Source organism: Bifidobacterium sp. KRGSERBCFTRI, from assembly GCF_025908335.1.
Genome location: NZ_CP109653.1, coordinates 3,266,926 through 3,381,084 on the forward strand (window position 1 = coordinate 3,266,926; position 114,159 = coordinate 3,381,084).

General features: G+C 60.0%; 89 protein-coding genes, 3 tRNA genes and 1 pseudogene. 49 read left to right on the forward strand and 44 right to left on the reverse strand.

The window, feature by feature from the left end; translation table 11 throughout:
- Positions 1-196: 196 nt before the first annotated feature.
- Complete coding sequence (locus OGI63_RS13770; RefSeq protein ID WP_004218949.1) at positions 197-1,642, reverse strand: MFS transporter; 1,446 nt, start codon at positions 1,640-1,642, stop codon at positions 197-199.
- A 188-nt stretch (positions 1,643-1,830) separates the two neighbouring features.
- Positions 1,831-3,846, reverse strand: a complete 2,016-nt coding sequence (locus tag OGI63_RS13775; protein WP_004218950.1) for a glycoside hydrolase family 127 protein — start codon at positions 3,844-3,846, stop codon at positions 1,831-1,833.
- Positions 3,847-3,980: 134 nt separating this feature from the next.
- Here OGI63_RS13775 and OGI63_RS13780 point away from each other — a divergent pair, with 134 nt between their 5' ends.
- Together OGI63_RS13780 and OGI63_RS13785 are read left to right on the forward strand one after the other, a co-directional pair.
- On the forward strand, positions 3,981-5,030 hold the full coding sequence (locus OGI63_RS13780) for a LacI family DNA-binding transcriptional regulator (RefSeq protein ID WP_004268852.1): 1,050 nt from the start codon (positions 3,981-3,983) through the stop codon (positions 5,028-5,030).
- Between the two features lie 70 nt (positions 5,031-5,100).
- Entirely contained in the window at positions 5,101-5,856 is a 756-nt protein-coding gene (locus OGI63_RS13785) for an SIR2 family NAD-dependent protein deacylase (RefSeq protein ID WP_004218953.1), read from the forward strand.
- A 157-nt stretch (positions 5,857-6,013) separates the two neighbouring features.
- On the opposite strand, the gene ilvA is transcribed toward OGI63_RS13785, so the two are convergent.
- Both ilvA and OGI63_RS13795 read right to left on the reverse strand, forming a co-directional pair.
- Positions 6,014-7,279, reverse strand: a complete 1,266-nt coding sequence (gene ilvA, locus OGI63_RS13790) for a threonine ammonia-lyase (protein ID WP_004268853.1) — start codon at positions 7,277-7,279, stop codon at positions 6,014-6,016.
- Positions 7,280-7,438: 159 nt separating this feature from the next.
- On the reverse strand, positions 7,439-9,274 hold the full coding sequence (locus OGI63_RS13795; RefSeq protein ID WP_004218956.1) for an alpha-glucosidase: 1,836 nt from the start codon (positions 9,272-9,274) through the stop codon (positions 7,439-7,441).
- A gap of 800 nt (positions 9,275-10,074) precedes the next feature.
- Here OGI63_RS13795 and OGI63_RS13800 point away from each other — a divergent pair.
- Positions 10,075-11,031, forward strand: a complete 957-nt coding sequence (locus OGI63_RS13800) for a hypothetical protein (protein WP_004218958.1) — start codon at positions 10,075-10,077, stop codon at positions 11,029-11,031.
- 440 nt (positions 11,032-11,471) lie between these two features.
- Here the strand turns inward: OGI63_RS13800 and OGI63_RS13805 are convergent, their stop codons facing one another.
- From OGI63_RS13805 to OGI63_RS13820, 4 genes are all read right to left on the reverse strand, one after another.
- The gene (locus tag OGI63_RS13805; RefSeq protein ID WP_014482450.1) at positions 11,472-13,364 is read right to left on the reverse strand and encodes a Sip1-related alpha-galactosidase; all 1,893 of its coding nucleotides are present in this window, start codon (positions 13,362-13,364) and stop codon (positions 11,472-11,474) included.
- A 952-nt stretch (positions 13,365-14,316) separates the two neighbouring features.
- On the reverse strand, positions 14,317-15,222 hold the full coding sequence (locus OGI63_RS13810) for a carbohydrate ABC transporter permease (protein WP_004218960.1): 906 nt from the start codon (positions 15,220-15,222) through the stop codon (positions 14,317-14,319).
- A gap of 4 nt (positions 15,223-15,226) precedes the next feature.
- On the reverse strand, positions 15,227-16,180 hold the full coding sequence (locus OGI63_RS13815; protein WP_072633054.1) for a carbohydrate ABC transporter permease: 954 nt from the start codon (positions 16,178-16,180) through the stop codon (positions 15,227-15,229).
- A gap of 72 nt (positions 16,181-16,252) precedes the next feature.
- Positions 16,253-17,566, reverse strand: a complete 1,314-nt coding sequence (locus tag OGI63_RS13820; protein ID WP_004218962.1) for an ABC transporter substrate-binding protein — start codon at positions 17,564-17,566, stop codon at positions 16,253-16,255.
- Between the two features lie 130 nt (positions 17,567-17,696).
- Between OGI63_RS13820 and OGI63_RS13825 the strand changes: the two genes are divergently transcribed.
- Complete coding sequence (locus OGI63_RS13825; RefSeq protein ID WP_004218963.1) at positions 17,697-18,905, forward strand: ROK family protein; 1,209 nt, start codon at positions 17,697-17,699, stop codon at positions 18,903-18,905.
- 24 nt (positions 18,906-18,929) lie between these two features.
- On the opposite strand, the gene OGI63_RS13830 is transcribed toward OGI63_RS13825, so the two are convergent.
- The gene (locus tag OGI63_RS13830) at positions 18,930-21,152 is read right to left on the reverse strand and encodes an alpha-galactosidase (RefSeq protein WP_004218969.1); all 2,223 of its coding nucleotides are present in this window, start codon (positions 21,150-21,152) and stop codon (positions 18,930-18,932) included.
- A gap of 115 nt (positions 21,153-21,267) precedes the next feature.
- Positions 21,268-21,777, reverse strand: coding sequence for a nucleoside deaminase (locus OGI63_RS13835; RefSeq protein WP_004218971.1), 510 nt, complete (start codon positions 21,775-21,777; stop codon positions 21,268-21,270).
- Positions 21,778-21,926: 149 nt separating this feature from the next.
- Here OGI63_RS13835 and OGI63_RS13840 point away from each other — a divergent pair, with 149 nt between their 5' ends.
- On the forward strand, positions 21,927-23,999 hold the full coding sequence (locus OGI63_RS13840) for a Na+/H+ antiporter (RefSeq protein WP_004218973.1): 2,073 nt from the start codon (positions 21,927-21,929) through the stop codon (positions 23,997-23,999).
- A 70-nt stretch (positions 24,000-24,069) separates the two neighbouring features.
- On the opposite strand, the gene OGI63_RS13845 is transcribed toward OGI63_RS13840, so the two are convergent.
- The 4 genes from OGI63_RS13845 to OGI63_RS13860 all read right to left on the reverse strand — a co-directional run bounded on the left by OGI63_RS13845 (position 24,070) and on the right by OGI63_RS13860 (position 30,441).
- Positions 24,070-25,008, reverse strand: a complete 939-nt coding sequence (locus OGI63_RS13845; protein WP_004218974.1) for an alpha/beta hydrolase — start codon at positions 25,006-25,008, stop codon at positions 24,070-24,072.
- A 42-nt stretch (positions 25,009-25,050) separates the two neighbouring features.
- Positions 25,051-26,610 (reverse strand): hypothetical protein, encoded by a 1,560-nt coding sequence (locus tag OGI63_RS13850; RefSeq protein ID WP_004218975.1) that lies wholly within the window; start codon positions 26,608-26,610, stop codon positions 25,051-25,053.
- A gap of 49 nt (positions 26,611-26,659) precedes the next feature.
- Entirely contained in the window at positions 26,660-27,241 is a 582-nt protein-coding gene (dcd, locus tag OGI63_RS13855; protein WP_004218977.1) for a dCTP deaminase, read from the reverse strand.
- Between the two features lie 209 nt (positions 27,242-27,450).
- A complete protein-coding gene (locus OGI63_RS13860; protein WP_004218979.1) occupies positions 27,451-30,441 on the reverse strand; it encodes a cation-translocating P-type ATPase in 2,991 nt (996 codons plus the stop codon).
- A gap of 314 nt (positions 30,442-30,755) precedes the next feature.
- Here OGI63_RS13860 and rlmB point away from each other — a divergent pair, with 314 nt between their 5' ends.
- Positions 30,756-31,751 (forward strand): 23S rRNA (guanosine(2251)-2'-O)-methyltransferase RlmB, encoded by a 996-nt coding sequence (rlmB, locus tag OGI63_RS13865; RefSeq protein WP_004218981.1) that lies wholly within the window; start codon positions 30,756-30,758, stop codon positions 31,749-31,751.
- Positions 31,752-31,899: 148 nt separating this feature from the next.
- Here the strand turns inward: rlmB and OGI63_RS13870 are convergent, their stop codons facing one another.
- Both OGI63_RS13870 and OGI63_RS13875 read right to left on the reverse strand, forming a co-directional pair.
- Positions 31,900-33,348, reverse strand: a complete 1,449-nt coding sequence (locus OGI63_RS13870) for a DUF4032 domain-containing protein (RefSeq protein ID WP_004218982.1) — start codon at positions 33,346-33,348, stop codon at positions 31,900-31,902.
- Between the two features lie 207 nt (positions 33,349-33,555).
- A complete protein-coding gene (locus OGI63_RS13875) occupies positions 33,556-34,689 on the reverse strand; it encodes an ABC transporter ATP-binding protein (protein ID WP_012754431.1) in 1,134 nt (377 codons plus the stop codon).
- Between the two features lie 423 nt (positions 34,690-35,112).
- On the opposite strand from OGI63_RS13875, the gene OGI63_RS13880 reads away from it, so the two are divergent.
- From OGI63_RS13880 to OGI63_RS13915, 8 genes are all read left to right on the forward strand, one after another.
- Positions 35,113-36,135, forward strand: a complete 1,023-nt coding sequence (locus OGI63_RS13880; protein ID WP_004218985.1) for a potassium channel family protein — start codon at positions 35,113-35,115, stop codon at positions 36,133-36,135.
- Between the two features lie 69 nt (positions 36,136-36,204).
- Entirely contained in the window at positions 36,205-38,322 is a 2,118-nt protein-coding gene (locus OGI63_RS13885) for a serine/threonine-protein kinase (RefSeq protein WP_004218986.1), read from the forward strand.
- A gap of 379 nt (positions 38,323-38,701) precedes the next feature.
- On the forward strand, positions 38,702-39,739 hold the full coding sequence (locus tag OGI63_RS13890) for a DsbA family protein (protein ID WP_004218987.1): 1,038 nt from the start codon (positions 38,702-38,704) through the stop codon (positions 39,737-39,739).
- Between the two features lie 213 nt (positions 39,740-39,952).
- A tRNA-Thr gene (locus tag OGI63_RS13895) sits at positions 39,953-40,029 on the forward strand.
- 377 nt (positions 40,030-40,406) lie between these two features.
- Positions 40,407-41,954 (forward strand): G5 domain-containing protein, encoded by a 1,548-nt coding sequence (locus tag OGI63_RS13900; protein WP_004218988.1) that lies wholly within the window; start codon positions 40,407-40,409, stop codon positions 41,952-41,954.
- Positions 41,955-42,095: 141 nt separating this feature from the next.
- Entirely contained in the window at positions 42,096-42,989 is an 894-nt protein-coding gene (rsmA, locus tag OGI63_RS13905) for a 16S rRNA (adenine(1518)-N(6)/adenine(1519)-N(6))-dimethyltransferase RsmA (RefSeq protein ID WP_004218989.1), read from the forward strand.
- A complete protein-coding gene (locus OGI63_RS13910) occupies positions 42,986-43,942 on the forward strand; it encodes a 4-(cytidine 5'-diphospho)-2-C-methyl-D-erythritol kinase (protein ID WP_004218990.1) in 957 nt (318 codons plus the stop codon). The genes rsmA and OGI63_RS13910 overlap by 4 nt, the downstream gene beginning before the upstream one ends.
- Positions 43,943-44,013: 71 nt before the next feature.
- On the forward strand, positions 44,014-44,640 hold the full coding sequence (locus OGI63_RS13915; protein WP_004218991.1) for a LytR C-terminal domain-containing protein: 627 nt from the start codon (positions 44,014-44,016) through the stop codon (positions 44,638-44,640).
- Positions 44,641-44,769: 129 nt separating this feature from the next.
- Here the strand turns inward: OGI63_RS13915 and OGI63_RS13920 are convergent, their stop codons facing one another.
- A complete protein-coding gene (locus OGI63_RS13920) occupies positions 44,770-46,188 on the reverse strand; it encodes a CCA tRNA nucleotidyltransferase (protein ID WP_004268865.1) in 1,419 nt (472 codons plus the stop codon).
- A 185-nt stretch (positions 46,189-46,373) separates the two neighbouring features.
- Here OGI63_RS13920 and OGI63_RS13925 point away from each other — a divergent pair, with 185 nt between their 5' ends.
- From OGI63_RS13925 to trxB, 4 genes are all read left to right on the forward strand, one after another.
- A complete protein-coding gene (locus OGI63_RS13925) occupies positions 46,374-47,378 on the forward strand; it encodes an NUDIX hydrolase (protein ID WP_004218995.1) in 1,005 nt (334 codons plus the stop codon).
- 2 nt (positions 47,379-47,380) lie between these two features.
- Positions 47,381-49,630 (forward strand): DUF6049 family protein, encoded by a 2,250-nt coding sequence (locus tag OGI63_RS13930; protein ID WP_004218996.1) that lies wholly within the window; start codon positions 47,381-47,383, stop codon positions 49,628-49,630.
- Complete coding sequence (locus tag OGI63_RS13935; RefSeq protein WP_004218997.1) at positions 49,627-53,649, forward strand: murein biosynthesis integral membrane protein MurJ; 4,023 nt, start codon at positions 49,627-49,629, stop codon at positions 53,647-53,649. The genes OGI63_RS13930 and OGI63_RS13935 overlap by 4 nt, the downstream gene beginning before the upstream one ends.
- A 240-nt stretch (positions 53,650-53,889) precedes the next feature.
- A complete protein-coding gene (trxB, locus tag OGI63_RS13940) occupies positions 53,890-54,852 on the forward strand; it encodes a thioredoxin-disulfide reductase (RefSeq protein ID WP_004218999.1) in 963 nt (320 codons plus the stop codon).
- Positions 54,853-54,961: 109 nt separating this feature from the next.
- Here the strand turns inward: trxB and OGI63_RS13945 are convergent, their stop codons facing one another.
- The 8 genes from OGI63_RS13945 to rpmH all read right to left on the reverse strand — a co-directional run bounded on the left by OGI63_RS13945 (position 54,962) and on the right by rpmH (position 61,650).
- On the reverse strand, positions 54,962-56,350 hold the full coding sequence (locus tag OGI63_RS13945) for a ParB/RepB/Spo0J family partition protein (RefSeq protein ID WP_004219001.1): 1,389 nt from the start codon (positions 56,348-56,350) through the stop codon (positions 54,962-54,964).
- On the reverse strand, positions 56,350-57,324 hold the full coding sequence (locus tag OGI63_RS13950; protein WP_004219005.1) for a ParA family protein: 975 nt from the start codon (positions 57,322-57,324) through the stop codon (positions 56,350-56,352). The genes OGI63_RS13945 and OGI63_RS13950 overlap by 1 nt, the downstream gene beginning before the upstream one ends.
- Positions 57,325-57,957: 633 nt before the next feature.
- Entirely contained in the window at positions 57,958-58,701 is a 744-nt protein-coding gene (gene rsmG, locus OGI63_RS13955) for a 16S rRNA (guanine(527)-N(7))-methyltransferase RsmG (RefSeq protein WP_012754432.1), read from the reverse strand.
- A gap of 455 nt (positions 58,702-59,156) precedes the next feature.
- Positions 59,157-59,699: a protein jag gene (locus OGI63_RS13960; protein WP_004219008.1), complete on the reverse strand. Its 543-nt coding sequence runs from the start codon at positions 59,697-59,699 to the stop codon at positions 59,157-59,159.
- A 122-nt stretch (positions 59,700-59,821) separates the two neighbouring features.
- Positions 59,822-60,832, reverse strand: a complete 1,011-nt coding sequence (gene yidC, locus OGI63_RS13965) for a membrane protein insertase YidC (protein ID WP_004219010.1) — start codon at positions 60,830-60,832, stop codon at positions 59,822-59,824.
- Complete coding sequence (yidD, locus tag OGI63_RS13970; RefSeq protein WP_004219011.1) at positions 60,833-61,126, reverse strand: membrane protein insertion efficiency factor YidD; 294 nt, start codon at positions 61,124-61,126, stop codon at positions 60,833-60,835.
- A gap of 20 nt (positions 61,127-61,146) precedes the next feature.
- Positions 61,147-61,503: a ribonuclease P protein component gene (gene rnpA, locus OGI63_RS13975; protein WP_004268877.1), complete on the reverse strand. Its 357-nt coding sequence runs from the start codon at positions 61,501-61,503 to the stop codon at positions 61,147-61,149.
- 12 nt (positions 61,504-61,515) lie between these two features.
- A complete protein-coding gene (gene rpmH / locus OGI63_RS13980; protein ID WP_004219015.1) occupies positions 61,516-61,650 on the reverse strand; it encodes a 50S ribosomal protein L34 in 135 nt (44 codons plus the stop codon).
- A gap of 347 nt (positions 61,651-61,997) precedes the next feature.
- On the opposite strand from rpmH, the gene dnaA reads away from it, so the two are divergent.
- From dnaA to OGI63_RS14020, 8 genes are all read left to right on the forward strand, one after another.
- Positions 61,998-63,749: a chromosomal replication initiator protein DnaA gene (gene dnaA, locus OGI63_RS13985; protein WP_004219016.1), complete on the forward strand. Its 1,752-nt coding sequence runs from the start codon at positions 61,998-62,000 to the stop codon at positions 63,747-63,749.
- A 603-nt stretch (positions 63,750-64,352) separates the two neighbouring features.
- Positions 64,353-65,477 carry a DNA polymerase III subunit beta gene (gene dnaN, locus OGI63_RS13990; protein ID WP_004219018.1) on the forward strand — a complete coding sequence of 375 codons (1,125 nt, stop codon included), beginning with the start codon at positions 64,353-64,355 and terminating at the stop codon, positions 65,475-65,477.
- Positions 65,478-65,522: 45 nt separating this feature from the next.
- On the forward strand, positions 65,523-66,950 hold the full coding sequence (gene recF, locus OGI63_RS13995) for a DNA replication/repair protein RecF (RefSeq protein WP_004219019.1): 1,428 nt from the start codon (positions 65,523-65,525) through the stop codon (positions 66,948-66,950).
- Positions 66,947-67,450 carry a DciA family protein gene (locus OGI63_RS14000; protein WP_004219021.1) on the forward strand — a complete coding sequence of 168 codons (504 nt, stop codon included), beginning with the start codon at positions 66,947-66,949 and terminating at the stop codon, positions 67,448-67,450. Before recF ends, OGI63_RS14000 begins: the two co-directional genes overlap by 4 nt.
- Positions 67,451-67,700: 250 nt before the next feature.
- Positions 67,701-69,758: a DNA topoisomerase (ATP-hydrolyzing) subunit B gene (gyrB, locus tag OGI63_RS14005; protein WP_371308663.1), complete on the forward strand. Its 2,058-nt coding sequence runs from the start codon at positions 67,701-67,703 to the stop codon at positions 69,756-69,758.
- Between the two features lie 68 nt (positions 69,759-69,826).
- A complete protein-coding gene (gene gyrA, locus OGI63_RS14010; protein ID WP_004219027.1) occupies positions 69,827-72,589 on the forward strand; it encodes a DNA gyrase subunit A in 2,763 nt (920 codons plus the stop codon).
- A gap of 125 nt (positions 72,590-72,714) precedes the next feature.
- Positions 72,715-73,251 carry a DUF3566 domain-containing protein gene (locus OGI63_RS14015; protein ID WP_004219028.1) on the forward strand — a complete coding sequence of 179 codons (537 nt, stop codon included), beginning with the start codon at positions 72,715-72,717 and terminating at the stop codon, positions 73,249-73,251.
- A gap of 203 nt (positions 73,252-73,454) precedes the next feature.
- A complete protein-coding gene (locus OGI63_RS14020; protein ID WP_004219031.1) occupies positions 73,455-74,528 on the forward strand; it encodes a VanZ family protein in 1,074 nt (357 codons plus the stop codon).
- Positions 74,529-74,608: 80 nt separating this feature from the next.
- Here the strand turns inward: OGI63_RS14020 and trhA are convergent, their stop codons facing one another.
- The 3 genes from trhA to OGI63_RS14035 form a co-directional block, all read right to left on the reverse strand.
- Positions 74,609-75,403: a PAQR family membrane homeostasis protein TrhA gene (trhA, locus tag OGI63_RS14025; RefSeq protein WP_004219032.1), complete on the reverse strand. Its 795-nt coding sequence runs from the start codon at positions 75,401-75,403 to the stop codon at positions 74,609-74,611.
- A gap of 478 nt (positions 75,404-75,881) precedes the next feature.
- Positions 75,882-77,228 carry an NADP-specific glutamate dehydrogenase gene (gene gdhA, locus OGI63_RS14030; protein WP_004219034.1) on the reverse strand — a complete coding sequence of 449 codons (1,347 nt, stop codon included), beginning with the start codon at positions 77,226-77,228 and terminating at the stop codon, positions 75,882-75,884.
- Positions 77,229-77,340: 112 nt separating this feature from the next.
- Positions 77,341-78,663, reverse strand: coding sequence for an MFS transporter (locus OGI63_RS14035; RefSeq protein ID WP_004219035.1), 1,323 nt, complete (start codon positions 78,661-78,663; stop codon positions 77,341-77,343).
- A 35-nt stretch (positions 78,664-78,698) separates the two neighbouring features.
- Here OGI63_RS14035 and OGI63_RS14040 point away from each other — a divergent pair, with 35 nt between their 5' ends.
- The 4 genes and pseudogenes from OGI63_RS14040 to OGI63_RS14055 form a co-directional block, all read left to right on the forward strand.
- A complete protein-coding gene (locus tag OGI63_RS14040) occupies positions 78,699-78,854 on the forward strand; it encodes a hypothetical protein (RefSeq protein WP_004219036.1) in 156 nt (51 codons plus the stop codon).
- On the forward strand, positions 78,847-80,034 hold the full coding sequence (locus tag OGI63_RS14045; RefSeq protein WP_004219037.1) for a carbohydrate binding domain-containing protein: 1,188 nt from the start codon (positions 78,847-78,849) through the stop codon (positions 80,032-80,034). Before OGI63_RS14040 ends, OGI63_RS14045 begins: the two co-directional genes overlap by 8 nt.
- Positions 80,035-80,281: 247 nt before the next feature.
- On the forward strand, positions 80,282-80,782 hold the full coding sequence (mscL, locus tag OGI63_RS14050) for a large conductance mechanosensitive channel protein MscL (RefSeq protein ID WP_004219038.1): 501 nt from the start codon (positions 80,282-80,284) through the stop codon (positions 80,780-80,782).
- A gap of 303 nt (positions 80,783-81,085) precedes the next feature.
- Positions 81,086-81,313: pseudogene (locus tag OGI63_RS14055) on the forward strand (hypothetical protein); the annotation flags it as partial.
- Between the two features lie 199 nt (positions 81,314-81,512).
- Here the strand turns inward: OGI63_RS14055 and OGI63_RS14060 are convergent.
- Both OGI63_RS14060 and OGI63_RS14065 read right to left on the reverse strand, forming a co-directional pair.
- A tRNA-Ala gene (locus OGI63_RS14060) sits at positions 81,513-81,585 on the reverse strand.
- Positions 81,586-81,616: 31 nt separating this feature from the next.
- Positions 81,617-81,690: transfer RNA gene (locus OGI63_RS14065), tRNA-Ile, on the reverse strand.
- Positions 81,691-81,831: 141 nt separating this feature from the next.
- Between OGI63_RS14065 and OGI63_RS14070 the strand changes: the two genes are divergently transcribed.
- Complete coding sequence (locus tag OGI63_RS14070) at positions 81,832-82,596, forward strand: M48 family metallopeptidase (RefSeq protein ID WP_004219040.1); 765 nt, start codon at positions 81,832-81,834, stop codon at positions 82,594-82,596.
- Between the two features lie 24 nt (positions 82,597-82,620).
- Here OGI63_RS14070 and OGI63_RS14075 read toward each other — a convergent pair whose 3' ends face one another.
- From OGI63_RS14075 to OGI63_RS14085, 3 genes are all read right to left on the reverse strand, one after another.
- Positions 82,621-83,046: a hypothetical protein gene (locus OGI63_RS14075; RefSeq protein ID WP_004268887.1), complete on the reverse strand. Its 426-nt coding sequence runs from the start codon at positions 83,044-83,046 to the stop codon at positions 82,621-82,623.
- A 637-nt stretch (positions 83,047-83,683) separates the two neighbouring features.
- Positions 83,684-84,526: an ATP-binding protein gene (locus tag OGI63_RS14080; RefSeq protein WP_012619602.1), complete on the reverse strand. Its 843-nt coding sequence runs from the start codon at positions 84,524-84,526 to the stop codon at positions 83,684-83,686.
- The gene (locus OGI63_RS14085) at positions 84,451-85,017 is read right to left on the reverse strand and encodes a DNA-binding protein (RefSeq protein WP_171021308.1); all 567 of its coding nucleotides are present in this window, start codon (positions 85,015-85,017) and stop codon (positions 84,451-84,453) included. The genes OGI63_RS14080 and OGI63_RS14085 overlap by 76 nt, the downstream gene beginning before the upstream one ends.
- Positions 85,018-85,401: 384 nt before the next feature.
- On the opposite strand from OGI63_RS14085, the gene OGI63_RS14090 reads away from it, so the two are divergent.
- From OGI63_RS14090 to OGI63_RS14125, 8 genes are all read left to right on the forward strand, one after another.
- The gene (locus OGI63_RS14090; RefSeq protein WP_004219044.1) at positions 85,402-87,903 is read left to right on the forward strand and encodes an excinuclease ABC subunit UvrA; all 2,502 of its coding nucleotides are present in this window, start codon (positions 85,402-85,404) and stop codon (positions 87,901-87,903) included.
- A 358-nt stretch (positions 87,904-88,261) separates the two neighbouring features.
- Complete coding sequence (locus tag OGI63_RS14095; RefSeq protein WP_004219048.1) at positions 88,262-89,017, forward strand: class I SAM-dependent methyltransferase; 756 nt, start codon at positions 88,262-88,264, stop codon at positions 89,015-89,017.
- Between the two features lie 48 nt (positions 89,018-89,065).
- Positions 89,066-89,980 carry a hypothetical protein gene (locus OGI63_RS14100; RefSeq protein ID WP_004219051.1) on the forward strand — a complete coding sequence of 305 codons (915 nt, stop codon included), beginning with the start codon at positions 89,066-89,068 and terminating at the stop codon, positions 89,978-89,980.
- Positions 89,981-90,302: 322 nt separating this feature from the next.
- Entirely contained in the window at positions 90,303-90,902 is a 600-nt protein-coding gene (locus OGI63_RS14105) for an NADPH-dependent FMN reductase (RefSeq protein ID WP_004219052.1), read from the forward strand.
- Positions 90,903-91,104: 202 nt separating this feature from the next.
- Positions 91,105-91,818, forward strand: coding sequence for a hypothetical protein (locus OGI63_RS14110; protein ID WP_004219054.1), 714 nt, complete (start codon positions 91,105-91,107; stop codon positions 91,816-91,818).
- 732 nt (positions 91,819-92,550) lie between these two features.
- Entirely contained in the window at positions 92,551-92,778 is a 228-nt protein-coding gene (locus tag OGI63_RS14115; protein ID WP_225556965.1) for a hypothetical protein, read from the forward strand.
- A 181-nt stretch (positions 92,779-92,959) separates the two neighbouring features.
- A complete protein-coding gene (locus OGI63_RS14120) occupies positions 92,960-93,235 on the forward strand; it encodes a hypothetical protein (protein WP_004219058.1) in 276 nt (91 codons plus the stop codon).
- A gap of 183 nt (positions 93,236-93,418) precedes the next feature.
- On the forward strand, positions 93,419-93,688 hold the full coding sequence (locus tag OGI63_RS14125; protein WP_004219059.1) for a hypothetical protein: 270 nt from the start codon (positions 93,419-93,421) through the stop codon (positions 93,686-93,688).
- 137 nt (positions 93,689-93,825) lie between these two features.
- Here OGI63_RS14125 and OGI63_RS14130 read toward each other — a convergent pair whose 3' ends face one another.
- The gene (locus OGI63_RS14130; RefSeq protein ID WP_004219060.1) at positions 93,826-94,149 is read right to left on the reverse strand and encodes a nucleotide pyrophosphohydrolase; all 324 of its coding nucleotides are present in this window, start codon (positions 94,147-94,149) and stop codon (positions 93,826-93,828) included.
- 36 nt (positions 94,150-94,185) lie between these two features.
- Between OGI63_RS14130 and OGI63_RS14135 the strand changes: the two genes are divergently transcribed.
- The 3 genes from OGI63_RS14135 to OGI63_RS14145 all read left to right on the forward strand — a co-directional run bounded on the left by OGI63_RS14135 (position 94,186) and on the right by OGI63_RS14145 (position 97,825).
- On the forward strand, positions 94,186-94,527 hold the full coding sequence (locus tag OGI63_RS14135) for a hypothetical protein (protein ID WP_225842344.1): 342 nt from the start codon (positions 94,186-94,188) through the stop codon (positions 94,525-94,527).
- A 144-nt stretch (positions 94,528-94,671) separates the two neighbouring features.
- The gene (locus OGI63_RS14140; protein WP_226802640.1) at positions 94,672-95,619 is read left to right on the forward strand and encodes a transporter; all 948 of its coding nucleotides are present in this window, start codon (positions 94,672-94,674) and stop codon (positions 95,617-95,619) included.
- Positions 95,620-96,463: 844 nt separating this feature from the next.
- Positions 96,464-97,825, forward strand: coding sequence for a DNA cytosine methyltransferase (locus OGI63_RS14145; RefSeq protein WP_004219064.1), 1,362 nt, complete (start codon positions 96,464-96,466; stop codon positions 97,823-97,825).
- 94 nt (positions 97,826-97,919) lie between these two features.
- On the opposite strand, the gene OGI63_RS14150 is transcribed toward OGI63_RS14145, so the two are convergent.
- Positions 97,920-98,777, reverse strand: a complete 858-nt coding sequence (locus OGI63_RS14150; RefSeq protein ID WP_225842342.1) for a PmeII family type II restriction endonuclease — start codon at positions 98,775-98,777, stop codon at positions 97,920-97,922.
- A 555-nt stretch (positions 98,778-99,332) separates the two neighbouring features.
- On the opposite strand from OGI63_RS14150, the gene OGI63_RS14155 reads away from it, so the two are divergent.
- Positions 99,333-101,756: a hypothetical protein gene (locus OGI63_RS14155; protein WP_004219066.1), complete on the forward strand. Its 2,424-nt coding sequence runs from the start codon at positions 99,333-99,335 to the stop codon at positions 101,754-101,756.
- Between the two features lie 27 nt (positions 101,757-101,783).
- Here OGI63_RS14155 and OGI63_RS14160 read toward each other — a convergent pair whose 3' ends face one another.
- From OGI63_RS14160 to OGI63_RS14170, 3 genes are read right to left on the reverse strand one after another with little or no spacing between them, the layout of a single operon-like run.
- The gene (locus OGI63_RS14160; RefSeq protein WP_004219067.1) at positions 101,784-102,365 is read right to left on the reverse strand and encodes a hypothetical protein; all 582 of its coding nucleotides are present in this window, start codon (positions 102,363-102,365) and stop codon (positions 101,784-101,786) included.
- A complete protein-coding gene (locus tag OGI63_RS14165) occupies positions 102,346-104,481 on the reverse strand; it encodes a hypothetical protein (protein WP_004219068.1) in 2,136 nt (711 codons plus the stop codon). The genes OGI63_RS14160 and OGI63_RS14165 overlap by 20 nt, the downstream gene beginning before the upstream one ends.
- 26 nt (positions 104,482-104,507) lie before the next feature.
- Positions 104,508-105,596 (reverse strand): hypothetical protein, encoded by a 1,089-nt coding sequence (locus tag OGI63_RS14170; RefSeq protein WP_225842341.1) that lies wholly within the window; start codon positions 105,594-105,596, stop codon positions 104,508-104,510.
- Between the two features lie 528 nt (positions 105,597-106,124).
- On the opposite strand from OGI63_RS14170, the gene OGI63_RS14175 reads away from it, so the two are divergent.
- Positions 106,125-106,328 carry a hypothetical protein gene (locus OGI63_RS14175; RefSeq protein ID WP_004219071.1) on the forward strand — a complete coding sequence of 68 codons (204 nt, stop codon included), beginning with the start codon at positions 106,125-106,127 and terminating at the stop codon, positions 106,326-106,328.
- Positions 106,329-106,591: 263 nt separating this feature from the next.
- Here the strand turns inward: OGI63_RS14175 and OGI63_RS14180 are convergent, their stop codons facing one another.
- Both OGI63_RS14180 and OGI63_RS14185 read right to left on the reverse strand, forming a co-directional pair.
- Positions 106,592-106,822 carry a type II toxin-antitoxin system YafQ family toxin gene (locus OGI63_RS14180; RefSeq protein ID WP_004219072.1) on the reverse strand — a complete coding sequence of 77 codons (231 nt, stop codon included), beginning with the start codon at positions 106,820-106,822 and terminating at the stop codon, positions 106,592-106,594.
- 70 nt (positions 106,823-106,892) lie between these two features.
- A complete protein-coding gene (locus tag OGI63_RS14185) occupies positions 106,893-107,042 on the reverse strand; it encodes a hypothetical protein (protein ID WP_004219073.1) in 150 nt (49 codons plus the stop codon).
- Positions 107,043-107,077: 35 nt separating this feature from the next.
- On the opposite strand from OGI63_RS14185, the gene OGI63_RS14190 reads away from it, so the two are divergent.
- Positions 107,078-107,338 (forward strand): AbrB/MazE/SpoVT family DNA-binding domain-containing protein, encoded by a 261-nt coding sequence (locus OGI63_RS14190; protein WP_004219074.1) that lies wholly within the window; start codon positions 107,078-107,080, stop codon positions 107,336-107,338.
- 25 nt (positions 107,339-107,363) lie between these two features.
- Positions 107,364-107,723: a type II toxin-antitoxin system PemK/MazF family toxin gene (locus tag OGI63_RS14195; RefSeq protein WP_240080157.1), complete on the forward strand. Its 360-nt coding sequence runs from the start codon at positions 107,364-107,366 to the stop codon at positions 107,721-107,723.
- A gap of 187 nt (positions 107,724-107,910) precedes the next feature.
- On the opposite strand, the gene OGI63_RS14200 is transcribed toward OGI63_RS14195, so the two are convergent.
- Entirely contained in the window at positions 107,911-108,801 is an 891-nt protein-coding gene (locus OGI63_RS14200; protein ID WP_004219078.1) for a LysR family transcriptional regulator, read from the reverse strand.
- A 143-nt stretch (positions 108,802-108,944) separates the two neighbouring features.
- On the opposite strand from OGI63_RS14200, the gene OGI63_RS14205 reads away from it, so the two are divergent.
- Both OGI63_RS14205 and OGI63_RS14210 read left to right on the forward strand, forming a co-directional pair.
- Positions 108,945-109,193 (forward strand): aldo/keto reductase, encoded by a 249-nt coding sequence (locus OGI63_RS14205; protein WP_014710493.1) that lies wholly within the window; start codon positions 108,945-108,947, stop codon positions 109,191-109,193.
- Positions 109,156-109,806, forward strand: a complete 651-nt coding sequence (locus OGI63_RS14210; RefSeq protein ID WP_004268911.1) for an aldo/keto reductase — start codon at positions 109,156-109,158, stop codon at positions 109,804-109,806. The genes OGI63_RS14205 and OGI63_RS14210 overlap by 38 nt, the downstream gene beginning before the upstream one ends.
- A 91-nt stretch (positions 109,807-109,897) precedes the next feature.
- Here OGI63_RS14210 and OGI63_RS14215 read toward each other — a convergent pair whose 3' ends face one another.
- The 3 genes from OGI63_RS14215 to OGI63_RS14225 form a co-directional block, all read right to left on the reverse strand.
- Entirely contained in the window at positions 109,898-112,147 is a 2,250-nt protein-coding gene (locus OGI63_RS14215) for a glycoside hydrolase family 3 C-terminal domain-containing protein (RefSeq protein ID WP_004219079.1), read from the reverse strand.
- Between the two features lie 213 nt (positions 112,148-112,360).
- A complete protein-coding gene (locus OGI63_RS14220; RefSeq protein ID WP_072633034.1) occupies positions 112,361-112,894 on the reverse strand; it encodes a phosphotransferase in 534 nt (177 codons plus the stop codon).
- Positions 112,895-112,903: 9 nt separating this feature from the next.
- Complete coding sequence (locus OGI63_RS14225) at positions 112,904-113,173, reverse strand: aminoglycoside 3'-O-phosphotransferase (protein WP_014482491.1); 270 nt, start codon at positions 113,171-113,173, stop codon at positions 112,904-112,906.
- Positions 113,174-113,405: 232 nt separating this feature from the next.
- On the opposite strand from OGI63_RS14225, the gene OGI63_RS14230 reads away from it, so the two are divergent.
- A complete protein-coding gene (locus OGI63_RS14230; protein ID WP_004268913.1) occupies positions 113,406-113,843 on the forward strand; it encodes a DUF4234 domain-containing protein in 438 nt (145 codons plus the stop codon).
- The last annotated feature ends 316 nt before the right edge of the window (positions 113,844-114,159 follow it).

Below are 114,159 nucleotides of genomic sequence, written 5' to 3' on the forward strand. Positions count from 1 at the left end.
CAACACCACACCCCCAAACCAAGACGGGAGCTGGGCTGCACACAATCCGAATTACACAAAGAAAAGCCGAACGGGCAGAAGACACCACCGATCCACTGGTCGGTCGTCTCCCCAGGCGGATGAACAATCGGTGCGGGTTGGGCATCTCCTCGATGCCCAACCCGCCCCAAATTGCAGTAGCTACTCCGTCACAGCGCTACTCGGCGACTTCCTCCACCTCACGAGCACGACGGACGGCGATCTCTTCCTTGATCATCGGCTCCATCTTCTCGTACTTGCGGTAGAAGCACATGATGGCCGCTACAATCGCGTATACAATCACCGGAAGCCAGATGAAGCAGAAGCTTATGGCGTTCAGCGCCTGCTGCGACTGCTGGGCATTGGCGACATATCCGTTCGCATTCATGATCTGCAGCGGCAGGAACGCACCGAAGCCGGAGCCGACCTGGATGCAGAACGCAGAGCCGACGGCTGTCAGGAAGCCAGCCGCATGGATGCCGGTCTTCCATTCGCCGTAATCCACCGTATCGGCGAGCATACCGAACGGCATACCGCATGCAATGGCCGCGCCAATCACGCCAATCGTCCAGAAAGTCAACGCGAGCGGGACATTCGAGCCGGCGAGAGGCATGAGCAGCTGCCCGATCGCGCCGATCGCCAGGCCGATGATCATGGTCAGCGTCTTGTTCTTGAGCTTGTTGGCAAGAATAGGCATGGCGATCGTACCCACTATGCCGATCACCTGCACACCGTTGAACAGTGATGTGAGGTTCTCGTTGCCGAGGTTGTACTTCGCGTAGTACACAGCCATGCCGTTGCGTGTGGACTGCGCGATCCAGTAGATGACGAAGGCGGTGACGAGAATGACCCATGGCCAATTGCCCTTGGCGGCACGCAGTGAATCCTTGAACGGGATCGGCTTCTGCACTTCCGGGTGGTAATTGCGCTCCCGGAGGTTGCGGAACGCCAGCACAAGCAGCACGATCGCGATGACGCCATAGAGCGCGGTGACCGCCATGAAGCCGCTGCGGTCGCCACCGCCAAGCATCGTACCGAAGAATCCGACAAGCGGAATCGTGAAGGCGGAGGTGATGAAGCTGCCGATGTTACCGCCGAGCATGCGGAACGAATTGGCGTTGTTGCGCTCGACCGGGTCGGAGGTGAGATTCGGAAGAATCGCTGTGATCGGCGTCTGGATGCCGGTATAGACAGCACCCGCTGCGAGGACGTAGGTGACGAGGGCGTACCAGAACTTGGAGGTCTCATTCGGCAAGGACGGTGCCGTGAACGCGATGAACACCGTCACCGCGAACGGGACCGCGAGCCACAGGAACCACGGGCGGCACTGGCCCCACTTCGTGCGTGTATGGTCGACGATCGAACCCCACACGACGGCGGAGATCGCGTCGGCGAAGCGCGCGACAAGCAGGATCGTCGCCGCGCCGAGCGCACCGGACGCGGAGATGCCGAACACATCGGTGTAGAAGTACATGATGTACGAGGAGAGGGTGACATACAGCAGATTGCCCGCCATATCGGTGAACGAGTAGCTCACCATCTCCTTGAAGGGCAGTTTGACCCTGCCGGCCTCCTTGGTCACCTCGGTGGCCGGGGAAGCATTGTTGGAAACTGTATCGCTCATGATTGTCCTTTCTCTCTTTCATCTGATGCGTGTGAGCCCATCAGACGAATGCATCTGCAATGTGTTGGACGCCCGCATGCGCCCATGCATGCGGGACTGGGGGAGATGCCGCCGCGCCGCGCCGGTACAGGAGCAAACCGGCGTTACATCGCATTCCAAGTACGGTGGCAAATATAGAAATCAGCAAATCAGCACAGCGCCGTGAACCAGACCTGCATTTGCGAAGCACCGCGGTTCGCCCACGCGTGGTACGGAATCATCTCGAGACGCGTATGGTCGGCTTGGCGCGCACCGTGATCCGCAGGCATGTACAGCGGGGCGTCGGAAGCGTCATCAGGTGTGCGCAGCGCGGGAACACTCACCGTCTGCAATCCTTCGAGGACCCCAGTGCCTGCAGCGCATGCAATGTCTTCACCTGCGGAATCGCCGATCCGGTAATCCCACAGCGGTGCACGGTTATCGCAGCTCTCCGCACAGTAGACCACCGGGCCGCGCATCACGGCGAGGCGCCCGGCGTCGTGCCGAATCGCAGTGTTCGCACGCATATACTTCACGCTCATGTCGAGTTCGAGCTCCACAACCGTGCGATCCGCGACCTCCACGGAAACGAATCCGTCATGCACCGGCATCTCGCCGGTGACGTCGACCCCATCCACCGTAAGGCGGTACTCTGGGGACCATGAAGGTATGCGCACCTTGAATATGACCGGATCAGCGCCCTCCGGCACATCCACAGTGAAGCGCACCACACCCTCGCGCGGGAAATCAGATTCCTGCTTCACACGCACGTCGTCGAAGAACCGGGCGTCGTTCGCAATGAACTGATGTGCGGCGATCATGCGTTCGTCTTCGCGCACGGTGTACAGATACCGGTCAACGGAGGCGATCAAACGGGCGATATTCGACGGGCAGCATGCGCAGCCGAACCATTGTGCGCGTTCGAGCAGCACATGTCGGCGGTCGGGGTTGTTCTCGGTCGCCTGAACATCTGCTTCCAAAGGATTGACGTAGAAGAAATGCTTGCCGTCGAGCGCAATGCCTGCGATTGCTCCGTTGAACAGTTCTTTTTCGAGCACATCGGCATATTCACCGCGCAGCTCATGCTCGAGCATCTGGCGCGCGACAAAGCACATGCCCACCGAGGCGCAGCTTTCACCGTACATCGTGTCGTTTGGCAGATCGTAGTCGTAGGTGAACGCCTCGCCCACATGCGTGGAGCCGATGCCTCCGGTGATGTACATGCGCTTGTGCACGATGTTGTTCCACAACCGCTCACCGGTGCGCAGCAGCCCTTCATCGTTCGTCAGGCGCCCCACCTGCATCACGCCCGCGAGCAGGTACGCCACGCGCACGGCATGGCCCACGGCGGTCTGCTGGTCGCGGATCGGGCGCGCGGTCAGCGTGTATTCGTGGCTCCATGTCTCCATTGCGGGGAAGATTGCCGGCAGGCCCTCGGCATGCACGGCCTTGTTCTGCTCGTCGTAGAAATCGGGGTCCTTGCCGCGCACATCGATGAAATACCGCGCGAGACGCAGATACCGCGACTCGTTTGTCGCCTCGTACAGGCGGGCAAGCGCGAGTTCGATCTCCGGGTGCCCATCGGCGCCGGGGATCTTGCCGTCTTCATCACCGAAATTGGCATCGAGACAGTCGGCCATGCGGCACGCGATCTGCAGCGCCTGCTCGTTGCCGGTGACCTGCCAGTAGGCCACGCCGGCCTCGATGTAGTGGCCCATCACATACATCTCGTGGCTCTGCTGAATCTGTGAGAAACGGCGTCGACGCGCATAGCCGCCCGACTTGATTTGGAACGGGGTGTCAAGGTAGCCGTCTGGCTGCTGAGCGCGCGCAATGAGATCGACGACCTCGTCGCACAGCGCCTGCAGTTGTGCATCAGGTTGGTATGCGAGTGCATATGCCGCTTCTTCAAGCCACTTGTAGACGTCGGAATCCTGGAAGACCATGCCGTTGAACGGGGCGTCCACGTCGCCGGCGGCGACGCGCAGATTGCGCACTGCGTGACTCCATTCGCGTGACAGGCCATCGTTGACTTCGCCGTCGTCGTTGCCCGCCGGGTCGACGGGGATTTCAATGCGGCGTTCGTCGTTGATGATCTGCCACTGGTATGGGATGACCTCGCGGGCCACGGATTCGCGGTACCGGTTCCAGAACGGGGAAGTGATCGTTACATTCGCCATCGCCATGCCTTTCCTGAGGAGCTCTGCGCCTCTTTGCCGAGCTGTTACCCTCAATATAGAATTCTGAAAAACACCGTATTCATGGGTGCGATGGTTGGGAAATATTTCCTTCCACTCGCTTTTGCGATTACGATGGAATCATGGCGAAGAAAGTCACATTACACGACATCGCGATAGCGGCGAACGTGGCCGATTCCACCGCATCTAAGGCGTTGACCGGCACCGGACGCATCAGCGCCGAGACGCGCCGGCGAGTACGGGATATCGCAGCACAATTTGGATATGCCAGGCCAGCCACCAAGACTCGAACAGGAAACGGCCGAACCGGATTGATCGGCATCGTGACACCGGACCGCAACGGTCGTTTTGCGCTGCCGCTGCTCGCCGGCGCCGAACGCGCGCTCGGCGCGCACAACCATGCCGCATTGCTGATGATCTCACAGGGTGTTCCTGCGCTCGAACGCAGCCATATCAACCAATTGAGCGCCCAAGGAGTGGACGGCCTCATCATTGCCGGCAACACGTGCAATGCACGGCACCCGATTGATCCACGCATTCAGAATGGTCTGCCTACCGTCTACGCCTACGACCCTTCGGATGACCCAGCCGATTGCAGTCTCATCTGCGACAACGAGGGTGCCGGAAGGCAGGCGGCAGAATACCTGCTCGGCATCGGGCGACGGCGCATCGCGATCGTAGGAGGCTTGGACTTCTTCCAGGCGACGATCGACCGCGAGCGCGGTGCCCTTGACACACTACGCATGGCCGGGGCGGCGCCGCTGCTCGTCATCAACGACCGGTGGAGTGAGGATTGGGGCGAACGCGCCGCCCAACTACTGCTCGAACGCGATGAAATGCCCGATGCGGTGTACTGCCTCAACGATGAGATCGCGCGCGGCATGTGCCGTACGTTGCAGATGCACGGTCACCGCGTGCCACAGGACATCGCGGTCATCGGGCACGACAATTGGGACTCGGTCTGCGTGAACGTGCATCCCACACTCACATCCTTCGACAACGAATTGGAAACCATGGGACGCCGTGCCGCACGGCATCTCCTCGACGCGATCAATGGGCGCCCGCACCACGGTGTGTTCCAAGTGGAAAGCCGGCTCGTCATACGCGAATCCACCGATGCGACAAGGCACGATCCATTGCACGGTTCCGGATGGCGCGCGGGGCTCGAATAGACGGCGCGCGTGGTAAGCCTGTAATCAACGCAACACACACGCCAACAATCAGGAACAGGAGCGCAGCACAATGACGAAACAGATCGTGGTACTCACCGGCGCGGGAATCTCCACCTCGGCGGGAATCCCGGACTTCCGCGGGCCGGACGGCGTATGGACCAAGCATCCGGACCAGATGCAGGTGTACGACATCGATGCGTTCCTCACCGACAAGGAGGCGCGCGAATACTCCTGGCGTTGGCAGAAGGAGTCGCCGGTGTGGAACGCGAAGCCGGGCAAAGCGCATTACGCACTCGTCGACCTCGAGAAAGCGGGCATGCTCAGTCTCATCGCCACGCAGAACTTCGACGCGCTGCACGAAAAGGCGGGGAATTCGCCGAGCAAGATCGTGAATCTGCACGGCACCATCGGCACGTCGCACTGCATGAAGTGCCATGCGAAATACGACACCGCAGACATCATGGCACGGCTTGACGAGGAGCCGGATCCGCATTGCCATCACCAGCTGCCGTACCGCGGGAACATGCCCTGCAACGGGCTGCTCAAGACGGACGTCGTCTACTTCGGCGAAGCGCTGCCGGAAGGCGCGATGGAACGGTCTATCCGCGCCGCACAGCAGGCCGACGAACTGTGGGTGGTCGGGTCCACGCTCGAAGTGTTCCCGGCGGCGTCGATTGTTCCGGCCGCGGCGCAGGCGGGAGTGCCGATCACCATCATGAACATGGGCCGCACACAGTACGATTCGCTCGCCACGCGCCTCATTCACGAAGACATCGCGGTGGCGCTGCCGGAGCTCGTGCAGCGGACCATCGCAGACAACAGGTGAGCGCACGGCGTTCCCGCACATAGTATTGGGCCCGCGTTCCAGTGCACAGAACGCGGGCCCAATACATTGCTTGGCAACAAACGTACCAGATTAGCAGATAATCGCCGGTGGGCAATCTGCAGACCGGCAGATGAAACCGGGCGGCGAGATCGCGGAATCAGTAGATTCGCTTGGGTGAATAACCGGCATCGCGCAGCATCTGCATGACCTGTTCGATATGGTCCGGGCCGTTCGTCTCCACGGTCACACCGAGCGCCACCGAGTTCGTGTAATGGCCGTTCGCCTTGAACTGGTCGTGATCGAGCGCGATGACATTCGCGCGCGCCTTCGCGAGGATCGTGGCGACCTTGACCAGCTGGCCGGGGGTGTCGGGCAGCTCGACCTCGAAATTCATGATGCGGCCGCGCGCGATCATGCCCTTCTGGATCACTGCACCGATCGTCACCGTGTCGATGTTGCCGCCCGACATGATCGGCACGACGACGTGCTCTCCCGGCGCCTCCGCGAACTTGCGCGAACGCAGATTGAGATGTTCGAGCGCGGCGAGCGAAACGGCGCCCGCGGCCTCCACGACCATCTTGTGCTTCTCGAGCATGAGCAGGATCATCTCGTTGATATCGCGCTCGGAGACCTCCACGAGGTCGTCGAGGAACTCGTTGAGCAGCGCGAACGTGAGATCGCCGGGACGACGCACCGCCACGCCCTCCGCAGACGTGACCACCTTGTCGGCCGGCACCACATGGCCGGCGTCGAACGACCTGCGAAATGCCGGCGAACCCTCGGGGATCGCGCCGATCACGCGCACCTCGGGGCGGAACATCTTCACGGCGAGCGCGACGCCAGCACCCAGACCGCCGCCACCAAGAGGCACGACGATGTCGGTGACACCCGGAACGTCTTCGAGAATCTCCATGGCAATGGTGCCCTGCCCGCACAGCACCTCATAATCGTCGAACGGCGGCACGTAGATCATGCCCTCACGCTGGCTCAGCTCGATCGCGTAGGCCGCGGCCTCGTCGAACACATCGCCGTGCAGCACGACGTCGGCCCCATACGCCTTCGTCGCGTCCACCTTGAGCGGCGGCGTGATCTCCGGCATCAGAATCGTCGCCTTCGCCCCACGCTCATGGGCCGCATAGGCGACGCCCTGCGCATGGTTGCCTGCCGAGGCGGTGACAATACCGCGCTCGAGCTCCTCGTCGGTGAGCGAGGCGATCTTGTTGTAAGCGCCGCGAATCTTGAATGAACCTGTGACCTGCAGATTCTCCGGCTTGAGCAGGATCGTGTGCCCGGTCATCTCCGACAGCACCGGCGACGCGATGATCTGCGTGTGCTTTGCAGTCCCCTCGAGTCGTTCGGCGGCCATCTTCAGTTCCGCAGCGTGATCCCTGCGCATTGCTTGCAACACATCTTTCTGTTCCATGGGAGCCAAGTTTAAGAAAAAACCGCGCGTGCGTCACACTCTGTCCGACTGCTGACATAGTTCGTCTTCCAGCATGAACAGACGCGGCCCTGGTTCCCGCATTCGATGTGTTTCACGGGAAACAGGACCGCGCTCAGATTCCGTTTGCGAACGTCAGCGTCAGAGTTCGACGACGACGCCCTCCCAGCCGGCGAGCTCGCCGTTTGCCAAGGATTTCGCGGAGTGGATGGCATCGTATGTGCTCAGGATGATCCGGTCTTCACTCACGCCGTCGGCGAGCAGATCCGCGACCGGCTTCGGCAGCGCGGCATGCCGACCAGTCAGATTGATCGCCACCAGCATGCGCTCCGCCGTGCCGTCCGCGTTCGTCAGCGTGCGCGTGAACGCGTAGACCTGCTCGTCATCGTCGTCGACGAGCGCCCATTCCCCGGCCGACACAACGGCACTGTTATGCCGCAGATTGACAAGCTTCTTATAGAATGCGTAGACCGAATCCGGGTCGTCGAACTGTGCGGCGGCATTGATCTCCACATGGTTCGGGTTCACCGACAGCCATGGCTCGGTCTTGGCGTCAGCCGCGGTGAATCCCGCATATTTCGAACCATCCCACTGCATTGGCGTGCGCGCATTGTCGCGACCGAACAGCGCGAGCGAATCCATCATGGACTCGCCGGACTGCACCTTCGCCTCTTCGACGCGCTGGCGGTATGCGTTGATCGACTCGAGATCGCGGTACTGGCTGAGTTCCGTGAAATGTGCGCCCGTCATGCCGAGCTCCTCGCCCTGGTAGATGTACGGGGTACCGCGATGCAGATGGATGAGCATGCCGAAGGCCTTCGCCGAATGCACACGGTTCTCCTCATTCGAATCGTCGCCCCAGCGAGTGACCACGCGCGGCTGGTCGTGGTTGCAGGTGAACAGACTCGCCCACCCGCGGTCGTGCACGGCCTCCTGCTGCGCCTTGAGCTGCTCGCGCAGGTGGCGCACATCGAACTTGACGATGTCCCACTTCGAATCGCCCTGGTCAATGCCCACATGGTCGAACAGGAATAGCATGTCGAGTTCCTTGTGGTCTGGATCGGTGATGTACTCGTTACGCGCAGCGTCCACACCCGGCGCCTCGCCGACGTTCATATAGCCACCGCGCTTCTCGAACACCTCACGACGCATCTCCTGCAGGAACTCATCGATGCGCGGGCCGTCGGAGGAGAACGGGTACGGGCTCGAGTACCCTTCTGGGCCGGCCGGGTAGTCATCGATCTCGGAACCCGCTTCGCCCGGAAGACGGCCGTTCTTGTCGACCACCTTGGAGATCTGCGTGATCACGTCCATACGGAAGCCGTCGATGCCCTTATCCATCCACCAGTTCATCATGGCGTAGACGGCCTTACGCACCTGAGGATTCTCCCAATTGAGGTCCGGCTGCTTCTTCGAATACTGGTGGAGGAAGTACTCGCCACGCTTGGCGTCATACTGCCATGCGGAACCACCGAAGTAGGAGCCCCATTCGTTCGGCTCGGCGCCCGGTGCCCCCGGTTCCATGCCCGGTTTGGCGGGGCGCCACCAGTACCAGTCCGCTTTGCTGGAATTGGGGTCGCGAGACTCCTGGAACCATGCATGCTCGTCGGAGGTGTGATTGACCACGAGGTCCATGATCACCTTGATGCCGCGCTTGTGCGCTTCGGCGAGCAGCTCGTCCATGTCATCCATCGTGCCGAAGATCGGGTCGATGGCCTCATAGTCGGAAATGTCATAGCCATTGTCGTCCTGCGGCGACTGATAGACCGGGCTCAGCCAGATCACGTCCACGCCGAGATCGGCAATGTAATCGAGTCGGCTCGTGATGCCCTTGAGATCGCCGATGCCGTCGCCGTTAGAATCCTGGAAACTCCGCGGATAGATCTGGTACACCACCGCGTTCGCCCACCACGGGTTCGGCGTCGCGCCGTTCGTACGCACGGAATCGGGAAGCACAGGCCTATTCATTGTGGTCATGGAAGCTCCTTTGCCTTTGAATAACAACCGCCAACACTATAGAGATGGCTCCATAGTAGGCACCCCTGAATTAATTGCCTAGCGTAGTATGCGGACGGGCGTGTGGGAAAGTAATTCCGCGGTCACATGCACGGGAATCTTCGCAAAATCGACCATATACGGCGTTTGCGCGGCATACTTTACGGAAGTCTCCGCAAGGAATGCCATGCTGGAGCCTCTTTGCGGTCGGTCATGCGGAAGCATCCGTAAACCATGCCGCGGCGGAGTCTGCAAATGATGTATCTTACGGAACGCTCCGAGAACCATGCCAGCAAAAGACGTTTTTGCGGTCCGTCTCAAGGAAACTTCCGAAAACCATGCCACAAAGAAGCGCTATTGCGGCGCATCTTACGGAAGCTTCCGAAAAACACGGCGCAAACGGGTACCCCTGCGGCATATCTCACGGAAGACTCCGCACAATGAACCGCGAAGAGAACAATCTGCGGATCAGTTTGCGGAAGACTCCGAGAAACAAACCGTTTTGAGACCACCGCGCGGTCGGTCATGCGGAAGGTTCCGAGTAATGGGGCGCCACAGCGGCAATCTGTGGCACGTCGTACGGAAGGTTCCGAGAAACACACCAAGGAGGAATCCAGAAATGGCATATCTTACGGAAGCTTCCGAAAAACAAGCCACAAACAAAGCGCAAAACAGCACTTCCAAGCGCCCATAGGCGCTGAATACGGTGGACAACGGCGAAGTTATCCACAAATTCCAAATCGGGATTGCACGACATTCGACACTCTCCTACCGTCGAAAGCATGAAGATAGATTCGCAAATCGAGCGACTCCTCGACGAGTCCCAGAACGCACACCGATGCGCGGTGACGACCGACGTCAACCTGCGCCGCAAACTACGCCGCAGATGCGAAAGCGGCGAATTGACCATGCCATATCCGCAACTGTTTGCGCGGAAGGAAACTTGGGATGCGCTCAATCCGCGCGAGAAAAAGAGACATGTCATACTCGCCCTGGCAATGGTGCGCCCCGACTGGATTTTCTGCGCACAGAGCGCGGCTTGCCTGTACGGCATCGAGCAGTCGTACCAGATTCACGACAATCCGATGATCCACATCGCATCCACACACGAAAGCGGCATATACCGGGCCAGGCGGAGTGATGCCGTCATACACCGCGTGTACACGCCAAATCCGCAATACAACGTGATCAATGGAGCCAAGGTCACCACACTGCCGTGCACAATCTACCAATGCGCGCTCGTGCTGCCGTTCGAACAGATACTGCCGCTCGCAGATTCCGCAGTACGCAGCGGTATGGCGCTCGACGATCTGCGACAGTTCCCCGTTCACAGCGCGACCGAGGCACTCGCGATCGGCAACGTGCTCGAATACACCGACCCGCGCAGTGAGAACGGCGGTGAGACGCTCGCAAGAAGCCGATTCATCGAACGCGGGCTCATGATTCCGCAGCTGCAGAAGGAGTTCCCGAATCCGCAGAACCCGGAATACCCGTTCCGCGTTGATTTCATTTGGATTCTGCCGAATGGACGCATGATCGTCGCCGAATACGACGGCATGACGAAATACGGCAATGACCGCAAGACCATCGCAAACCACGTGCACCGGGAGAAACTGCGCGACGAAGCGCTGCGGCAACACGGCGTCACCGCGATCATCCATTTCGATTATGAGGATTTGCTCAATCCCAACGAACTCATTGCCAGGCTCGTCGCCGCCGGTGTGCCGTACCGCCGCTGAGCATGCAGCGGATCTGGTCGCGGCATGGTATGCGGAAGATTCTGAGAACCGTGCCGCAAACGTAGACTTTTGCGGTCGATCATGCGGAAGACTCCGTAAACCGTGCCTCAAAAGGCATCCCGCGCGGCACGTCTTACGGGAAGTTCCGAGAAACCGGCCATCGGACAGTCTGGAAACTGCACTTCCTAAGGGCGCCTCCATGAAACTGGCTGCGAAAGGAGCTTATGCGGCATGGCTTACGGAAGGTTCCGAGAGTCGTACCGCAAATGGAGACTTCCGCGGTCAGTCTTACGGAAGGTTCCGTGAAAGCGACTATATTCAGGTCACTTTGCGGTCGAATATACGGACGACTCCGAAAAACAGACCACGAAACGGGGTCTGTGCGGTACAGCTTACGGAAGACTCCGAGAGCTGTGCCGAAAATACACGCGGGCGCCGGATTATGTGAGAGTCTGCAATATGCGCAGCTCGCACTCGCCATAATGCAGCGTGAGCGCGAGGTCTTCGCCGACGCTCAGATGCACGCGCTCGCCGGTCTGCGGATCGAACACCGTGAGAGGAGATTCCGTCGCGCGAATGTGGGCGGTCTGCGGGGCATCGGCGTTCAATCCGACGAACAGCAGCACCTCGTCGCCGCGGAACGTATTGCGAATGCCGAGCGGAACGTCACCATGCACCGGGTCTGCGAGCAGACTGTCGAGCACCGGCACGCCGACGCCGTCCGGATGCGTGAGATTGCCGTCAGCATCGAACAGCGGGGCGAGAGGAGCGGAATCGGTCTCGCCAAGCTTGTCGGAACAGTAGATCGGGCCACCGCTTATCCAGCGCAACAGCATATGCGTGCGCGCGTGCGGGTGGCGGGTCCAGAACATATCCCAGTCGCAGTAGCAGAGACAGCCTATGAGCAGCGAACAGTACGCGTTCTCGATGGCATGCTCGGCGAGCGATTCGGGAATGTTCGGGAAGAAGTCGTCGCTCGTACGGGCGACTCCCTCAGCACAGCGCTGCCAATAGTTCTCGGGAGTCATGCCCATGCAGTGGATCACGGCGAGATGCGCGTATTCCCAATCACCATTGTCATCTTCGTGACGTATCCAGTTGGTGGCGTATTCCACGGCATCATGGCGAACGCCTAGAGACGCATAGGATTCCAGGCCGCGCGTGAGCACAGGAAGTGTGCCCTGCGAATCCACCTTCACGAAGTCGATGCCGGCGGCGTCCAAGTGCGTGTTCCATGTACGCCAGAACAGCGCTGCACACTCCGGATTCGCAGTGGGGATTGCCATGCCATTGGGCAGTGTTTCGAACGCGGATCGACTCACGAGGAGCTTGGGGTCCTCAACGCGCGCGTCCCCATCCGAATACCCCTGCTTGTAGTACTCGCGCCAATCATCGTCGGATTCGGGCTTGCCGGCGAGCGCGTCCACATCCACGCCACGCCAATACCCTTGGAACGCCTGCCATACGCCGACGTACCGCACGCCGAAGTCGTGTTTGAGCACGTCAATGGTGTGCGAGAGTCCCTGCGGGAAGCGCGTTGTGTCGGCGTCAAAACCGGTTAGCTTACCGTTCTCGACTTGAGACCAACCGTCGTCTATGAGCACCCACGAAACGGGCACGTGTTTGGCGGCGAACTCCTCCATTTTGGCGATAATGGCCTGCTCGCTCACGTTCGTGCCGAGCGAGTCCCAGGTGCACCAGCCAAAACCGCGCAACGATTCCGGCAGAGTCTGCTTCCACAATCTCCCCAAGCCACCGTTCTGCAACATGACCCACTCCGCGCATCCCCGAATCAGCTCGTAAGGATCCTCGACTTTCCGATCGCTTTGCCGATGGACGAGCAGTGGCCCCTGCAATTGCACATGGCCAACCTGATTCGTGGAGACATCGAGCAGCAAGTCATTGTCGCCTCGCCCATCGCCGCGAATGTCAACGCGCATCCCGTGACAGAACACCGGTATCATCACATGCCACGCCTTCGCCGATTTCCACAGCACCAGCTGGGTGCGCTCCGGTATGTCACAGAAACGCTCGACCCATGCCGGCCGCATCCACCATTCCTTGTGCTGGTAAAGGCACAGAATCGGCCCCACTGGCTTCGATCTGCCTAATTGCAGCCGTACGGACACCGACCGCCCGGCCAGCAATGTGGGACGCTCGAGAATCGGATTGGATTCCGGAAGCTGCGCACTTATCTCCGTCACCGTTGCGCTACGCAGTGTGCGCCACGGTATTCTGTGTTCGCTCACCGAGTCCGGGGGCAGTTCGACTTCGCCGTGCTCATCGAACGGCCCGCATTCGGTATGCGCCACCACTGATCTCACCGTTATCATGGGCGTCTCCCTCCTGCCGTTCTTCGTTGACCTGCATTGGTTCCCGCCACAATAACCGGCTTTGGCTGCCGTTTCCAGCCCGCCACGCCGAGCGTCATTACCCCCTCAGCGAGACAGCAGCGCGCACTGCCTAACGCGCATTTGCTTGCAACTCCGGTCTCGCGCGAGCAATCACTGACGTGGGCGACCCGGCTGCGCGCCGTTCATGCAACTCCAGTCTCATGCGGGCAATCTGATATGCAATTGGGTGTCGTTATTGCAAATCTGGGCTCAGATTGGCTCTTGGATCGCAGATTATCTCGCCGTATTTGCAAACGCAGTCTCATCATGGGCAACTATGACGCGTCTGCCGGGTCCCAGCGAGACCGCTGCTGCAGGACAGGCAATCTAGGAGCGCGCAGACGTGCCTTTCTCGCAAACCCGACTATGGCAAGGCGCTCGCGAACCGCTTGCCGTGCCATATTTGCAAACTCAGTCTCAATTTGCGGATTTTAATATGCAGATACAGCCACAGATTCTCGCACTCCCGGATGCGCATCTGCAATCTGCGTAAATGTGTAAAAAGGGACATCGCAGACCCGTGCACGTCCCCAATTACGCAAAACAACAGGGCAACAGAACGCAGGCGATCGCCGCCGGAAGACGCGGTGCCCGCTACAACTCTGCGGGAAAGAACTCTGCGTGAAAGGGAACGCTAGCTCTGCGTAAAAAGGGACATCTCCGACCCGCAGATGTCCCAAATTACGCAAAGGAAGAAAAGGAAGAGGGGAAGCAGAGGCAAAGAATTACTGAAAGTAATAGTCTGCGTAAAAGGGGACAGACAGAACGCCTATCTGTCCCCAATTACGCAGATGCGCTAGCCGCCCATGCGCCACTCCCCGCCCATGCGCTACCCGCAGACGCCCGCTCGCCGCTCCACTCCCGCAGCGCAGGCGGCAGAACGGGTCGCGGGTTACTTCACGGCACCGCGCATCACACCGCCGACGACCCACTTCTGGGCGAAGATGTAGACGACGAGCACGGGGGCCATGGCCATCAGGTAGCTCGCGAACGCCTGCGGATAGTTCGTGGCGAACTGCGAGCTGAACACATACTGCGCGAGCGGGATGGTCTGGTTGCTCTGATCGGTGAGGATGATAAGCGGCAGCAGGAAGTCATTCCATGCCCACAGTGCGGTCATGATCGCAATCGTCGCGTTGATGGGCCCCATGAGCGGGAAGATGATCTTCCAGAAGATGCGCCATGTGCCCGCACCGTCGATGCGCGCGGCCTCTTCGAGCGACACCGGGATTGAGCGAATGAATCCGGTGGCGATGAACAGGTTCGTGCCGAGGCCGAGAATCACGTACAGGACGATCAGGCCGGCCTGGTTGTCGAGGTGCCACGAGCCCATCTGCTTGGCGAGCGGCAGCATGACCACCGGGAACGGCACGAACATGGCGGCGATGAAGAAGTAGTAGAGGAAGCGGAAGAAACGCTTGTCCATGTTGCGCGCGATCGCGTAGGCGACGAAGGTGTTCGTCACGAGCGTGAGCGAGACGGCGAGCACGGTGATGATCGCCGAGTTGAGCGCGGCGCGCGGGTAGTCCACTTTGGCCGAGGCGGCCGCGAAATTGCCCCACTGCCAGCTCGTCGGCAGCGAGAATGTGCCCGCCTCCGCCGGCGTCTTCAATGCGGTGACCACGGTGAAATACAGCGGCACGAGAATCGTGAGGCTGAACACGGCGACGACCGCGGTGAGCCACCAGTTGATGCGGCGGTCCTTGCGGAACTTCTCCGCTTTGGCCGGCGCGGTATTCATGGTTGCAGATTGTTGCGCAGACTGCTGCGACATGGTGTTTGCGGTTGCGGTGGTCATGGTCTCACACCTTTTCCTTGCTGCCGAAGAACTTGAGCTGAATGAACGCGATGATCGCGAGGACGATGAAGAAGAGCACGGCGTTCGCCGTCTGGTATGCGTACTCGCCGCCGGTGAGACCGCCCTTCCAGATGAGGTAGGTGACGGTCTCGGTCTTCGAGTTCGGGCCGCCGTCGGTGAGCGCGACGACCTGGTCGAAGGTGCCGAGCGCGTTCTTCATGGTGAGTACGAGATTGATTGTGAAGAACGGTCCGATGAGCGGGAACGTGATCTTCCAGAACTTCTGCCAGGCGTTCACGCCGTCGATCGCGGCCGCCTCGTAGACCTCGGAGTCCACGGTCTGCAAGCCGGCGAGATAGATGAGCACCGAATAGGCGACGCCCTGCCACACGGCGAGGAACACGATCGGAATCCACGCATAGCGCTCGCTGGTGAGCAGCGACTCGCTCAGCCAGCCAATGCCGAGCGCCTTGCCGAGCTCGGGCAGCGGCTGCATGAAGATGTACTTGAACACGTAGCCTATGACGAGCACGGCCAGCGTGTACGGAATGAAGTAGATTGCGCGGAAGCCGTTCTTGCAGGCGATCTTGCCGTTCAGCGCCACCGAGAGGAACAATGCGATCACGTTGATGAGCACGGTGATGGCGATGGCGATGAGGAATGTGAACAGATAGGCGTGGCCGACCCGTTCGTCGCGGAACAGGGCGAAGTAGTTCTGGAACCCGATCCAGTTGCAGCTGCCGTACCCTTGCGAATTCGTGAACGAGTACATGATGCCGCGCACGAAGGGCACATACAGGAACACCGCGAAGATCACGGCGGCCGGAACGGCCATCCAGTAATAGGCGTGGTCCACCTTGCGGCGCGAGAACGCGGAGACCCTGCGTTTGCGGGGCGGTTTGCCCGCGGGTGTGCGCGAGTGATGCGTGTCGATGTCATTCGCAAGCACGTCCTCCATGGCGCGCGCCTGCTGGTCGGCATTGGCCAACGAAGTCATTTTGCTTTCCTTCCCTTGTATCCCGGCCGCAGACTACTTGCGGAAGTCACGAGCCTGGACCTTGTTCCACTCGTTCTGCATGGAGTCGATGAACTGGTTCACGTTGCCGCTCATGATCGCGGACTGCAGGTAGCCGCCTATGTTGATGGACGACGGAATGTAGTGGTCGCAGAAGTCCGCCACACGGTTGCTCTCGAAGAACGGGCGCACCGGCTCGAGCGCCTTGTTGCCGAAATAGGTCTCCTTGAGCGGCGTGATCGCGGACTGCGCGTCGGCGTAGTTCTCGAGCTGCTTCTTGCTCATGAGGAACCGTATGAAGCGCATCGACTGTTCCTTGTGCCTGCTGTTCGCGCCCATTGTGAGGATCACGTCGTCGCCGGCGGTGAGGATCTGCTTGCTCGCATCGTTCGTGGCGGGCATCTGGGCGAAGCCCAGGTCGATGTCTTTGTTGACCATCGTGATCTGCGGAATCGCATAGGTACCGAGCGGAATGATCGCGGCCGTGCCCTTGGCGAAGTTCTGCGTGCCTTGCTGGTAGGTGACGCCCTTCTCGCTGTCTGCATACTTGAACAGTTCGATTTCCTTCTCGATCGGTTCGGTCCAGATCTGCTTGAACGTGGTGTCACCGCTTTTCAGCGCGGCATATTCGCTCTCGGGAACCAATGTGCCGGCAAGCGAGGCGAGGGGCGCCTGCGTGGTCCAGGCATCGGCGAGCGTGGCCTGCACCGGGTTGATGCCCGCATCACGGAATTTCTTGAGCATGGCAATGAATTCATCCCATGTCTGCGGCGGATTGTCGGGGTCGAGACCGACCTTGCGGAAGAGATCCTTGTTGTAGATGTAGCCGGAGGCATTGCCCGCGAACGGCAGGCCGTACAGTCTCTTCTTCGCCGGGTCCGAGGTCTGCACGAGGTTCTTCGCGATGTTCACCATGCCCTCGTTGAGTTCGCTCACCAGCGGGTCATCGGTGAAATCATGGAACACCCCGGAGGCGGCGAAGGTGCCGAAGCTGTAGTCGCCGTTGAAGGTAATCACGTCGGGCACGCGGTCCTTCACGAAACGCGTGCGCAGGTCGGTCTGCGCATTCGCCGAGTTGTTGATGTTGATGCGAATGTCGGGGTTCTCTTTCTCGAACTCCTGTGCCGCCTGCTTGAACCAGTCCGCGGCCTCGGCCTTGAACTGGAAGAAATCGAGCGTGACCTGCCCGCTGCCGGCACTGTTGCCGCAGCCCGCCGCGCCCACGCCGACCGCCAACGCGCACACCGCCGCGCCGATGCCGCGGAGCATGCGTCGCATGGCCGAACGTCTCATCCGTGTTGCGAACTTCATTCTGACTCCCTTGTCCATTTCCACTTTCCATCGCCGATGGCTCCCTTACCCCGGCTGACGGTTGCCAGTGTATGGAACCGCCCTTTTCATTCCCACCACCCCGCGTGCCTTGAAACAGTGTAAGTAATTGGCGTATATTTATATACTCATGGAAACTAATTCGGATTCGCTTGATTTTCCACGCTGGTTCAGTCGTTCGGATGCTACGCATAATGTGGCGCGCGGCATCATGCAATACGGCCCGATCGCGCGGACGCCGCTCGCGCAGATCTTCAATCTGTCGCAGGGCGCGCTCTCGCGCATCACCAGCGATCTCATTTACGACGGCGTGATCGAGGAGATGCCGGCCGGCAGCACGCAGGCGGGCAGATTGCCGCAGGGATTCGACCTACGCGAATCAAGTGAACGCCGCGGCCGCCCGCAGACCGCGCTGCGCATTCGCGAGGACTCGCATGCCTTCGTCGGCGTCAACATTCACGACGGCGCCATCACGGTGTCCGAGGTGAACACGATGTGCCGCCCCATCGGCAGTGACATCACCGAAACCGTGTCGAACACCGCCCCACAGGCCGTGGTCGAGCAGATCACCCGCATGGTGCGTGAACTCGTCGCCGCCTCCCCCGACGCCCCCGCGCCCACCGCGCTTGGTCTTTCGCTCGGCGGCCACGTCGAGGACGACCGTTACGTCACCTTCGCGCCGTTCCTGTACTGGGATTCCAGCGTTGACCTGGGCGGCATGCTGCAGCGGGACACCGGCATTCCCACCAAGGTGTTCAACGACCTCGACTCGGTGCTGCTGCACGAATGCTGGTTCGGCGACGCCATTGGCGTTCCCAGATTCGCCGTCATCACGATGGGCGCCGGCGTGGGCTATTCGATCTCCGACCACGGCGACCCAATAGACAACCCCGACAAAAGCTATGGTCTGGCCGGACATGTGCTGATCGACCCGGAGGGGCCGCGCTGCTCCTCCGGGCATATCGGCTGCTCGCAATGCCTGACGTCCGACTCGATCGCCGAGGAATACTCGGGCATCATGGGGCGTGTGACCACCTTCGAGGAGTTCTCGCACGATCTGCGGGCGAACCGGCCGCAGGCGCGCAGACTCGCCGAACGCACCTGCTACCGGCTCGGCGTGCTTGTGGCGACCGTCTCGAATCTGGCGATGCCCTCACGCGTGCTCGTCAGCGGGGAAAGCTCGTTCATTGCGAAGAAGAACCGCGAGTTCATTCGCAAGGGCATCGATGCCTACCGGCACAGCCAGGCCGCGCCGGTCGAATTCTCGATTCCGCGGTTCAGCTGGCGGCTGTGGTCGGATTCCGCCGCCGCCCGCGCCATCGCCACCTACATTAGCTAGCGAAGGCGCGGCCGCAATGGCGTGCTACACGCGCGTCACGCTGAACAGCACCGCGTTGGCGGGGTGAATGCTCGGCGGTCGCAGACCGTAGCTTGCGAGTGCCTCGCCGGTCATCTCCACGCCGTTCGCATTCCACCAACCGAGTTCGCTCTGCCCGTTGCCGATCTCGCCGAAGGGCTCACCACTCGCCATGTTCAGTGCGAGCGGGCGCACACGATAGGTGGCCTGCGCGTCGAGTCCGGGGAGCGCGATGGGCGCGGCCGGGTAGGTCTGCGACGTGGTGAGCTGGGTGAAGCGGTAGACGGCACGCGCACCATCCGCGCTGATCACACCGTCCACGCGCACGGTCGGGTCGGCTGCATCGTCATGCACGGCGACGCCATGTTCGAAGTCGACGCGGTGCTCCTTGTAGGCGTGCACCCATTCGCCCAACAGGTCGAGGTCGTGCTGCGGCTCCTTGAGCAGATTCCATTCGATGCCCAGATGCCCGAAGAACGCCATCGCCATGCGCATCTCCTGACTCGTCGCGCGGTGCGTGGAGTGCGCGGGGCTGGCGCCGACATGCTCGCCAATCATCTCCGGAGGCACGAGCAGCGACGTGTAGCGCTGGATGTCGGCGCGCTCCACCGGATCCACGCAGTCGGAGGCCCAGATGCGGTCTGCGAGCTCGAGAATGCCCATGTCGACGCGGCCGCCGCCCGACGAGCAGCTTTCAATCTCCAGGCCGGGGTGGGAGGTCTTCAAGTCGTGGAACATGCGGTAGACGGCGAGCGTCTGCCCATGGACCGCGCAGCTGCCGGTGCGCGGGGAGACCGCCTCGGTCACGTACTTGTTGTGGTCCCATTTGATGTAGTCGATGCCGAGCTCGCCGACGAGCGAGTCCATGCAGCCGTACACATACGCATACGCCTGCGGATTCGTCAGGTCGACGACCTGCTGGTTGCGCCCCTGCATCGGCAGGCGGTGCGCGGTGGGCATGAGCACCCAGTCGGAGTGCTCGCGGTACATCGCGGAATCCGGGTTCACCATCTCCGGTTCGAACCACAGGCCGAACTCCATTCCCTTGGCATGCACGTAGTCTGCAAGCGCCTTGAGCGAGTGCTCGCCGTCGGGCCACACGTCCTGGGAGATCCGCCAGTCGCCCAAACCCGCCGTGTCACCACGGCGGTCGCCGAACCAGCCGTCGTCGACCACGAAGCGCTCGACGCCGCTCGCGGCAGCCTTGTCTGCGAGCCTGACAAGCGTATCGTAATCATGCTCGAAATACACGGCCTCCCAGGTGTTCAGGATCACCGGACGCGGCTTGTCGGCAATGCCATGCTCGGCACGCCAACGCGCATGGGTGGCGCGCAGGTCGGCGTGGAAGCGTGCGGCGACTTCGTTGAGCCCCTCGCCGAAGGAACCGTAGAGCCACGGCGTGGTGTAGGAGTCCGCGGCATCATGCAACGTGATCTCACCGCCCGCAAGCACTTCCGCGCCGCCGATCACACCGGTCGTGTATGGCAGGCGCTCCGCCGCCATGAGTGAATTGCCGCTCCACGCCACATGCACCGCATACACGTCGCCATGCGTGAAGCCGAAGCCGGGGCGACCTGCATTGAGCAGCAGCGAAGCGTCGAAGTCGGGGCGCCCCACCATGCTCGCCTTCTGGAACCGACCGATCGTCAGCGGCTGGCGCTGCGGTGAACGTTCACGCAAATGATGCCCGGTGGTGGTGAGCAACTCGGTCATGTCGGCCGGCACCGGGAAACCGAGTTCCACCTTGCCGATCTCCAGACTCCCCGCGCCCAGATTGCGCACGTCCGCGCGCTGACGCACCAGGCCGCTGTCGCGCATCTCGCAGGTCCAGATGATCTCGACCCCCTGTTCGGCATCGCTGGCGGTAACGGCAACCCCGGCGTCACCCACCGCGATGTCGGTGACGACGAAACGGCAGAAGAGCTCCACGCCATCGCGACGCACCACGAAACGCGGCTCACCGGTCCATGCCTCGGCCTGCGTGGGCAGCACGCTCGGCCATGTGGTCTCGTCGAGCGCGCCGGAGACCCGTTGCGGGCGCAGGGCGTCCACTGCGCTCACCAGCGTGCGTGGCTGGGTGAGGGGGCGCCCCCAATGCACCACACGCGGCAACTCGTCGGCCACGAACGCGAGCGCGAACGCCGAATCCGCGTCGTGGTTCTCCATGGAGACCACATGCAATGCCTCGCCGGCGTGCGTGGTCGCGTTGAATTCGGAAATCCGTGTCATATTCCCCTTTCGGCATGCGTCGTTGCAATGTGACTACGCTGCCATGCTACGCAATCGCGCATTCCTTGCCATGCCATGGTGTGTTCCGCGCACACGGCAAGTAATTCGGCATGGATCAGGCATGCCGGCGACTGTGGAAGAACTCGGCGAGCAATGCCGTGCACTCGCGTTCGCACACGCCGCCGTACACCTCGGGCTCATGGCCCACATGCGGGTCGCGCGGAATGTCCCACACCGAACCGCACGCCCCCAGCTTGGCATCCCAGCCGCCGAACACAATGCGGCCGATACGCGTCTGCAGGCAGGCCCCCGCGCACATCGGGCATGGCTCGAGCGTGACGACGAGCGTGCAATCGGCCAGATTCCAATTCCCGCGCACCGCTGCCGCCTCACGCATCGCCACGATCTCGGCATGGGCGAGCGGATCTGCATCGCGCTCACGCAGATTGCGCCCGCGTCCGATCACCTCGCCGTGCGCATCGAGCACGACCGCACCCACCGGCACATCGCCCGCGGATCGCGCCATCCGTGCCTGTGCGAGCGCCTCGCCCATCGCCTCTGCGTATTGTGTCATCGCGATACCGCCCCTGCCTTTGTATGCATGCCATCGTCCGCCCGCTCGCATGCCGAGCGCTTCCACTGTTCGACATCTGGCTTTGCTACGCTCGCAGACGACGGCTCTGCTTATACAGCATACTGAGACCAGACAGCATATTAGAAGATCGGCCATGGCCCATGCCGGCTGCAGACCCCGCGCATACAGAAAGGAAGCCTGTGAGCGTTCTCATTCTCATCCTGTGCATTCTCGGCGCCGTGTTGCTCTCCTCGTTCCTGAGCCGCTTCCTGCCGCGCATCTCCACGCCGCTCGTGCAGATCGTGCTCGGTCTCATCGCCTCGCAGATGCCGTTCTTCCCGGATGTGCAACTCGACCCGGAGCTGTTCCTCGTGTTGTTCATTGCGCCTCTGCTCTACCTTGAGGCGCATGAGATCAACAAGAGTCAGCTGCTCAAATCGCTTAAGCTGTCACTGTCGCTCGCCATCGGTCTGGCCATCTTCACGATGGTGGTCGTCGGATTCTCGCTGCACACGCTCTGGCCCATGTTCCCGTTGGCCGCTGCACTGGCGCTCGGCGCCGCGCTCGGCCCCACCGATGCGGTCGCCGTGAGCTCGCTGAGCCATGAGGCCACGCTGACGCAACGCCAGATCGGCGTGCTCAAAGGCGAATCGCTGTTCAACGACGCCTCGGGCATCGTCGGCTTCCAGTTCGCGATCGCCGCCGCCGTCACCGGCCAGTTCCGCGTTGGCGAGGCAGCCTGGGAGTTCCTCATCACCTTCTTCGGCGGCGCCGTATTCGGTTGCATTGTGGGCGTGCTGGCCAATTGGGTGTTCGAATCCTCGCGCCAACTCGGCTGGGAGACCACCACCACACGCATTCTCATGGAATTGTTCCTGCCGTTCCTGCTGTATCTGGGCGCCGAGGCCGTGCATGTCTCGGGCATTCTCTCGGTGGTGGCCGCAGGTCTCGTGATCCGTTTCGACCGCACCGGCATAGGCCCGAACGTGGCCCGGACGAACATCGTCGCCTCAAGCGTGTGGTCGGTGCTCTCGTTCTCGCTCAACGGCGCCGTGTTCATTCTGCTCGGCATGCTGCTGCCGGGCGCCATGCGCGCGAGCTGGGATAACCCGATGGTGAGCAACTACACGCTGCTCGCGGTCATCCTGTGCGTCTCGACGCTCATCGTCGGCCTGCGATTCCTATGGGTCTCGGGCATGCTGCGCCTCGCCCGCGCGCAGGATTCGCACAAGCGTCGCCGCATGACGCCGGAACGCTGGCGCTCCGCCGCCGTGATGACCTTCGGCGGCGCCAAGGGCACCATCACGCTGTCGTTGATGTTCACGATCCCGTACACCATTGCCGATGGCGAATGGTTCCCGATGCGCGACGAGCTCATCTTCATCGCCGGCGGCGTGATCATCGTGACGCTGCTGCTTTCGAACTTCCTGCTGCCGGTGATCGCGCCGAACAAGGCGAAGGACGTGCCCCGCGAGACCACCGAGGCCTCCATAGAGGTGCTGCGGCGCACGGTGGAGGAATTGGCAGAACTGACCACCGACGAGAACCGCTCCGCCGTGATGGTGGTGATCAACTCGTACACCCAGCGCATCGGCCGGCTCAAGAACCAGCTGGGCACCATAGACCCTTCGGCACGCATCGAACTGCAGATCGACGCGCTCAACTGGGAGAAGGAGTACGTCAAGCGCAAGCTCGCCGAATTCCGTCTCGACCCCACGCTCAGCGAGCGCGAACGCGAGGTCAATGTCGAGGCATGCGAACGCCTGCTCGACCAGATCATGGACACGCTGCGTCACACGAACACGAAACACGACTCCTCGCACGTGGTCTGGCAGGTCAAGGGACGCGCCCATTTGGCACAGCGTCGTCTGGTCCTGCTCTCCCGCCGTGCCGCCAACACGATTCGCCGCAGCACGCCGCTCGTCAACGAAAACGAGATCTACGCGAGTCTGCGCAATCTGGAACTCGGCGCCTTCGATCATGTGATTGACAGGCTGTACGAGGAGATGAGCAGCAACACCTACGGCACGGAGTATGTGTCGTCGCTGCTCATGGATTACCGGCGCGCGGAGGCGGCGCTCAAATCGCGCCCGAACATGGCGAATTCCGCCTCACTCGTCACCCAGATCGAAGACGTCAAGCGCGAGAGCTTCGGCATCGAGCTCAGCGTAATCCAGAACATGGTGGAGGCCGGCGACATCACGCGCGCGCAGGCACGTCAGCTACGCAAGAACGTGTATGTGATGAGCGTGGCCGCCGATTCGAACTTCTGATCTGCCTTCCGATCTGCACTGCACGGCACGGTTCGCGGAAGAGTCTGAATGCGGCGGCAGTGGTTGCGAATCAGATGATGCCGGAGGCGATGTCCTGGTCGAGCAGCCATTGGCGTAGGTCGGAGAACTCCTCCATGCTCACCGCGTGGTCGAGCCCGCGGTAGCCGCGTGCGGTGAGCCAGGTGTGTTCCTCGAGCCATGCGATCGTCTCGTAGATCATGTATTTCGGCAGCACCGTGTCGAGTTCACCGTACCCGTAGAACACCGGGATATTCAGATCGGCGAGAATGTCGTCGTACGGCGTGGTCGCCGGCACGTTGCCCGGAGCCACGAATCCGGAGAGGGAGATCGCCGCACGGTAGCGTTGCGGGTGCACGCGCAGCAGTTCGACGGCGAGCGTGCCGCCCTGAGAGAAGCCGATTGGCACCACGTCGCGGTTCTCGCCCACGTTCGTGGTCACCCAGTCGTCGATTGCGCAGGCGGCGGCATAGGCGTCGTAATCGAGATCGTCGCCCACCGGCACCGCGTCATGGAACCAGCTGTACGCACCCTGCTGCATGGCGAATCCGCGTGGCGACGCCTCCTGCAGCACGAGCGGCGCCCGCAATGATACGAAGTCGCTGTATGGCGCCACATAGCGCATTATGCCGGCGAGGTCGTCCTCATTCGACCCCCAGCCATGCAGGCAGACGAACAGTGGTCGGTTCGGTTGCGCATTGCCGCCGCCTCGCGAGGCCAACGCCTCGGTCACGGTAAGCCGGTCGCCGAAATGCCCGGGCACCACCGAGGCCACGCGGCCCACCGGCGGCTCCATGCGTTTGCGTTCGCCGGCGCTCTGCCCCGCGTACGGGCCCGACGGCGTCGTATTCGCCGCCTCGGTCATTTCACGCTCGAGATTGGCGAAATCGACCAGATCGTCGAGTTCGCGAGACAGATCGTCGAGATGCTCCGGATCATCGGAGGGCTCGAACGGGTCGTCGGGATTCGGGGTGTCATCTGCAGTGCTCATGCGTCTCAATATACGCGATAGTCGCGCATACGTTCATGGCGTTCACTGTGCGCCATTTGCCGGGGTGCCCCCGTTGCCCGTCGTCTCACCGTCGGTGCCGGTGGCACCGGCACCCGTGGTGCCGTCGCCGGCCGTGCCGGCATCGGAAGTGTCGGGCGTGGTGGTCTGCGCATTCTGCTGCTGCGCCTGCGCCGCATTCTGCTGGGCCTGCTGGGCCGCTTGGGCTTGGGCTTCGGCCTGACGCTGCGCCTCCTCGGCCGCCTGCTGGGCCGTCGCAGCCTGCTGGTTCGCATACTCGGTCTGCGACTGCTGCACGGCGGTGCCGGCATCGGTGAGCGTCTTCACCATGGCCGTCACATCCTCCGCGTTCAGATTCTGGCCGTCCGCCAGCTTGCGCGCGTCTGCGATGCGGTTCTCCAGATCGGTGCGAACCTGCTCGTCGGTCACGGCGTTGGCGCTTGCGTCGAGAATCTTCTGCGCGTCGTCTATGGCCTTCGTCAATTCGTCGCGCGCGGCGGATTGCGATTGCATATTCTTCGAATCGTTCACCGCCTTCGTTGCCGCGTCAAGCGCGCTCTTGGCCTTGGTGATCTCATTCGCGGTGTTGCGCAGCGAATCCGTGGTCTTCTCGATCGCAGCCGTGTTGGCATCCACCGCGCATTCGGCCACCGACTGCTGGTCGAGCTTCTCGGCGTCGGCCACGGCGCTCTTCAGCGTGTCGAGCGTCTTCGCATCGGCGACCTGATCGGTGGGTGTGCTCGTGAGAGCATTGGCGTCCTTCAGCGCCGCCGCAAGTGCGGTATGGGCATCGTCGTACGAGTCGCGCGTGTTCTGGCATAGCGTGTATGCGTTCCGCTGCGCGTTGTTCCTGCGGCTGCTCGACCACCATGCGATGCCGCCGGCGATGAGCGCGATCACGAGCACGCCGACGACAATGCCCGCAATGAGCTTCGTGTGGCTCTTGCCGCCCCCGTTTGCCGAATGATGAGGGGCTTCCTCGTCGGGCTCGTCACCCGATCCATCTGCATTGCCGTCCGCATCCGTCGGCGGAATGGCCGGCGGCATCGCGGCGGGGGCGGCCGGTGGCATCACCGACGTCTGCGAATCTACAATCTGCTCCCATTCCGAGGAGACGACGCGCGTCGGCTCTTCCGCCGGCAACGGGGGATTGACCGAGACGCCCGCCAGCACATCGTCATGGGGCGACGTGAACAGCTGCGTGGGCGCGGCATCGCCCGCAGACGCGCCGTTCACCGTGTTCGCCGCATGACGGCCGGCACTGGGCTGGGACGCGGCTAGCGTGAGCGCCGCGGAATCCGCAGGGGTCTCATCCGGCGTCGGCGTTGCATCATGTGCGCCCGAACGCGCGGTGCGGCGCGCGTGATCATGCGGATGCCCGTTCACCGGCGGTGCGGGAATCGCAGCCGTATTCGCCGAGCCCGCAGATTGCAGCTGGGATTCGTGTGCGGCGGCATGCGACGGATCGTCGTCCATGCTCGGGAATTCGAGCGCATCCTTGTCCACTACATGGGTGACATCGAAATCGCGCGGCTCCGGACTCACCGGAAACTGCAAATCAGACGGATTCCCCGAATCAGTCATGCCTCTCCTCGCCCTTCTGTGTCAATCTGTACATACATTCACCGAGACATCAGTCGGTGATCTGCGCGCGATAGAAGTTCTGGTACGAGCGCGACGGCGTCGGGCCGCGCTGTCCCTGGTAATGCGAGCCGGTGGTCTCGGAGCCGTAAGGGTGCTCCGACGGCGAGCTCAGCTGGAAGAAGCACATCTGGCCAATCTTCATGCCAGGCCAGAGTTTCACGGGCAGTGTCGAGACATTCGACAGCTCAAGCGTGATATGCCCCTCGAAACCGGGGTCGATGAACCCGGCGGTTGAATGCGTGAGAATGCCCAAGCGGCCGAGCGAGCTCTTGCCCTCCAATCGTGCGGCGAGCGTCTCGTCGATCTTCACGTACTCCCAGGTAGAACCCAATGCAAACTCGCCGGGGTGCAGAATCCACGGTTCGTCCGGGCCCACTTCGAACTGTTCGGTGAGCTCGCCCTGGTTCTCCGCTGGATCCACGTAGGTATACGCATGGTTGTTGAACAGGCGGAAGAAGCGGTCGAGACGAACGTCAATGGACGCTGGCTGCACCATTTCGTCGGTCCACGGATCAAGCGAGATATGACCCTCGGCGTGCGCGGCACGGATGTCGCGGTCAGATAGCAGCATCAGCTTCTCCTTGCAAAGGACGATGAGTGTTCCTGCGCACGTCGGACGCATGCATACGCTGCCATGCCCCTCGCACGCACATATACGGCCCAGTGTAGTGATACCAAGCGAATTCACCGGCGGCATGAACCGCCACGACCGCACACCCGGCCCGGGAAAAGGCAGGGGCCTGCCACGACGGGCAGGCCCCTGCGGGATTCCGAGAGGAATCAGTGCGTCGCGCGCATGCGCAGGAAGATCTTGCGAATCTCCGAGGCGACGAGCACGATGGCGGCCAGGCCGATGCACTCCAGCCACGCCATCGGCGGCAGCGGCGTGGTGCCGAATGCGGTGTTGAGCCACGGCACGTAGATCACGAGCAGCTGCAGCACAATCGACAGCGCGATGGCGCCCCACAGCCACTTGTTCGAGAACAGCCCCTTGAAGGCGCTCTGCAGGTGCGAGCGCGAGGCAATCGCATTGAACAGCTGGGCGAACACGAGAATCGTGAAGCCCATCGTGCGAGCCTCGACCATCTGGGCGTCGTGGCCGAGCGCATCCACGGAACGGTCGGTGAACACGCCGCCGCTCAGGTGCATGTCCATGCCGATCAGCGTCACGATGGCCATGATGAGGCCGATGTAGACGATGTCGCCCCACATCGCACCGTCGATCACACGGTCGGTGAGCTTGCGCGGCTTGCGGTTCATCACGTCTTCGGTCGTCGGATCCACGCCCATCGCGAGCGCCGGGGCGGCGTCGGTGAGCAGGTTGATCCACAGCAGCTGGGTGGCGAGCAACGGCACCGTCACGCCCACGGAATCCGGGTTCTTGATGCCCAGGAAGCCGGCGAGCACGACGCCGAGGAACACGGTGAACACCTCGCCCACATTCGAGCTGAGCAGGTAGCGCAGGAACTTGCGAATGTTGTCGAAAATGCCGCGGCCCTCGCGCACGGCGGCGACGATAGTGGAGAAGTTGTCGTCGGCCAGAATCATCTTGGCCGACTGCTTCGTCACCTCGGTGCCGGTGATGCCCATGGCCACGCCGATGTCGGCGGCCTTGACCGCAGGCGCGTCGTTCACGCCGTCGCCGGTCATGGCGGCGATGTTGCCCTGGCGCTGCAGGCTCTCGACGATCTTGAGCTTGTGTTCGGGGGCCACACGGGCGTACACGGAGACCTCGGAGGTCGCCTTGTCGAGCTGCTTCTCATCCATCGAATCGAGCTCGTCGCCGGTGAGCGCCTTGCCGCCCTGTTCGATGATGCCCAGGTCGGAGGCGATGCGGGCCGCGGTGAGCGGATGGTCGCCGGTGATCATGACCGTGCGCACACCTGCGCGGTGCGCTTCGGCCACGGCGTCGCGCACCTCCACGCGCGGCGGGTCGATGATGCCAACCATGCCGGTCCATACGAGCTGGTGCTCGATCACATCTGCCTGCTCCGAGATGTCGGAGACGTCTCCCGCGGCATTCGTACGAATGCCCGGCACCTCGCTCAGCGAAGCGGTCTCGAGCGGTCGGTAGGCCTCGCCGAGCGTGCGGTAGGCTTCACGCGAGAGCTCCTCCACTTTCTTGAGAATGTCCTGGCGATCGCCTTCGGTGAGCTTGCGCACCGCGCCATTGACGAAGATGCGGTCGCAGTAGCTCAGCAGCACGTCCGGGGCTCCCTTGGCGAACACGGTGAGCTTGCCCGAGTCGGTGTCGTTCTTCGTGATGACCGACATGCGCTTGCGCTCCGACGTGAACGGGATCTCGGCCACGCGGGTGAAGTGGTGGAATCGCTTGTCGGCGTGCGTCTTGCGTGCCGCCACGACGAGCGAAACTTCGGTCGGGTCGCCGACGATCTCCCAGGTTCCAGGCTTGGGGCCCTCGCGCAGTTCGCCGTCGTTGGCCAGCGTGCCGGCGCCAAGCGTGGCGTAGACCTCCTGCGCGATGTTCTCCGGCACGGCATCGCCGTTCAGCGACACCATATCGCCTTCCGGCGCATAGCCGGTGCCGGTGAGTTCAACTTCGCCGCTCGGCACGACCACGCGTTCCACCGTCATCTCGTTGCGGGTGAGCGTACCGGTCTTGTCGGAGCAGATGACGGAGGCGGAGCCCAACGTCTCCACCGAATGCAGCTTCTTCACGATGGCATGGTGTGCGGCCATGCGCTGCACACCGAGAGCCAGCACGACGGTGAGGATGGTCGCCAGGCCTTCCGGCACGGCGGCGACGGCAAGAGAAACGGCGAGCAGCAGCGAGTCGATGACGTCATGCACGCTATGGAAGCCTTCGAGCACCGCGAGCGCCACCAGCACCACCACGGCAATGATGCACACGGCGATGCCGAGAATCTTCGAGACGTGGTTCATTTCCTTCTGCAACGGCGTGGTGTCGTCTTCGGTGGACTGCAGCAGGTCGGCGATCTTGCCCACCTGCGTGTTCATGCCGGTGCCGGTCACGATGGCACGGCCGGTGCCCTGCGTCACGGACGTGCCGTTGAACACCATGTTCGAGCGGTCGCCCAGTGCCTTGGCCTTCTCAAGCGTTTCCGGCTTCTTGCCCACCGGCACCGATTCGCCGGTGAGTGACGCCTCGGCGATGCGCAGGCTGGCGGCGGCGAACAGACGGCCATCGGCCGGCACCGTGTCGCCTTCGCCGAGCACGAGCACGTCGCCTGGCACGATGTCGGTGGTGGCGATACGCTCGACGCGGCCGTTTCGCAGCACGTTCGAGGTCGGTGCCGTCATCTCGGACAGCGCGTTGACCGCCTCGTCGGCCTTCGCCTCCTGCACGTAGCCGAGCACGGCGTTCACGATGAGGATCAGCACGATCACTATGGCATCGAAGGGCAGCGCCTCGCCGCCCTCGGCGCCAGGGGCCGCATTCACCTTCTCGATGATCCACGCGACCAGCGAAATGGCCGTCGCGGCAAGCAGCAGATAGACCAGCGGGTCCTGGAACTGCTGCAGGAACTTCTTCCACTTCGGCACTGGCGGGGCGGATGCCAGCTCGTTCGCGCCGAACTTCTCGAGTCGGCGTTTGGCCTCTTCGCTGCTCAGGCCGGTGTGGGTGTCCACATTGAGGGCCTCGGCCACCTCGTCGGCGCTGGCGAGCGACGGGTCAACGTCATGCAGGAGCGCCTCCTGGGCCTTCACTTCCTTGGATTCTTCGGCATCCGCAGGTTCCACATGGGGTTCGCGGTTCAGTGCGGATGGATCTATGATGCGATCATCCATAAATAATCTCCTCGGTCAGCCGCGGAGTAGTCAACCATGCTCTGCCTGGCCTGCAACTGCCTCTGCTCGCAACATCTGCAGAGTCTGCATACACAATCTGCACAGTATTGCACAGACTGCAACTGTTGCTGCACGGTTTGCAGTGCCGGCACACGCCTGGCTGCGCGGTTATGGGCATACGCTTTGTCGCGCAATGCTAACGGTTGCCATTATTCCACACACCACGACGCAAGCCTATGCCTGTAAGTGAATATCATGTGTGGCCCCTGGTTTTTTCACCAATTCTTGACAACGGGTGCTGAGAGAATGAGCGCATGGCTACTAAGAAAGGCCCGACCAAGGGGTCGGGCGGTAAACATCGTAATTCCCTGCGCGGCAAGGGCCCCACCCCGAAGGCCGAGGACCGCGTCTACCATAAGGCATACAAGGCGAAGAAGCAGGCCGAGAAACGCCAGCGTTCCGATCCGCGACTAGCCGCACGCCGTCGCGCCGCACATTTCACGTCGAACTCCGACGATCTGGTGATCGGCCGCAACTCGGTGCTCGAGGCATTGCGTGTGGGTGTTCCCGCCAGTGTGCTGTACGTGGCGAACCGCATTGAACACGACGACCGCACGCGCGAAATCGTGCGTCTGGCAGGTCAGCATGGTCTGAACCTGCTGGAAGCGGACCGTTTGGAGATGGATCGCATCGCACGTTCGGGCAATCACCAGGGCGTGATCCTCAAGGCCGACCCGTTCCAGTACTCGTCGCTGCATGAGCTGGTGGAACGCGCGGAGCGCAAGGCACGTGCCATGGAGATGGCGGATTCCAAGGCCTCCCGCCTGAGCGCACGCCCATTGTTCATTGCCCTCGACGGCATCACCGACCCACAGAACCTCGGCGCCGTGATTCGTTCCGCCGCCGCCTTCGGCGTCAACGGCGTGATTCTGCCGGAACGCCGCTCCGCCTCAGTGAACGCCGCCGCGTGGAAGGTCTCCGCCGGAGCCGCCGCGCATATGCCAATCGCTCGCGTCGTGAACCTCACAAAGGCAATCGAGGCGCTCAAGGAACGCGGCTACTACAGCATCGGCCTCGACGGCGGCGGCAGCAAGCTCGTGGGCGAGACCGGCTTCGAAACCGATCCGCTCGTCGTGGTGCTCGGCTCCGAGGGCAAGGGCCTGAGCAGGCTCACCCGCGAGGCATGCGACGCCATTGCGAGCATTCCGATCACAAGCGCCGTGGAGTCGCTGAACGCCTCCGTGGCGGCCGGCATCGCACTCTACGCCACCGTGAACGCACGTCGCAAGGCCGGCGAAGCCGCCAACTGACTCTCTGCCGGGCATCGGTTTCGTCATCCGTTCGGGTTTTCGCGAGTCAATGACGAAACCGATGCCCATGGTTCGTCATATCACCGCAATCTGGCGAACCAATGACCAAATCGGCAATCAGAGTGGCGTACGTGCTGCCAGCCAGCTCTCAGTGCGCCCATACGGCGGCATCCGGGTCGTCCTCGGGATTGTACCCGTCGTCGTGGCCGGCCGCCGGCGCAGTGTGCGCGCCGTTGTTCGAGGCGTCGTCATACGTGTATTCATCGTCGACCACACCGGCATCGGCATCGGCGTTCAGCTCGTTCACCGTCTTCGTGTCGAGCTGGTACTGCGGCAGCACGTTCTTGATGTAGCTTTGCACGGCCTCGGCCATCGGCACGTCGTGGCCGGCTTTCTCGGCCATGTACCAGCGGTGGTCGAGCACTTCGTGGAAGAACTGCGCGGGCTCGATCTGCGAACGGTATTCGCGTGGGATCATGCGCACCGTCGGCTCGAACACCTCGCGCATCCAGTCGGTTGCCACAATCTCGAGATCCTCACCTTCGCGCCAGCTCGAGGCACGGTAGGCGTCGAGGTCGTTGAGCAGTCTGCGGGCCTGGTTCTCCTGCACGTCGAGGCCGGTGAGGCGCAGCAGTCTGCGGTTCGCATAGCCGGCATCGACGACGCGCGGGCGCACGAGCACACGCTTGCCGTCTTCGGCGGTCTTCATCTCGAGCTCGTCCACATCGAACCCAAGCTCGTTGAGACGATTCACGCGCTTCTCGATCTTCCACATCTCGTTCGGCGAGAAGTTGTCGGTGTCGGTGAGCGCGCTCCACAGCGAATGGTAGCGGTCGACGAGCCGGTTTCCTATGGAGATCTCGTCTACATCCGGCGGCAGCAGCTCGCCCGAGCTCAGATCCATGAGTTCGCCGATGATGTTCGTACGGGCCAGATCGATATCGTACTCGCGTTGCCCGGCGGTCAGTTCGATCTGCAGATCGCCCGTCTCGGCGTCGACGAGGAATGCGGAGAATGCGTCTGCATCCTTGAGGAAGAGCACGTTCGACAGCGAGACATCGCCCCAGTAGAAGCCCGCGAGGTGCAGACGCACCATGAGCACGGCCAACGCGTCGATCAGGCGTTCCGCGGTGTCGGGCCGCAATGTGCGCGCGAACAGGGCGCGGTATGGCATGGAGAAACGCAGGTGCTTGGTCACCAGGATCGCCTCGAGCGGCTCGCCGTTGTCGTCATGCCTGCCGGTGACCACGGCTATCGGCTGCACAGTGGGCAGATTCAGCTTCTGCAGCTGCCGCAGCAGCTCGTACTCGCGTTCGGCCACGGTGCGCGTGATCTCCTTCATCGCGTACACCTCGTCGCCCACGTGCACGAAGCGCACGATGTGGCGGGAGATGCCTCGCGGCAGGTTCACCAGCAGTTCCGGCGGCCAGGTGGCAAGCGGCTTCTCCCACGGCAGCGTGAACATCTTCGGGTCCGAGCTCGCCGCTGTGATCTTTAACGTCGATGGCCCGGGGCCTGGCGTCGCGGGATCCTCGGCCTTCACCGACGTCGCCTTCAACGCGCGCGGATCCAATTGCGGATTATCGGTTATTCCCATGCCCTACCCATCCTTGTGCCATACAGTGCGGTATTCAGATTTCAGATTCCTAGATTACCCGCATTCCGCACCGGACACCCGAATAATCTGCAGAAGGAAGAGAATGCGCCCGAATATGCGAAGGACCCCGTGTATAACGGGGTCCTTCGCAGATCATGTCAACGCCCTACCTGTGCGCTTCCGCTTGTTTCCACGTGGATGCGCCGGCTAGTTGAGACGCAGCTCGGTCGACGGGGAGAAGAGGTGCATCTTGGCCGGGTTGACCTTGATCTTGACGACGTCGCCGACCTTCGGGAGCACACGCGGATTCACACGGATCGTGGTGAGCTGGTTCTGGTCGAACATCAGCGTGTCAGTGGTCTTCTGGGCCACGGAATCATCGGTGATGATGTTGCCGTAGATGTAGCCGTCGGAGCCGAGATCCTCGACGTTCACGACCTTGAGCGAGAAGGCGTTCGCCTCATCCGGGGCCGCCAGCGAGGCGTCCTCCGGACGGAAGCCGACGATGATCTCGTTCTTGTCTTCCGGCGTGAGCTTGTCGAGGGCCTCCTTCGGCAGTTCCATGGTGTCGGCGCCGATCTGGGCCTTGCCATTGACCACCGGGTGCGTGTTGATGTTCATCGACGGGGAGCCGATGAAGCCTGCGACGAACACGTTGGCCGGGCGGTCGTACAGCTCGGTCGGGGCACCGACCTGCTGCAGGATGCCGAGCTTGATGACGGCGATGCGGTCGCCCATCGTCAGGGCCTCGGTCTGGTCGTGGGTGACGTACAGCGTGGTGACGCCGAGCTGGCGCTGCAGTGCCGCGATCTGCGTACGGGTCTGCACACGGAGCTTTGCATCGAGGTTGGAGAGAGGCTCATCCATGAGGAAGACCTTCGGCTCGCGAACGATTGCACGGCCCATGGCGACGCGCTGGCGCTGGCCACCGGAGAGAGCCTTCGGCTTGCGGTCGAGGAACTCGGTGAGATCGAGGATCTCGGCGGCCTTCTCAACGCGCTTGCGAATCTCGTCCTTCGGGGTGCCGGCGATCTTCAGGGCGAAGCCCATGTTGTCGGCGACGGTCATGTGCGGGTACAGCGCGTAGTTCTGGAACACCATTGCGATGTCGCGGTCCTTCGGCTGCATCGTGGTGACGTCCTTGCCACCGATCAGGATGCGGCCCTTGTTCACCTCTTCGAGGCCTGCGAGCATGCGCAGGGTCGTGGACTTGCCGCAGCCGGAAGGTCCGACGAGAACGAGGAACTCGCCGTCCTTGATATCAAGATTGAGGTCATCCACCGACGGCTTGTCGTTGCCCGGGTAGATACGAGTGACATGATCGAAAATGACTTCTGCCATGTGCTGTTCATCCTTTCATCGGCAGGTACGTGCCGAACGATCCGTTGTGAGGGGATTACTGTGTTGTGTTGTTTCCGTTTGCAACCGTCGTCTTCGACTAGGCCACAACCTTCCACCGCTCCGTGAAGTGTTTCTCTTCGATGAGCTTTCTTCACTATACACAATCCGGCGAACAAAGCAAATCCCTCCGCCCCGCGCACCGTCGCGTGCATATGCACAAGCTTCCCCGCTTGCCCGAACTGGTAGGTTCGTGATAGCCATCATGCCAAATTTGCCGTGCGACACGCAAGCATGCCCACAGAACGGGCACATTGGCGTCCATGTCACGCGCGGAATCGATCGTCCGAGAGTGGATTCGCGGATTGTCTTGATCTTGGCGCCCATGTCACGCGCGGAATCGATATCGATAATAGAATCGGCACTATGACGGCAAGAAAAAGCGCACGACGGCCCGGTCTGACACTGCACACCTGGCAGCATTACACCAACGCGCCCATGTTCGTGCTCTCCGCGTTCTTCCTGTTCGCGTACTCGTGGCAGATTCTCGCAGGCACCCACACACGGCTGTGCAATCTGGTGATCAACCTGGTCTGGGTGCTCTACAGCATCGACTACGCCATCTCGCTGTACCTCGCGCCCAACCGGTGGAGCTGGTTCAAAAGCAACCTGATACTGCTCATCACGATGATCCTGCCGATGTTCCAGCCGCTGCGGCTGCTGCGGTTCGTGCCGATGCTGCACATGTTCAACCGCTCGGCCGGCACGGCCTCGCGCGGGCGCATCTCGCTGTACGCGGTCGCCGTGGTCGCGATGCTCATCTATGTGGGCGCGCTCGCCGAATACTCGGTGGAGCACAAGGCTCCCGGCGCCACGATTACCAGTTTCCCGCTGTCGATCTGGTGGGCGTTTGTCACGGTGACCACGGTCGGCTACGGCGACGTCTACCCGGTCACCACACTGGGAAGATTCATCGCGATCATTCTCATGATCACCGGCATCGCCGTCATCGGCATCGTGAGTGCCATGATCTCGTCGTGGGTGATCGACCAGGTCAATGTGCGCCCGCATCCGGTGATCCCGGCGCCGGCAGTGGGCGAGGACGGAGGCGCATCCCCGTCCGCGAACGCCTCCACGCACGACGCAGGGGGTTGCCCCGATGAGGATTACACGACGGGCGACGAGGACATCATCGACGCGCCGGACCCGCTCAACGGTTCCTCCCTCGGCCCGAGTCTGAACCCGGCGCAATCCAGAATCGTGCAGGCGGAACTGCTGCGGCTCACCGATTCGGTGAATCGTCTGCACAACGAGATCGAACAGCTGCGTCGCGCGGAACACAGGCACATGCAAGCCTCGGGGCAGACCGCGCGCAAATTGAGATGGCACGCGAACCGCAACGGGCATATGCCTCCCCACGACTCCCCCGAAGGCGACAAACCGGCATAGTCGCGACGCGCCCACCCGCTTTTCGCACATTTGTTCGCATCGCGAGTGCGTTCGCTATACGATAGGCGTATGACTGATGTATACGCATTGCAATTGCAGCCCGGAGACGTGGTGGGCGGCTACACGCTCGAGTCACGCCTTGGTTCCGGTGCCATGGGTTCCGTATGGCGCGCCGTTGACGGCGGAGGCAATGCGTATGCGATGAAGATCCTTCGGGCGTCGCTCTCCGATTCCGACGACGGCAATCCGGATTCGCCCGAATACCGCGCGCAGATGGTCGCCCGTGAGCGCTTGCGCCGTGAGGCCGTGGCTATGCGCAAGATCCGCAATTCGGGAGTCTGCCAGATTGTCGACATGGAGATAGACGATTCGCTGGCATTCCTGGTGACCGAACTCATCGAGGGCGAAAATCTGCGTGAGGATGTTCGCCATAACGGCAAGTATGTGGGAGACGATCTCGAACGGCTCTCCAGCAAGCTCATCGACGCCGTGCATGCAGTGCATGAGGCGGGAATTGTGCACCGCGACATCAAGCCGACCAATGTGATGATCTCGGTGACGGGTCCTGTGCTCGTGGATTTCGGCATCGCGATGACGCCGGGCGAAAGCCATGTGACCAGCACCGGGCTCGTGATGGGCACACCCGGCTTCATTGCCCCCGAGGTCATCGAGGGCGCCGAATCCACGGCGGCCAGCGATTGGTGGTCGTTGGCCTCGGTGCTCGCATTCGCGGCGACCGGCGAACCGGTGTTCGGCACATCGCCCATGATGGCGGTGCTGCAACGCGAGGCATCCGGTCACGCGAATCTGGCAGGGCTGCCCCCGCACACACTGGAGGCGTTCCGCGCCGCATTGGACCCCGACCCGGCCCAACGCTGCACCCCACAGGAACTGTTGGAGGCCATTCGAACCGACGCGTGGACCAGTGACGGCGAGGCGATGCTCCCTTTTGACCTTCGCCGCATAGGGCGCAGGGAAACCGATGCGCCCGGGGTGTCAGGCAGCGTGCTCAGTACCCATGAGCGTGTGGAGAACCCACGCACGTTATGGCACCGCCAGTCGTTGCCCACCGAGGCCATGCCGGTGAATGCCTCCACAGGTACGGTGCCCCTCCCCCCTATGGCCCAGGCATCGCATGCGGCAAACGACAATGGCGATATCGTCACACCTTCCTTCAATGACGCCGAGAGCACAGGCGGCACAAGGGTTTTACCCCAACAGAGCTTTCCCCGGAAGTGGGACTCCGAGCATACGGCGACGATGCCCCGGCCGCAACCGACCACCCCACTTGCGGCCACACCACCCCTCGAAGCGGCGACTCAGTCCATGCGCCCCATGCAATCCGCAACCGGGTTCCAACCCGTCGGCCCTGAGGCAAACAACGCAGGGGCCTCCCCAAATCTCGACCAGCCCCAATATGATGCGCCCAATGGCGCTTATGCCCCGCAGGCACCTGCCTTGCCCAGTGATTACGGACCGGTCGCGACTGCGTACCAGAACACCGTGCGCATGCACCGCACCCGCGGGATTCTCCCCGTGCTGCTCGCCACACTGCCGTTGATGGCCTTGGCCGCCGCCTGCCCCATGGGCGCAGGCATCGCCGCCAGCATGCTGATCTGGGTGGAGCTCACGTTGGGCATGAACCTCAACACACATGTGGCCCATGTGCTCAGGCGCAATGGGCAGGAGGGCAGCGGGTCCAAGGTGTTGCGTGTGGCCCAGCTGCCGTGGCATGCCTTTGCGGCGTTGTTCATGTCGCTCTGGAGTCTGTTGCTGTTCTGGGCGATCTATGTGGCGCTAATGCTCGCCGCCATCTATCTCGTGCGGCTACCGGGCGCCTACTACACGCTGCCACCTGAGCCGCCCTGGAGCCGGCTCGACTCCGTGCTGCTGCTCGCCGGCTCCCCCACCGGCATCAACGGCCTATGGCTCGCCATATCGGCCGCCATTGCATGGGCCGTCACGCAATTCGGCCCGTATTCCGCGAATCTGCGCGCGGGTGCGGGCGTGATTGTAGGCCTGAGCCCCAAACAGCGGCTCGCCTTGCGCCCTGACGGCAACCATCGGAACATCCGCCGTTTCATCGTCCTCGGCATATGGGTGATCATGCTCGCGCTCACCATCTTCAATCTGGAAGCCACGCCAAGCATCGATTGGTGGCCCATTCTGCCGTGGTCCGGCTTCTAGAGCCGGCAAGGCGGGAGGCCGGGCCCAGTCCTCACTGCACCAGTCATTCATCAGTCATCCCCAAATGGGAAGAAAATATGCAGCGCAGGTTTTTCTTCCCGTGAAAGACCTCCTATCTGCGAAGAAAAATCGATCCCGCATATTTTCTTCCCGCGAAGAGGCATCTAACTGGGAAGAAAATACGCGGTCCCAATTTTTCTTCCCATGAACACCGCATATCAGGCAGACGGGCCTCGCGAAGCGCATCAGTGAAGCCGCCGTACCGAGACGCCCTGACGAGGCGAGACCCAAGCTCACCCTCCCCCGAATGCCGCAGCTGCACGCGATTGCCAAAGCATGGGCGTTGCCATAGACTGCTTAGGGTAAGGAAAGGACGGGCATGGCCGCAAATTCGAAGCAACCGAAACGGGAAAGCCGGGCTCAACGCCGGCAGGAGGAGCAGGCACGCGTACAAGCCAAGCGCGAGCGACTGCAGAAGGAACGCAGAACACAGACGATCATCGGCATCGTGGTCACCGTGGTGCTCATCGCACTCATCGCCATCGCCGGCATCGCCGTCTATCGCAACACGCACCCGAGTGCCGCCAGGCAGCAGGAGGCGGCGAACGAGCAATCCGCAGCGCAGGCCACGCTCAAGGACTCCAAGGTGAAGCCGGCGAAGGCCAGCGAGCTCGGAGGCCTGCTCATGTCGAAGAACGGCTATAACAAGCCGGTGGAGGGCGTGCCCACCGTGGGAATCTACATGGACTTCATGTGCCCCGGCTGCGGCAATCTCAACCGCAACCTCGACCAGGACCTCGTGAAGATGATGGATGCGGGCCAGATCAACATCGATCTGCACATCATGAGCTTCATGGACCGTTACTCGTGGATCAACGGCGATTCGAACAATGTCGACGATTACTCGAGCCGCACCGCCAATGCGGCAATCTACGTGGCCGAGCACGATGACGACCCGAATCATCTGCTCAACTTCATCACGAACCTCTACGCCAAGGACTTCCAACCCGAAGAGGGTTCCGGGTACAAACAGGTGACCGACGACCAGATTAAGGTCCGCATGGATGGCACCGGCATCTCCAAGGATGTGCAGGGCAAGGCGATGCAGCGCGGCTACGACAAGTGGCTCGATGCCGTGAACACCTACACCCCCACCCGTTCCGAGCTGTTCAACCGCTCCGGACAGCTCAAGGGTTCGATGAGCACCCCGACGATGACGATCAACGGCTACTACTGGGATATGAACAGCAGCGAGGTCACAAGCCACAAGACGCTCGCCGAGGCGTTCCTCGAGGCAATCGGCCTGGCCCAGAACAAGGTGGGTGATGCCGAGGTGCGTCCGTCGATTGGCGCGACCGGCAAGCCGCTCATCGGCTATGCCGACGACAACGCCGGGGCTGCCACGAACTCACAGTGACCCACCCGGCGATAGCGGGGCCACGAAATCTGCAGCTAGACACGCGCGTACACCATGCCCTCGCCTCATGTGAGGTATACTCTGTGACGGCCGTGGATATATTCCACATACCGAGCCGAGATTGTGAAAGCTCTGTGTGACACGCGCGTGGCCGGTTTGCCAGCGATTCCGGGCATCTGCTATGCTCAGCTGTTGACGTCGAGCGCACGTTGCGCCTCCTTAGCTCAGATGGCCAGAGCGGCCGCCTTGTAAGCGGCAGGTCGTCGGTTCGATCCCGACAGGAGGCTCCACGGTTGTGTCTGGGGAGTGTATCGCGTACAATGAAGGTACATTTCCTTTGAATTGATAATTGAATAACACTTACCACGAGTAAGATCCAGAAGTCTTCCCCCCAACCATGAGACTTCTGGACTGAGCAGCGACCCTCCCCTAGCGGTCGCGCTCAACGGGGGCGAGATAACCCCCTTCTCTCTCGCCCCCTATTACCTCAATGGCTTCAGCGTTTCGGCGCTGAAGCCATTTCTTTATTCACGTTCACTGTCTATGCAGAAGGTGAGTTGCTGTCGGTACAATCGATAGCGCATATTCACAAGCACCTGCTCGACGACCACGCCTGCGGCGCAAGATGCAGGGGCTCTGTTGCAACGGAAAACGGGAAAGAGGAACCATGGCGAGACGTTGGACTCCGCAGCGCATGATGCGATTGCGGACCATTCGCATTGCGTCGAGTATGGTCACCATTGTGGCCCTGCTGCTCGGTTTCTTCGTGTGCACACGAAAAACCGTGGCGCTCGAGGTGAACGGCAAAACCACCACCGTCACCACGTTCGCGACCACGATTCCCGGGTTTCTGCGCGAACAGCATGTCAAGCTCAAGACTCACGATCTGGTGCGTTCATCCACTCCGGGCCAGCTCACCGACAACTCCACCGTCACCGTGCAGAGCGCCTACCAGACGACCATCTCAATCGACGGCCAGCAGATGCCGTTCTGGACGGTCGCCGACAGCGCGGAACAGCTCATCGCCTTCTTCGAACAGAACGAAGTGGCCGCGAACCGCATCACCGTGGACATCAAGAACGTGTATAACCAGCTCACCGGCGGACTGGTGATCAACGCCGACGGTCCGGTCACCGTGATCGCGGACGGCAAGACCTTCATTGCCCCCAACGGCAAGCTCCCCGCCGCCTCCATACTCGATTCGAAAGGCATCACGCTGGGCAAGAACGACCGCGTGAGCGTTTCGAAAGACGGCTCGCAGACCATTCTGCGCGTGGAGCGCGTGACCACCAAGGAGATCACCGAAACCGAGGATGTTCCGTTCTCCACGCAGACGATTGTGGACGACTCGCTTGAACCCGGGGCCACTGAGGTACGGCAGGAGGGCAGGAACGGGCAGAATCAGCTGCGCTACCGCGTGACCTACGTGGACGGCAAGGAGGACTCCCGCGAACTGTTGGACACCACCCCACTGTCCACCCCAATCGACCGGATCATCGCCATAGGGCCTGAACCCGTGAAAGAGACGCCCCAGAAGGAAGACAACTCCGGCGCGTCCAACGACGAAGGGCAATCCGCAGACCAATCTGCAGGCAATTCCGCGGGTACGAACGACAAGCAGTCCGCAACGGAAAACAACACCGGAGACGCCGCGGAACCAAGTGCTGAATCCTCCCCCACCCCCTCGGCACAACCGAGCCAGCAGCCCGGCGCGAAGCCGAGCGAGCAACCGACGAGCAAGCCGACGCAATCCGCACAGCCCACACAGAAACCGTCTGAGCAGCCTACTCAGCAACCGTCCGCGCAGCCCACCCAACAGCCGAAGCCCACGCCGACACCTACCCAAAAGCCGACGCAGCAACCGGAACAGCCCACGCCATCGAATTGCCGCCTGTGCAAGCCGAGTCCGAGCGCCGCGCAAGCGTATGCGGCCGGCGCCGCGGCACAATACGGGTGGACCGGCAAGAACTGGGAAGATCTGGTGAAGCTGTGGAACCGCGAATCAAGCTGGCTGTGGTATGCGGAGAATAAGTCGTCGGGCGCATACGGCATACCGCAATCCCTGCCGGGCAGCAAAATGGCACAGTTCGGCGAGAACTGGAAAGAAGACGCCGCCGTGCAGATCGACTGGGGGCTCAACTACATCGCCACGCATCCGAAGTACGGCAGTCCGAGCAAGGCGTGGGCCCACTCCGAGAAATACGGGTGGTATTAAGGAGCGCCACATGTTGGCACGCATCCGGTCTGCCCGACAGTGGTGCGGCCGCGCATGCAGCAGATGAGGACGCCTACACTTGGTATTGAGCATTTGACGGACAGGATCACACAAAGATCACACAAGGATTCGGGAGCAAGCATGGGCACAGCGCAAGCAGACGGCGGGAACCTGCTGGGAGCGGCCGATATTCGCAGAATCGCCGCCGAAGAGGGCATCACGCCGACGAAGAAGTTCGGGCAGAACTTCGTGATCGACCCCGGCACCGTGCGTAAGATTGTGCGCGAGGCGGGCGTCGACGCCGGTGACCAGGTGATGGAGGTGGGTCCCGGGCTCGGTTCGCTCACCTTGGCGATTCTCGAGACCGGCGCCGACCTCACCGCCGTGGAGATCGATCCGCCGTTGGCACAGCGCCTGCCGCAGACGATCGCCGAGTTCATGCCGAATGCGACCAACAGATTCCGTGTGGTCAACATGGATGCGCTCAAGGTCACGCCGTCGCAGTTGCCGCAGCTCGCCGACGCCGCGACGTTCACGCTGGTGGCCAATCTGCCCTACAATGTGGCGACGCCGATTCTGCTCACGCTGCTCGAACGATTCGGCAATCTCGACTCCTTCCTCGTGATGGTGCAGAAAGAGGTGGCCGAACGCCTCAGCGCACAGCCGGGATCCAAGGTCTACGGCACGCCGAGCGTGAAGCTCGCCTGGTACGGCACCGCGAAAAGCGTGGGCAATATTGGCCGCAACGTGTTCTGGCCAGCGCCGAACGTTGATTCCGCACTGGTGCGGTTCGAACGCCATGCCGCAGACGACCCGCGCAATCCCAACAACCGCAGTGTGGGGCGCGATCTGGTGTTCCGGCTCATCGACGCCTCCTTCGCGCAGCGACGCAAGACACTGCACGCGGCATTGAGGAAAATCGTGCCCTCCGGCGCATTCGAACGCGCGGGAATAGACCCGACTCGCCGTGGCGAGACGCTCGACATAGACGAATTCGTGGCGCTCGCCACCGCATGCAAGGAGCTTGAAGCATGAGCGCACCCAACGGCGCCCGATTCCAGACCCCCACGCTCCGCGCAGACTACGCCAGCGTGCATGTGGACTGCCCTGCCAAGACGAATCTCACATTGCATGTGGGGGAACGCCGTGAGGAATGGGGCGGCAGACATGCCTTGGAGACCATCTACTGCGGCGTGGGTATCTACGACACGGTGACGGTGACCGCCAAGGAACCGGGCACCGGCTTCTCCCTCGATCTCGCCGGCACTCATTTGGGAGATCTGGCCGCGTCGACGAGCGATATGCGCAGGAACCACGCCGTGCTTGCCATGTTCGCGATGGCGCAGGCCAGCGGGCACGAACCTGACGTCTCCATTAGCATAGAGAAGCGCATTCCCGTCGCAGCCGGTCTGGGAGGCGGGTCGGCGGATGCGGCGGGCACACTGCTCGCGCTCAATGCGTTGTGGAATCTCAATTGGCCGGTGGCACGACTCCGCGAGATAGCGGCCGCCTTGGGCGCCGACATGCCGTTCTGCGTCACCGGCGGCCTGGCGTTGGGCACCGGCTTCGGCGAGCGTATAAAGGATCTGACCGCATCCGACCCGCGTATCGAACATGCGGTGGGCGATCTGTTCGCAGATGCCCCTTCCGGCGATGGCGTGCACATGCTCGTCGGCGCATACCTGTCGCAGCTGAGCACGCCAGAAGTCTACTCCACCTTCGACGTGCTCGGCGCAGGAGAAGGCGACCTCAACGAGTTGCAGCACGCCGCCGTCTCGCTGCATCCGCGCAGCGGCGTGGCCATCCGCGAAGCTCAGCAGGCGGGCGCGACGAGTGCCTTCGTCTCCGGATCTGGCCCTACTGTAATCGCCGTGGTGCCTGACGACCGGGTGCGCGAGGCGACGCGCGCGGCATGGCAGGCTTCCGGGGCCGTCGACCGCATCATCGATGCACAGGCACCGGCCGCACCGCTCATGCGAGCCGAGTAGCGGGCAGCCGGACCGCCGGGCGTCAGGGCTTATGCGATACTGGAACCACCGGTTACATGTAAAGGATGGACATGGCAGAGAATAATGACGCCCGCGAAGAACGCCGGGAGTATGTGCACAGGCGCCAGACGATCGTGTTCGCGGTCGTGGGCGCGGTTCTCGTGGTCGCGCTGTTCATTTCGTCGCTGTTCCTGTTCCACGTCGGTGGTCTGGGCGAGGTGAAGACCACTGCCGAAGGGGCGGACCACGGTGTGGTGGCGCCCTGCGTATCCCCTGCCGAAGATGGCAGCAAACCGAAGTACCTCGACAGCAAATCCGTGACCACGCGCGTGCTCAATGGCACGAAGTTCTCCGGGTTCGCGAATGCCGTCGGCCGGGCGCTGCAAAACCGCGAATTCGTGGTGCAGAGCATTGACAACTACGACAATGCGAAGGTGGAGCGCACCACCATCGTGTTCGGCAAGAACGCCATTCCACAGGCGTACACGCTTGCCGCGAACTTCCCGGACGCCCAGCTGCAGATGGATGATCGGCAAGACAAACTGGTGGACGTGATTCTGGGCGCCACGTTCCAGAACCTCACGAAAACCGATGAACTGCCCAAGACCGGCTCCGAGATCCCGAACATCGAGGGCTGCAAGCCGGCGAACGACATGAAAGACCTTCCCAAGGCCCCGGAACACACTTCCGTGGGATGACATTAGCCCTCCGGCATGATTGTGGCCGGGGTGGGACCTCGCTTCGTCAAACGCTCGCTACGGCGGCTTCGACGAAGCGGGGGCGTCGGCCGGGGCCCGCACACGGCACACCGGCATTCCCACAGCGCGCTACTCGGCTTGCGAGGCATACCAGTTGTGGAGCTCGGCCACAGCGGTGTCGTGATCGACGGGGCCGTTGTCGAGACGATATTCAAGCATGTGTCGGTACGCCTTGCCCACCAACGGTCCGGGAGCGATGCCGAGTTCGGCCATGATCTCGTCGCCGTTGAGATCGGGGCGGATCGCATCGATGTCCTCCTGCTCCTTGAGCTTGGCGACGCGTTCCTCCATCTCATCCATCGCATGCTCGAACATGAGCGCCTTGCGTCGGTTCTGCGTGGTGGCATCGGCACGCGTCAGCCGATTGAGACGGGCGTAGAGCGGGCCCGCGTCCTTGACGTAGCGGCGCACGGCGGCATCGGTCCACGGTTCGTCCACGTAGCCGTGGAAGCGCAGGTGAAGGTCGACCAAGTCGCTCACCTGCTCCACCACATGGTGGTCGAAGCGCAGCGCCTTGAGCCGTTTGCGCGTCATCTTGGCACCCACCGCATCGTGGTGGTGGAAGCTCACCTTGCCTCCCGGCTCGAATCTGCGGGTCTTCGGCTTGCCAATGTCATGCATCAGGGCCGCCAAGCGCAGCACCAGGTCCGGGGCGGGCACCGGGCCATCCGGGCCGGTCTCCAATGCCACCGCGCGGTCGACTACGATCATCGTGTGGTCGAACACATCCTTGTGGCGGTGATGTTCGTCAATCTCCAAGCGCAGAGCGGGAATCTCGGGCAATACGACATCGGCAAGACCCGAATCCACCAATGCCTCAATGCCGGCACGCGGGCGGTCGGAGAGCAGCAGCTTCGTCAGCTCGTCACGCACACGTTCCGCGGAGACGATCTCAATGCGGTCGGTCATGCGCGTGATCGCCTCGGCGGTCTCGGGTTCAATCGAGAAGCCGAGCTGCGCAACGAAGCGAACCGCTCGCATCATGCGCAACGGGTCATCGTCGAAGCTCTGATATGGGTCCACCGGCGTGCGCAGCACCCGCTTGTTGAGGTCGTTCGCCCCGCCGAACGGGTCTACGAATTCAAGGTCGGGCACAGTGAGCGCCATTGCATTCACCGTGAAATCACGGCGGGAGAGATCTCCTTCGAGCGAATCGCCGTAGCTCACCTCCGGCTTGCGCGAATCCGGGTCGTACACGTCGGAGCGGTAGGTGGTCACCTCCACCTTGACCTCGGTGCCATCCGGCCGTCGGCGCATCGCACCGAGTGTGCCGAACTTACGGCCCATGTCCCAGAAGCCATCGTGTCCAAAGCGCCGCAGAATCGGCTCGAACTGCTCCGGGCGCGCATTCGAGCAGAAATCGAGGTCATGCGAGCGCCGGTGCAGCAGCAGGTCACGCACCGGGCCGCCCACCAGCGCCAGTTCAAAGCCTTCATCTGCGAACATCTGCCCCAGCTCAATCGCTTCAGGCCACACCTCGAAGTTCACGCCGCACCTTTCATTTGCGCCCGCCCATGCGAAACGCCCAATCTGCAATACAAGAACCTGACGAGTGCGCAAGAGCGGCGAAACGCCCATAACGCCACGGCTGCATGCCTTGGCCGCAGCACCCGTCATTCCGCCATCAAGCATACCGATACCCATATGCACATTTATTGAGTATGGTTGGAACCATGATCACTCCCGCAGACGTTGCTCGCATGCATGCCAACGCTGCGGTGAACCATGCCCTGAGCCCCGACGACCCGGATTTCGACCCGCTGGTGCCGGACGAACTCATGTACACATCGCAGACCACCACGGTGCATCTGAACACGGTGCTCGATGAGGCCAGGGCAGTCAAGGCGAAACTCGGGGCGGAACGGATCGAATCGGCTTCCACACAAGCGGCACATATGCCGACGCCGGCGGATATGCCGTCGCACCCGACCTCCCACGAAGCCGCGCAGGAACAATCCGGCCCCTCGGAAGACACTGTGCCGAATCAAGCGCGCGGCACACGTCGTATACCGACTCCGGCACAGGTGGCGCAGGCCGCCCATGCAGCACGCATGATGCAGGCATTGCACGCTACGCAACCCCTGTACAGCTCGCAGCCCGTGCCGGCGCAGAGCACAGCGGTTCCGGCGCACCCCATGCGCAACGCGGCACGGCGTGACCCAGGCAAACCGACCCCGGCAATGATGCCGCAGCGGCGCAGCACCGACCGCCGCAGCTCGTTCGCCTCGCTCGACGCCCAGGAACTGCCGGTGGTCCGCGAATACTCCGCCGGTGGGCTCGTGTTCGACGCGCATGGCCGCGTGGCGATCATCGCCCGGCATTCGCGCAGCGGACATCTTGAATGGTGCCTGCCGAAGGGCCATATAGAGAAGGGCGAGACGCCCCAGCAGACCGCCGTGCGCGAGATTCACGAAGAGACTGGCATCATTGGCGAGGTGGTAGATTCCATAGCCACGATAGACTATTGGTTTACCGGAACAAGTCAACGCGTCCACAAGCTGGTGCATCATTTCGCATTACGGCAGACGGGCGGCGAGCTCACCGTTGAAGGAGACCCCGATCACGAGGCCGAAGACGCCATATGGGTGGATTTCGCAGACCTCGACGATGTGCTCAGCTACCCCAATGAGCGTAAGATTGCATGGCTGTACGCAAGGAAACTGAATAGGCAGGCTTAAACGTGAATCCACACCGCACCGACCTGCGCCACACGGCACGACAGCGGTGCAAGGGCACTGCGCTGCTCACGGTGCTGTTCACGCTCATACTGGCATTGTGCACCGGCTTCGCAGTGCGCCCGGCACATGCCGAGGAGCCCGACGCCACGACGAATACCGACCAAGCCGCCAAACCCGGCGTCTCGATCACGGTCAACTCGATGACGCCGGTGATCACGCCATCCTCCGGCTACAAACTGAATCTGACCGTCACGAACAACACCGACGCGGATGTGGACCACGGCTCCATAGACGCACTCACGAACTTCACCTACAATTTCATCTCCCGCACCGACCTGCAGGAATGGGCCGAAGGCCGAGGGCAGATTCCGCTGCCCGACCTGCTTGTCACCCTGCATGTGCCGCGCATCGCCGCACACAAATCGGTGACCGTGAACAGTTCGCTGCCTGCGAGCGAGGAGATTCTCAAACAGTTCAATTCGTGGGGTCCGCGCCCGCTCGCACTCGACTACCGCAGCGATGACGGCGCGCAGACGAGCACGCTGCACAGTTTCGTCACGCGCTCGCAGGACGGCTTGCAAGGCGAGCGCACACCGCAGCTCCATATGACGATGCTGATGCCGCTCACAGCCGGCGACTGGTCGCTCGACGAGACCACACTCAAGGCGCTGCGGGCGGATCGCTCGGCGAAGACGCATGCCTCCGCCATCGCGACCTTGGACGGCAAGAGCGCCGAGGCGCTGCGCACCAAGGATCAGCTCACGCAGCGCTTCCCCCATGTGCAGGCGCTCGCGGATCCGCAGGTGCTCGCCACACTGCAGGCCCCTCACATGCAGGCGCTCATGCAACCCGCCGATTTCGACATCACCCGCTACAGCTATGCCGACAATGCGAACGGATATGAGAATGCGGGCGTCCCGTTGTCGAGCTGGGCCGCCTCCAGCTCGGTGCAGACGCTGCGCACCGTGCTCAACGACGGCGCTGCCGAACGCCCCGTCTATGCGATGCAGGGTGTGGGTGCCTGGAACACCGAGGCTCTCGATACGGCACGCATGCAAGGGTATGACACGGTGATTGCCACCCATGACTTCGATGATCAGGATGACACCGCCGCGCACACCGGCGTCTATCGCGTGCCCACCGCCCACGGCGACGTCACGGTGATGGCCACGCATCCCATGCTCTCGCAGCTGGCGGCGGGCCAAGCCACGTCGCAGGAGGCACAGGCGGAGACGAACACCGCCGGCCGGCTGCAGAGGTTCATCGCGCAGAGCGCCTTCTACCAAATGGAACAGCCGTACCAGAACCGTTGCCTGCTGGTGAGTTTCGGCCCGGATTCCTCTGCCGCGAACATCGCCGCCTTCATGGGGGCGCTGCAGGAGGCGAGTTGGCTCGATCTCACCGATCTGGAGACGCTCCGTGCCAGCGAGCCGTACATGAGCGGCGATGATGCGGCAACCGTGGCCGACACCACCACCGTCGACCCGGCTGCGTATGACACAACAACGCTCGACACGACCTTGACCACACTGGCGCACACACGCCGTGACCTCCAGCACTTCAACACCTCCGTGCTGCTCGCCGATGGCAGCATGCCGGGCGGGCCCGCGGCACAGACGGGCGATGCCAACAACACCAAGCCCGGCGACGGTGATGCCAACGATGCCGACGATGCCAGCGACAATGCCACGTCAGACACTTCCGGTGATGCGCTGGGCGCCCTGCAATGGAGCAACCGCTGGCTGCAGGCCCACGACGAGCTCGCGCTGCTGTCGCTCAATGCGAACACCGCACGTTCCAGCGCGCTCACGGCCGCCACACAGGCCATGGTCGACTATCTGCGCCAAGGCATCGGACTGACTACCCCCACCAATGTGAACGTCGTCTCCGAATCTGCCTCGCTGCCGGTGACCGTGACGAACAGCCTACCCTACCCGATCTCATTGCGCATCTCGTCGCGTACCGATTCAATGGAGATCGTCACCTCCCGTTTTGTCGACGTGAATGTACCGCCGGGCAGCGAAGCGCAGGCCACGCTGGAGATTCGCGTCTCCACCGCGGGCACCACGGTGGCCAATCAGGAGCTCGTGAATCATGAAGGCGTGCCGCTCAGCGGCATCCACACCACCACGATCACCTCGTCGCTGCAGATCAGCGACAAAAGCGGCATCGTGTTCATCATCATCGCGGTGCTGCTGGGCATTGTAGGTCTGTGGCGCCAATTCCATCGCAAGAAGGACCCCGACGAATGAGCTCTTCCATAGGACGCAATTCGCTCATCATGGCCTCGGGCACGGCCGCGAGCCGCATCACCGGCCAGATTCGCACGATTCTGCTGGCGGCCGCCATAGGCACCACCGGTATGGCAGCCAATGCCTACCAAGCCGGCTCGATGATTCCGCAGGTGATCTTCACGCTCGTCTCCGGCGGCGTCTTCAATGCCGTGCTGGTGCCGCACATCACGCGTACGCTCAACAGCGACAACGCCCAGGAGACGCTCGACAAGATCGTCACCTTCGCGCTGACGCTGCTGCTCGGCGCCACCGTGATCATCGCCGCGCTCACCCCCGTGCTCACCCGCATCTACGTGAACGGCAGCCCGGATCTCGTGGGATTGTCGATGGCATTCATGCTGTGGTGCACCCCGCAGATTTTCTTCTATGGCCTGCATATGCTCCTCGGGCAGATTCTCGCCGTGAAGAACCGATTCGGCGCCTACGCGTGGAGTTCCGTGGGGGCGAATGTGATTAGCTGCCTCGGCTTCGGCGTGTTCATTGCGATGTTCGGCAATGCGGCGCAGCAGCCGATCGGGTTCTGGACTCCCGCCACCCTTGCGCTCACCGCCGGCACCTGGACGCTTGGCGTGGCATTCCAAGGCCTGGTGCTGCTGATTCCGCTCAAACGGCTTGGCTTCCACTTCCACCTGCGCTTCGGCGTGCGTGGCATTGGCTTGCGGTCCATGGGCCCGGTGGCCGGCTGGAGCCTGGGCATCGTGGGCATTGACCAGGTGGTCAATGTGATCACCACACGCATTCTCACCAGCGCGCCGTCGATCGCCGAACGCACCCTGCATATGAACCAGTTCGACGTGGCCGGCAACGCCACCTACCAGAACGCCTACACGCTCTACATACTCCCTTACTCGCTCATCGCCACCTCCGTGGCCACTGCATTGTTCCCGCAGATTTCCCAGGCCATCGCCACCAAGGACCTCGACGGCGCCCGCACAGACCTGTCGAGCGCGCTTCGCACCGTCGGCGTCATCATGTGCTTCTTCTCGTCGGCATTCATTGTGATGCCGCTGGCCATCACGCGTTCGCTGCTGCCCACGGTGGGTGTCTCGCAGGCGTTGCTCATCTGCGGTCCGCTCGTGGGCATGAGCATCTGCCTGCCGCTGGCGAGTGCCTACCTGCTCATCCAGCGCACATTCTATGCGTTCGAAGACGGTCGCTCGCCGTTCATGTTCATGGCGCTCATGTATGCGCTGCAGCTCGTGCTCATTTTCATCGGCACCAGGGTGTTCCCTGCCACGGATTGGGCGACGATGGTGGGCCTGTGCATGTCGCTGGCGTACGTGCTGTCGTTCACTCCGCTCGTCGTGATGCTTCGCAAGCGTTTCAACGGACAGCTCGACGGCCGCCGCATCGCCGTCACGTACGGCAAGGCGTTGCTCGCCGCCGCGGTCACAATCATCATCGGTATGGCACTGCGCAACCCCGTCTACTCACTCGCGCAGGTGCTCAAACCCAGACTCGGCGTCACCGGCTGGATTCTCACCGTGCTGGCCACTGGTGTGCTCGCCGTGGTGCTGCTCGTCATCTATGTCGCCGTGCTCTGGGTGTTGAGGTGCGCGGAGCTCATGGGCATCATCGCCACGCTCAAGACACGCTTCGGGCGCAAGAGCGCGGCCCCGCAATCCGAGCCGTCCACGGCTGCCGGGGAATCCGCCGGCACCGCGCCGGCAGTCGGCCGCAGAATATCTGCAAGCACGGCACGACCTGTGGAGATGCCGCCGAGCTTCCCGCCCAGTTTCTCTCCCAGCATCCCCCCGAGCATGCCGCCGAGCTTCCCGCCGAGCATGTCCACCGACCTGCCTGCCGAACCCTATGGTCAGATCGAACAGCTTGGCGTGGTCGAGCCAATCGAGTTGGCCGAAAACCCCGTTGCGCTGCAAGATAATCAGTCTGAGGGATTATCGCGGCCGACCAGTGGCAACAGTAGAATCGAATCAGCTTATAGGAGAGCGCAAAGCACAGATGGGGAGCATATGAGGCCGCACTTAGGAGACACCGTTCTCAACCGGTACACATTGGTATCACCACTTCGCGAGGAGCCGGGACTGCAGGCCTGGAAGGCGAACGACCGCGTGCTCTCGCGCGACTGCCAGCTCTTCATTGTGAACAACAAGGCCGTGCTCAAGAACACGAACGCCGTCGCCGGCACGCTCGCCGCCACCAAGGATCCACGGTTCACCCCGGTGCTGCAGCTGCTCCACGACGGGCCGGTCGCCGTCGTGCTCACGCAACTCGACGCGGGTGTCTCGCTCACCGAATACCTGCAGCGTCCCGATTCCTCCCCGCTCAGCTACGAGGCCATGCGCACCGTGATCGGCGAGACCGGCAAGGCGCTCGCCTCGCTGCAGCGCGATCATCTCACGCATCACGCGGTCTCCACCGACACCGTGCGCATCACCGTGGGCGGCATCCAGCTCGCCGACGCGTCGATCAGCACCGCGCTGGCCGACACCTCGGGAGCCTCGCCCGCCGACAACGACGAGCGTCTCGCCGTGCGTCAGCTCGCCAGTGTGCTCTACGGCATGCTCACGCGCCGGCCGTCCACCTTCCCGCCGAAGTTCAATCTCAACGATCTGCCTGCAGATGTGCCAATGGAACTGTTCGTGATCTGCAAGCGTGGTCTCGAACTGCAGGACGGCACCACGCCGACGATTCCGCTGCTCACGCTCAATGAGCTCGAAGCACTGCTCGGCCCATACAAGCCACTGCACATGCTCACCCGGCACGATCTGCGCATCCCGAACGCGGAGGGCGCCTGCTCCGTGGTCTATGCGCCGGTGCGCCCGATTCTGCCCAGCGATCTGCTCGAACTGCCGGATTCCCTGATCTCCTCGCAGACGCTTCCCTCGCTCACGTTCGCCTCCACTGCAGGCCCCGAATTCGCCGCCGTGGAAGTGGATGACGAAGACGAGACCCCCGGCGAGAAGACGGAATCCATGCCGGCGAACTCGTTCAAGGCGCTCTGGAACAAGAGCAAGGCCTACATGGAGGGCGGAGAGGACGCGGCAAGCGCCATCCCGGAGATCTCGCCGGCCGACGCCACCGAGATGTTCTCGGCCTTCGACCCGAACGCGCAGAACGAACCGCCTATGCAACCCTCGCGCATGACCGTGCCGGTGGATGTCTCCGGCGTGCGTGACGGGTCTATGGATGCAACGCGCGGCGTCACCACCACGGGGCGCATCCCGCTCATCGACGACCAAGGTAACGAAGTGCCGAACGGCACCGAATCGCAGCGTGCACTCGAGGAGGAGCGGAAGGCAATCGACGCCGCGTATGCAGCCGGCACGCCGGCGCTGCCGCCGAGCTTCGCACCGCAGAGCAATCCGGGCGCGAACACCAATCCGCCGCGCGCCTTCACCACCACCGGCGAGGAGAAGAAGCGCAGCAAGGGTGCCACGGCGGCCGTCATCGTCGTGATCGTGGCTCTCGTCGCCGTGCTGGGTGTGGCGATCCACAGTCTGGCAACTGGCGGCACGCTGTTCGGCTTCGGCAAGCAGAACACCAATTACTGGCCGAGCGACGCCGACATCGAGAAGGTGCCGTTCGGCACCCGCTCCGGCGAAGATGTGCAGAACAAGTCGAAGGAGCCGTCCGAAGAGGTCAAGCCCACCCCGACACCCACGGAGACGAAGAAGCCCGAGAACACCACGGCCTACCCGGTCGCCTCGCAGCGCTTCCTCGACCGCCCAGGTGGCCAGCAGGGCTACGGCTATTACATTCACCTCGACAAGAAGGAGGACGTCTCCAAGATCGTCATCAAGATCCAGTCCTCTGGCGGCAAGGGCTACATTCGCGTGAACACGAACGGCGACCCGAACGCCGGCGAGCAGGTGGCCGAGTTCACGTTCGCCGAAGGCGGCACCACCGAGGTCAAGCTCGACAAATCGGTGAACACGCAAGACATCGTGATGTGGGTGCCCATCGATTCACTGCCCGGCAACCAGCTGTACATCAACTCGATGCAGGCGTTCTAGCACGCGGTCTTGCGGCCTCAGGGAAACAATTTCGCGGGGGTGTGGTTTTTGCCACACCCCCGCCGGCATCTTTCAATCGTTACGGGATGTCAAGGGCGAAATCGCAACTGTGGAAAACAGCCATATGTGCATGAGAATATGCGGGAATGGACGAAATCTGACATCCCGTAAGCCACAACGACATCCCGTAAGGCATAACGCGGGAGGAATAATCCAAAACCCGCGCCTATTGTGGGAGTCATGAACAGCACAGCAACAGTACATAACGTCATCATTGTCGGATCGGGCCCCGCCGGCTATACGGCCGCGATCTATCTGGCCCGTGCAGGTCTCAAGCCCGTCGTCGTCGCAGGGGCGCTCACCCCGGGCGGCCAGCTCATCAACACCACGGAGGTCGAGAACTACCCCGGCTTCCCCGACGGCGTGATGGGCCCCGACCTCATGGAAAGCATGCAGCGGCAGGCCGAACGCTTCGGCGCCGAGATCGTGTTCGACGACGTGGAATCGGCGGATCTGCAGGGCGAACTCAAATCCGTGCATTTGAGCGGCGGCCAGGATCTCCAGACGCGCACGGTCATTGTGGCCACCGGATCGAATTACCGGCATCTCAACGTGCCTGGCGAACTCGAATATTCCGGCAAGGGAGTCTCGTATTGTGCGACGTGCGACGGCTTCTTCTTCCGCGGCAAGCCGATTGTCGTGGTGGGCGGCGGCGACTCCGCGATGGAGGAGGCGAACTTCCTCGCACGCTTCGGCTCGTCGGTCACGCTGATCCACCGTCGCGACGAGTTCCGCGCCTCCCAGATCATGGTCGAGCGCACACGCGAGAATCCGAAGATCAACCTGCTCATGAACACCGTCGTCGAACGCATCAACGGCGACGGCAAGGGAGTCACGTCGCTCGATCTGCGCAACACGGCGACCAACGAGACCTCGAAGATCGAGGCGAACGGCGTGTTCGTGGCGATTGGCCATGTGCCACAGACCGGTTTCCTCGGAGGCCAGCTCGATCTCGACGACCATGGCTATATCCGGATCGACGAAACCTCCACCGGCGCCACCCGCACGAGCGTTCCGGGCGTATTCGCGGCCGGAGACTGCGCGGACGCCATCTACCAGCAGGCCATTGTCGCCGCCGGATCGGGCTGCCGCGCCGCCCTTGACGTCCAAAGCTACCTGGAAGACATTCCCGAGGGCATCTAAAATGCTGGCTTAACTTGCCGCAAAGTTGAAAAGACAACTCTGGAGTGGGAATCTGGTCGTTCCGACAATTGGATATGTGAGAACGACCAGATTCCCACGGCCCGCCGGGTTACCCAAGCAGATCGATGATGCGCTGCATCTCCTCGGGAGATGAGAACACAATCTCAATGCGGCCATGCTGTTCGGAGCCCTTGATCGAGACCTTGGTGGCGAACCGTTCCGAAAGGTGCTGCTGAATCGGAGAACCGGCCCACGGGTTGTTGCGGTTCGTCTTCGGCTTGCGCGTCTCCTTGTTCGCGCTCATCGAGACGATCTCCTCGACACTGCGCACTGAGAGACCCTCGTCTATGATGCGCTGGGCGAGCTGCTCCATCTCCTCATCGGTGTCGAGACCGAGCAGGGCGCGCGCATGGCCGCTCGACAGCTGCCCCGCCGCGACCTTCTTCTGCACGCTTGCCGGCAGATTCATAAGGCGGAGTGTGTTCGCAATCTGCGGGCGCGATTTCGAGACGGACTGTGCGAGCTGCTTCTGTGTCAGCCCGAACTCGTCGATCATCTGCTGGTATGCGGCAGCCTCTTCGAGCGGATTCAGCGCGACCCTGTGCAGATTCTCGAGCAGTGCGTCACGCAGCATATACTCGTCGGACGTCGTCTTCACAATGACCGGAATCTCGGTGAGTCCCGCCAACTGCGACGCACGCCAGCGCCGCTCGCCCATGATGAGCTCGTATTCGCTGTCCATGCGCCCGGCGAAACGGTCTGCGGCATGCTCCTCGGATTGCCTGCGCTTCGCCTCGTCAATCTGCTCCTGCGGGCGTTTGCGCACGACAATCGGCTGCAGCACGCCCACTTCCTTGATCGAGTCGGCGAGCTCCTGCAGTTCCTCCTCGTTGAACGTGGTGCGCGGCTGGTACAGATTCGGTCCGATCTGATTCGGATTGAGCTCCACCAGATAGCCCCCGGCGACCGGCTTGAGCTCAGGCGCCTCGCTCTCCTCTTCCTTAGGCTTCGCCGTGTCCGCCAGCGGGGTGCCGTCGAAGAACATGTCGCTCGGGTGGTGGGTCATGGATGAGATCGCAGGCATCGTCGCGCGCTTGCCATGCGTTTTCACCGGGCTCGACGGGCGGTCGGGCTGCTGGGCCGCATGGTGCTCCGCCGCCTGTGGCTGCAGTGTCATCGGCGCGGACAGCTTGTTCACCGTCTCCGCATGAATCGTCATCGCGCCCATTGAGGGGATCGTCGAGCTTAGCGGCGAAATCGGCCCGTCGACGTCCGCATAGGCCTCGGGGTCATATGGGGCCTTCTTTGGCTCCGTTGCAGCCTTGGAGGGCTTGCTGGGTGCCTTTTTAGCCGCCTTGCGCGCTGTCGTCTTCTTCGCGGGTTCCGGCTTCGTCGGTTCAGGCTTCGCGGCCTGCGCTTCGTGCTGGAACTCCTGCTCGTCGGGAAGCGTGGGGAACAGTGCGCCGAGTCCCCTGCCCAACCGTGATTTCGATGCCATCAGTTCTCGTTCCTCCTCGACGCAATGGTTTCCAGCACAATCTGAGAGCGTTCATTGATCTCGTAGGCGGCCTCGCGGTACGAGATGGCACCGAGTCCGCGCGGATCGTACGTGATCACCGTCTCACCGAAGCTCGGCGCCTCGGAAATCTTCACGGTTCGCGGAATCGTCGTGTCGAGCACAATGCTCGGGTAGTGCGTTTTCACTTCCTGGTACACCTCGCGGCTGAGCAGCGTGCGCTTGTCGAACATCGTCACCAACATCGTGGAGACGAGCAGCAACGGGTTGAAATGGGTCTGCACGAGGCCGATCGTGTTGATGAGCTGCCCAAGACCCTCCAGCGCATAGTATTCGGCCTGGATCGGAATGAGCATCTCGTTCACCGCGCACATCGCGTTGATCACGAGCAGCCCCAGGCTCGGCGCGCAGTCGACGAACACGTAGTCGTAGTGGATCTCGGATTCGTCGAGGAACTTGTCGAGCGCCTCGTCGAGCAGATCGTTTCGGTTCGGCAGATCCGAGATCTCCAGTTCCGCGCCGGAGAGGTCGATGGATGCCGGGACCACCTGCAACGTGGGGAATTCAGGGCAGGTCTGCATGACGTCGGCGATGCCCGCGCGCCCCTCGATGACGTCGTAGACCGAAGGGTCGCCCGAATTGTGCTTGGCGCCGAGCGCGGTGGATGCATTGCCTTGCGGATCCATGTCGATCACGAGCACGTTCATGCCGGCCAACGCGAGCGCTGCCGCCAGATTCACCGTCGTGCTCGTCTTGCCCACGCCGCCCTTCTGATTGGCGACGGCGATGCGCCGCGTCTGCGCGGGCTGCTTGAACTTCAGTCGTTCCAATGCATGCAGGCGCGTCGATGCATCCGCGATTTCCGAGCCGACACCGGAATTCTCATGGTCGGAAAAGATTCGCGCAATGGTGTCTTCGGCGCTTTCGAACTCAGGGCTGCTCCCTTGGTGTGTCACGAAGATTCCTCCTCATATCGCAATGTATCCAGTTTCTTCGTGCATACGGACAAACATGCCGTGTTTTGTTTCATGTGAAACGTGTCGTTTCCGCATTCGACCCAGCGCGAAGTTATCCACATCTCCTGTGGATGATTGTGGATAACCGGTGGATAACCCACCCCCATACCAATCTCAGAAATCGGCTATTTTTCAATGGTTTTGCAGATTTCCACAACTCAAGAACACGCCGATGTGCACATTGTGGACAACTCTGTGGATAACCAGAATGCCCCGCCACTACATGTAGTGGTTGAGCCGCTCGAAATCTCTATGAACCTTGGTGCATCCAATGGGTCCGGTAGATGGTCGTCAACGATGGAGTTGGTGGGGTGGGCGCGAGGCTCCGGCGAGGTCGAGGAACGTAAAGGGCGCTTGCAATCCAGCGACGAAGCCTCGCCGGAGCCTCGCGCCCACCCCACCAACTCCGCGCTATACCTATACAATCACTCCCCCATAGGGCGGTCATGAGCATTTGAGTCATCTGCGCGGCCGGGATCGAGGTGGCGGCTACGGAACAGATGAGGAACGTAAGGGAGCTTGCGACAGTGACGAATCTGTTCCGTAGTCGCCAGACCGCCGCAGACATGGCCGCTACTGCTTGTCGACGATCAGCACATGCGTGGGCTCAAGGCCCGGAGCCACCTCAGCTTCCTTGACTCGCGCGTGGCGCCCACCGTACTGCGCAATCACTTTGCGCGCCTTCTCGATTTCGGCACCGGCGAAGCGTCCCTTCAGCGCAATGAGCTCGCCATGCGGCGCCACGAGCGGCAATGTCCATCCGGTCAGCTTCGTCATCGGCGCGACCGCCCGGCAGGTCACCACGGTGAACGGATGCCGTATCGCCTGCGCCACCTCGGGAGTCACCGTGTTCTTGGCATGGCCGCGTCCCGAGGATTTCCCGCGTGCCTGCTCGAGTGCGGCGATCGCCTCCTCGGAGCGCGCGCGAACAATCTGCACATTCTCCAGACCCATCGTCTCCACACATTCGGAGAGCCACTCGCACCGGCGTTCCATCGGCTCGATCAGCGTGAACGTGTGGTCGGGCAGCATGGCGGCCGCGACCAGACCGGGGAATCCGCCACCGCTGCCAATATCGGCGACCGAACGGAATTGCTTGCCGCTCGTGGCCTGGCGAATGAACGGCACCACGGCGGCGGAATTGAGCAGATGGCGCTCCCACAGAATGTCGACGTCACGCGGGCCGATCAGTCCGCGCGGCTCCCCCTCGGATTTCAGTTTCTCGTAGAACGCCCGCACCTTCGGCAATGCGTCGCCGAATATGGTCTCGAGAATCCCGGACTGCTCAATCTGCTCGTCGCTCATCATCTCACTCATACCCCCATCCTAACCACCCTGCCAAACCCCAAGGCGTGCCGATCAGCCGGTTATGGGAAGAAAATATGGAACCGCAGATTTTCTTCCAATCTACAGACCTCTCGCGGGAAGAAAATATTGAATTTCAGATTTTCTTCTGATGCAGCCCATGGTTCACGGGAAGAATATATGCGCCGCGAATTATTTTTCCCATTTGGCAGCAGGTACCGGCGAATCACCGCGGTGCGCGATGGGGCCGGCCGGGAAAGATGAGGAACGTAAGGGAGCTTGCGACAGTGACGAATCCTTCCCGGCCGGCCCCATCGCGCACCGCACTGCCGGTAGCCCTCGACGTTGCTCCACTACTTGCACACTCCGGCCCCACCGCACCGCACTGCCACTCATGTGGCCTGTATGCAAAACCGACGCCACACCACTGGAGTGCGACGCCGGTTTCATCGAGACGAACAGGCGGCTCAGTCGTCGACGAGGAACTCGTCTTCCTCGACTGCCTCACCGTCGGCCTCGGCACGCTTCAGATACACCGTGACATAGCGGTGCGGCTCCTCGCCATGCGAGCGGGAACGCAGGCCCTCGTCACGCACGACATCGTGGATGATCTTGCGTTCGAACGAGTTCATTGGCTTGAGATCGACGGGCTCGCCGGTTTCGCGCACCTCGTCCACGGCATCCAGGGCCATGTCGCGCAGGGTCTGCCGCTTGCGCTTGAGGAAGCCGTCGACGTCCACGATCAGGTGCGAACGTTCGCCGGTCGCCTGCTGCACAGCAAGGCGGGTGAGCTGCTGCAGCGCATCGACCACCTCGCCGTTCTTGCCGATCAGATGCTTGATGTCGGTGTCGTCGTCGGCCACAATCTGGACCATCGGGCGGCCGTTGCGCACGCCCATCTCGATGTCGCCCTCGTAATCCGCGATGTCGAGCAGCCCCTCGAGGTAATCCGCGGCGATGTCCGCCTCCTCGTTGAGCTGGTCAAGCGTCTTGTCGTCAGTCTGCACCATGTTGGCACTCCTTACTCATACTGACTCGATTATATCGTTGGTCTTGCAGGTGGGTGCGGCCGACGACACCGAGTATGTCGCCGACCGCCTTGCCGATATAGCTCACCGGTCCAGGCGACCGGTCACTTCTTCCTGCCGCGGTTCTTGCGCTTCGGCTGTTCGCGCTGGAACCCTTGGGTCACGCGGGATTCGGCTTCCTGCTTGGCCTTGATGAGCTCCTCCTCCTCGAGGGACGGCCGGCCTTCCTTCTCACGCTTCTTGTTCTCATTGTCGTGGTCGCGAATCTCCTTCGCCTCGGCGGCTGGGCTGCCCGGCGTGGGAAATTCGTGCACCTGCCACATGGTGCGCAGCAGGTTGCAGATGTTGTTCGCGAGCCAGTAGATGAGCACGGCGAAAGGCATGGCCACGCCGGAGAAGATGTACATGATCGGGAAGACCCACAGCATGGCCTTCTGCATCATCTGGCTCTGGCGGTTCACGGAGGCCGGCGCCGTGTTGCGGCGCATCGAATAGAACTGCATGTACCACAGGCAGGCGCACATCAACGCGACGAAGATGCCGATCACGACCTTGCCGGTCGTGGTGGCGGTGGTGAACGAATCGGTGATCTTCACACCGAAATACGTGGATTGCGAGAACGACTCCGCGGTGGCGACGTCGAAGGCGCCGAGCGGACTGCGCTTGCCGCGTGCGATGTACGGGATGGCGGAGAGCACGTAGAACATGCACATGAACACCGGGCCCTGCAACAGCATCGGCAGGCAGGAACCGGCCGGGTTCGCGTTGTTGTCCTTATACAGCTTCATCATCTCGCGCTGCATGGCTTCCTTCGAAGCCGGGTCGTTCTTGCCCTTGTACTTGTTCTGGATCTTCATCATCTTGGGCTGCATCGCCTGCATGGCGCGCATGCCCTTCATGCTCTTGTAGTAGAGCGGGAACACGCAGGCCTGCACCACGATCACCAGGAAGATGATCGCCAGTGCCCATGAGATGCCGTGCTCAGGCATGCCAATGAACGTGAACAGCTTGTGGAAGACCCACATCACCCACGTCATGAGCCATTCTATTGGCGTGAGGATCTTGTAGACGAATCCCCAGATGCCAGCGTCAAGAAGAAAGTTTTCGGAATTCATTTAGGCTGCCTGCTCCTTCCCGTGTGATGGCAGCGGGGTAAGTCTCGGCTCCTCATGTGCCTTCGACCACGAACATCTGTAGAACAGCGAGAAACGTTGGGGAACATCGTCAATATCGCAACGCTTCCAGGGCCTGCAGCGCAATAGTCTCAATGCGGCGAGCATGCCACCGCGAATGGCGCCGAACCGTTCGATCGCCTCAAGGGCATAGTTGGAACAGCTGGGGTAATAATGGCAAGAGGGCGGTGTATTCGCCGAAATCCGCCGTTGATACCAACGGATGCAACGAATCATCACTCGCCCTGCATACCCTGTCACGATTGCTCCGATTTGCGCATCACTGCGCGAAACAGCGCCTGAATCTGCGCTTCAAGAGACTGGAAGGAGGCATGCGCCGCCCCCGGCTTCGCACGCAGCACAATATCGCAGTCTGCGGGAAGCTCATGCTCATAGCGATGCGCCAATACTCGGAATCGACGTTTCACCGTATTGCGAACCACCGCGTTCCCCACCGATTTGGAGACGGCCAAACCCAAACGCCTCGCCGGTGCCGCACCGGTCGGGGTCGACGGCGTGCGCACCACGTAATGCAGCACAATATCCGCGTCACTGACCCGACGGCGGCGTTTGAGTACGGCGACAAATTCGCGATGGTTTTTCAGCCGCTCCACTTCGCGTGCGAATCAGGCGGAGAGGGACTTGCGGCCCTTGGCGCGACGGCGGTTGATCAGCGCGCGGCCTGCGCGGGTGCGCATGCGAACGCGGAAGCCGCTCTTCATGTGACGGCGGCGGTTATTCGGCTGGAATGTCCTCTTCATACAAACTCCCGGTTAATTTAGGCCATGCTCGTGCACGGCTCCTCATGAGTCAAGCTCTACCAATTTACAAGCACCCCTACCCGTGGGCGTGATTCATGCACATTTCCACAATTGCCGTGGTGCATAGGCTCGCGAAAATGTACACCGTGCGCTGTGGGCAGATTCGCCGCATTACCCACAAACCCGTTGAAATATGGGGACAATTCGCGCAACCTATCCACATCGGAACCTGTTGCGGGAGCAAAAACCCAGTGTTTTCAACACGCAAGCCTGTGGATAACTTCTGCTCGATGGAGTAAGAATAGTATGTTATCTATATCTGACTCCAAGAATGGGTGAAGTGCTCGATGAACGCAGAGAATCTCGACCCCGCCACGCAGGCGCAGACCATTTGGTCCGACACGCTTGCGTTGATCAAGCAGAACTCCAGACTCACCGCGCGCGAACAGGGCTGGCTCGCCGGGGTCACTGCCGAGGCGGTGGTCGGCACCACGATCATTCTCGATGTGGAGAACGCGCAGACATTGCAGGTATTGCAGACCGAACTCAACGAGCCGATCATAGGCGCGCTGGAGATCGCGAACGGGGGCTCCCCCATGTTCCCCGCCTTCAAGGTGATGCCGCCCGCACAGCCTGAGCCGCAGACCACGGCGTCGCCGGAGGATTCCGGTTCGCGTGCCGCTGATGCGCAAGGTGCCGCCAAGGAGTCAGTGCAACCGGACGAAGATTCCCGCACCCCTCGGCATTCCGCGGAGCAGACCGGCGACTCTCGCCCAGCGGCGGCGCAGGAACGCGAGGATTCCGCTGTGCACATGGCACGACCCGACGAGCAGACCGCGGAATCCCACCGCGAGCCGGAGCACGAGCCGGCGCAGCAACCCGTGACCTCGCATTACGACGAGGCGATTGTGCAGACCTTCGAAGACATCGACCCGGTCGCCGGCTTCGGGCCAAGCGTGGCCGGCACCACCGCGCCACAATACCCGCCGCAAAGCGAGATGCAGGGTTCGTTCACGCCGGGGGTCACAGGCAACTACCGCGATCCGGTGACTCATCTCAACAGCAACGACACCTTCGACACCTTCATCCAAGGCGATTCCAACCGATTCGCCCGCACGGTGGCGCTGGCAGTGGCGGAGGGCTCGGGCCGCGACTACAACCCGTTGTGTATCTACGGCGGGTCTGGCTTGGGCAAGACCCATCTACTGCACGCCATAGGCAACTACGCCGTGCAGAACCAGAAGCCCCGCCCGCGCGTGCTCTATGTGACGAGCGAGGAGTTCACGAACGACTTCATCGAGTCGATCCGCACCTCCGGCCAGGACAACGAAGACCCGGCCATGGAGAAGTTCTACCGCAAGTACCGCGAAGTGGATGTGCTGCTCATCGACGACATCCAGTTCCTCGGCGGCAAACGCGGCATTCTCGAGCAGTTCTTCCACACGTTCAACAGCCTCTACCAGGCGAACAAGCGCATCGTCATCGCCTCCGACGTGCCGCCGCACAATCTGGAGGATTTCGAGGACCGCCTCATCTCCCGCTTCGAGCAGGGCATCACCGTGGACGTCAAGCCGCCGAATCTGGAGACGCGCATCGCGATTCTGCGCATGCTCGCCGAGCAGAACCACATTCGCGTGCCGAACGACGTGCTCAATCTCATCGCCGAACGCTTCGCCAACAACGTGCGAGAACTCGAGGGCGCACTCAAGAGGGTCATCGCGATGGCCTCTCTCAACCACCAGCCCGTCACGCGTGCGCTCACCGAACGCACACTGCAGGATTTCTTCACCACCGACGTGGAGGTGAAGCCCACCGACATCATCGCGCGCGTCGCCAAATACTTCCATCTCACCTTCGACGACATCGTGGGGCCGGGCCGCCCGCGCAGCGTCACGCTCGCACGGCAGATTGCCATGTACCTGACGCGCGACATGACGAGCATGAGCCTCATGAACATCGGGCAGATCTTCGGCGGCCGCGACCACACCACCGTCATGCATGCGTGCAAGCATATCGCCGACAAGATGCAGGAGAAACAGGAGATCTACAACTATGTGAACGAGCTCACGGTGGAGCTCAAGCAGCACCTCAACGACTGACGCGTCCGGGCGGTCTGGCCCGCATGGCTGGGGACGCGTGAGTATAGCAGCACGGAACGTGGTCGGGAAACCGGCCACGTTTTTTGCTGTGCGCATGGCGGCGGCACGAGTCCCGGCGGCGCGGCACAATGAACCTTTGTATGTGAAAAGGGCGGAAAATCAACGCACACGGCTTGGTGAGGAGTGAAAACAGGTTATTCACATAGTTATCCACATTTGTGGGCGAAGCCTGTGGAAAGCATGTGTGAAACGCCGCAGCCCGCTGTGGAAAAGGGCTGAGCGATTGTGGATAACTTTCCGGGCTTGCGACGGCGGTGGATAAACCGCGAAGTTATCCACATGTTGTCCCATGGTTATCCACAGCGCACACATGTGGATAACGCCCGTGTTTACTGCACTTTCCACAGTTATCCACAATATCCACCGGACTTATGATTACTACTAGCTTACGTTTCTTATAAAACTCGTCGTCATCAACATCCGGCGGTGGATTGCACACGCAGATTCCCTTCGACGTGAACGTCGCTAGAATGAAAAGCATTGAGCATAGCTCGTGGAACACGAGCGCCATGCACACCGAGCCTTTATCCAGCAAGGAGAGCCATGAAAGTAGAAGTCAACACCGCTTCGTTCGCAGACGCGGTAGCTTGGACGACGAGTGTGATCGACGCACGCCCTGCCAATCCGATTCTCGCCGGTGTCAAACTTGAGGCGGCAGATGGCACGATGCAGCTTTCCGCATTCACCTACGAAATCTCCGCGCGCGACCACATCGAAGCGGGTGTTGACGAATCCGGCACCGTCGTGGTGCTCGGCAAGCTGCTCGCGGACATCAGCAAGGTGCTGCCTGCCGAGAAAACCTATCTTTCGGCCAACGAGACGACAATGACCATCACCTCCGGCCCGGCCACGTTCACGCTGCAGCTCATGCCGGAGAGCGAGTACCCGGATCTGCCGCAGCTGCCTCCGCAGATTGGCCAGGTGGACGCCGAAACCTTCACGCAGACCGTCACCCAGGCCGCTGTCGCCGTGGCCCATGACGAGAACCGCCCGGTGCTGACCGGCGTGCACATGCGCTTCGCCGGCGAAGAGGTGACGCTGAGTTCCACGGACCGCTTCCGTCTGGGCCGTGCCAGCTTCCGCTGGACCCCCGACGAGGCCGATCTTGACACTGCGGCGCTCGTGCGCGGTTCCCACTTGGTGAAGATCGCCCGTTCCGTTGACGAGCGTGCGAACGTGGTCATCTACCTCGACCCCGCTAATCCGAAGCTGATCGGCATCGCGAACGCCGGGCGTATTTCCACCGTGCAGCTCATCGATGGCGAATTCCCCGCCGTCGACCGGTTGTATGCCGATTCCTACCCGATTCAAGCGGTTATTCGCAAGGAAGATCTGCTCGGCGCTGCCAAGCGCGTCTCGCTGGTGGCCGAACGCAACGCCCCGATCCGCATGGTGTTCACCGACCAACAGCTCACACTCACGGCCGGCGGCGCCGATGAGGCCTCGGCGAAGGAGACGCTGCAGATCGACCTCGATGGCGAAGACATCACGGTGGCATTCAACCCGTCCTATCTGCGCGAAGGACTGAGCGTGATCTCCGAACCGTATATTCGCATGAAGATGACGACCGCCGTGAAGCCGGTGGAATTCAACGGGCAGCAGGATGAGGATGGCGAGGAGTCGATGAGCTATCGATACCTGCTCGTGCCGATGCGTTTCAACGTCTGATTCGCAGTGATGCAGCATTGATTTCAAGTTCAGGAAGGAAGTGGCATGATCACCGTATCTCGGCTGGCGCTTGACCACTTCCGTTCCTGGACGAATTGCGTGCTGGATTTCAAACCGGGTGTCAACATTCTGGAAGGCCCGAATGGACTCGGCAAAACGAACATCGTCGAGGCGCTCGAGGTGCTGTCCACCGGCTCCAGCCATCGCGCCTCAACGTCTCAGCCACTCGTCGAGCAAGGGTTCCCCGCAGCCGCCATTCGCGCGAATATAGAAGAACTATCGGAAGATTTCGAAAACAACACCGAGACAATAGATGACCGGACGACCACCTTCGAGCTGACGATTCGGGTGCGGGGAGCCAACCGTGCCCGCGTGGACGGCGGTCCGAGCCTGTATATGCGAGACATTGTGGGGCGCGTGCCCCTCGTCGCATTCACTCCCGACGACCAGCGTCTGGTGTGGGGCGACCCTGCCGTGCGCCGTTCGTTCATCGATCAGGCCGCCAGCGTGCTGGTTCGCGGCTATACCGACCTGTTGCAACGCTTCACGCATATCGCCAAGCAACGCGCGGCGCTACTCAAGCAAATCGGTGCGCAGGAGGGCGTCTCGGTGTCCGAGGAGGCGCGCCAGATGCGCATGAACGGCTTGGAGGTGTGGACCGCACAGTTCATTGAAACCGGTCTGGAACTCACCCGACAGCGCATGGCAGTCATCGGCATGCTCAACGAATATTTCGGAACAATCGTACAGGAATTAAGTGATGTCGATCAAACGGCGACGCTCGTGTATGAGCCGTCGTTCGACGAGCTATACCTCACCCAAGGGGCCGAGGCAGGGGAGCAAGGCGGTCCCGAGCGGGTGAAGGCGGCGATCAGCGAGCATTTCCAGCGCATCTACACGGGGGAGGTGGCGCGTGGGGTGAATCTGATCGGACCCCAGCGTGACGACGTCTCGATTGAGCTCAACGGCATGCCGGCACGCGAATACTCGTCGAACGGAGAAAGCTGGACGCTGGCGCTGGCCTTGAAAATGGCCCTCTACCGTCTTCTGGAACGCAAGGCGGGGGAACGGCCCATCGTGGTGCTCGACGATGTGTTCGCGCAGCTGGACCCGTCACGTCGTGCGAAAATCATGGAATTCGCGTTGAGGCAGGACCAGGTGATCATCACCGTTGCGGCGGCCGGCGACGTGCCGGAACTGCCTGGCGACGCCCATGCCCATGTGATCGATGTGGCGGCATTGAAGCTGCAGGGGAGTGGCGGCGAAGGCACCGCTTTCATGCCGGAGCCACTGCCGGCCGACGACCCCTTCGCCGGTCAGCTGGCCGCCGTGCAAGCCTCCCGGCGAACCGCTGGCATGCATGCAGGCAGTGATGGCAAACATAAGGTCGAACAATCTGCAGACCAATCGGCAGAACAGGTTTCGGGTGAGCGTGAAATTGGTCTGACGAAACATGAAAGTGCACACGCATGAGCGAGCCACCCATAGCAGTGACGTTGAAGCTCGATGAGAGGGCATTGCCGGCCGAGGAGTTCGAACATGTCTCGGCACGCGCCGGACTCATTGCGGAACGGCGCGTGAAGCGCGAGGAGGCGCTCGAGAACTTCGGCAAACCGGGGCGCGACGAGGTGGCGTTCGGCTCGTTGTTCGCGGGGATCGCCAAACGGGCCGGCTGGGTGCCCCATATGAAACTGGCCCAATTGCGTCACGATTGGGCGTCGATCGTGGGCGATGTGATCGCACGCAACACCTGGGTGGGCGCCATCGACAACGGTGTGCTCACCATCCACGCGAAGTCGCCGTCGTGGACCACGCAGCTCACGTTCATGCTGCCCGAGCTGCGCGAGAAGGTGCTCGAGCGCCTCAATGGCCTCGACATCCGCGACATTCGCGTCACAGGCCCGCAGGCGCATGGGCCCGCCACGCGTCGCAAGCAATATGTGCGGCAGAACATGCACTACCGTCCACAGTGATCCAACTCGGACCGCTTGTGCGGCGAAAAACCAGGAAATCCGCTACAAGCGCGCTAAGAACACGAGTCCCCCCATGCGAGTAGAATCCTTAGTAGTGTAGTTGAACGCCCACAAGGGCGTTTTATTCGTGTTACAGGGCATATCGCCTGTGTGAGAACCCTTCGTAGCGCATTCACAGAAAGGAATCTCTGTGGCAGATCAACCAACCGATTCCGCAGCGGAGTCGCTTGAGTCGGCGAGCAACGATCCGATCGATCAGAACCTTGAAGCCAACGGCACGGACCAGAACGACGAACAGTTGGACGACACCCTGTCTCCCGAGCATTACGACGCGAGCGACCTGCGCGTGCTCGAAGGGCTTGAGGCCGTGCGCATTCGCCCTGGCATGTACATCGGTTCCACCGGTCCGCGAGGCCTGCACCACCTGGTCTATGAGATCGTCGACAACTCGGTTGACGAGGCGCTGGCCGGGTATGCCACGCACATCGAGGTGACGATCCTGCCCGACAACGGCATTCGCGTGGTCGACGACGGCCGGGGCATTCCGGTCGACGAAGTGCCCGGCGAAGGCAAGTCCGGCGTCGAGACCGTCATGACGAAGCTGCACGCCGGCGGCAAGTTCGGCGGCGGCGGTTATGCGGTGTCCGGCGGTCTGCACGGCGTGGGCATCTCGGTGGTGAACGCGCTCTCCACGCGCGTGGACGTCGAAGTGCGCCGACAGGGCTACTACTGGACGCAGACGTACATCGACCAGCATCCCACCGGCCCGCTCGAGCGCGGACGTGCGATGCGCGACGACGAGTCCACCGGCACGTCGGTCACGTTCTGGGCAGACCCGAAGATCTTCGAGACGACAATCTACGATTTCGAGACCCTGCGCAGCAGATTCCAGCAGATGGCGTTCCTGAACAAGGGACTCAAGATCACGCTCACCGACATGCGCCAGGTCGACGAGGCGCGCGACGAAGTGGCCGGCGACGGCGACAACACGGTGGAGGAGCTGCACCAGACCGTCACGTACCAATACAAGAACGGCATCAAGGACTACGTGGCGTTCCTGGTGAAGTCGCGTGGTTCCGCGCCGATCGAGCCGGATGTGATCGACATCGAGTCCGAGGACCTCACCATAGGTGTTTCCGCGGAGATCGCCATGCAGTGGACGTCGGCATATTCGGAATCCGTGCACACCTTCGCGAACACGATCGCCACCACCGAGGGCGGCACCCATGAGGAGGGCTTCCGCGCGGCGCTCACGAGCATGATCAACCGGTATGCCCGCGACAAGAACATCCTCAAAGACAAAGACGACAATCTCTCCGGTGACGATGTGCGTGAAGGCCTGACCGCGGTGATCTCGGTGAAGCTGACGAACCCGCAGTTCGAAGGCCAGACGAAGACGAAGCTCGGCAACTCCGAGGCGAAGACCTTCGTACAGCGCGTGATGAACGAGAAACTCGGCGACTGGCTCGACGCCCATCCGAACGAGGCGAAGAACATCATCCAGAAGGCGCTCGAGGCATCGCGCGCCCGCTTGGCCGCGAAGAAGGCACGCGAGAACACCCGCCGCAAGTCGATCTTCGAGTCCGCCGGCATGCCCGACAAGCTCAAGGACTGCCAGTCGAACGACCCGAGCGAGTGCGAGCTGTTCATTGTCGAGGGCGACTCGGCAGGCGGCTCGGCCATTCAGGGTCGCAACCCGCTGACGCAGGCGATTCTGCCGCTGCGAGGCAAGATTCTCAACACCGAGCGCGCCAGCCTCGACCGCATGCTGAAGTCCGACACGATCGAGTCGCTGATCACGGCGATCGGCGGCGGATACGGCGAGGACTTCGACCTCGACAAGGTGCGGTACCACAAGGTGATCATCATGGCCGATGCAGACGTCGACGGCGCCCATATCGCCACGCTCAACCTCACGCTGTTCTTCCGCTACATGCGCCCCATGATCACGGCCGGCTACGTGTATGTGGCCATGCCGCCGCTCTACCGTCTCAAGTGGACGAAGGGCCCGCACGACTTCGTGTACACGGACGCCGAACGCGACCGCGTGCTTGCCGAAGGCAAGGCGAACGGACGCCAGCTGCCGAAGGGCGAGGGCATTCAGCGCTACAAGGGTCTGGGCGAGATGAGCTACCAGGAGCTGTGGGAGACCACCATGGATCCGGACCACCGCATTCTGAAGCAGGTGCATATCGAAGATGCCCTGCAGGCCGACGAAACGTTCTCCATGCTCATGGGCGACGAGGTGGAGCCCCGCCGTCTGTTCATCCAGCGCAACGCACACAACGCCCGCTGGATCGACGCCTGATATGGGCCGCCCACGGCGACGGGCCGTGGCGTGTGTAGACGTAGCAACAGCAAGGTAAAGGATTTCAAGTGGCAGACGAACCAACCAACAACGGCCTCGACAACGGCCCTGTCAACGACTCCGGCGACGAACAGCATCTGCCGGACGGCTCCCTGGAGCCGCTCAGCCCGCAGGAGGCCGACAACACCGACTACGGCCTCATGGTGGGCCAGCGCGTGCAGCCGATCGATTTGCAGGACGAGATGCGGCAGTCGTACCTCTCCTACGCCCTCTCCGTCATTGTGGAGCGAGCATTGCCCGACGTCCGCGATGGCATGAAGCCGGTGCACCGCCGTGTGGTCTATGCGATGTACGACGGCGGCTACCGCCCGGACCGCGGCTACAACAAGTGCTCGCGCGTCGTGGGCGACGTGATGGGCAAGTACCACCCGCACGGCGACTCCGCCATCTACGACACCTTGGTGCGTATGGCCCAGTCGTGGTCGATGCGCTACCTGCTCGTCGACGGCCAGGGCAACTTCGGCTCCCCGGGCGACGACCCGGCGGCCGCCATGCGTTACACCGAATGCCGTATGGCGCCGCTCGCCATGGAAATGGTGCGCGACATCGATAAAGATACCGTGGACTTCGTGCCGAACTACGACGGCAAGACGCAGGAGCCCACCGTGCTGCCCGCCCGCTTCCCGAATCTGCTCGTCAACGGCTCCTCGGGCATCGCCGTGGGCATGGCCACGAATATCCCTCCGCACAACATGCGCGAGGTGGCAGATGGCGTGCATTGGGCGCTCGACCACCCCGAGGCCAGCCGCGAGGAGCTGCTCGACGCCCTGATCGAACGCATCAAGGGCCCGGACTTCCCTACAGGCGCGACGATTCTCGGCCACAAGGGCATCGAACAGGCTTACCGCACCGGCCGTGGCCTCATCACGATGCGTGCGGTGGTCAACACCGAGGAGATCAAGGGCCGTATGTGCCTGGTCGTCACCGAGCTGCCGTACCAGGTGAACCCGGACCGCCTCGTCGCCTCGATTCGCGAGGCCGTGCGCGACGGCAAGATCACCGGCATCGCCGACATGCGCGACGAGACCTCGGGCCGCACCGGCCAGCGCCTCGTGCTCGTACTCAAGCGCGACGCCGTGCCGAAGGTGGTGCTCAACAACCTGTACAAGCACTCCCAGCTCCAGCAGACCTTCGGTGCGAACATGCTCGCGCTCGTCGACGGCGTGCCGCGCACGCTGAGCCTCGACGCATTCATTCGCCACTGGGTCTCCCACCAGCTCGACGTGATCGCCCGCCGCACCGCATACCTCAAGCGAGAGGCCGAGGAACGCGATCACATTCTGCAGGGCTATCTCAAGGCCCTCGACATGATCGACGAGGTGATCCACCTCATCCGCTCCTCGCAGACCGTGGAGATTGCCCGCACCGGGCTCATGGATCTGCTGGGCGTGGACGATGTGCAGGCCGACGCAATCCTCGCCATGCAGCTGCGCCGCCTCGCCGCACTCGAACGCCAGAAGATCCTCGACGAGCACGATGAGCTCATGCGCCGGATCGCTGACTATGCCGACATTCTCGCCAAGCCCGAACGCCAGCGCAAGATCGTCGGCGACGAACTCGACGAGATCGTGGCCCGCTACGGCGACGACCGCCGCACGAAGATCCTGCCATTCTCCGGCGAAATGAACGTGGAAGACCTCATTGCCGAGGAGAACGTGGTGGTCACGGTGACCCACGCCGGCTTCATCAAGCGCACGAAGGCCGACGAATACCGCGCCCAGCACCGCGGCGGCAAGGGCATCAAGGGCGCCAAGCTGCGCGACGACGACGTGGTGGACCACTTCTTCCTCACCAGCACGCACAACTGGCTGCTGTTCTTCACGAACAAGGGCCGCGTCTACCGTTGCAAGGCCTACGAGCTTCCCGAAGGCTCCCGTGACTCCAAGGGGCAGCATGTGGCGAATCTGCTGCAGTTCACGCCCGACGAGTCGATCCAGACCGTGCTGTCGATCCCGGACTACGAGGTGGCCGATTACCTTGTGCTCGCCACGCGCTCGGGCAAGGTGAAGAAGACGCGCCTTTCCGAATACGATTCGCCGCGTCAGGGCGGTCTGATCGCCGTGCGGCTGATGCAGGACGAATCCGGCGAGACCGCCGACGAGCTCATCGGCGCCGCGTTGTGCAATGCGACCGACGACATCATTCTCGTGTCGAAGCTCGGCATGAGCCTGAAGTTCCGCGCTGACGACGAGCAGCTGCGACCGATGGGCCGCCAGACCGCCGGCGTGCAGGGCATGAAGTTCCGCGCGGGCGACGAACTGCTTGCGATGGATGTGATCTGGGGCGAGACCGACAAGGACCTGCTCGTCGTCACGAACCAGGGCTTCGCCAAGCGCACCGCGATCAGCGAATACCGCCTGCAGGGCCGCAACGGCTTCGGCGTCAAGGCCGTGCAGCTCACCGACGAACGCGGCACGCTCGTCGGCGCGGTCGTCGTGAGCGAGGAAGACCAGATCATGGCAATCATGAAATCCGGCAAGGTGATCCGCTCGAATGTGAGCGAGGTCAAACTCACCGGCCGCACCACGCAGGGCGTCACGCTCGCGAAGCCGGATGCCGGCGACGAGATCATCTCGATTGCACGCAATGCCGAGACCGAAGATGAGGCGGACGGCGACACCGTCGTCACCGAATCCTCGGCCGAGGCCACCGCAACACAACCCGCACAGGGCGAGCCGGTGTTCGAGGTGAAGTCCGAAAACGGCATGCCGATGATCGAAGAGGAATCCGCGGCCATCGACAAGACCAAGGAAGAGAGCCGAGAAGAGTGAGCGTCGCACGGGATCTGCCGGACATACCGCGGTATTCGGCAGATCCCGCCCATATGCGTGGCTTCCGGTGCAAGGTCTTGAAACATTGATACTCTCGAACCGTATATTCTTTTCAAGGAGCGATTATGAGCAACACCAATCCGCTTGAACCCGGCCAACAGCCTCGTGCGGCCGCATCGTCTGCCGCTGACAACGCTCCGCGAGTGGCACGCTCGGCCTCGAACACGCCACTGATCGCCGACAGGGATCGCCCTGAGGAGAACCGACCGGTACGCCCGATCCGCAATCGCAAGAAGCCACACGCCCGCCGCATGAACCTCTCGCTCACCCGTGTGAGCGCATGGTCGGTGGCCAAGGTGAGCTTCATGCTCTCACTCGCCGGTGCCATCATCCAGATCATCGCCGTGCTGTTCCTGTGGCTGCTGCTCAAGGCGGTCGGTGTATTCGACCAGGTGACGCAGATCTTCTCGTCCGCCGGTCTCGACTCGGGCAGCATCAATCTGTCGAACATCCTTTCGTTGCCGACCGTGCTCAGTGCGGTGACGATCTTCTCCATCGTCGAGATGGTGATCATCACCATCCTGTGCACGATCTTCGCGTTGCTCTACAACGTGGTCAGCGCGCTCGTCGGCGGTGTGCACGTCACGCTCGGCGACGACTGATCCCCTTCGTTCCGCTTCGGCCCCTCCTCGGAGGGGCTTTTTCATTGGTCGCGCCTTCGCTGCGCCTGTGATGACCCACATCGCGCTGCCTGCCGCACGCAAATCATTCCTGTGAATGAGTACGACGGGCATGCGGCTGGGCTACACTCAACACTGTGTTTAGGTATCTAGGGTCGTTCAGCCAATCGTTCACGCTGGCACTCATGCTGTGGCCATTCGTGTCGTTGCTGCTCACACTGCCGATTGTGGCGTTCGTCTACCACCGCAACCACCGGCTGAGCTTCACCAGCGCGTTCTCCGCATACGTGGCGGTGCTGTATGCACTCGGCCTCGTGGCCTTCACCATGTACCCGATGCCCGACGACCCCACGCTCTTCTGCGCCACGCACAACCTCGCCCCGCAGCTCGACATTCTGCGGTTCATTCAGGATGCGCAGACCGGCCTGTACGGCGTGCTGCAACTCGTGATGAACGTCGTGCTGTTCATGCCACTCGGCTTCATGCTGTGCCGTTGGGCCGGCTGGAGATTCTGGGTCACCTCCGCCTTCGCACTCGGCTGCTCCATATTCATTGAGACCTCGCAGCTCACTGGAATCTGGGGCATCTACCCGTGCGCGTACCGCCAGTTCGACGTCGACGACATGCTCACGAACACGCTCGGTGCGATGCTCGGGTATGCGTGCGCCCTGCTCTACACGAAACTCGTGCCGAAGAAAGCGAAGCAGCTCACCGGCACGAACACGCGACCGGGATTCGTGCACCGCATGGTCTCCATGTGCATCGACTTCCTGCTCATCGCGCTGGTGTACGTGCCACTGAGCATCCTGTACATCTTCCTGTTCTACCTGGTGTTCAAATCGACCGGAGACGGCCATTACGTCTGGCTGTCGCTCACCGTGGAACCGCGCGTGCTCGACTACATGACGTGGATCACCGCGGCCCTCTCGTTCCTGCTGTTCGAGGTGTGGATTCCCTGGCGTCACCATGGCCAGACGCTCGGTTGCCGCTACACCCACATGACCATCGAGACGCGTGATCGCTCACGGGGCCAGCGCATTGCGTTCTACGCAATCCGCACGCTGTTCTTCGGCGTCATATTCGGCGGTCTCGCCACGAACCACCCGATCTGGGGATGGACGTTGCTTGCGCTGCTCATCTTCTGGCTTGTCAAGAAGTGCATGCCGTGGGATCTCGTGCCGGGGACCGATCCGCAGACGCCGCCCACTTCGCCACAGCCGCAGGTTTCCACGCTGCCGGAACCGAATCTGCAGCGATGAATAATCCGCAGACATGGCATACAGCGAGACGGCCACCGGAACACACGAATCCCGGCAGCCGAATTGCTGCATACGAACGGTTACATGAGCGCGCGCATGCGCAGCACCACCATGAACAGTGCGATCACATGGCACACATAGCCGCCAATGGTACCCAAATGGAAGAGCTCGTGGAACCCGAACCACTTCGGGAACGGATTCGGCTTGCGCAACGCGAAGCATACAGCGCCGGCAATATAGCAGGCTCCGCCGGCGATCACGAGAATGGTGGGCACAGGCCCGATGTACGGGGATTTCCAGAACAGCCAGATGATTGTGATCGGGGCGAGTCCGAGCACAATGTAGACGATGGTGAACAGCCAGTCGAGGCCCACCGGGTAGATCAGATGCACGAACGTGCCAAGCAATGCGGTGACCCAGACCACGCCCACATACACCCAGCAGATCACCGTGTTGTTCAGTGCGAAGAAGAACGGCGTGCAAGTGCCGGCGATCACCAGGAAGATGTTCGAATAGTCGATGCGGCATAGTACGTCGTCGACGGCCTTCGGAAAATACCCGTGGCCGAGGTGGAGCGCCGCGCTGTTGCCGAACAGCAGGATGATCGTCGCGCTGTACACGCTGATCGCCACCTTCATCCAGCCGCTCGGCGCCAGGCAGATGAGGATCACCGAGGTGGCCACGGAGAACGGGAAGGCGATGAGATGCAGCCATCCGCGCAGCTTCGGTTTTTCCAGAAGGATCTGCCTGAGCTGCATCTTGGTGCGGTACTGCTCGTTGCGCTTGCTCTGCGCGCGGAGTTTCTTCGCCGTCACCACTTTGCGTGGTTTCTGAGAACGCGTGACCTGGCCAATATGCCGGTTGTTGCGCTTCATACGGGAATCTTCGAGGTACGAACTGCGCGGGGGCTTGCGCTGACTGGGATTCGCTCTCCTGTTTGCCATATTGCCCAGCATAGGAAGTTTTGTATAAAACGGCCGCCTGAGTTATTCCTACAGGAAATTGCATGCAGCATTCTTGCGTAAAAGGGGACAGATTCCATACCCGATTTGTCTCTTTTTACGCAGGTGAGGGCAGCCATCGCGGAAGGTGGCGTGGGGCTGTGCTGCTTATTTCCTGTGTACAGCTCTCCTTCTGCGTACGGCTCCCTTTCTGCGTAATTTGGGACAGGTTATGCGGTGTATCTGTCTCTTTTTACGCAGGCTCGGGTTTGCGTTGGTTGCACTCTGAACTGCACCCCGATTATGAGATTGCACTCCTCCTTCTCCTCCTTCGCTGCGTAAAAAGGGACAGATTAGTGAGCTAATCTGTCCCTTTTTACGCAGCGAAGACGCCGAGGGCGCCCCTGGGCGCTTAGAAGATGCCCTGCGCGACCATCGCGTTCGCCACTTTGGTGAAGCCCGCGACGTTGGCGCCGAACATGAGGTCGCCGTCGTGTCCGTATTCCTTGGCGGCATCGAGCGATTCGGCGACGATGTTCTTCATGATGCCCTTGAGTTCCTCGTCCACCTTCTCGAAGCTCCAGGAGAGACGGTAGGAGTTCTGGCTCATCTCGAGACCGGAGACCGCCACACCGCCTGCATTCGCTGCCTTGGCCGGGCCATAGAGCACATGGTTCTTCTGGTAGACCTCAATGGCCTGTGGCGTGGACGGCATGTTGGCGCCCTCGCAGACCACCGTGCAGCCGTTGTCGACGAGCTTCTGGGCAGATTCGCCGTCGATCTCGTTCTGCGTTGCACACGGCAGCGCGATGTCGCACGGCACGGTCCACACCTCGCGGCAACCTTCGTGGTATTCCGCGCCGTCGACACGGTCGGCATATTCGCGAATACGGCCGCGCTTGTTCAGCTTGATGTCTTTGACCACATCGAGATCGATGCCGTTCGGGTCATAGACATAGCCGTTCGAATCGGAGCAGGTGACCACCTTGGCGCCGAGCTGCGTGGCCTTCTCAATGGCGAAGATCGCCACATTGCCCGAGCCGGAGACCACCACGGTCTTGCCTTCGAACGAGTCGTCGCGCAGCACGCGCAGCGCCTCCTGCGTGTAGTAGCACAGGCCGTAACCGGTGGCCTCGGTGCGAGCGAGCGAGCCGCCGAATTCGAGTCCCTTGCCGGTGAGCACGCCGGCGAACTCGTTGCGCAGGCGCTTATACTGGCCGAACAGATAGCCCACCTCGCGTGCGCCGACGTTAATGTCGCCCGCCGGAACATCGGTAAACTGGCCGATGTGGCGCTGCAATTCGGTCATGAATGCCTGGCAGAAGCGCATGACCTCGGCGTCGGAGCGGCCCTTCGGATCGAAGTCCGAGCCACCCTTGCCGCCGCCCATGGGCAGGCCGGTGAGGGAGTTCTTGAGAATCTGCTCGAAACCGAGGAACTTGATGACGCTCTCGGTGACGGTGGGGTGGAAGCGCAGACCGCCCTTGTACGGGCCGATCGCCGAATTGAACTGCACACGGTAGCCGCGGTTGACCTGCACGTCACCGTTGTCGTCCGCCCAGGCCACGCGGAACTTCACGAGGCGCTCGGGCTCCACGAAACGCTGCAGCACGCCGGCCGCCTCGTACTCCGGGTGCTTGGCGAACACCGGCTCAATGCTTTCGAAGACCTCCTGCACGGCCTGCAGAAACTCGGACTGGTCCGGATCACGCGCTTCGACCTGCGCATACACGCGCTTCACATACTCATCTGTGAGCATTATTCCTCTTTCGTGTTGGCGAATAAACCTCCCTCATTGTAAGGAGCGCGTCCATATATGTGAAGAGTGTTTTTCAATTATTGGATATCGGCAGGCGCGCGCTGTGCCGGTCTCAGATACGCGGCGCGCGCTCGCTGCTTTGAATGGTGCGGTGTGCGAAGGCGTACACAATCCATGCGACTGGCATCGTGAGCAACAACGCGGGGTAGAACCAGATGATTGGCAATCCGCCGTACAGGAAGCCGCCGATGAGCGGGCCGAGGAACATGCCCAGATCGATGCCCGCATAGTATGTCGTGTTCGCCATGCCGCTGCGTGCCTTGCCGGCGATGAGCACGGCGCGCGCCTGCGTGACCGAGCTCATCATGCCGTATGCGCCCACCGTGGCGAGTCCGGCGAGCATGACGAACCAGTTGTTGCGCATCACGGTGAGCGAGGCGAGCATGACAATCTGGCAGATTGTTCCGGTGACCATGAAGAACAGGAAACTCTTCGTGTCAAACCAGTTGCGCAACACGATGCGCGAGATGAGCAACGTGATGGCATAGCACGGGAAGAACAGCGAGACGATCACATGGGCGTGCCGTGCGTTGGCGTAATCCACGATGAACGACTGGTTCGCGAAATACGGTATCGCGAACAGCATGAAGATCAGTGCGATGGGAATCACGCGCGGCTCGAACAGCGAGTCGAGGCGAATATGGTGACGCTCGCCGCCTTGCTGCCGGCCGAGTCTCGCACGCGGTGGCTTGCCGCCGTCTTTGATGAGCAGTACGCAGATGACTATGCAGCAGGTGAGACCCACGGCGATCAGAAAGGTGTTGCGGTAGCCGATTGCTTTCGACGCGCGGATGCCCAGATCGGGGCCGACCGCCTGCGCGAGGGCGTTCATCGTGCCGTAGAGCCCCATCCCCGCGCCCATGCGCGAGATGGGCAGCAGCATGGAGAGCCATGTGGACAGGCATACCGAGATGCAGGCGAATCCGACGCCGTTGAGTATGCGCGCGGCCAGCAGCCATGCGGTGTTCGGCACGAAGTAATACCCCAGATTCGACGCCAGGAATATGAGCGCGCCGATCACCGCGAGCTTGCGTTTGCTCGTGCGGTCGGAAAGATTGCCGGCAATCGGTCGGCAGATGAGCGCGCTGAGCGAGAGTGCGCCGGCGAGGAAGCCCATGAGTGCGCCGCTTGCACCGAGCGATTGCGAGAAGCCGGCGATGATTGGCGTGCCCATCATGCTGCTTGTCATATAGAAGAACGTGGCCGCCATGATGAGTGCCACATCGCGGGTGATGAGCCGCTCCCTGGCTTTGCCGGCCGCGCGCTCGCCGGCGCTCGTGGTGTAGCCGCTGGGATTGGATTGCCGCTGCGTGCTGTCGGTGGCACTGTCGGTGGCGCTGCTTGTCTTGCGGTGTGTGTTGTTGCCGGCTGTCATGATCACCTCTGTTTCGGTTTCAGTCTAGTTGTGGCGTGGGTGCCGCGGTGTGCGGCGCGCGCAAGGCGAACGGCTCCGATCACAAGCTTGTGATCCAGATGAACGCCAACGGAGTCACCTTCGAGGCCTATCCGTCGCTCAAGGGCAAGGATGCGCAGGTGAGACAAGCCGGGCGTGTGGAACGTGGCTAGCTGGGACAAGGACAGTGCCGGTAAGCTGCCTAATCAGAAGCTGCTCTCGAAAGTCGGCTCCTTCGCCATCTATGTGAACGACAACGACAACGAGCTGCAGAACAACGCCGGCCGTCCGCGTACCGGCGACCTCGTGTTCGATTCGATCAAGCTCGTCGGCGAACGCGATCCGTATGTGCCGGAGGAGAAGTCTTCCGAGCCGTCCAACGCCAAGCTGATCACGATCGACGACTTCGAATCGTATGCCGATGAGGCTGCGATGAAGGAGGCTTGGGGCAACCGTGAACACACGGATGTGCTCTCGCTGACAACCGAGGATGACGACAACAAGTACCTGCAGTACTCGAACCCGCACGGTGGCTGGCTCGATGTCGCGACGTTCATCCAGAACGACACGGCCCGCAACAACTGGACCGGTTTGGGTAAGCTGACGTTCCGTCTGAAGCACGATGGTTCGAACAATGCGATGGACCTGCAGATCGGCACCGCCGACGGCAAGTACTTCCATGTCGACCAGAAGCTGGCTTCGGAGGATGGCGCCGATTGGAAGACGGTCGAGATCGATCTTGTGAACAATCCGTCGCTGACGCAGAGCTGGCCGGAGGATGAGAACAAAGGCAAGACGATGACCGCCGATGACCTTGCACTCTTCAAGGAGGTTGTGATTGCAGGCAACACTTGGAACAAAGATTCCCCGGCTGTGAACTTCGCCGTCGATGACCTGAAGGTCGTTCCTTCCGGCGACGCCTCCGACTCGAAGCCGGAGACCAAGCCTGAGGAACCGTCTGAGCCTACCGAACCGACCGAGCCGGAGGAGACCCCCGACTATTCGGCCGATATGGCAGCTGGCGATCCGGCCACCTGCCCGATCGACTTCACTCAGCAGGACACTGAGGATCCGTCTGATCCGTCTGATCCGGACCAGCCCACCGACACCGACAAGCCTGCTGGAACTGACAAGCCTGCGGATGCGAACAAGCCGGCGGCAGGTGACAATGCTCAGTCTGGTGACAATGCTCAGTCTGGTGACAATGCCCAGCAGTCGAACGCCAAGGCAGACGAAAACAAGTCGGTGGTGAACACCGGCTCCTCGATTGCCGTGGTCGCAGCCATCGCCGTGGCCCTTGTGCTTGCGGGTGCCGCGACGCTCGTCTGGGCTCGGCAGCGCCATCAGCAGTAGTCTCCAATGACATCTAACTGAATAACGGCATATAGCCATATCAGGTCGGCGTGCATGCATATGCGCGTGCGCCGACCTGTCGTATCTGGTCACCTGTAGGAAAAAGTGCGGCGTGAATATCGCGAGAGTGAAATTCGCCAAGCTTTTTCCCGTGTCCACATATTATGGCAACTGAACATATTCCCGTTGGGTCCCGTGAGCTGCTAGGCCTCGGAGCCAGTGGTACCGTCTGAACAAGGAGAGAGATATGATCGACGGGTTCAAGAAATTCATTGCACGCGGCAATATGGTCGACATGGCAGTCGGCGTCGTCATGGGCGCAGCGGTCACTGCAGTGGTGAACTCTGTGGTGGATGGCATCATCAACCCACTCGTTGCAGCCATCTTCGGCAAGCCGGATTTGAGCAAGACCTGGAATTGGACCATCACCAACTGGGCGGGGGAGAACTCGGTGATCTCGTTCGGCTCCGTGCTCAACGCGCTCCTCAACTTCCTGCTCATCGCACTCGCTGTGTACTTCTGCATCGTCGTGCCGATCAACAATCTGCGTGACATGACGGAGAAGGCCATGGCCAAGGTCAAGGGCGACGATTCCGACGTGGCCGCCGAGGAACCGGATCTCTCGCCGGAGGAACAGACCGTGATCCTGCTGCAGGACATCCGCAATGCGCTCGCCGCCCAGCAGCCCGCCGGTGCTCATGCTGCACCGGTTGCCACGGATACCACTGCCGCACCGGAATCCAAGTGATGCGCGTATGGGCATGGGCATCGCAGTGATCTGACATTCCGATATCCATTCTGACATCGCTGAAAGGCGCTCGGTTGTACCGGGCGCCTTTTGTGTTGCAGCGTCTGTGGTCATTTGCTCGGATGCTTCCGTGGGATGGGCCGTGGTGGGGGCGGTTTGCAGTCTGTTTTGCGGATGGTCCCGTGAGATAGACCGTGATGATAGTGGTTTGCGGCTTGTTTTTCGGAATCTTCCGTGAAACGGGCCACAGTGGCGATGATCTGCGGACTGTTATGCGGAAGCTTCCGTAAAATCTGCCGTGGCGAAGACAACCTGCGCATTCCATCCGGCGCGAGCTCCCCGCTGTTCGAATGCGACATCGAACGCCGCACCACGCCCCGTCTGTTCCGCGATGTGCGCGTGCGTTACAAGACCGTCTTTTTCTTGATTATGGTCGGTTTGTTATGCGGGGATGCGGTAATCGACCATACTGCGGAGAACTATGGTCGTTTGCTGACGCAGATGTATGGTAATCGACCATACTTGCCGTGATTATGGTCGTTCTGTTGTATGTATGTGCAGTAACCGACCATAGTCTGCAAAATATCGTTCTTTGCCGGTGTGCAGATTTGCATGTCTGGCAGATACCGAAACCAGCTGCGTTGTTTTGTTGTTTGCTCTGATGTGTGTGGAAGATAGAATGCAAAAAGAAAAACCGTTGAAAACCTAATGTTTTCAACGACCATGCGAGTGGAGCTACCCGGGTTCGAACCGGGGACCCTCTGCTTGCAAAGCAGATGCGCTACCAGCTGCGCTATAGCCCCAACGGGGGAACACGTGAGAATGCTCCCCACGTGGGCCCGGGAGGACTTGAACCTCCGACCTCATCCTTATCAGGGATGCGCTCTAACCACCTGAGCTACGGGCCCAATCCATCACGTTGTTCAACGCAACAGATAGAAAGAATACCTGTGCTTCTCGATTAATGCAAATCGACGCTCGTTCGGCGTGTCGCACAATTCCCAGGTGGGTGATTCATTCGAACATTTGTCTGAATAGTTGCACAGAATATGGTCATGCCATTCAATTCCGTCCCTCGCGCTCGTTCCATTTCACGGCGTGCTCAGTTCGACCGTTCCACGCGCGCCCGCGAAGTGCTCAATGTCGACGGACTGCAGGTCAATGTGCTGCGCAAGAAGAACCGCAACATGTACTTGCGCGTGAAACCGCCATATGGGGCGATCGAGGTCACGGCCCCCGTACGCATGCCGCAGCACACAATCGTGGAGTTCGTGCGCGAACGCCGTTCCTGGGTCGACGAAGCGCTGCATAAAATGGCACAGGCTCGTTCACGGACGTTCGCATCGCCCGACCTCGACCCCGACGTCGGCGGCAGTCGCACGACGGTGTTGCGTGATGCGCGCGACCCAGGTTCGCCCCGGATGGAAACACCGCATGAGACCAGTAGTTTCACGTGGAACGAGGAGTATGTGGAGCGTGCCCGCCGTTCGATCGAACAGCAACTGCCCGATTTGCTGAGCAAGTGGACGCCGATCGTCGGCAAATCTCCGACAAAAATCACTCTGCGCACCATGACATCGCGATGGGGTTCGTGCACGCCGAAAACGGGGCGGATCAGGCTCAATCTACAACTCGGACTCATGGATCCGCAGTTTCTTGAGTATGTACTCGTGCATGAACTCACTCATCTGTGGGAGAGCGGGCACGGGCGGACGTTTCAGGAGCGCATGAGCCTCGTGTTGCCAAACTGGAAGGAACTGCGGCGCGAACTCAACCGCTGCACGATCTTCGATGTGCCGCAGTCGCGCGGCTGATGCGTCCGCATGGCCGAGCGTCGGTCAGTACTTATTCGCTCCCGTGCCGATGAAGTTCGTGCTGATGCCGCGCTGGTAGTGCAGGAACATGTCTGCGCCATAGCGGTCGACGGGGCGGTGTGTGAACAGCATACGGATCGCGAACGCGGTCTGCGCGTCCTTCGGCAATGCGAGAAACGCCGCATGTGCATCCCAGTACGGGGTGGTCGTAATCGCCGCGTTGGGCACGTATGCGTACCCGTAGCCATCCTCGTTCACGTACCCCATGAACGGCAGATCCCACGCGTTGTGCTTGGTGAGTTCCTTCTTGAAGTCTTCCACGGCGGCCAACGCGTCTTCGCCGACTCCGAACTCCCGTGCGATCTCGTTCGCGTGTGCGGTCTTCTCTTCCGGTGTCTTGTCGAACATGTCGAGGTCGACGGTGATGGTGTGCTTCGTTGCTTCTGCCATGGGGGTTCCTTGCATAATCTGCAAATCAAACATTTCATATGTTTGATTATGTGTCTGTTAATGATATGTTTTTCAGTATGAACATCAATTGTGTTATTGCTCACAATTGGTATCCATGTGCTAGTATAGCATGCCAATACTGTAATAATCGTTGATAACAGAGGGTTTTGTCATAATTGCATATTATCTCTGCCGAATTGGTCTGTTCTGTTGATTTGTGAATTGTCGTGTTCTGTCGATACTCAAAACGAACACTTACGATGTTCTGTTTTTAAGTTAAACGAACATTTATGTGAACATCTCGGCGTGTCGTGACGCCCCTTCATTATGCGATCCGATACGCCACTATATTTTGAAGACACCGTAGCACCCTACCGTATGCGCACAGGGGTACGCATACCATGCCGATCCCGCGGAACGGCTGGTCGAGCAGAACACTGCCGATACTGTTATGTGACGTCCTTTCGATGCTGCGCCGGTGCTGGTCATTTTCTTCTACCATGAGACCGTCGAGAAATAGGCGCGCATGACTGACGCTTTGCCGAATTGGGTGGCGATGCGTCGCGAACTCAGCCGATGCACCATCTTCGAAGTGTCGCGGTTTCACGGCTGATCTACCCTCGTGCGCGAGATGCAGTCAGTCGATGGTCTGTTTGCGTGTGTAGGTGCGCAGACGGCTCTGCTTTTTGCCGATTGCGGTGATGACACCTTCATCCACGAGCTCGCGCAGAATGCGGTGCACTGTCTGCAGGCTTTTGCCTGTCGCCTCCGCGATGTCGCGTGCGCTGATTGTGCCGAACGTGGGGATCGTGTCGATGATGGCTTGTCGGCTCGATGGCGCTGCTGCTGGAGGCGCTGGGGCATCGCTGGCATTGGTGATGGCCGGTGTCTCCGGAGGTTCATATATGTCGGTAGCCACCTGTCTGATGAGCCCGGATTCCACCAGCGTGGCCAATATCGCACGGATGTCGTCTGAATCATATCCGAGCCGGTCTCGGATGTCGTAGACACTTGCGCGGCCAAGCGCGCGCACCGTGTACAGCACTGAACTTTCGCGTCCCGGCAGGTCGTGCCCCACATGGCTTCGCACCCACTGCTGGTTTGCAGCAATCTCGGCGCCACCACGATACAGAATCACACGGAAGCGATCGAAGGTCGGATGGAAATCCGGCTGTGCGAGTGATAGTTCCTTCATTCGGTTGATCATGAACTGGATGCCCGAACCTTGGCCTTCCACGGCGGATCCATCGTGATCGCCGCGAATCAACGGCGTCTTCTGTAGCAGTTGCATCAACGTGGTATTGCGGCACCGGGATACACCATTGGTCAGATTCTGCAGTGTCTTGCCGCCCCACAGATTGCCGGGGCTCGAAATCTCCACACGATCGGAGTACACGTCAATATTCACCGGGTCGTTGCGAAACAATGTGTCGTATTCCCTGTGTACCACGGCATTGGCGATTGCCTCGCGTAGTACCACAGTTGGAATCTCCGGTACATCGCGCCTTCCGTTCCCCTCGTGAGGGAATAGGTACGCAGATTGCGCAGGACGGCTTTGACCGCGTCATCGACCATTTCCTGCAGTCGACCATGGCACTGCACGCGATCGAGGAAGCGGACTTCGTCATCTTGAGATTTGCTGATGCCCGGATGAACAGCGACATCCACATACAACCGAGGGAAGAACTGCTGTGGATATACGCCTGCGATGAGTAGTCCAGCGAGACGCACATGACCGTTTTTGTCAAGAATGTTCAAGCGTTCGAGCTGTTGCGTTTCGCTGTGTGTACCGCGTAGCGCCTTCTCGCCGCGGTGTGCAACGCCGATGCCCACGCATGCATATCCGCAATCCCGACATCGTTTCTTTCCAAGGCCGCACAGGCCTTCCCGGACGATGTGTGAAACGGAATGGCGGGTTCCAAAAGCTGATTTTGACACGGAATGATGGGTTGTGAAGTCTGATTTCAGCACGGAATGATGGATTGGGATAGTGGGCACGCGCTGCACACCACAAGCGCTCGCGGGGCGCGTGAACGTCTATAACCGCATATCGCCAACCAAGGCACCATGTGGCAGCATTCGCAGGGTTGCTTCCATACGCATCACAACTGCGCATGGGGTGCAGGAACACACGCACGTCACCTTGGGCGGCATCGAGCAGTATGTGCAGATTCGAGGCGAAGACCGGCGTAACCCCGTCATCCTGTGGCTGCATGGCGGGCAATGCACCGTGCCCGATTACTCGTCGCGGAGTGGAGATGGCGCGCTCAGTGCGCCCACGGCGGAGTGCACGCGCGGGCTTTACGCTCGGCAGTAGCGAATATGAAGACGGCGAATGCGTAAGGAAGTGGCGGCATGGCACAGACCATCGATATCACCGGCGCTCGTGTGCATAATCTCAAGCGCGTGGATGTGCGGGTGCCAATTGGCAAGATGGTGGCGGTGGCGGGAGTCTCCGGTTCGGGCAAATCATCGCTCGCGCTCGGCGTGCTTTACGCAGAAGGCTCGCGCCGCTACCTGGAAGGGCTCTCCACATACACGCGCCGCCGCATCTCGCAAAGCGGCGAGGCGAAACTCGACGCGATCGAGCATGTGCCGCCCGCGCTCGCGTTGCATCAGCGGCCGAGCGTGCCGGGTATACGCAGCACCTTCGGCACGATGAGCGAGCTGCTCAACAGTCTGCGGCTTATGACCTCGCGGCTCGGCAATTATACCTGCCCGAACGGCCATATGCTCGACCCGACACCGAACGTCGCGCTCGAACGGCCGATCATCTGCCCGGTGTGCGGGGAGGAAGTGCAGGCGCTCGGTGCGGAGGACCTCGCATTCAACTCGGGCGGCGCGTGCCCGACGTGCTCGGGAACCGGCATCGTGCGCACGGTGAACCAGGCAACGTTGATTGCGGACCCGAATCTGACGATAGAACAAGGCGCTGTGGCGCCCTGGCGTTCGCTCATGTGGTCAATCATGGTCGACGTATGCCGCGAAATGGGCGTGCGCACTGACGTGCCGTACAAGGATCTGACCGCGCATGAGAAGGAGATTGTGCTCCACGGACCGGCCGAGAAACGGCATATTATCTACCATTCGAAGAAAGAGAACCGTGCCGGCGAGCTCGACTTCACCTATTTCAGCGCCGAACGCACCGTGCTCAACGCGCTCGACAAAGCCAAGGACGCCAAGGCGCTGAAACGCGTGGAACCGTTCATCACCGAGGAGCCATGCCCGGACTGCCACGGCACGCGACTCAACAAACGCGCACGCATACTGCCGGTGGATGGCAAGACGTTGCCCGAGCAGTGTGCGATGCAGCTCGACAATCTCGCGCAGTGGGTGCGGACCGTACCCGCCACGATGCCAGATGATATGCATGAGATGGCGCAGTCAATCGTCGACGAGTTCACGCGCACCGCACGGCGTCTGCTCGAACTCGGACTCGGCTATCTCACGCTCGACCGTGCGGGCTCCACGCTGTCGACCGGCGAACGCCAGCGCATCCAGCTCGCGCGAGCGGTGCGCAGTGAGCTCACCGGCGCGATGTACGTGCTCGACGAGCCGTCGATCGGCTTGCATCCGGCGAATGTGGACGGTCTGCTCGGCGTGATGCGCGATTTGAAAGCGCAGGGAAACACTGTGGTCGTCGTCGACCATGACACCCGCGTGCTGCGCGACACCGACTGGATCATCGAAATGGGCCCGGGCGCGGGATCACATGGCGGCACTGTGATCGCGCAGGGTACGGTGAGTGACATCGAAGGCAACCCGCACTCGCTCATCGCTCCGTTCCTTGCGAGCGAGCGTTTGCAGATCGTGCGCCCGCAAACGCCCGCGAACAAGGTATTCGACGAAGGCGCACTGGAAATCAAGACCGCGCCGCTGCACACCGTGCACGCCTTGGATGCGCGCGTGCCAAAACATCGTCTCACCGTGGTCACCGGCGTCTCCGGTTCCGGCAAGACCACGCTCGTGCTCGAAAGCCTTGTGCCCGCGCTCACTGCGAAGATTGCCGGCGAACGCCTGCCTGAACATGTGCGCGCGCTCGATGCGCCGGGAATCGACCGCGTCACGATGATCGACGCGACGCCGATCGGTGCGAACGTGCGCTCCACCGTCGCCACCTACAGCGGTGTGCTCGACGATTTGCGGCGGCTCTATGCGCGCACCGATGCGGCGAAGGCGCGTGGACTCAAGGCGGGCGCGTTCTCGTACAACACCGGCTCGCTGCGCTGCCCTACCTGCGATGGCACCGGGCAGATCACACTCGACGTGCAGTTCCTGCCCGACGTGGACATCGACTGCCCGGACTGCCACGGCACACGCTACGGCGATGTCGCAGGCGAGATCACCTGGACGCCGAAGAACGGGCACAAGCCGGTGTCGCTGCCGGATCTGCTCGCGATGACGGTGGACGAGGCGCTCGACATCTTCACCGGTACCGGGCAGCGGCGCCTGCATGCCGAACTCGAGACATTGCACGAGCTCGGCATCGGGTACCTGACGTTGGGCGAGAGCACGCCGGCGCTCTCGGGCGGCGAAGCGCAGCGGCTCAAACTCGCCAGCGAGATGGGCCGCGCGCAGGATGGCACGCTGTTCGTGTTCGACGAGCCGACGATTGGCTTGCATCCGCTTGACGTGCGCACGTTGATCGGCGTGTTCCAGAAGCTCATCGACCACGGTGCGAGCGTGGTCGTGATCGAACACGACCTCGACATGATTGCGAACGCCGACTGGATCATCGACATGGGCCCAGGCGGCGGCGAGAACGGCGGTGAGATCGTCGCCACCGGTACGCCTGTGCAGATTGCTGAGAATCCGCTCAGCGTGACCGGCCGCTATCTCAAGCCCTGCGTGGAGTGAGTGCCGTTTTCACGGAGGCGTCCGTAAGCCGTGCCGTTTCTGGGTGCGGTGATGGCAGATTTTGCGGAAGCCTCCGTGCGTTTGACTGCAGTGGAGGTTGTTTGTGGTCGTTCTTGCGGACGCTTCCGAAAGCCGTGCTGTAGAGAGCTCCTGCGGTGGTCGGTTTCTCGGAAGCTTCCGTGAGATATGCCGTAGAGGGAGGCTGCGGTGGTCGTTTACACGGAAGTTACCGTGAATCCGACCGAGGAACAGGTGGTCTGTGGAAAATCTGCGGCACTATGCATGCGAATTCGATATGATGAGGCGTACCTGCCGTGCAATCACGCGGCGGGACGGGCGAAGAAATGGCAGTGTGGACATGGATTACCAAAGTGAGAATGCGCAGACAATAGACCGCTGGGTTGACGAGGGTTGGCAGTGGGGAGTGCCGATCTCGCATGACGCATTCGTGGATGCGCAGCACGGCAGCTGGAACATTCTGCTCACGCCCACGAAACCGGTGCCGCATGAGTGGGTCGGCGATGTGCGCGGCAAACGCGTGCTGGGATTGGCGAGCGGCGGCGCGCAGCAGATGCCGGTCATGGCCGCGCTCGGTGCGCAGTGCACGGTGCTCGACTATTCGTCACGCCAATGCGAGCGTGAGTACGAAGTCGCAGATCGCGAGGGCTACGACATCGAAGTGATTCAGGCGGATATGACGCAGCCGTTGCCGTTTGCAGATGAGAGCTTCGACCTGATTATCAATCCGGTGTCGAATTGCTATATCGAGCAGGTGAAGCCGGTGTTCCGCGAATGCTACCGCGTGCTCAAGCCGGGCGGTTCGCTCATTGGCGGCTACGACAACGGCATCAACTACATCTTCGACAACGAGGAGACCACGCTGACATATGCGCTGCCGTTTAATCCGCTCCACGACGAGCGTGCGCGGCAGCTGCTGCTCGACGAAGACGCCGGCATGCAGTTCTCGCACACGCTCGACGAACAGATCGGCGGCCAGCTCGAAGCGGGATTCACACTGCGCGCGCTGTATGAGGACACGAACGGGGAGGGGAATCTGCACGAACACCATGTGCCGACCTTCGTGGCCACGTGGAGTGTGAAGCCGGCGAGGTGAGCGTGCGCGTGATCATGGTAGATCATGGTATGAGAGGAATGCCAGGCGATGGCGGAGTATTCGGGATCTTCGGGATATGCGGAATATGAGTATCTTGGAACAGCAAACGGCACGAGCTTTGCGAAACGTCATCCCTACTTGCTGTGGCAGATCATCGGCTGGAGTATTCTGCTCGCAGATGCCGTCTTCTTTGTGGTCGCGGCACTCCAGGACTTCGGCGAATGGTGCTACCCGGTCATCGTATTCCCATTCATTGCGGCACTGTTCGCGGTGATCGGTTCGCCGTTCCTCATCTACTTCTCACGCAAGGCGAAGATTCCGCAGGCCGCCTCCAAACGGGAGGCGAGCGTGGTGCGCAGCCACATCACGATGATCTCCCAGATACGCGGGGAATCCCACCCCGTACTGATGGCGTTGCTGATTATTGCGCTCGCCCTCGGATTGCTGGTGCTCACACTCCAGCTCGGCATGCGCGGCTATATTCTGCCTGGATTCCTCGCCATGGTGGCCATGGTGGTCGTGCCGTTCGTGGTGTATGCGCAGTATTCCGCCGCGCAGAGGAAGCGGTTCATGGCAGTGCCCGATGCCGCTTACCTTGTGGGCGTGCACTATGCCGACCAGTCGCGATACGAATCGGTCGAGCTGCGCGAGACGGACGCTCTGATGATGCCGGTGCCCGCAAAACCGAGCACCGCGATGCTGGACTTTGTGTACAACTGGCTGCGTGAATATCTGGCCACAGATTGGCTGACCGTCACCGTGCTCTCTTTCGACGATCTGCTGCGTTCGGGAGTCGTCGTCAACGACTCCGATACGGAAGACACCGACCCCACTGCGTCATTCCCGCTGATTCCCGCACGGCAGTTCAATCTGGACGGCGATGCCCGCGCGCAGCTTGACGAGGAAAGCAAGGCAATTGGTGCGTTCTGGCTGTCGCGTTGGCGCGGGTACACGCAGATGTAGCAGATGCAAAGGAAGGGCCGGGATCTGCATTGCAGACCCCGGCCACAGAGAAGAGAAGGAAGAAGAAGGGATTCAGTTGTGTCAGTCCGCGAATGCGGTTCGGTTTCCTTCGCCGCGCTCCGTGAGCTGGTGACTCCACTATAGACGCGCGCATCTTGGAGAACGGATGACGCATGCTGAAGGAACCCTAGGAATCTGCGCAGGATTGCCTTGGCGTGCGGAATCTGTTAGCCAATGGCGTGAAGTGGAATGGCACGCCTGTACTGACTGTTAATAGTGACAACAGTGTGAACCAATCGCACATCGAGTACAGGAGGTCGGCATGGCACAGCTCACCAATGAGGAACGTATCGAAGTGAACGACGGTCGCGAAATGAAAGTGCTGATGATCGTCGGATCGCTGCGCAAGAACTCGTTCAACAAGCAGCTTGCGGCAATGGCGGAGCAGGAGCTCGGCGACCGCGCGTCGGTGAGCGTGCTTGATTGGAGCGAGGTGCCGGTGTTCAATCAGGACGAGGAATTCCCCACGCCCAAGTCGGTCGCCGAGGCGCGCGTTGCGGTGAACGAGGCGGATGCGATCTGGATTTTCACGCCCGAGTACAACCATAGTGTGCCGGGGTCGCTGAAGAATCTGTTCGACTGGCTGTCGCGACCGCTCGAAGATGGCACGCCGTCAGTGCTCACCGGCAAAGTGATGACGATGAGCGGCGTGGGCGGTCTGAACACGCTGCGGTACGCGTTCGCGGCGTGGATGCCCTCGCTCACCCTGTTCAAAATGCGCATTGTGCCGGTGCCGTTCACGGGCGTCACACTCAACCGCGAGATGTTCAGCACCGATAAGCTCGAACTGAACGCGGCGATGCGCACGTCGCTAAAATACCAGGCCGACGCCACGTTGCAGGCGATTGCCGAGGCCGAGTAGCGGCAGTCGGCGCGGCTTGCTTTGCGGCCGGTTTTGCGGAAGCTTCCGTGAGCCGTGCCGCGGATTGGTCTGGGAATGGCATGTCTTACGGGAGCTTCCGTGAAACACGCCATTCTTCTTGCGTAAAAGGAGACAATTGACGCCTAGATTTTGACTCTTTTTACGCAGGTGAAATCTTTCGATAGGTTTCTAAGAACGATCTGTGCATGCGCCTTACCTTCTCGCGGCATGCGTATTGATGTGCGGTTTTATTGACAAAACTTTTATATATATAATCAAATTGGCAGATTTCTATTTGCTTGAGAAGGTGATTGCAATGAGGCAATGGCGGGGAATCGTCAGCGTGATCGCGGCGATGGCGATGATTGGGGGATTCGCAGGTTGCGGACAGTCGCAGGAGCAGGCAGGGTTTTCGAAATCCCCGCAAAGCTCGCAGACGGCGACAGGCGGAGCAAGCGGGGAAATAGGCAACATGGAATCAGAGCATCATATTCTTCCTAGTTCCGATGTTGAGGAACTTGAGCTCAGATTGGAATCAATCGGCGAATCCACGGCGACAGGGAATCTGACTTTGCTTGGGGAGCTGCATCCGACGGCCAGCTACACGGAACGCGATGGCGGTAGGGGCATGCCCAGTCTACAGAATCAGGATGAGCTCACGTTCAGTGATTGCAAATCGTACATGCTCAGCGTGTTGTGCATGGGTGAGGGCAGTGTGAGCATCGAGTGGACACTCGGAACGCAAAGTGAGCAGCGGAATCTGGAATGTGCGCCGAAGATAGCCGAAACGGCATTGGGTATGAGCAATGTGAATGCGAAAAGCAGCACGGTGAAAATTGTGGCGGAAGAGGGATCGAAAGCGGAGATTGCCTATCGGCTCGACGAGATTGGCAAACCCGGCGTCGTTGTCGACTGACTGAGATTGGCTCATTCTCCGGCGTGAGATGTGTATGGCGTTTGTTTGCGTAAAAAGAGTCGGTGAGAAAGATTATTTGACTCTTTTTACGCAGATAAGGAGGTGCGCTACGGGTTGGGGCATACAGCCGCGGTTCTGTGGTCGATTACGCGGATGCTTCCATGAATCAGGTCGCGATGTGCGCATTTTGCGGCATAGATTGCGGATGTTTCCGTGAGCTGTGCCGTAGATATCGCTTTGGCGGCCGGTTTTGCGGAAGCGTCCGTGAGCTGTGCCGCAGAGTGGTCTGAGAATGACGTATCTTACGGAAGCTTCCGTACGTTGTGCCGTGGAACGGGGTCTGCGCGGTCGTCCCTTCGGATGTTTCCGTGAGCTGTGCCGCAGAATGGTCTGTGAATGGCATATCTTACGGAAGATTCCGTGGAATGTGCTGCGGGGAAGTCTGCAGACGACATATCGTTCGGAAGCTTCCGAAAGACGAGCCACATCTGCGTGACTTGGTGGTCGGTTATGCGGATGTTTCCGTGAAACGTGCCTCGCTGGCTCGGGTACCGCTCTTCTTGCAGAGCGGACGACTGGGTGTGATTTTGACTCTGTTATGTCGAGAAAATTCAGAGAGGAAGGGAAATATAGATACTTGAGAAGATGGGAAGAGCGGTGAGGAAATCTGAGAATGCGAAAGGCGTGCCTATGCTGTTTGCGGAACCGAGGAGGGCGACGAGAATGGCGAATATGGGAGATTACGCAGACATGGATGCGGAAAATGTGGAATCGGCGGAGGTGGTGTGCCCACGGTGTGGCTCGCGGCATGTGGCGCAGATTCTGCATGGTATGCCTGCGTTCACTGAGGAACTGCAGCGTGAGCTCGCTGAGGGCAAGGTGGTGCTGGGCGGCTGCGACATCGACATTTTCCACCCGACGCCGAGCTATCACTGCAATGATTGCGAGGAAGAGTTCTGATGTGCGGGGCAGTTGGTGCGCGGCTGCGGAACGGCGGCGAACGCTAATCTCCCGAAATCGCTTCTGCGTAAAAAGGGACGGTGGGAGCTGTGTTTTGACTCTTCTTGTGAAGAGAAGATCGCACAGGTTCCGCAGACTTCGCTCCATGTAGTTAAGCGTTCATGCTGTGGGGCGGTGTGGTATGGGCATTCAGGAAGCATTGCGCAAGGCGGCCGAGATGCAATCGCATCTCCAGATCATCTCTGTGGTGGAGTATGGACCATACTGGATTTTCAGCTACTGTGAACCAGGTCTAACTCCAGAGGAGTGTCCTGGTATGCCTATGTTGAAAATGCGGCGAACAGATGGTTTCAGCACCTATCTGCATGTGCAGGACAAAGACTTCCTGGACATTGTGAAGCATGCGACAAAAGTAGATCTGCCCGAGCATACACTCCCATATTCGCCTACTTCCTAGAAACAACAGGCTTGTACAGCCACTGCCTAGATGTTGAAAACATGGAGAATTCCTCGCATAGCATTCACTTCACGGACAGGTTTTGTGGGCATGCCTCCAAAAATGCGGTATCTCCTCGCAAGGCCCCTTCCATGGGGCATGTTTTCGAACTGCCCGTATTGACTTGGTAAGTATGCTTGTGCCATGGCTCTATTCATGCTGAATCATCATGTGCTTGCCGAAGTCGCCTATGATTCGGGTGCGCGCACCTATGCCGTGGATTTCCCCGACCGTCAGCCGTGGTTGCCATCTGGTTTCTCCTTTCAGGTTTGCACTGCTTATACGCAGGTGGTTTCCTGCGAGGATTCGGCTGATACGACGATCCCGGCAGATGAGAAGATTCGGCAGATGCTAAATGAGCAGATTGAGATATGGCATCGGGATTGGCAGTGCACGGGAGAGACTTGGGAATAGTAGTGTGAGCATGCAGTCTGGAGATGACAGGTCCATGTACTGCTTTCCTTGCGTAAATAGGGTCGGCATAGTGTCATGATCTGACTCTATTTACGCACCCGGGATGCGGAACGGCGGACGGAGCGTGCGCGTTTGTCTCACTCCGCTTTCGCGCTGGAGCCGCGGCTTGCTTCCACTGGGTATTTCTTGGCGTTTTTCGCCATTTTGCTGCGGATGATCTCGTCGAGGTCGACGTCGAGCACGTCGGCCATTTGGATGCAGTAGATCATCACGTCGGCGAGCTCCTCGTACACGTGCTCCCAGTCGCCGTCGCGTGGCTCGTCGCTCCACTGGAAGCACTCGAGCAGCTCGCCCGCTTCTATGCTCACAGATTTTGCCATGTTGGCAGGCGCGTGGAATTGTTGCCAGTCGCGGTCTGCGCTGAACTGGTGGATCATGCGGAGCGTGTCATCGGAGATCATGGGTGCCATGGTAGCAAAGCTGCTAGTATGCGCAGTATGAGTATGCCTACAACGTCGTCGCGCAGCACATACATCGTGCATATTCCCGCATGTCCAGGCGAGCTGGATGAGGAGACGCTACATTCCATTATCGAGAGCCAGTTGAAGCAATCCATTCCTGCTGATTCGGTGGTGGAACAGCATGCCAGAGAGTATCTTGAGCAGTATCCGGTCGTTTACATCGTGCATGCCGAGGATGTCAAGCAGAGGAAAGACTCTTCTGAAACTCGGTACATCGTGTACGTTGGCGAGACAAATGACATTGTTTCGCCAACGCGGCAGCATCTCATCGGCGATGCAAAGAATGAAATTCCTACATATGCGCTTAAGGAAGTCTGAGAAATAGAGTTGGCTGGCAAGGAAAAGATTGATGTACGTATACTGAGATATACGGAGAATGGGCAGAAACGATACATGGCGGCATCTTGCCTTCTTGTCCTAATCTTAAGCATCGTTAATGCATATGTCCATGAAATCGAATACATGCTCAGAAAAAAAGAATATAATTATTCTTGGAGTGAATTATATAATTACTTTATAGATTTTTATCCGAATGTCAATTCGCCCTTTTCTTTGCTGCTTGAGCTGTTTTCTTTCCTGTCTACCCTTGCGATTGCTCTTGCTGTTGTTGTGGAGGGGGAAGGGAAGATGCTGATATTGAGTAAATTCTCATACTGGCTGTGTGTGGGTAGTTGTAGTGTGCTTGCGGTTATGTCTCGTGCTCTATTTTCCGGTCTCGGTGTGATAAAGGCAATTGCGGTAATTGTTTCCTCAATCATTATTCTTTATTATCTAGGTAGATTTAGTATTGTCATTGGGCAAAAAAACTTTATCAATGCAAGGATGGCTTTTGATAAATCGGTCTCATTGATTTATTTAAAACTATACGAACGATACGGAGGGGAAAGGTCTGCGGCAAGATCACTTGTAAAAGTTTTTGTATTGCTTTCTATTTTGCTTATAATGGCTATAGGTCCTTGGGTGTTGCTGATTACGGATGCCTTATCGGCGACGAGGTATGATAATGGCAATATTCTATCTGTCTTGCTTGTATTCCTGTTTATTTATTGTCTGACGTTTGTAGCATTGTTAAAAAATGAAGAACATGGGATGAATGGGCTACTTCTTGTGACGAGCTGTTTCGTACCCCTCTTGCCTCTCCTGTTTTATGTATTCCATAGCATTCATAATAGTATTCATTATGTAATTATATTTTTTATTGCATTATCGCTTAGTTTCTGGTCATTGTTCTGCGTTGCTTGTTCGCGTATGTCTAGCGGGGAGTTGTCGGAGAAGCTTCGAAAGCGTCGTCCTTGGATACTTGTTGCTGAAATTGAATCTATTCATTCTATAAAAGCAAGACTATATATGAAAATACATTTAAAATATATAGATAGAGTTGAGTATATGAATGGTCTTGGTGGTAGTTGATATTGCTGTTATGTGTTATGTTTTGGGTAAGCAAGGTGGTGTTGAAGGTGCTATGAATATGCCAACATGCCGGTTGTTGAAAGTGGTGGTAATTTGCGGCTGATGCAGAATTTTTGAATTGTGGTATTGAGGGCATGTTTTTGAGTGGGGCTAAACGCGCGTTCTGGTGCCGATACGTGCTGTCGTCCAAATATTCGAAAATCTCAAAAGTGTTGACGAATTATCTCGTATTTTTGTTTTGCTGGGATTGTATTTTGATTGTCGGCGTTAGGGTCGTCATCGGCGTTGGCTGGTTTTGCTTATATGCTTATGTCGCGTACTCGAGTATGGTCATGCTGGTCTGATTGATGAATCTTGCTGGCAGTTTCGATGTGTTTGCGTTTGTGGTCGTGCAAGGTGGTTCCCTGGCTCGGCGTTCGTGCTGCTGTGTCGGATTTGGCGCCCGTTTGTTTACTTCATTGGTTTCTGGTAGACTGAAGTATTGCGGGAAAATTGACATTCTTTCCAGTTTTTTCCATGTGCCGCCTTGCGACTTCAATTCTTAATTGAGCGCAAATAGTTTTGAGCTCGTGGGTGAGGGCGGAATTAATTAGGTATAGGAGTCGATGGTTGTGAGGTGGTAGCTGCATGAGCAATTCGGTCTTGGTGTAGCGATGGTTGGCGTGTGAACTTAACTATTGGCAAGTGTATTGCGACGATGCCGCGTGTGTTCAATTGTGAGTTGAGTCTCGAGCATGGTGTGAGACGGGATTGCGCTATTGTTCTCGCCTCCAAGGTTCTAGTGGTATATGGAATCACCGAAAGTACTCATTTTGTAGTCCCTGTTAAACTATATGATTGGGGTATGTCGGAAAACGCGCTGCTGAACACTAAGGAAACAGCCCAATATATAGGGGTGTCTGCGGGTGTAGTGACACGTCTCGCGAATACGGGCGAACTTGAGTTTGACACCTGCGGAGCTCGTAAAGTTTTCCGTAAAGAAGCCATCGACGCATATCTGGAACGGAATAATCTGATTCAAGCTGCGGTGGATCAAGTGTCAACTAAAGACTTCGAGGACAACATCTGCGCTCTCTCATTTTTCAGTGGGGCTGGCGGTCTGGATCTTGGCTTTGAGCGAGCTGGCATATCGGCGGCACTATATTGTGAGAACAATCGTGAATGCCGTATGACCTTGCATCGAAACCGTCCAGATGTCGCCCTGCTCGGAGATATCACCAAAATCAGTGCCGACGAGGTTCGTCGAATGGCCCGTATCCCTCAGGGGCGTGAAATCGATGTGATGTTCGGCGGTCCGCCATGCCAAGCATTTTCAACAGCAGGCGCGCGCCGTGCATTCGAGGATCCCCGCGGCAATGTATTTCTCAGATACTTGGACTTGGCCTCCGAATTGAAGCCGCGATACCTAGTCATAGAAAACGTACGCGGACTGCTCTCCACCCCTTTTCCCGTTGAATCTGGCGGGAAGCCAATCCGGGGCGGAGTGATGCGCTACATACTCAATAAGTTGGAAGAGATGGGCTACGGTGTTTCGTTCAATCTCTACAACGCGGCTAACTTTGGAGCGGCCCAGATTCGTGAGCGTGTGGTCATTATTGCCAAACGTGATGGCACGAAGTGTGACTGGCTCATACCTACGCATACTGATCCTGATGGCAAATATGTCCAAAACTGGAATCTTCCCTCTTGGGTAACGTTCCGAGACGTTGTCTACGATATTGAAGATTCTCGGCAAACCCACACTGATTTCCCTGAGAAGCGGTTGCTTTACTTCAGCATGCTGAAAGAGGGGCAGTGCTGGAACAAACTCCCCATCGAAATTCAAGAGGAGGCTATGGGTAAGGCCTATAAGCTTGGAGGCGGCAAGACCGGATTCTACCGACGCATCGCTTGGGATAGACCATCCCCCACTCTGGTCACCAGCCCAACGATGCCAGCCACCGACCTTTGCCATCCCAAGGAGCTGCGACCGCTGAGCGTGGAAGAATATAAACGGGTGCAGGGTTTCCCTGATGATTGGTGGATTGCTGGCAGCATTCACGACCAGTACCGCCAAATCGGCAACGCCGTTCCGGTCAGCTTGGGCGAAGCAATTGGCCGAGCAATTCTCGATGACATGAGGGGAGAGGCTCATGATGAGCGTTGGCGCAATTTCCCCTATTCAAGATATGCCCATACCAGCGATCAAAACTGGAATCTGGCCTGAATAGTAGGATTTAGTGATCTTAAATTATCAATTATGGAGGCGCGCAAATCAAATCAATGATTTGCACGCCTCCATTGGAATCTGCGAAAGTCCTTTATCTGCCAGTATTCCTGGCGTTCCTCTTGGCTTCGCGTTCACGGCGTTTCGCCTCTTTTTCGGCCTTGTATCTGTCAGAGAGCTCGGCAACACCGTCGAGTGTATGTGGAAGACCATTCTTATCGAGCTCCTCCAGCAGTTGCGTTGTTACTCGCTCGAGTGATGATTCACGAGCCAGAAGCACGGCTTCAGAGTTGATACTTGAGAATGGGCGAATAAGGCCATACGGTGAGTCAATGCCGCACAGCCACTGCCACATTGCAGTGCCCGACAGATAGCGGTAACGAAAATTCTTGAGATCGGCGTTCTCCTGAGTCACTCCGCTCACCTCGAACGTACGCCATTCGTCTTTACTGATAGTCGAACGCGTGATGCAGATTGCTGCCTCCACTCTCTGATTCGAAGCACGTTTACGGCCCGTAATCTCCTTCATGCGTTGACGTAAACTCCTCAATTCATTGGGGAACGACGATGAATTGGTCGTGTTCTCTTGTGACTTGAGTTCAATCACATAGACCGCTCCATCTCTGGTCGCGGTCAAATCACCCGTATCAATAGCGTTTTCGGCAATGCTGGCAATCAACTCCTGCCAACGGGTACCCATTGCCGTCTCTTCGCTTGAAGATTCGACTGCGTGGAAAGCCTCACGCGCATAGTCTTCAGCGGTTTCAATACCACGCAGAGCATAAATTGCAAAATCCTTGCCCAGCAAACGCTCATAGGTCATTGAGGAGCTTCCCGTGCCATCGTAAAAAGCGATTCGACTCTGAATGTAGGCATTTAGAATGGAGCGGGCGCTTTCTCTACGTGCTTCTTCCTCGGCTGCGCTGTCGTAAATTCTCACTTGATCTTCCATATGGATTAACCGTAGTGTGCGTATCCTGCATATGCAAATCTTTATGAGACTGTGTAATGTCTGTCGCAGGATTTCAGGCTGAAATGCGTATTTCATGTGTTTGTGCCGAATTGTTGACTAAGATTTTGAAGCGGTGTAAAAATCCTGGTTTCTTGTGCCATGAGACACCCTGATTACGTTTCAAATGTTGGTGTCAGCGTCGTAGCCGGCATCGGTTGTTTTTGAGTATATGCTCATGCTGTGGACTCGAGCGCGATCATGATGATTTGGTCGGCCCGACATTGCATCTCGGAAGTGATCTCGACGCGGTGCGTATGTCCTTGGCGTTCATGAACCGGCGGATCGTCCAGCCCCCGTTCATGTCGACGAGGACGGCACCCACTAGGCACAGAAGGGTGTATGTGTTCAATTAGGAATTGAGGTTATGAGGTGATGCAAGAAAGTTGGATTCTGTAGCGGGAAAGGAATCTAACTTCCCCGCAACTGCTTCTTCTCTACCTCAATGTGAGCCATACGCTAAAATGCAACGTATGTCTCAAAGGTGAGGAGAATCGCATGGGCAGTGGAGAATTGCAGACGTGGAATGGACACTTCGATAGGGGAGTGTACATCGATTACACTCTCGAGCCTTTGCAATCCGAGCGTCACATAGAAGGCACCAAAGATGAAGCCTCGCAGTCCGGAAGCCGAATTGATGAAGATACAACGATCGAAATAGAGGATATCGAGGAAGAAAACAATAGCGATCAGGATGAATCTCATCGTGTGGATTACATGCTTGCTGCCGGCTGTGGAATCATCTCTGGCGCTATTGACTCATTGTGGGTGGGGAAGTTTGATTTCGATCGCGCTCGCGAATGGGGAAGCGAGCGTGTCAATGAGTTTGTGATGGCAGTCGCGAAGATGGATCCAGAGTATAAAGGCGATGACGTAAAGTCGGCAATTCGTTTTCTAGAGAAGAAGTATCCATTTGTGGGAGATCGTGCAACAAGTGAGTTCGGTGGTGGTCGTCAGCATCATCTCAGGGATTTCTCGCATCACATGAGCTTGGGTGGTCTTGCGTTTTCATTGCTGACGCAGTTCACCGGAAAGGTGTATGGCACCGATCAGCACGGTGTCTTTATGGTCGTGCCTGTTGCAGATGAGGAGCTCATCGGGAAAACTATAGAAGAGAAGCTCATGCTCGGTGCTGTGCGTTGGTTCTTCCATATGGTGAGCGATATGGCGGGTTCGAGTGGATCAGCGGGGAAGGGGACCGGTATTCCAGGGCCGATACTTTCGTTGATGAAGCAGCTATCCGCGCTTCCTCTGTTCAAGGATGCGATGACTGATGAGGCGTTATTCAGGAAGATGCTGTCCAAACTGTTCAACGGAACGTTGCTCAAGACCGTCGACGAAGAAGGAAAGAAAATCTACCGACGCTTCGATTTGCGAGCGGAATTGGGAATCGCGCATGAACTTGCTAGGCAGTCGGTGCCGGTGCTGGTCAACGAATGCCTTGTCTGCGTATGCTATGCAGCCCGGCGACTGTATACAATGTGCTCGAACGGGGAAGTGCATGATTTCAAGTCATTGCTGAGCGTTGGGCTTGACGCATTGTTGCCACACGGTTCGCCATTGGGTACGCGGATGGTCACCATAGCGACTGGGGTGTTCTCTGTTGTCGATATGACGGATGGGGCGATTCGCACGCTGATGCGTAGCGGAGGGAAGCTCAATCCGGGAATGGTGTCGGATTTCCTGCTACATGTAAATGTGGTGGGCGTCGTGCGATTCGTCTTCGCCGTGCATACGGATTACAAGGTACATGCGAAAGCGAAGAGAGAGACTCGTTTGCAGGCAAAGTTTCACGGGCGAGGAAACGGCTATGGCGATGATGCCTCGGTCATGCGATTCTTCGAGCTGGATATGGCGCAGGCGAATATGGTGGTTTCCATTGAGTATCAGGCAGCTCGCCTCGACATTGAACAGACGAAGAACAAGAAGACAAGAGAGGAGAAGGAACGGGAGTTCAGCGATTGGGAGAACGATAATTGCTCTGAATTCATATTGCGCGACAAAGAAGCACTCGTAAATGAAATTCATCGAATTCAGAGGTATGCTACTCCAGTCTGGCAGAAACTCGTGGCATTGGAAGCTTCTCAGTTCATGCCGTATCAGAGCAAGAAATTGAAATACGATGCGGCGACGCTGGATATGGTGTGCAGTGATCTGCCGGGGTTTGAAGATAAGGAATGCACCAAATACAGAAAAGCTGTGATTAAGGAGACGTCGGCAATCAAAGGTGTGAAGAAAGCGGTTCTAGCCGGTTGTGTCGGAATCGGGGTTGTAGCTGTTGCGACGGGAGGGGCTGCTTATGTGTTCGCACCGGCGATTGCGCCAATCCTAGCTGGACCTTCTGTGGCCGGATTGTCGGGAGCTGCTTTGACGAGCGCAAGTCTTGCTGCGGTGGGAGGCGGCTCGCTGGCGGCAGGTGGTCTTGGAATGTCGGGAGGCGTAGCCCTCATTGCAGGAGGTGGCGCATTGCTGGGGGCTGTTACTGGCGGTGGCGCGGCAACGTTGGGCACTTGGGTGCTTGCAAATCAAGACGCATACGTGCTGAACACCTGCGCAAAACTGATAGTGTTCTGCAGGGATGTACTGATGGAAATCGACGGTGGTGTGGAACTCGTGCGTCAGGTGCGGCAGAGTGTGTGCGAGCAGCTACGGGAAACTGAGCCTCAGCTTGACTTCTTGGGGCAGCTCAAGCAGTTCATAAAGCAAAGCGGTAGCAGAGATGCGGATTCGGATCCTAGCGCTAAACGCGAACGTTCTGAGGCGCTGAAGGGAATCGACAAAAGTGAAAAGAATATGAAGAGAAGCGTGAAATACATGCGGAAATGCGTGAAAGAGCTCGGAAAGGTCACAGGAATCACAGATGAGAATAGGGGTGCATCTGGGGCTCAATGGAAGCCGGTAGCTCAGATTGAGAAAGGCTGATGAGCTGAGTCAGGTGGCAGCCCTGTCTCAACGCAATGCGTTACTGGCTTCTTGCCATTTTGCCAGGAACAGCAGCTCGTCACGGTAAGGGAGCTCCCAGCCAATCATATCCGGATCAAACCCGACGATGCCGTTGTGTTTGCTTACTCCGGCAAATACAACGGCATCGGAAAGAACGCAACCTTCCCAATCCTGTACCGTCAGATCACGTAATCCCAGCTGCGCGATCACAAACGTGCCGCCGCTGTACGGAATCCTAAGGTCATGTGGCTTGGTGCACCGCAACATGCCCTCGCTGGTTTCCGCCAGATCTCCAATAGCTGTCAAAGCTGAGCAGTATTGGTGAATCAGGGCTGGCGTAAACTTGCTTCGCAGCTGCGGATACAGGGCGCTCATCTGCTTGATCCATGCCAAGGATTTCTGCTCCACCGCGGTCTGCGCGATGCCAGCTGCCCCTCCATAGCCGTCATCAATGCAATACGCCTGCATCCAGAACCGCAACGCTGTGAATGTGCAACGACATGCCAACGCTTCCCCGTCAGGGTCATCGGACGCCCGTCGTGGCACTCCCAAGTCATGTGCCATCACATCAACGAGCCTGCGAACCATGGTCAATCCTGTCGATGAGTGCGGCGAGTTGAGCCGCAATGGTTTTATTGGTCGGTTCCTGGCTCAATTCGTGGGCTTTTTCCGCTCCTTGGTATTCATATGTTTCAATGCATAGGTGCGGCATGATCCATTGACGTGCTGATGCAGTGTCCTGTGCAATCGCCGTGATGGCGGATGGCGTCACCAATGCGTTCTGCGGAATGGAAGTCATTCTTCGGAGGATGTCCATTTGCGCCAGTATCGATCTTGAAGTTATGTCGATTCGCTTGAGCGCTTCCTGCGCATGATGCAGCGGCTTATCTGAAGCCGAAAGCTCCACCATCCCAGTCGTTGGCACATAGAACACCTTGTTCCACACTTCAGGTGCCAAAAGACGTATATTCGCAAAACTGCCGATCGGTAGAATCACTACTGATTTCGCAGGACTATATCGGTTCAATGCGAACAGCAGACTTTCATTGACGGTGTCGAACACGTTATCCAGCACAATCACCGGCGACTCAGAGTGCTCAAGAAACTCTTCCAGCATCGTGAAATCACTGAAATCGATTGGAATTCCAGTATGCTGTGCTGGTGTGCCGGCGAGCGCGAAGGCTAGCGTATTGGCGATGGTCGGCACATGGACGGTATCGACCGCTAGCAATCGCGTTGTGCGCAGTGTACGGCAGAGATGAGCGGCGAAATGCGTGATTCGTTCATTGTTCCTGTTGCTCTGTCCGGTGAAGGTGCAGCCTAGTATCTGCATATTCTGCGCCACTGCCTGTTGCATATCTGTTGCTGCTTGTGTTTTCGCTGGTCCCATCATGGGGGCCATGCGAAGTTGTCTGGAGGAATCTGGCGCAGTCGAGTGCCGTATAGTCAATTCCTCCATCATGGAATGATTCTGCTGGGCAATCTGCTGCAAGCCGAGCTTGAGTGCCACATTATTCTCCAGATCCTGCAGCGCTTTATGTTGTTCCTCTTTCTGCAACTCCAACTCTGCCTGTGCATCGCGTATCTCACCACGTTTGCGCTGCAATTGTTGATTGAGCTCCGCCAACTGTGCAGTTGCTTGTTCCGCCTTTTCTGATTCCTCATCCCGCTGGGCCCGCAGTTCATCCAGCTGCTTGCATAATACTTGCTTGTGCTTCTCGAATTCGTCATCGAGCTGCGCAGTGGCTTGCTTCCGGAATTCTGCCATTACGTCGTCGTCGTTTTTCAGCACATCGTAGATGATCTCAGACACATCGTCGGTATTGCTGCGAATGGTTGCTTTGATTGCCGTTTGAAGTGCCCGGACATCGTTATGTGAGGGTTTGGCACCGAGGTACTCTTCAAGATTCGCCGGTTTCTCGAATGCCTGTTCCAGAACATCTCCGGCTGTGCGCATGAGCTCGTCACCATTCATCGCATGCTCTTTGCGGATGTACCAGTTCACGTACAACTGCGCCAGATCTCGCATAGGCTTGATCACTACTTGAGAGTGAGACTTCAGTTGTGTCGGCAGATTGTATACCAGACGGTCACCTCTATTGAAACCCTGATTGATGATTCGCACATGACGGCGATCCAGGATGACGCGTGGGACGCTGTTCGGTGCTGTGTTGCTCAGTGTGAGCAAGCCATTATGAATCGTTGTCATACTGCGGTCGAGGACGGCCGCGTCCAACATATTGTTATTCTCTGCGAACAATAGCAGGATTTTCGCGGTGGGACGGCCGGAATACTGTATGCCTTGCGAAAGCACGTCAGGTAGCTCTTCCGCACGATTGGCCGGGCAATCAATCACCTCATACAGCGGAGGCTCGGTGGTTCGTAGGCCACCTTGAAAGATCTCAACAAACGGATGATCTGGACGATTGTAATTCGGTGTCCACTGGAGAAACTTGAAATCCGAGTCACTCTTGACCATGATTTGCGTGAGTTTTGGGTTGTATAGGGTCTTCGGGTCAAGAGGGTCATCTGAAGACGGGTTCCTGGACCGTTCCCACCAGCGCGGATAAGCCACCCAATCATAACATCCGTTCCCCGCGGAATCGGTCACGTAATCGATGATGCGTATGAATTGTCCGTCACCATTGTCGTTCCAGACAAAGAGACCCCAGGACTGCCGAGATTCGTTGAATTGCTGTGACATCTGCTTCTCCCAAAGTGATGAGTGTGTTAACGGTACGTGGAACGTATGCGGGCAAGTGAGACACTGAGTGGTATGCCATGGTGTTGAGGCTGTTCGAGTCTCCTCTGCTCTATGTCGAGATGTTTATTGAGTGTCTGACACTGTGTCTGCTTTATTGCCAATTCGGGCATCAGAGCAGTGGAGGAGGCGTGTGGCTGCTCATCAGATGAAGGCAGATGAGGGGCATCTGCCAACATGAGTCCTTCAGGGTATGTGTGTGAGAGCACGTAAGCACTCCATGGTAAATACCGATTCGCACGCAGGAAACAGCATTCGCCCTCTATCTGTGAGCGGACTCGGCCATGTGGGGCAAAACCAAGCAAACCAACACGTCGTGGATTGAGATGATCACAGTTGAGACGCGGAAAATCAATGTCATCGTGTACGGGATTTTCGTTGCGGGATGCAAATGGTGTCTGGTATATCTGCTGACTATTCGAGAACAAGGGTTCGTCTATGCCGTTAGAACGCAGTTGGGGAGGCCAAACGGGAACGGGGTCGAGATCAAGACTGGTGAGTCGGAAACCGTGATCTGCAAGCCAGAAATCAGCTTGTGTACGATTCAGCGAATTCCACAGCGTGACGATGCGCACCACGAGAAGATTGCCGTGCGACGAGTTGATTTCGCCGATGGGAACGGCTATGTCGAAACAGCTCTGAAGAGCACGTAGAATGCTGGGGCGTGCAACCACATAGTAATCAAACCCGGCGTGGAGAGAAGCCCCATAGGAAAGTCTACGGCCTCCATTCGGGCCGAATTCCGAGGTGAAGATGAACGCCTGTTCGCCGTCTTCGGGACTGCCCACATTCCTCTGCCACTGTTCCGGGACGGAAATGCGTGCACGTAATCCGAAGGAGGGATTCTCCAGGTGAATGGTGTATTTGCGGTCGGACACAAGATCGGCAAGATTGTGGGAGATCCCGTCTACAGTGAGTGTAGCGCGATCTTTGCGCAGTTCGGAGATGAGATCATGCCCGAGTGATCGACGACGAACCGATATCTCCAAATGAAAAGTGGGCGTGCTTTGTGCGTGGTGGCCGCTCCCTGCTCGGTTGCGGTCTTTGCGCAGGAACATCGGTAGAGAGGGGACGATAATACGTGGGTCAGCCCCTAAACCCGCTTGATACCGTTCGCAGAATCTGGCGACTGGGTCGTTCTTCGCATGCCGGAAGTGCGGCCGTACAGTTCGGTGAACAGAACGAGATGAGTGGCTCCGTGGATTTCTGCGAACTGCGGGAGCTTGGTCCCCAGATGCGTCCGCAGATGTTGTAGACGCTCGACTGCCGCGGTGGAATTGCACTGGTCGGTCGCACGATGGGCAGCGGAATTTCACTCCTGCAGGTATATCTCCTTGGAAGTCATGTACTACTTGATCTGCGGTAACCGTGCATACGGGCGCCATGGGAATGAACTGCCGTGCGGTATCCATTGATGCCCCCTCTCGTCCTCCTCGCCGATTGATTCCAGTGTACGCGGAAAATGCAGTGGCGGGCCACTATTTTTACAATGTCGTTCTGTGGATTTTCGCGTAGTGTCTGTGAGCGCTGGCGGGTGAGTCGTATATGCTACGCTGACTCAGCTCGATGTCAGATTCTCTGTCGCATTGCGCAATCTCGACGAGGTTATCGCCGCTCAGGGCGAGGATTACGCGCAGTTCGACCAGCAAGCCAAGCAGTCGGTCGCCGCGTGCGCATCGCTTGCCATGTCCATCAAATCCGTGCTCGATACGCCCATTCTTGACGAATCGGGCGCTCTCACCGATGAGTCCGGTACGCTGATGCGCGGGTTTGACGGCAATCCTGAGTGATTCACCGCTAATGCCGCCGACTACTTCGCGCAGCCCGACATGATGGTGCTCCGGTTTTGCCAGTGAGATATCTGTAGCCAGAATCTCCCATAACTATAGATATCCGATTATCGGCAGCCTTTCCTGCGTAAAAAGGGACATCTGAGGGCGTCTATTTGACTCTTTTTACGCAGAAAGGCAGAAAGAAGGCGGAGCGAGGGCAAAGTAAAGAGAGGGAAAGTGGGTATTGTCATCTGCTTCGACGGTGATGCCGCCATGACCGATTATGTACCGAACAGTTCGTCGTGGGAACCGGTGTGCTCAAAGAAGGCGACTTTGCCGTTGCAAGACCAAATGACCGGCCCATCGCCGGCGTTCGCCACATGGCATTCGTTTCGTCCCTGCCACTTTCCGGCGAGTGTATGCATATTATGCCTTTGTTTGAGCACCGCAATGGATGCAGGGGAGTTCTCGATCACCAGTTCGATGACCTCCTTGAGCTTGGAAGGTCCCACTGTCGTTTCTGTGCCTTCTTCTTGAGATCTCGGCTGAATGCCGTTGAGAAGTCCGCGCTGAGTCGTGCCATCAGTTAAGGGCTGCCTTGATCAGCGATTCGGCGTTGCTGAAGCGCCCCTCTTGACCGCTGGCAAGGAAGGCGTCTCCTTCTGCAATGGCCTGCATGCTTTCGGTATTCGGTTCCTCGTGGGCATTGTGCGCGTTGCAGCTGGCGAACATGAAGTATATACTTGTATCTACTGAAAGGAGTGGCCATGACAATGCTGACACTGAGCAAGTGGGGCAATGCGCAGGCGGTTCGCTTGCCCAAGGCGATGCGCGAGCAGGTCGGGATGCCCGATGATTCGCAGATTGAGGCAACCGTCGAAAACGGTGCGATTGTGCTCAAGCCCGCGCGGTCGGCAAAGCGCGCGATTCGTGTCGCGAATCTTGCTTCGGTTTTCAAGGATCGCAAGGAGCCCTACCGGGCCTGCGAAGATGATTTCGGTGCTCCAGCGGGGAATGAGGGTCTGTGATATGTGCCATTACGGCGATGTGTTGATGGTTGACCTCGACCCATCCAAGGGGCATGAGCAGCGCAAGCGCAGACCTGTGGTTGTGGTGAGCAATGATGCCTTCAACCGGAACTGCACCCTCACTGTTGTTGCGGCTATTTCCCATGGCCGGGGCGATTTTGAGCTGCACATACCCTTTTCCCCTGTTCCGGCGTCCGATGTGTCAAATGGTGGGAGCGGTGTGGCGGATGGATTCGTGCAGTTGGAGCAGATCCGGGCGCTCGATCTCTCTGCCAGGAACGCTGTGAAGATCGGATCGCTCAGGCAGAAGGATATGGATACGGTCACATCCATGCTGCTAGGGTGCTTCATCCAGCCTGACATGATGGTGCTTCCGTCATACTGACAACAGTCCTCTTTACGTAAAAAAGGACATCTGAGTGCGTCTATTTGACTCTTTTTACGCAAAGGAAGGGAAGAGAGGGGGGAAAGACTGCTTGCTGTCCGCGTGCTGGTCAAAGCGGCATATCTCACGGTGATTTCCGCGAACTATGCCGCGCAAGAAACACCACCGCGCACATTCACGCCTCCGCTCACTGCTCCCGCGGCCGATGCTGGGCCAGGTACTGCTGGATTGGCAGGGCGAGCCGCCGGTTGTCGCCCAGGAACGTGGCGTAGAAGTCGATGCGATTGGCGGGGTCGGCAATGCTCACCGCCGTGCGCGTGTGCGGCATGAACCGTTCGTCGGTCATGCGCAGCGATCTCGTGAGATTGGAGTAGAAGAACGGGAACGCCGAGTATTTGCTGATCTGTTCGAGCGCGCTCAGGTCCTGCTGGTACAGGAAGTGCGCGCCGGGAATCTGCTCCTCTATGACCGCTCGCCACGGGCCTATGTCGTGCGCGACCACGAAATCCATGCCGGCGAGGTCGGCGAAGGTGACGCTCGTGCGCTGGGCGAGCGGATTGAAATTGTCAATCGCCACGCCAAGGTATTCCTCGCCCAAGTACAGTGATTCCACGCGCGGGTCGTCCACTTCGCGGTCGGTGATGATCATCGTCTCCTTGCGCAGCAGCAGGTCGTCGAGCACCGCGTCGGGCTCAATGAGACTGTGCCGCACGGTGATGGACGATTCCCATTTGGCATTGCGCTCGCCGGCTTGCTCGAGAAAATGCAGGGGACCCGGTGCCACGGATCCGACGACGATCTCGTTGTGCAGATTCGCGTCGTTCCGCACGGTCTCGACGAACCGGTCGTAGGCGTCGAGCAGTTGCTCGGCTTCCTGTGCGGCGAGCTCGCCGGTGTGGGTGAGTGAAAGCCGGTTCTTGGCGCGCCGGTCGAACAGCGGGACGCCGAGCTCGCGTTCCAGTTTGCGCATCGTGCGCGTCATGGTCGGCTGAGTGATGCGCAGTTCGTCTGCGGCCGCGCTCAATGTGCCGTATTCGCGGAAGGCGACGAGTTCGCGCAGTGCTTCCAATTCGGTCATATCGCTCCGTTCGTCTTCGAGACCGAGCCCACTATGCAGATTGCGCATAGCAAGATAAATGATAGGCATTGTACTTCGCCGAACAACGGCTTTACGATTCTGGGTGAACACGGAAAACGTGAATAGACATGATAGGAGAACTCATGCAGTACGTCACTTTGAACGATGGAAACAAGATGCCGCAGCTCGGATTCGGTGTGTTTCAGGTGCCGGATCTGGCCGTGTGCGAGCAGGCCGTCTCCGATGCCCTGGAGACCGGCTACCGACTGATCGATACGGCCGCCGCATATGCGAACGAGGAGGCGGTCGGTGCGGCGATCGCGAAGAGCTCGGTCCCGCGCGAAGACATTTTTCGTGACCTCCAAGCTGTGGGTCGACCACTTCACGTATGAGAAGGCGAAGCAGGGCATCGATGATTCGCTGCGCAAGCTCGGGCTGGATTATCTCGATCTCTACCTGCTCCACCAGCCGTACGGCGACGTCGCCGGCGCATGGCGCGCGCTCGAGGAGGCTCAGCAGGCGGGTAAGATTCGCTCGATTGGCGTTTCTAACTTCGCGCCGGACCAGCTGATCAATCTGGAGCTCATGAGCAATGTGAAGCCCGCCGTCAACCAGATCGAGGTCTCCCCGTGGTATCAGGAGAAGGATGAAGTGCGCTTCGCCCAGGAGCAGGACGTGCAGGTCGAGGCCTGGGCGCCGTTCGCGGAGGGCAAGCATCACATCTTCACCGACCCGACCATCGCGGCGATCGGCGAGAAGTACGGCAAGACGAACGGCCAGGTGATTCTGCGCTGGCTGCTGCAGCGCGGCATCGTCGCCATTCCGAAGTCGGTGCACAAGGAGCGCATGGCCGAGAACTTCGACGTCTTCGACTTCGAGCTCAGCGACGAGGACATGGCCACGATGGCCAGCCTCGACAAGCACGAGAGCCAGTTCTTCGATCACCGCGATCCGACGGCCATCGTGAGCATCTTCGGCCAGAGCCTGCGCGCGCTGCGCTCCTGAACGGTATATATCCGCGACTTTGCCAAGTGAGGAACGTGGTGGTGCGGGACGTTGCCATGCTGACGCCCAACGCCACCACGTTTCACGTGAATCATTGGTTGCTGGCGTTGTAGAGACCCATGATGCGTTCGCAGAGACGGCCGGCTGCAGACCCCAGCAGAACGTTGGTGGCGTTCATTGGCATACTGCCGAGCAGCATACGGAGCATGTCGCTTTCGGGAATGATGGGATGCCCCTCCTGCTGCGACAGCCGGTTGATCGCGGCCTGCAGTATCGGGCCGCCTATCGGGTCGTCGCTCCATTCGTCGAAGGTGGAGGAGAGCGTCAACGGCAGGCGTATGCCGTCACCGGGCAGTTCGACCTGCACTCGTTCGGCGATGTCACGTGATGACGAACCGATCTCAATGGTGTAGGTGCCCCGTTCCACATGCCAGTCGTTCCTCGGCTCGGACCAGTAGGCGAACGACCTGCTGTCGAGCTCGAATGTGACGATGCTGGCCTCGCCCGGGTCGAGTGTGATCTTCTCGAATCCTTTGAGCTCGTGGGCGGGCCGGGCGGCATCACAGGCGCATGGCGCAACATACAGCTGCACGACTTCCGAGGCGCGCACCTGACCGGTGTTCGTGACGATGGCGCTCACCTGCACGGTATTGTCATGCGGGATTGCACTGAGGTTGCGAATCTCGAAGGTGGAGTAGGTCATGCCGTATCCGAACGGGTATGCCACCTGCCTGCCGAAGGTGTCGTAGTATCGGTAGCCCACGAACACGCCTTCGCCGTAATCCACATGCCCTGCCTCCCCGGGCCAGTTGGGCATGCTCGGATCGTCGAGCACGCTCATCGGGATGGTCTGCGCGAGTTTGCTAGAGGGGCTCACATCGCCGAAGATGACATCGGCGAGCGCATTGCCGCCCTCCTGCCCGAGCAGCCACCCCTCCAACAGGCCCCTGACCGAATCTCGCCACGGTGTGACTGAGACGGCCGATCCGTTTGACAGCACGACCACCACGTTGGGGTTGACTTTCACAATGTCGGCAAGCAGTCGCAGCTGTTTTTGGGGCAGGTCGATGGTCTCGCGGTCGAAGCCCTCCGATTCCGCTTCCTCAGGGAGTCCTGCGAAGAACAGCACCACATCGTTGCGCCATGCCATGTCGATTGCATGGGCGGTGAGCGCGGCGTCCTGCTTGGCATCGTCCAAGGTGAAGCCGGGGGAGAAGTCCACGGGAATGTCGCGAATATGCAGGCTGCCGAGGAACGACGAGACATAGGTCGGGGTGAGTTTGGACGATCCCCCTCCCTGATACCGCGGTGTGCGTGCGAATTCGCCAATGACGGCTATGGAGACGGAACCGTCGGCGGCCAATGGGAGAATCCCGCCATCGTTCTTGAGCAGCACCATGGATTCCTGTGCGGCACGCCGTGCGATGGCACCGTGATTCACCAGATCGTAGGGGTGATCGTCCTGCTGCATTGCAGGAGCAGCCTTTTCTATGAGGTCGAGCATCCCCTGTGCCATGCGGTCAAGTTGGTCCTCATCCAACAAACCGTCGCGTACCGCCACGACCACCTGTTCGTCTGTGTTCGTGGGCGGCATCTCAAGATTCAGTCCGGCTTTGAGCGCCTCCACGCGATCGTGCACGGCACCCCAGTCGCTGATCACCACGCCGTCGAACCCCCATTCGTCGCGTAGGACCTTGGTGAGCAGCCATGAGTTCTGCGAACACGGCGTGCCGTTGAGCTGATTGTAGGCGCACATGACCGTCCAAGGATGGGCTTTGGTCACAATGTGCTCGAATGCCGGCAGATAGACTTCACGCAAGGCCCGTTCGCTTACCCGCGCGTCGATGCGCATGCGGTCGGTCTCCTGGTTGTTCGCCGCGAAATGCTTCAGCGACGTGCCCACTCCGGTGCTTTGCACCCCCTCGACTATGCCTATGGCCTCATGCCCGGCGAAATACGGGTCTTCGGACCAGAATTCGAACGAACGGCCTCCGAGTGGGTTCCTTTTGATGTTCACGCCCGGCCCGAGCAGCACGGCCACCTTCTCCTGCACGCATTCCTCGCCGATCGCCACACCGACCTCGCGCACGAGTCCCGGGTTCCAACTGCTCGCCATACCCGCTGCCGGCGGGAAGCATGTGGCCGGCATGGAATGCTCGATATCCATTGATGTGCTCTGCGCGGCCTTGCGCAGACCATGCGGGCCATCGGTGATCATATACGAGGTGCTCTCGCTCAGGCCGTTCAGATGCCACGCATCCGCGCCCGAGGTGAGCGCCGCCCTCTTCTCGAGGGGCAGTTCGTGTGCTGGTGTCGTGTTCTGCTGGGATGCGTGGGGCATTCGACTCCTTTCGTGCGCGTCGGGGACGGGCAACTGTGTGCACGTGCGCGGCATTGCGTAATGCGGGCATGAAAATGAACGAAGACGGGCTTCGTGAATGAAAATATCGTAGATGCGCGCATTGTCGCACTGCAAGGGGTGAATAACGGTGAAATGCTTAGATATATTCGCCGATTTCGTCCGCTGCTCATTCCGCTTGCATGGGCACGGTGCCTAGCCGAAGCTTTCGATTGCGCCAATCAATTCGAGCTTGTCCTGATCCACGCGATCACGCCCGTACGCATCGAGGAACCGGTCGCGATATGCGTCGGTATGCAGATTGAATTGCAGTGTCCAGATTCCCCAGAATATGTCGACGTGCCGGTCTGAGAACCCGGCATGGTCGAGGTCGATGAAACCGGCGAGACGCCAATCGTCGAGCATGATGTTCGGCAGACAGTAGTCGCCGTGAATCAGCGCGTCCGAATGCAGAGTTTCGGGCCGCTCGGCGATGATGCGCCGGGCGTCGTCCTGCGAAAGGCCGCAGAATTGCGCGTCGAAACGGCCGGTATGCACTCCGTGCTCGGCATTGGCGAGATAGTCTGCGAGCACATCGGGAATGGCGAGTGTCGCGACCTGCTCGTGCTTGGTGTGCGGCAGCTCGTGGAGTTCCCGCAGCAAAGTGGCCGATGTGTCGCATAGCCGCTGCGGGTTGGCGAGATGGCGTTCCGCGGTGCAGTCTTCGCCGCGAACCGCGCGTGTGAGCAGCCAATCCGCCTACGATTCGCTTCCGGGTAGGTATTCGAGCACTTCCGGGCCGATGCCGAGCATATGGAATGTGTCGTCCATGCGCGCTTCGTGCGCGAGCGTGCCGCTCGCCGCGGTTTTGAGGAACAGGTCGGGACGGGCGTTTTCGCGGGTGCCGCCTGAGAGGGCGTAGACGCGCGCCTCGGGGGAGGAGCTGCTGTCGTACAGTCGGCGCCCTGCCGTGTAGTGCCTCAGTTGGGCTGGCAGATTGGGAATGCTCTCGATCGGTGTGTGCTGCATATGCTGAATATAGCCGATGGCGCGTCCTGTGGCAGATTAGGCAGCGGAACTGCCGGAAAAGGAAAAATGAGCGAAAATCGTGCGCCTGCTTGGGGAATGCCCCGTACGCTGGGGGAAGATCTTACGGTTCACGTATGCGAAGGCGATGTGTATCCGGACGATCTGAACACGAGCAGTGAGAGAACGGGAGAGACATATGACTTACGCGACGCCGCCCATGCAGGGAACACCCATGCCGGCGCCACCTGTGCAACAGATGCGTCCGAATGCCTACCGGCTGCCCACGAACCGTTCGCTGACGAAGTTCATTCTGCTTGGTCTGATCACCTTTGGCATCTACGACATCGTGATCATGACCACTACGGCCGAGGCGCTCAATACCATCGCCAGCCCACGCGACGGCAAGAAGACGATGAACTACTGCCTGATGTACTTCCTCATCGGTTGGCTCACGCTTGGCATTGGCTGGCTGGTGTGGTTCCATAATTTCAGTGACCGCATCGGCGAGGAACAGCGGAGGCGGGGCATGGTGCCGACTGTCACGGCAAGCACTTTCTGGCTGTGGGAGGTGCTCGGTTCGCTGATTGTGGTGGGGCCGTTCATCTACCACTACAAAATGCTGCATGCAATGAACGATCTGTGTGCGTCATATAACGCCTATGGCATCTGACCTCTGATTGAAGCAGACTGGGTTTGGGCGCGGATTCCGCGCCCATTTTTGGCGATTGGCGACCGATTGTCGGTTTCGTTTGGTGGATCTGTCGCATTGTCGGCTGGGTAATGCTCCCCGCAAAGTTATCTACCTATAGTTCAATAAATGATATAGTGTCCCTATGCAACGTCGATGTTGCATGAAGAAATGCGACCATTCCAATCAAAATGACTTGAAGAGACTAGTGAACTACAGTTCACTAGTCTTGTGTTTGGTGCATTGGTGCGCCGGTGTAACGGGAGTGGTTGCAGGCATATGGGAAGCAAACATAAGG

What these genes read in the sequence shown, in the direction of transcription:
- OGI63_RS13770 (WP_004218949.1), bottom strand. Translation starts at nt 1,642, where the DNA reads ATGAGCGATACAGTTTCCAACAATGCTTCCCCGGCCACCGAGGTGACC.
- OGI63_RS13775 (WP_004218950.1), bottom strand. Translation starts at nt 3,846, where the DNA reads ATGGCGATGGCGAATGTAACGATCACTTCCCCGTTCTGGAACCGGTAC.
- OGI63_RS13780 (WP_004268852.1), top strand. Translation starts at nt 3,981, where the DNA reads ATGGCGAAGAAAGTCACATTACACGACATCGCGATAGCGGCGAACGTG.
- OGI63_RS13785 (WP_004218953.1), top strand. Translation starts at nt 5,101, where the DNA reads ATGACGAAACAGATCGTGGTACTCACCGGCGCGGGAATCTCCACCTCG.
- ilvA (WP_004268853.1), bottom strand. Translation starts at nt 7,279, where the DNA reads ATGGAACAGAAAGATGTGTTGCAAGCAATGCGCAGGGATCACGCTGCG.
- OGI63_RS13795 (WP_004218956.1), bottom strand. Translation starts at nt 9,274, where the DNA reads ATGACCACAATGAATAGGCCTGTGCTTCCCGATTCCGTGCGTACGAAC.
- OGI63_RS13800 (WP_004218958.1), top strand. Translation starts at nt 10,075, where the DNA reads ATGAAGATAGATTCGCAAATCGAGCGACTCCTCGACGAGTCCCAGAAC.
- OGI63_RS13805 (WP_014482450.1), bottom strand. Translation starts at nt 13,364, where the DNA reads ATGATAACGGTGAGATCAGTGGTGGCGCATACCGAATGCGGGCCGTTC.
- OGI63_RS13810 (WP_004218960.1), bottom strand. Translation starts at nt 15,222, where the DNA reads ATGACCACCGCAACCGCAAACACCATGTCGCAGCAGTCTGCGCAACAA.
- OGI63_RS13815 (WP_072633054.1), bottom strand. Translation starts at nt 16,180, where the DNA reads ATGGAGGACGTGCTTGCGAATGACATCGACACGCATCACTCGCGCACA.
- OGI63_RS13820 (WP_004218962.1), bottom strand. Translation starts at nt 17,566, where the DNA reads ATGGACAAGGGAGTCAGAATGAAGTTCGCAACACGGATGAGACGTTCG.
- OGI63_RS13825 (WP_004218963.1), top strand. Translation starts at nt 17,697, where the DNA reads ATGGAAACTAATTCGGATTCGCTTGATTTTCCACGCTGGTTCAGTCGT.
- OGI63_RS13830 (WP_004218969.1), bottom strand. Translation starts at nt 21,152, where the DNA reads ATGACACGGATTTCCGAATTCAACGCGACCACGCACGCCGGCGAGGCA.
- OGI63_RS13835 (WP_004218971.1), bottom strand. Translation starts at nt 21,777, where the DNA reads ATGCGAGCGGGCGGACGATGGCATGCATACAAAGGCAGGGGCGGTATC.
- OGI63_RS13845 (WP_004218974.1), bottom strand. Translation starts at nt 25,008, where the DNA reads ATGAGCACTGCAGATGACACCCCGAATCCCGACGACCCGTTCGAGCCC.
- OGI63_RS13850 (WP_004218975.1), bottom strand. Translation starts at nt 26,610, where the DNA reads ATGACTGATTCGGGGAATCCGTCTGATTTGCAGTTTCCGGTGAGTCCG.
- dcd (WP_004218977.1), bottom strand. Translation starts at nt 27,241, where the DNA reads ATGCTGCTATCTGACCGCGACATCCGTGCCGCGCACGCCGAGGGTCAT.
- OGI63_RS13860 (WP_004218979.1), bottom strand. Translation starts at nt 30,441, where the DNA reads ATGGATGATCGCATCATAGATCCATCCGCACTGAACCGCGAACCCCAT.
- rlmB (WP_004218981.1), top strand. Translation starts at nt 30,756, where the DNA reads ATGGCTACTAAGAAAGGCCCGACCAAGGGGTCGGGCGGTAAACATCGT.
- OGI63_RS13870 (WP_004218982.1), bottom strand. Translation starts at nt 33,348, where the DNA reads ATGGGAATAACCGATAATCCGCAATTGGATCCGCGCGCGTTGAAGGCG.
- OGI63_RS13875 (WP_012754431.1), bottom strand. Translation starts at nt 34,689, where the DNA reads ATGGCAGAAGTCATTTTCGATCATGTCACTCGTATCTACCCGGGCAAC.
- OGI63_RS13880 (WP_004218985.1), top strand. Translation starts at nt 35,113, where the DNA reads ATGACGGCAAGAAAAAGCGCACGACGGCCCGGTCTGACACTGCACACC.
- OGI63_RS13885 (WP_004218986.1), top strand. Translation starts at nt 36,205, where the DNA reads ATGACTGATGTATACGCATTGCAATTGCAGCCCGGAGACGTGGTGGGC.
- OGI63_RS13890 (WP_004218987.1), top strand. Translation starts at nt 38,702, where the DNA reads ATGGCCGCAAATTCGAAGCAACCGAAACGGGAAAGCCGGGCTCAACGC.
- OGI63_RS13900 (WP_004218988.1), top strand. Translation starts at nt 40,407, where the DNA reads ATGGCGAGACGTTGGACTCCGCAGCGCATGATGCGATTGCGGACCATT.
- rsmA (WP_004218989.1), top strand. Translation starts at nt 42,096, where the DNA reads ATGGGCACAGCGCAAGCAGACGGCGGGAACCTGCTGGGAGCGGCCGAT.
- OGI63_RS13910 (WP_004218990.1), top strand. Translation starts at nt 42,986, where the DNA reads ATGAGCGCACCCAACGGCGCCCGATTCCAGACCCCCACGCTCCGCGCA.
- OGI63_RS13915 (WP_004218991.1), top strand. Translation starts at nt 44,014, where the DNA reads ATGGCAGAGAATAATGACGCCCGCGAAGAACGCCGGGAGTATGTGCAC.
- OGI63_RS13925 (WP_004218995.1), top strand. Translation starts at nt 46,374, where the DNA reads ATGATCACTCCCGCAGACGTTGCTCGCATGCATGCCAACGCTGCGGTG.
- OGI63_RS13935 (WP_004218997.1), top strand. Translation starts at nt 49,627, where the DNA reads ATGAGCTCTTCCATAGGACGCAATTCGCTCATCATGGCCTCGGGCACG.
- trxB (WP_004218999.1), top strand. Translation starts at nt 53,890, where the DNA reads ATGAACAGCACAGCAACAGTACATAACGTCATCATTGTCGGATCGGGC.
- OGI63_RS13945 (WP_004219001.1), bottom strand. Translation starts at nt 56,350, where the DNA reads ATGGCATCGAAATCACGGTTGGGCAGGGGACTCGGCGCACTGTTCCCC.
- rsmG (WP_012754432.1), bottom strand. Translation starts at nt 58,701, where the DNA reads ATGAGTGAGATGATGAGCGACGAGCAGATTGAGCAGTCCGGGATTCTC.
- OGI63_RS13960 (WP_004219008.1), bottom strand. Translation starts at nt 59,699, where the DNA reads ATGGTGCAGACTGACGACAAGACGCTTGACCAGCTCAACGAGGAGGCG.
- yidC (WP_004219010.1), bottom strand. Translation starts at nt 60,832, where the DNA reads ATGAATTCCGAAAACTTTCTTCTTGACGCTGGCATCTGGGGATTCGTC.
- yidD (WP_004219011.1), bottom strand. Translation starts at nt 61,126, where the DNA reads ATGATTCGTTGCATCCGTTGGTATCAACGGCGGATTTCGGCGAATACA.
- rpmH (WP_004219015.1), bottom strand. Translation starts at nt 61,650, where the DNA reads ATGAAGAGGACATTCCAGCCGAATAACCGCCGCCGTCACATGAAGAGC.
- dnaA (WP_004219016.1), top strand. Translation starts at nt 61,998, where the DNA reads ATGAACGCAGAGAATCTCGACCCCGCCACGCAGGCGCAGACCATTTGG.
- dnaN (WP_004219018.1), top strand. Translation starts at nt 64,353, where the DNA reads ATGAAAGTAGAAGTCAACACCGCTTCGTTCGCAGACGCGGTAGCTTGG.
- recF (WP_004219019.1), top strand. Translation starts at nt 65,523, where the DNA reads ATGATCACCGTATCTCGGCTGGCGCTTGACCACTTCCGTTCCTGGACG.
- OGI63_RS14000 (WP_004219021.1), top strand. Translation starts at nt 66,947, where the DNA reads ATGAGCGAGCCACCCATAGCAGTGACGTTGAAGCTCGATGAGAGGGCA.
- OGI63_RS14015 (WP_004219028.1), top strand. Translation starts at nt 72,715, where the DNA reads ATGAGCAACACCAATCCGCTTGAACCCGGCCAACAGCCTCGTGCGGCC.
- OGI63_RS14020 (WP_004219031.1), top strand. Translation starts at nt 73,455, where the DNA reads ATGCTGTGGCCATTCGTGTCGTTGCTGCTCACACTGCCGATTGTGGCG.
- trhA (WP_004219032.1), bottom strand. Translation starts at nt 75,403, where the DNA reads ATGAAGCGCAACAACCGGCATATTGGCCAGGTCACGCGTTCTCAGAAA.
- gdhA (WP_004219034.1), bottom strand. Translation starts at nt 77,228, where the DNA reads ATGCTCACAGATGAGTATGTGAAGCGCGTGTATGCGCAGGTCGAAGCG.
- OGI63_RS14035 (WP_004219035.1), bottom strand. Translation starts at nt 78,663, where the DNA reads ATGACAGCCGGCAACAACACACACCGCAAGACAAGCAGCGCCACCGAC.
- mscL (WP_004219038.1), top strand. Translation starts at nt 80,282, where the DNA reads ATGATCGACGGGTTCAAGAAATTCATTGCACGCGGCAATATGGTCGAC.
- OGI63_RS14070 (WP_004219040.1), top strand. Translation starts at nt 81,832, where the DNA reads ATGGTCATGCCATTCAATTCCGTCCCTCGCGCTCGTTCCATTTCACGG.
- OGI63_RS14075 (WP_004268887.1), bottom strand. Translation starts at nt 83,046, where the DNA reads ATGGCAGAAGCAACGAAGCACACCATCACCGTCGACCTCGACATGTTC.
- OGI63_RS14090 (WP_004219044.1), top strand. Translation starts at nt 85,402, where the DNA reads ATGGCACAGACCATCGATATCACCGGCGCTCGTGTGCATAATCTCAAG.
- OGI63_RS14095 (WP_004219048.1), top strand. Translation starts at nt 88,262, where the DNA reads ATGGATTACCAAAGTGAGAATGCGCAGACAATAGACCGCTGGGTTGAC.
- OGI63_RS14100 (WP_004219051.1), top strand. Translation starts at nt 89,066, where the DNA reads ATGGCGGAGTATTCGGGATCTTCGGGATATGCGGAATATGAGTATCTT.
- OGI63_RS14105 (WP_004219052.1), top strand. Translation starts at nt 90,303, where the DNA reads ATGGCACAGCTCACCAATGAGGAACGTATCGAAGTGAACGACGGTCGC.
- OGI63_RS14115 (WP_225556965.1), top strand. Translation starts at nt 92,551, where the DNA reads ATGGGAGATTACGCAGACATGGATGCGGAAAATGTGGAATCGGCGGAG.
- OGI63_RS14120 (WP_004219058.1), top strand. Translation starts at nt 92,960, where the DNA reads ATGGGCATTCAGGAAGCATTGCGCAAGGCGGCCGAGATGCAATCGCAT.
- OGI63_RS14125 (WP_004219059.1), top strand. Translation starts at nt 93,419, where the DNA reads ATGGCTCTATTCATGCTGAATCATCATGTGCTTGCCGAAGTCGCCTAT.
- OGI63_RS14130 (WP_004219060.1), bottom strand. Translation starts at nt 94,149, where the DNA reads ATGATCTCCGATGACACGCTCCGCATGATCCACCAGTTCAGCGCAGAC.
- OGI63_RS14135 (WP_225842344.1), top strand. Translation starts at nt 94,186, where the DNA reads ATGAGTATGCCTACAACGTCGTCGCGCAGCACATACATCGTGCATATT.
- OGI63_RS14140 (WP_226802640.1), top strand. Translation starts at nt 94,672, where the DNA reads ATGCTCAGAAAAAAAGAATATAATTATTCTTGGAGTGAATTATATAAT.
- OGI63_RS14145 (WP_004219064.1), top strand. Translation starts at nt 96,464, where the DNA reads ATGTCGGAAAACGCGCTGCTGAACACTAAGGAAACAGCCCAATATATA.
- OGI63_RS14150 (WP_225842342.1), bottom strand. Translation starts at nt 98,777, where the DNA reads ATGGAAGATCAAGTGAGAATTTACGACAGCGCAGCCGAGGAAGAAGCA.
- OGI63_RS14155 (WP_004219066.1), top strand. Translation starts at nt 99,333, where the DNA reads ATGGGCAGTGGAGAATTGCAGACGTGGAATGGACACTTCGATAGGGGA.
- OGI63_RS14160 (WP_004219067.1), bottom strand. Translation starts at nt 102,365, where the DNA reads ATGGTTCGCAGGCTCGTTGATGTGATGGCACATGACTTGGGAGTGCCA.
- OGI63_RS14165 (WP_004219068.1), bottom strand. Translation starts at nt 104,481, where the DNA reads ATGTCACAGCAATTCAACGAATCTCGGCAGTCCTGGGGTCTCTTTGTC.
- OGI63_RS14170 (WP_225842341.1), bottom strand. Translation starts at nt 105,596, where the DNA reads ATGTTCCTGCGCAAAGACCGCAACCGAGCAGGGAGCGGCCACCACGCA.
- OGI63_RS14185 (WP_004219073.1), bottom strand. Translation starts at nt 107,042, where the DNA reads ATGTTCGCCAGCTGCAACGCGCACAATGCCCACGAGGAACCGAATACC.
- OGI63_RS14190 (WP_004219074.1), top strand. Translation starts at nt 107,078, where the DNA reads ATGACAATGCTGACACTGAGCAAGTGGGGCAATGCGCAGGCGGTTCGC.
- OGI63_RS14195 (WP_240080157.1), top strand. Translation starts at nt 107,364, where the DNA reads ATGGTTGACCTCGACCCATCCAAGGGGCATGAGCAGCGCAAGCGCAGA.
- OGI63_RS14200 (WP_004219078.1), bottom strand. Translation starts at nt 108,801, where the DNA reads ATGACCGAATTGGAAGCACTGCGCGAACTCGTCGCCTTCCGCGAATAC.
- OGI63_RS14205 (WP_014710493.1), top strand. Translation starts at nt 108,945, where the DNA reads ATGCAGTACGTCACTTTGAACGATGGAAACAAGATGCCGCAGCTCGGA.
- OGI63_RS14215 (WP_004219079.1), bottom strand. Translation starts at nt 112,147, where the DNA reads ATGCCCCACGCATCCCAGCAGAACACGACACCAGCACACGAACTGCCC.
- OGI63_RS14225 (WP_014482491.1), bottom strand. Translation starts at nt 113,173, where the DNA reads ATGCAGCACACACCGATCGAGAGCATTCCCAATCTGCCAGCCCAACTG.
- OGI63_RS14230 (WP_004268913.1), top strand. Translation starts at nt 113,406, where the DNA reads ATGCCGGCGCCACCTGTGCAACAGATGCGTCCGAATGCCTACCGGCTG.